The organism is Actinophytocola sp. (assembly GCF_035762905.1).
In the GTDB taxonomy this organism is placed as follows: domain Bacteria; phylum Actinomycetota; class Actinomycetes; order Mycobacteriales; family Pseudonocardiaceae; genus DASYTH01.
Window position 1 is genome coordinate 54863 of sequence record NZ_DASUCC010000097.1, and the last position, 114801, is coordinate 169663.

Consider the following 114801-nt stretch of genomic DNA (forward strand, 5'->3'; position numbering starts at 1 on the left):
CGCAGGTCGTGGTACGGGAACGCGGCCTGCGGGTACCGGTAGAGCACCTGCATCCAGGAGTGCGTCGGGGTACCGTCCAGCACCCACCAGTACTCCTTGACGTCCTCGCCGTGGTTGCCCTCGTGGTTGCTGACCCCGAACAGCCGCTCCTTGAGGATCTCGTCGCGGCCGTTCCACAGCGCCAGCGCGAGGTTGAGGAACCCGTGCCGGTCGCAGATCCCGGCGATGCCGTCCTCGCCCCAGCGGTAGGTGCGCGACCGGGCGGCGTCGAACGGGAAGTAGCCCCAGGCGTCGCCGTGCGCGGAGTAGTCCTCGCGCACGGTGCCCCACTGCCGGCCGGCGAGATAGGGACCCCACAGCCGCCACGGCGCGTCGGCCGTCGGCGCGTCGGCCAGCCGCGCCCGCTCCGCCGGTTCGCTCACCCGTCCAGTCTGGGCGAGTGACGCCGGCCACCCAAGCCCGGCCGAGCCCCTACCGCACGGTTTGTCGCACTGCGCACGTGGGAAGAATGGGGATCATGACAGGCATCGCCCGCATGCACGCGATCGTGCTGGACGCACCCGACACCCGCCGGCTCGCCGAGTTCTACCGGGACCTGATCGGCTGGGAGATCGTCTATGCCGACCCGCCGGAGGAGGGCGGCTGGACGACCCTCTCGGACGGCGGCGGGGTCCGGATCTCCTTCCAGTACGCGCCCGACCACCGGCCGCCCGCGTGGCCGGACCCGGAACGGCCCCAGCAGATGCACATCGACGTGCACGTGGCCGACCTGGACGAGGCCGAGCGGCGGGTGCTCGAGCTGGGCGCGACCAAGACCGAGGTCCAACCCAGCACGGAGGGCACCTTCCGGGTCTACCTCGACCCGGCCGGCCACCCGTTCTGCCTGTGCCAGGACTGACCGCTACCCGCGGTTGGCGTGGGCGTCGAGGATGTGCGCGACGGACTCGCTGATCCGGGTGGCCTGGTCGAGGTTGAGCCACTCGTCGGCGACGTGCGGGTTGCTGTCCCCGCCGGCGGCACCGGTCACCACGAACTGGGCCTCGGGGTAGGTCTGCGCCAGCAGTGCCATGAACGGGATGGAGCCGCCGATCCCCAAGGTGCGCCAAGGGTTTCCGAACACCGAGGCGCTCAGATCGTCCAAACTGGAGCGCAGCCAGGGGGCAAGGGGTGGGGCGTTCCAGCCGTCCGCGGCCTCGGTGTGGCCGAGCTCGACCTGGGCGCCGTAGGGCACGTCGGTGGTGACGGCCTTGCGCAGGGCGTCAAGGGCGGCGTCCGAGTCGGCGGTCGGCGGCAGCCGGAAGCTGAGCATCAGCGTGCTGTGCGGGCGCAGCACGTTGCCGGCGTCGGCGGGCTCGGGAAAACCCGACGCGCCGATCACCGACAGGGTCGGGCGCCAGGTGTTGTTGAGGATCAGCTCGACCTCGTCGTCGTCGACCAGGCGCATGCCGTCGGGGAGCTCGACGGCGTGCCGGACGACGCCGGGGGCGATCTCCACGGCCGAGCGGGCCTCGGCGACCCGGTCGGCCGGGATGTCGGAGTGCATCTCGGGCAGCAGGACCCGGCCGGTGCGGGCGTCCTCGAGCCGGTCGAGCAGGGTGCGGAAGATCCGGAACGAGCTGGGCACGACGCCGCTGGCCATGCCGGAGTGCAGGCCGCTCGGCAGCACCCGCACGGTCACCTCGGCGCCGGTGAGGCCGCGCAGCGACGTGGTCAGCCACAGCCGGTCGTAGTCGTAGCCGCCGGAGTCCAGGCAGACCACCAGGGACACCTCGCCGAACCGGTCGCGCAGGTGCTCGAGATACGGCGGCAGGTGCGGGCTGCCGGACTCCTCGGAGGTCTCCAGCACCACGACGCACCGGGCGTGCCGGCCGCCGGCCGCGCGCACCGCCTCGATCGCCGCGGTGGCCGCGTAGCCGGAGTAGCCGTCGTCCACCGCGCCCCGGCCGTAGAGCCGGTTGCCGCGCCGCACCGGCGTCCACGGGCCGAGCCCGGCCGACCACTCGCCGAACGGCGGCTGCTTGTCCAGGTGGCCGTAGAGCAGCACGGTGTCGCCGGACGGCCCGCCGGGCGTGGCCGGGACGTCCATCAGCACCACCGGGCTCAGCCCGGGCAGCCGGACCACCTCGACCGTGGCGCCGGGGATCGCCCGCCGCTCCAGCCAGGCCCGCAGGTGCTCGGCGGCCGCGTCCAGGTGCCCCGATGTGGCCCATTCCACATCGAAGGTCGGCGACAGCGCCGGGATCGCGACGAACTCGGTCAGGCTTGGCAGGACATCCGTGTCCCAGATCCGGCGGATGTCCTGGCGCATCGTCGTGGTGTCCACGGCCGCGATCCTGCCACTCTCGGAGCCCCGACCGTTGGTTGTCCTAACGTTTTCCCAGTTCAGCGCCGCTTGGCCGGTAATCGATCCCACCAGGCGGACTCACCAGAACCGCTGGGCTCATGCCAGGATGGACGTTGAGAGAACCGTCAGCGCCGACGCGTGACCGACCGCCTACCACCCGTGGCGGAGGGAGTAGCCGGCGGCGCGGCCGTGGACAGTCGCCACAAGTGACCAAGCGGCACCGACACGAGGAGAAGGCGCATGTCGTCCCCAGAACAGTGGACGCACCCGGAACCCGGGGATGCCCCCGCCGCCACCGCCGCCACCCCCACGGCAGAGCAGGTGATAGCGGGTTTGCGTGCGACGAGTGAAGGCGGCGCGGAGCTGGTACAGCTGCTCACGCCGGAGGGCGAGCGGGTCGAGAACGCCGAGTTCGACCGGTACGTCGCCGACGTCACGGCCGAGGACCTGCGCGGGCTCTACCGCGACATGGTGCTGGTCCGCCGGGCCGACCGGGAGTGCAACGCACTGCAGCGCCAGGGCCAGCTCGGCATCTGGGTGCCGCTACTCGGTCAGGAGGCCGCCCAGATCGGCGCCGGGCGGGCGCTCAAGCCGCAGGACATGGCCTTCCCCAGCTACCGCGAGCACGGCGTGGCCTGGACCCGCGGGGTGCGACCGGAGGACCTGCTCGGCATCTTCCGCGGCACCGACAACGGCAGCTGGGACCCGCTGGCCACCCGGTTCCACCTCTACACGATCGTGATCGGCAACCAGGTGCTCAACGCGGCCGGATACGCGATGGGGCAGCGGTTCGAGGGCCGAGTAGGCAACACAGGGGGCGACCCTGACGCGAACGAGGCCACGATGGTCTTCTTCGGCGACGGCGCGACCAGCCAGGGCGACGTGCACGAGGGCTTCGTCTGGGCCTCGGTGTACGACGCGCCGCTGGTGTTCTTCTGCCAGAACAACCAGTGGGCGATCTCCGAGCCGACCGAGCGGCAGACCCGGCTCCCGCTCTACCAGCGGGCCCGCGGCTACGGCTTCCCGGGCGTGCGGGTGGACGGCAACGACGTGCTGGCCACGCTGGCGGTGTCCCGGTGGGCGCTGGACGAGTGCCGGCACGGCAACGGCCCGGTGCTGATCGAGGCCTACACCTACCGGATGGACGCGCACACCACCACCGACGACCCGACCCGCTACCGGCTCTCCGACGAGCTGGAGGCATGGAAGCTCAAGGACCCGATCGAGCGGGTCCGGGTCAACCTGATCCGGCACGAGCACGCCGATCAGGACTTCTTCGACTCGATCCAGGCCGACTCCGACCGGCTCGCCGCGGAGCTGCGCGAGTTCTGCGTCAACATGCCCGATCCCCCGCCGGAGCGGATGTTCAGCAAGATCTACGCCGAACCGAGCCCGCAGCTGGACGCCCAGCGCGATGAGTTGCTCGAGTACCTGGCCGGCTTCTCGGGAGGTGCGCACTGATGGCTACTCCGGTCCTGAACAAGACGTCCGGCAGCACGTCGGCGGCCCAGACCACCACGCTGGGCAAGAGCCTGAACATGGGGCTGCGGGCGGCGATGGAGGCCGACCCGCGGGTGATCGTGATGGGTGAGGACGTCGGCAAGCTCGGCGGCGTCTTCCGGATCACCGACGGGCTGCAGAAGGACTTCGGCGAGCACCGGGTGCTGGACACCCCGCTGGCCGAGTCCGGGATCATCGGCACCGCGGTGGGTCTGGCCATCCGCGGCTTCCGCCCGGTGTGCGAGATCCAGTTCGACGGGTTCGTCTTCCCCGGCTTCGACCAGATCGTCTCGCAGGTGGCCAAGCTGCACTACCGCAGCCAGGGCAAGGTCAAGCTGCCGATGGTGATCCGGATTCCGTTCGGTGGCGGGATCGGCGCGGTGGAACACCACTCCGAGTCCCCGGAGGCGTACTTCGCGCACACCGCCGGGCTGCGCGTGGTGGCCTGCTCCAACGCGGTGGACGCGTACTGGATGATCCAGCAGGCGATCCAGTGCGACGACCCGGTGCTGTTCTTCGAGCCGAAGCGGCGCTACTACGAGAAGGGCCAGCTCGACCCGGACGCCACCCCGTACCCGCTGTTCTCCTCCCGGGTGCTGCGCAAGGGCGACGCGGCCACGCTGGTGACCTACGGCCCGATGGTGAAGACCTGTCTGGACGCGGCCGGCGCCGCCGCCGAGGAGGGCCGCTCGCTCGAGGTGATCGACCTGCGGGTGCTCTCGCCGATGGACCTGGCGCCGGTGTTCGAGTCGGTGCGCCGGACCGGGCGGCTGATCGTGGTCAGTGAGGCGCCCCGGGAGACCTCGCTGTCCAGCGAGGTCGCGGCCAGGGTGCAGGAGGAATGCTTCTACTCGCTGGAGGCGCCGGTGCTGCGGGTGACCGGGTACGACACCCCGTACCCGCCGTCGAAGCTGGAGGAGGAGTTCCTGCCGGACCTCGACCGGGTGTTGCACGCCGTCGATCGTTCGCTTGCCTGGTAAGGGAAACAGCCACAATGCCTGACTACAAAGTGTTTCCCCTGCCGGACACCGCGGAGGGCCTGGTCGACGCGGAGATCCTCACCTGGCACGTCAAGCCGGGCGATGCGGTCACGGTCAACCAGATCATCGTCGAGATCGAGACCGCGAAGGCGGCCGTCGAGCTGCCCTGCCCGTGGGCCGGGGTGGTCACCGAGCTGCACGCGGCGCCGGGCGAGACGGTCGAGGTGGGCGCGCCGATCCTGACCATCGACGTGGACCCGCAGGGCGCGGCGGCCGCACCCGCGGCCGAGGCGCAGAGCGAGAACGGGCGCACCGCGACGCTGGTCGGCTACGGGCCCAAGACCGGTGCGGCCAAGCGCCGTCCGCGCAAGGACAGCGTCGGAACCAGCACGGCTCCGGCCCTGCAGAGCGCGTTCGCCCGCACCCAGGCTCCGCCGCCGGCACCGCCGGTCGAGGAGGCGTTGCCGGCGGTGCCGGACTCCCCGGCGGCACTGCTGGACACCCCGGGCGGGTACGTCCCGCTGGCCAAGCCGCCGGTGCGCAAGCTGGCCAGGGACCTCGGCGTCGACCTGCGCTCGCTGGCCGGCTCCGGGTCCAGCGGAGTGATCACCCGGGAGGACGTCGAGCGGGCCGCGGGGGCGACCCCGGTGCCGGCGGCGGCCGAACCCGGCTACCACCCGGCCACCCGGGAACGCCGGGTGCCGATCAAGGGCGTACGCCGGGCCACCGCGCAGGCGATGGTGGACAGCGCGTTCAGCGCACCGCACGTCACCGAGTTCCTGACCGTGGACGTCACGCCGATGATGGAGCTGCGGGCCAAGCTCAAGGAGCACCCGGGGTTCCGCGGGGTGAAGATCACCCCGCTGACCTTCGCGGCCAAGGCGGTGTGCCTGGCCGCGCGGCGCACGCCGGACATCAACGCGGTCTGGGACGCCGCCGCGGGCGAGATCGTCCACAAGGAGTACGTGCACCTTGGCATCGCCGCGGCCACCCCGCGCGGGCTGATCGTGCCCAAGGTGCGCGACGCCGACCGGATGTCGCTGCGCGAGCTGGCCGAGGCGATCGAGGCGCTGACCGCGACCGCACGGGACGGCAAGACGGCGCCCGCCGACATGCTCGGCGGCACGATCACGATCACCAACGTCGGCGTGTTCGGCGTGGACACCGGCACCCCCATCATCAACCCGGGTGAGTCGGCGATCCTGGCGCTCGGCGCGATCCGGGACATGCCGTGGGTGGTGGACGGGCAGGTCGTGCCGCGCAAGGTGTGCCAGCTCGCGGTGAGCTTCGACCACCGGGTGGTGGACGGCGAGCAGGGCTCGCGGTTCCTCGCCGACGTCGGCGCGCTGCTCGCCGACCCCGCGGTGGCCATCACCTATTGACCCGTCCACGGCCCGGGATGGCGACTCGCCGGTAGGTACGATCACCCCGGGTGATCGCCAGTTCGGGCCGTGGAGGTGGGTGTGGAGGTGGACGAGCGGAGGCGGTCCAGGCGGCTGCCCCGCGCGGTTCGGGAACGGCAGATCCTGGACGCCGCCGTCCTGGTGTTCTCCCGGCACGGCTACCACGACGCGTCGATGGACGAGGTCTCCGAGGTGGCCGGGGTCAGCAAGCCGATGATCTACGCCTACCTGGGCTCCAAGGAGGACCTGTTCGGCGCGTGCATCCGGCGTGAGGCCCAGCTGCTGTTCGAGGCGGTCACCGCGGGCGTGCAGGGCGAGCATGCGCCGGACATGCAGCTCTGGCACGGCCTGGCCGCGTTCTTCCGGTTCGTCGGGGAGCACCGGGAGAGCTGGCGGGTACTGCACCGGCAGGCCGCCTCGCACGGCGGTCCGTTCAGCGACGAGGTGGGGGCCATGCGCGACCGGGCCATCGCCCTTGTCGACGGGCTGCTGGTCCGCTCGGCGAAGCGCCGCGGGCTGACCGAGCAGGCGCGGCGAGCGACCGAGGCGATGGCCGCAGCACTGGTCGGTTCCGCCGAGTCGCTGGCCGACTGGTGGCTGGACCACCCCGACATCTCCGACCAGCTGCTCGCCTCCTGGCTGATGAACCTGGCCTGGATGGGCTTCGGTGACCTGGTGGCCGGCAAGGTCTGGACGCCGTCCTCGTGAAGCGCACCCCGGTGCGGCTGGCCGACGGCCGGGAGCTGATCTACTTCGACCGGGACGAGACCGCCGACCGCTCGGCGCCGGACACCCGCGACCTGCCCGAGCGGTCCGCCGGTGGCGAGCTGCGCTACGACGCGCTGCTCGACGAGTGGGTGACCGTCGCCGACCACCGGCAGGGCCGGACCCTGCTGCCGGCCACCGAGGACTGCCCGCTGTGCCCGTCCCGGCCGGGCCGGGCCACCGAGATCCCCGCCGCGGACTACGAGGTGGCGGTGTTCGAGAACCGGTTCCCGGCGTTCGCCGGGCAGCGCGGGCGGGCCGAGGTGGTGTGCTTCACCGCGGACCATGGCGCCTCGTTCGCCGAGCTGCCGCCGGAGCAGGCCGCGACGGTGGTGGCCGCGTGGGCCGACCGCACCGCCGAGCTGTCCGCGCTGCCGCACGTGGCGCAGGTGTTCTGCTTCGAGAACTTCGGCGAGGAGATCGGGGTGACGCTGCACCACCCGCACGGTCAGATCTTCGGCTACCCGTTCGTCCCGCCGCGCACCCGGAAGATGCTCGACGCCGCGCGCCGGTACGCCGAGCGGGCCGGCCGGGACCTGTTCGCCGACGTGCTGGCCGCCGAGCGGGAGTCCGGCGAGCGGGTGGTGGCGGCCAACGAGCTGTGGACCGCGTTCGTGCCGGTGGCCGCGCGCTGGCCGTTCGAGGTGCACCTGTTCCCGCACCGGAAGGTGCCCGACATCGCCGCGCTGACCGAGACCGAACGGGCCGCGTTCGTCGCCGTCTACCTGGACGTGCAGGGCCGGTTCCGCAGCCTGTTCGACCGGCCGCTGCCGTACGTGGCGGCCTGGCACCAGGCGCCGGTGCGGGTCGACCGCGAGCTGGGCCACCTGCACCTGCAGCTGTTCTCCAGTCGCCGGGCGGCGGACAAGCTGAAGTACCTGGCCGGCTCGGAGTCGGGGATGGACGCGTTCCTCAACGACGTGCGGCCGGAGCGGGCGGCCCGGATGCTCAGGGAAGCCGGCTGAGCTCCCCGGCCAGGTGGGGTCTGCCGGTCCGGGCGTCGAACACCTGGAAGGCGTGGCCGCTGCCGGTGGGCCGGGCGGTGAAGCCGACCGTGGCCGGCAGCAGCACGGGCAGCTTGAACCGGACCTCGATCGTGCCCGCATCGGGCAGCCGGCCCTCGAACGCGGCCAGGCAGCGCGCCTTGGTCCACATGCCGTGCGCGATGGCCCGGCGGAACCCGAACGGCCGGGCGGTCAGCGGGTGCAGGTGGATCGGGTTGCGATCGCCGGAGACCTCGGCGTAGCGGCGGCCGGTGTCGGCGGGCACCCGCCAGACCGCGGTCGGCTCCGGCGCCGGGCCGGGCTCCGGCCGGGCGTCGCCGCCATCGCCGCTGCCGGCGCCCCGGCGCAGGTAGGTGCTCACCGCGGTGCAGACCGGCTCGTCGCCGGTGCACACCTCGGTGATCATGTCGAACTGCCGGCCCTTCGGGTGTGGCCGCAGGTCGGCCACCCGCACCCGGATGTCCAGCCGCTCGCCGGCGTGCAGCGGGCGGGTCCAGGTGATCCGGTTCGCCAGGTGCACCGAGCCGACCAACGGGAACGGGAACCCGGGGTCGGTCATCAGCTTGACCTGCAAGGGAAAGCTCAGGATCTGCGGGTAGGTCGGCGGCAGCTCGTCGCAGTGCCGCAACCCGCACACCCGGTCGTAGTCGGCCAGGTGGGCGCGGTCCACCGTCACCCCGGCCAGCCGGTAGCCGGTGTCCGGCAGCTCGCCGCCGCCGCGCCGGGTCAGACCGGTCAGCACCGCCCTGCCGTACAGCGCGGCCAGGTTCGGCGCGGACCTGAGAGTGGTGATCAGCGGGTCCATTGGTTCGCTCGCAAGCTCGCTCACGCGCCCAGCAGGCTCTGGCCGCAGACCCGGACCACGTTGCCGTTGACCGCGCCGGAGGCCGGGTTGGCGAACCAGGCGACCGTCTCGGCCACGTCCACCGGCAACCCGCCCTGGGACAGGCTGTTCATCCGGCGGCCGGCCGCGCGGATCGGCAGCGGCACCGCGGCGGTCATGTTCGTCTCGATGAACCCGGGGGCGACCGCGTTGATCGTGGCGTCCCGTTGCGCCAACACCGGGGCGTAGCCGGCCACCATGCCGATCACCCCGGCCTTGGTGGTGGCGTAGTTGGTCTGCCCGGCGTTGCCGGCGATGCCGGCGATCGAGGACACCCCGACGATCCGGCCGCCGGGCCGGAGCAGGCCGGCGTCGAGCAACGCGTCGTTGATCACCGGCTGGCAGGTCAGGTTCACCGCGAGCACGGCGTCCCAGGTCTCTTCCGGCATGTTGGCGAGCTTGCGGTCCCGGGTGATTCCGGCGTTGTGCACGACGATGTCCACGCCGCCGTGCCGGGTGCGCAGGTAATCGGTCAGCCGGGCCGGTGCGTCGGCGGCGGTGATGTCCAGTTGCACGGCGGCGCCGCGGATCCGGTTGGCCACCTCGGCGAGCTCCGCGCCCTGGGCCGGAACGTCCAGCGCGACCACCCGGGCGCCGTCTCGGGCCAGCACCTCGGCGATGGCCGCACCGATGCCCCGGGAAGCGCCGGTGACCAGCGCGACCTTGCCACCCAGCGGGTGGTCCCAGTCCTCCGGTTCGGCGCCGCCGGTGCCGCCGTGCGTGCCGATCCGGATCACCTGGCCGCTGACGTAGGCCGACTTGGCGGACAGCAGGAACCGCAGGGTGGACTCGATCGCCTGCTCGGCGCCCGGGACGACGTGCACCAACTGCACGGTGGCGCCGCGGCGCAGTTCCTTGCCGAGCGAGCGGGTGAAGCCCTCGAGGGCACGCTGGGCGATGGCCTCGGCGACGCTGGTGGCGGCGTCCGGCGGGGTGCCGAGCACGACGACCCGGCCGCACGGACCGAGCCGGCGCAGCTCCGGCTTGAAGAAGGCGTGCAGCTCGCGCAGCCGGGTCGGGTCGGTGATGCCGGTGGCGTCGAACACCAGCGCGGCGGGTCGCTGGTCGTGCTCGGTCAGCAGGTCGATCCCGGCCGACTTGAGCGCGGCGCCGACCGGGTCGGTCAGCGACCCGCCCGGTGCGCCGCCGAACCGCGCGGGCCCGGGCAGCGGCGGCTCGCCCGGGCGGTACCGGCGCAGCGGTACGGGGTCGGGCAGGCCCAACCGGCGCACGACCGCCCGGCCGAGGCCGGTTCCGGCGAACTGCTGGTACCGGTCCGTCATGTGATCCTCCCTACTCGCGAGTAATACTACTCACGAGTAAAGTAAGAGCGCCAGCGACCTCAGGAGGTAAACGACGATGGCGCCGACCCGGGTACGGAAGGTGGCGATCCTCGGGGGCAACCGGATCCCGTTCGCCCGGTCCAACGGTCCCTACGCCGCCGCGTCCAACCAGGACATGTTCACCGCGGCGCTGAACGGACTGGTCAGCCGGTTCGGGCTGCAGGACGAGCGGCTCGGTGAGGTGGCCGCCGGGGCGGTGCTCAAGCACAGCCGGGATTTCAACCTGGCCCGCGAGTGCGTGCTGGGCAGCCGGCTGTCCGCGCAGACCCCGGCCTACGACGTCCAGCAGGCCTGCGGCACCGGGCTGCAGGCGATCATCCAGTCGGCGAACAAGATCGCCCTCGGGCAGCTCGACTCGGCGGTGGCCGGCGGCGTGGACACCACCAGCGACGCGCCGCTCGGGGTGAACGAGAACCTGCGCCGGATCCTGCTCGGCCTGAACAGCGCCCGATCACTCGGCGCCCGACTGCGCCTGCTCACCCGGCTGCGGCCCGGTCAGATCGTGCCGGACATCCCGCGCAACGCCGAGCCGCGCACCGGCCTGTCCATGGGCGAGCACGCCGCGATCACCGCAAGGGAATGGGGAATCGGCCGCGCCGAGCAGGACGAGCTGGCCGCCGCCAGCCACCAGAAGCTCGCCGCCGCCTACGACTCCGGGTTCTTCGACGACCTGGTCACCCCCTACCAGGGCCTGACCCGCGACCAGAACCTCCGCCCGGACTGCACCGCCGACAAGCTGGCCACGCTCCGCCCGGTCTTCGGCGGCCCAGCCGCGACGATGACCGCCGGCAACTCCACCCCGCTGTCCGACGGCGCCTCCGCCGTCCTGCTGTCCAGCGAGGCCTGGGCCCGGGCGCACCGCCTCCCGGTCCTGGCCTACCTGACTTTCACCGAAACCGCCGCCGTCGACTACGTCCACGGCGCCGAGGGCCTGCTCATGGCCCCCGCCTACGCCGTCCCGCGAATGCTCGCCCGCGCCGGCCTCGCCCTGCAGGACTTCGACTTCTACGAGATCCACGAGGCGTTCGCCGCCCAGGTGCTGGCCACCCTGGCCGCCTGGGAGGACATCAACTTCGCCAAGCAACGGCTCGGCATCGATGAGCCGCTCGGCCCCATCGACCGCGCCAAGCTCAACGTCAACGGCTCCTCCCTCGCCACCGGCCACCCCTTCGCCGCCACCGGCGCCCGCATCGTCGCCACCCTCGCCAAGCTCATCGACCGCAAGGGCTCCGGCCGCGGCCTGATCTCCATCTGCGCCGCAGGCGGCCAGGGCGTCACCGCGATCCTGGAGAAGTAACCGGGGATTGGCCCGGCGCGCGACACGCCGTAGCGGTATCTGCGCCAATATCGGGTTCGCGCTAGAGAGCTGGATACGGTGCGATCGTGGATCCGGTGCGTAATCCGTTCGCTCCCGGTGCTGGGCAACGGCCGCCCGAGTTGGCGGGGCGGGACCGGGAGCTGGATGCGTTCGACGTGGTGCTGGAGCGGGTGGCGCGGGGGCGGCCGGAGCGCAGCCTGGTGCTGACCGGGTTACGTGGGGTTGGCAAGACCGTGCTGCTCGGGGAGCTGCGGTCGATGGCGGTGCGGCGCGGGTGGGGGGCCGGGAAGATCGAGGCGCGGCCGGAGGCGGATCTGCGGCGGCCGCTGAGCGCGGCGTTGCACCGGGCGATCCGGGACCTGGCGGTGCAGCATCGGGCGCCGGAGCGGGTGGAGGCGGTGCTCGGGGTGCTGAAGGCGTTCGCGCTGCGGGCGACTCCGGCGGGCGCGAAGTTGCGGGAGCGGTGGCAGCCGGGGATCGACGTGCCGGCCTCGCAGGGGCGGGCGGACTCCGGGGACATCGAGATCGACCTGGTCGAGCTGCTCACCGACGTCGCGGAGTTGGCGCAGGACGTGGGTACCGGGGTGGCGGTGCTCATCGACGAGTTGCAGGACGTGGGGCCGGAGGACGTCTCGGCGCTGTGCGCGGCCTGCCATGAACTGTCCCAGTCGGGTGCACCGCTGGTGGTGGTGGGCGCCGGGCTGCCGCACCTGCCGGCGGTGCTCTCGGCCAGCAAGTCCTACTCGGAGCGGCTGTTCCGGTACGTGCGGATCGACCGGCTGGACCGGGCGGACGCGGACCTGGCCGTGCTCGCACCGGTGGCCAGGGAGAACGCCGGGATCACCCCGGGCGCGCTGGCCGCGCTGTTCGAGGCGTCCGGCGGCTATCCGTACTTCATCCAGGCGTACGGGAAGGCGGCCTGGGATGCCGCGCCCGCGGACCCGATCACCGAGGAGGACGTGGCGGTCGCCGCTCCGGAGGCGGAGAGCGAGCTGGCGGTCGGGTTCTTCGGCTCGCGCTACGAGCGGGCCACGCCGTCCGAGCGGGAGTACCTGCGGGCGATGGCGGAGATGACCGAGGGCAAGGGGGACAGCGCGGGCACCTCGGACATCGCGGTCTACCTGGGCCGCAAGCCGTCCTCGCTGTCCCCGGCCCGGGACAGTCTGATCAAGAAGGGGCTCATCTACTCGGCCGAACGCGGCCGGATCGCCTTCACCGTGCCGCACTTCGGCCGGTACCTGCTCGGCATGGACGAGTAGCGCTCTCTGCGGCTGTCTAGCGCAAGTCGTAGAAAGCTCTAGACACACCTAGCGCCGATGATTGTCCGGACTGTGCGGGAATTCACCGGAGGATCGTCGGCGTTGATACTGGATGGCGGAGCATAATGGATCCGGAGAGAGGTGAAGGAACGATGAACATTGCCGCGAAGCTGCGCGCCGCCCGTAACCGGCGCGCCGTCAACCGGGCAATCAGCCGGGCGGCCACGCCGGCCATGCGCAACGAACTGATCGTGATCGCGCAGAGCCAGGCCGACCGCCTTCGCTGACCCCCTATCGAGTGTGAGCTAGCGCACAATCTGCCGCTGTGTAACACGGCGGCAGGTGGTCGCGATGTTCCGGTTGACCCCGTAGTGCTGGCGGACCCCCGACCTGGCAGCAGTACGGGGTTTCTCCATGTCCGGGGGCTTGTGCGGGGGTGATTCACCGACCAAGGTCGGTCCATGCCCGACGCCGTCACCGCCGAGTCCACCGAACTGTTCACCGGCGACGAATCCGCCCCGCTGCAAGTCGTCCGGGTGACCACCACCGCCCGCGCGGGCGGCTTCCGGGCGTTCGTCGAGGGACCGGAGCTGTCCACTCCGGCCGCCGTCGAGTCCACCGTCGAGGCCGACGGCCCGGTCAGCATCGAGATCCCGGTGGACACCCGCGGCGCCCCGCCGGGTGCCACGCGCAGCGCCCGTGCGGTCGTCGAGACCGGCGGCGAGCGCCGGGAGATCGACTTCGACCTGGTGGTCGCCGAGCCCGGCTGGACCATGCACATGGTCAGTCACTTCCATTACGACCCGGTCTGGTGGAACACCCAGGCCGCCTACACGGTCGCCTGGGACCGGCTGGACTTTCCCGGCTCGCCGCGTGGCGCGCGCCAGCTCGCCGGCTTCGACCTGGTGCGGGCCCACCTCGACATCGCGCTCGCCGAGCCGGAGTACCGGTTCGTGCTGGCCGAGGTGGACTACCTCAAGCCGTACTGGGACGCGCACCCGGAGGACCGCGCGGTGCTGCGCCGGCTGCTCGCCGAGGGCCGGGTGGAGATCATGGGCGGGGCCTACAACGAGCCGAACACGAACCTCACCAACCCGGAGACCACGATCCGGAACTTCGTGCACGGCATGGGTTTCCAGCGCGACGTGCTGGGCGCCGACCCGCGCACCTCCTGGCAGCTCGACGTGTTCGGGCACGACCCGGCGTTCCCCGGGTTCGCCGCCGATGCCGGGCTGACCTCCAGCTCCTGGGCGCGCGGGCCGTTCCACCAGTGGGGTCCGATGGAGCGCACCGAGGCCGGCAAGGGCGACCCGCGGCGGATGCAGTTCGCCAGCGAGTTCGAGTGGATCTCCCCGTCCGGCCGCGGGCTGCTCACCGCGTACATGACCGACCACTACGGCGCCGGCTGGGTGCTCGACTCGGCGCCGACCCTGCACGCCGCCGAGGCGGCCGCCTTCCAGGTTTTCACCGGGCTCAAGCCGGTGGCGAGCACCCGCAACGTGCTGCTGCCGGTCGGCGGCGACTACACCCCGCCGAACAAGTGGATCACCCAGATCCATCGGGACTGGAACGCCCGCTACACCTGGCCCCGGTTCGTCTGCGCGCTGCCCCGGGACTTCTTCGCCGCCGTGCGGGCCGAGCTGGACGCCCGCGGCGAGGCGCCGACCCCGCAGACCCGGGACATGAACCCGATCTACACCGGCAAGGACGTCTCGTTCATCGACACCAAGCAGGCGCAGCGGGCGGCCGAGTTCGCGCTGCTCGAGGCCGAGCCGTTCGCGGTGTTCGCGAACCTGCTTGCCGGCGCCAGGTATCCGGACGCGGCCCTGGCCAAGGCCTGGGTGCAGCTCGCCTACGGAGCGCACCACGACGGGATCACCGGCTCCGAGTCCGACCAGGTCTACCTCGACCTGCTCACCGGCTGGCGGGACGCGCACGACCTGGCCACCGGGGTGCGCGCGGCGGCCTTGACCGTGCTGTCCGGCCTGGTGGAGTGCGCCGGCGAGGGCACCCCGGTGGTGGTGTGGAACCCGCTGACCCACGAGCGCACCGACGTGGTGACCGTGCGGCTGGCGGACTCGCCCGGCACCGGTGTCAGCGTGCTCGACGAGGCCGGCACCGAGCTGCCCGCGCTGGTCGAGCACGGTGGCCACACGGTGACCTTCCTGGCCTACGACGTACCGCCGATGGGCTGGCGCACCTTCCGGGTGCTGCCGGCGGACCGGGACGACCAGGGCTGGACCCACGCCAGCGGGGTGACCGCGGCCAACGACACCTACCTGGTGGCCCTGGAACCGAGCCGCGGCGGCGGGGTGACCAGCCTGGTCGAGCGGGCCACCGGGCGGGAGCTGATCACCGACGGCCGGCTGGGCAACGAGCTGGCGGTGTACGAGGAGTACCCGCAGCATCCGAGGTTCGGCGAGGGACCGTGGCACCTGCTGCCCAAGGGGCCGGTCAGCACCTCCGGCCGGGCCAGGGCCACGGTGGACAAGCTGGCCAGTCCGGCCGGTGAGCGGCTGGTGGTGCGCGGGACGGTCGGACCGGTGCGCTACACCCAGACGATCACGTTGTGGCACGGCGTGTCCCGGGTGGACTGTGTGACCACGGTGGACGAGTTCACCGGGTCCGACCAGCTGCTCCGGGTGCGCTGGCCGTGCGAGGTGCCCGGCGCGCTGCCGGTCAGCGAGGTGGGCAACGCCGTGGTGGGCCGCGGGTTCGGCCTGATCGACGTGGACTCCGCGGAGCACCCGTGGACGCTGGACAACCCGGCGCACACCTGGTTCGGGCTCTCCGCGCCCGCGGCGCTGCGGCTGGCCGGCGGGGCGCTGCGGCCGGTCGGGGTGGCCGAGATCATCGTGCCGAGCACCGCCTCGGCCGCGCCGCTGGCCCGCGAGCTCGCGGTGGCGCTGGCCCGGTCCGGGGTGACCGCGACGGTGAGCACGGCCGACGGCTCCCGGTACGGCGACCTTGGGGTGGACTCGAACCTGCCGGACGTGCGGATCGCGATCGGCGGCCGGGACGACAACCCGTTCATCGCCGAACTGCTGGACCGGGCCGGTCTCGACGAGCAGCCCGGCGCGCTGCGCTGGGTGCCGCCGGACAAGCCGCTGGCCGAGGTGTGGCGGCCGAGCGCGGACCTGCGCGACGCCAGGGCGCTCGGGGTGCTGGTGGTCCCGGCCGCGGCGGTCGGGCCGGTCGTTGCGGATCTGGCCGACCACGTGATCGAGGTCGGCGGCGGTGATCCGGGCCAGGACGGCTACGCGGGCCGGACCGTCGCGCTGCTCAACCGGGGCATGCCGGGGTTCGCGGTGGACTCGTCCGGCACGCTGCATGCCTCGCTGATGCGCTCGTGCACCGGTTGGCCGTCGGGGGTGTGGATCGATCCGCCCCGGCGCACCGCGCCGGACGGCTCGAACTTCCAGCTCCAGCACTGGACCCACGAGTTCGGCTACGCGGTGGTGAGCGGCGACGGGGACTGGCGGGCGGCCGGCATCGCGGCGGCCAGCGCGGAGTACGGCCATCCGCTGCTGGCCGTGCTGCCGGCCGAGTCCGGCGGCGGGCCACTGGCCGGCTCCGGGTCGCTGCTCGAGGTCGAGCCGGCCGGCCGGGTGCGGCTGGGCGCGCTCAAGGCCGCCGGCAACCCGCTGACCCAGGGCAGCGCGGCACCGGCCGATCCGCGCAACGGCGTGGCACTGCGGCTGGTCGCGCACACCGGGGAGCCGGTGCTCGCCCGGGTCGGCTCGCCGCTGTTCGAGCTGACCGATGCCCGCCGCGCCGACCTGCTCGAGCGGCCGGGCGAGGCGCTGGCCGAGCCGGCCGTCCCGGTGGCCGGCTGCGACGCGGTCACGATCGTGGTCCGGCCCGAGGGGTTCGCCCGGACCCTGACCGAGGGACCGGTGCTGGGTCCGGAGGCGGAGCCGGCGCAGCCGCTGTTCGCCAAGTACTGGCTGCACAACCGCGGCCCGGCCCCGCTCGGCGGGCTGCCGGCCGCGGTGCACCTCGAGCCGGCCGGCGCGGACCGGCTGCGGCTGACCGTCGCCTCGGACCGGACCGACGGGGAGCTGCACGGGTTCGTCCGGCTGGCCGTGCCGGACGGCTGGCGGGCCGAGCCGGCCGAGATTCCGTTCGGCCTGGCCGCCGGCGGCCACCTGGTCACCGACCTGGTCGTGACCGCGCCACCGGACGCCGCGCCCGGCGCCCACCCGGTGCGGGCCCGGCTGGAGCTGACCGGAGCCGGCCTGCCGCCGAGCTGGTTGCAGCCGGTGGAGGACGTCGCGGTGCTGACCGTGCCGGGCGGCACCGCACCGCTGCTGGCGCTGGCCACCGACCCGGCGCCGGTGCGGCTCGGTCCCGGGGAGCGCGGCCGGATCTCGGTGCGGGTGCGGTCCGGGGCGCACGCGCCGGTCGCCGTCGAGGCCGCGCTGGTCTGTCCGTGGGGAACCTGGGAGCTGGCCGGACCGCGGGCAGTCGGCGCCGAGGTCCCGGCACTGGGCGAGGCCGAGCTGGGCTTCGACATCGCCCCGCCGCCATGGACCCCGCCGGGCCGGTGGTGGGCGCTGATCAAGGTGGCCGGCGCCGGAGTCGTGCTGTACTCGCCCGCGGTCGCGCTGGAGATCTCATGACTACCGTGAGCGCAGGCTCGGCCGCGGTGTCGGCTGGGCTGAGGAGCAGCGCAGCCGCGAGGAACGAGCGGCGAGCAGCGCACGAAGGAAGCCGACACCACCAGCGGCCGACCCGAAGCGAACCATCCGACACCGTGAGCGCAGGCTCGGCCGCGGTGCCGGCTGGACCGAGCAGCAGCGCAGCCGCGAGGAACGAGCGGCGAGCAGCGCACGAGGGAAGCCGGCACCAGCAGCGGCCGACCCGGAGCGAACCATTAGACACAGCCGCCTGGGTTGCCGGGGTCCCGATTGAGCTGTCCGTTGTGGACGAGCGGGAGCGGGCGATCCGGTCCGGGCCGCATCGTTCGGCGCTGCCGGTGCCGGGCAGTAGCGAGGGTCGGCAGCTGCGACGTTGGCTGGTGCAGCTGATCGCGGCCGAGCGGGTGGTTGCGGGGCAGGCGCGGGCCAGCGGGGTGACCGCGGCCGGTGCGCCGGACCTGGCCACGCTCGCCCCGGACCGGGCGGCGCTGCTGGAGCTTGGCAGCGTGGCGGCCGCCCTGCTGGAGCGCCAGCCGCTGGCCAGGGCGCTGTTCGCGGCCATCACCGCCGCGGTGCGGGTGCCGCCGGAGCGGGTCGCGGCCTACCACGCGGCCAACCCGGAGCGGTTCGCCGAGCCGGAGTGCCGGCTGGTGCGGCACGCGGTGCTGGCCGAGCCGGACGCCGACCCTGCGCTTGCCGACCGGCCGGTGCGCACGCTGCGCCGGGGTGAGCTGGTCGGCCCGGTCGAGACGGCGGTGTTCGGCGCGGCGGTGGGCACCGTGGTCGGGCCGGTCCGCGACCCCCTCGGCTGGCACGTGCTGCGCATCGAGGCGGTCCGGCCGGCCGGCGCGCGCCCGTTGGCGGCGGCCGAGGCCGAGCTGCTGGCCGCCGGCCGGCGCCGGGCGTTCACCGCCTGGCTGGACGGCCGCACCGCCGAGCTGGTCCGGCTGGCCCCGGGCTACGAACATCCCGGCGATCCCAGCCAGCCCGACAACACCCACCGACACTAGGCCGTGCACAGTGGACCATTGAGACGAGTCTCGGCCCAACCAACGCAACCCCAGGGGCACCGTGACGCAACCCAGCCACAATCAACCCGCCAACCGCACCACCGGCTGGAACGCAACAACAGCAGTAAAATCCCGGAGAGGCGGATTGGAGAGGCGGACCAGCCGGACCGTACTCGCGGTAGACGTGGGTGGCACGAAGATCGCGGCGGGGGTGGTCGACGAGACCGGCCAGGTGCTGTCCGGGATCGACCGGCCGACCCCGACCGACCATCCGGAGACGACGTTCGGCGCGGTGCGGGCGGCCGTCGAACAGGTGCTGGCCGCGAGCGAGGTGCCGGTCGACGCGGCCGGGATCGCCTCGCCGGGTCCGCTCGACGTGCGCGCCGGCCGGGTGAGCCCGATCAACATCCCGAGCTGGCGCGATTTCCCGCTGCGCGACCGGGTGGCCGCGCTGCTGCCGGACCGCCCGGTGGCGCTGGCCGGCGACGGGTTGTGCATGGCGCTCGGCGAGCACTGGGTGGGCGCCGGGCGGGGCAGCGAAGCGATGCTCGGCATGGTGGTGTCGACCGGGGTCGGCGGCGGGCTGGTGCTGGGCGGCCGGCCGATGGACGGCCGGAGCGGCAACGCCGGGCACGTCGGGCACATCGTGGTGGAGAGCGCGGACGGCTGGCCGTGCAGCTGCGGCGGGAAGGGCTGCGTGGAGACCGTCGCGAGTGGACCGCACCTGGTGCGCTGGGCCCGGATGCAGGGCTGGCAGGCGCCCGACCATGCCGACGCCGCGCACCTGGCTGCGGCGGCGCGGGCCGGCGACACGATCCCGCGGACGGCGTTTCGGCGCTGCGGGTGGGCGGTCGGCCTCGCGGTGATCGCCACCGCGGTGACCTGCGACCTGGATCTCGCGGTGGTCGGCGGCGGGGTGGCGCTGGTCGGCGACCTGCTGTTCGACCCGATCCGGGAGACGCTGGCCGAGCATGCCCGGCTGTCCTTTCTGGACACCCTGCGGGTGGAGCCGGCAACGCTCGGCCGGGGTGCCGGGCTGATCGGGGCGGCGGCCCTGGCGCTGGACGCGCTCACCCGATAACGTTGACTCAGTCAACGAATTGGTTGTGATGAGCAATGAACGCAGACGTTCCCGCCGAGCGCGTCGCGGCCGTGCGCGAGTTCAACCGGATGTACACCCGGGTCATCGGGGTGCTCGACGAGAGCCTGCTGAACTCGCCCTACTCGCTGACCGAGGTGCGGGTGCTGTTCGAGCTGTCCCTGCCCGGCACCACCGAGGTACCCACCCTGCGCCGCGCGCTCGGGCTGGACGCCGGCTACCTCAGCCGGCTGCTGACCAAGTTCGAGGCCGGCGGGCTGATCGTGCGCACCCGGTCCGACCGGGACGCCCGAACGCAGGTGGTCGCGCTGACCCCGGTCGGCCGGGACGTGTTCGCCCGCCTCGACGCCCGGTCCAACAGCCAGGTCGGCGAGTTGCTCGACGGCTTGGCCGAGGACGACCAGGACCAACTGGTGCGCGCCATGGGCACGATCCGAACCAGGCTGGACCGCACGCCCCGGCCGGACACGGTGGTGCTGCGCCCGCCCCGGCCCGGCGACTACGGCTGGGTGGTGTACCGGCACGGCGCGCTCTACGGCCGGGAGTACGGCTTCGACGCCACGTTCGAGGGGCTGACGGCGCAGGTGATCGCCGACTACCTGGCCGACACCGACCCACGGGCGCAGGCCGCGTGGATCGCCGAGGTGCAGGGCGAGCCGGCCGGCTCGGTGTTCTGCGTGCGCCAGGACGAGATCACGGCCAAGCTGCGGCTGCTGCTGGTGGAACCGGCCGCCCGCGGCAACGGCGTCGGCTCGCGACTGGTCGACGAGTGCCTGGCGTTCGCCCGCGCGGCCGGCTACCGGGCCATGGAGCTGTTCACCGTGGACGTCCTCGCCGCCGCCCGCCACATCTACCAGCGGGCCGGCTTCCGGATCGTCAAAGAGGAACCCCAGCGCCTCTGGGGCCGAGACCTGACCGGCGAGACCTGGCGGCTCAATCTCTAGGCAGCCGGCCCATGAGGTGGAACTCCTCGTTGGGGCGCAACGCCATCAGGTGTGCCATCCGGTTGGACAGGGCGAACAGCGCGGTCACCGCGCCAACGTCCCAGATCTCCTCGTCGGTCAGCCCGGCGTCGCGGGCCGCGTCGATGTCCTCACCGGTGAACGCGCCGGGGTCGACCGCGAGGGCCAGCGCCAGGTCGACGATCGCCCGCTCGCGCCGGCTCAGCTCGGCCGACCAGGGATTGGTGGCCACCCGGTCGGACAGGTACGGATCCCGGGCTCGGATGCGCAGGATCGCCCCGTGCGCCACCACGCAGTACGTGCAGTGGTTCGCCCCGGAGGTGGCCACCACCACCAGTTCCCGCTCGGCCTTGGTGAGCCCGGTTTCCCGCTCCATCACGGCATCGTGGTAGTCGCAGAACGCCCGCAGCTCCGCCGGGCGGTGCCCGAGGGCGAGGAAGACGTTGGGAACGAAGCCGGACTTCTCGGCGATCACCGCGATCCGGTCCCGGAGATCATCGGGCAGCTCGTCCAGCGACACCGCCCCGAACCTGCTCACGTCCTGCGCCATAGGCCCCAACCTACGGCCCGAGCGGACACCCCGAGTAGTCAGCTCCTCGGCGAGGGGCGAACGGCCACCATCAGCACACCACCCAGACCCAGCACCAGCATTGCCAAACCGGCGATCATGGCACACCTCCTTCGTCCCTCGTGACTGACATCACTGATAGGACGTACCAAGAAGGGTGCGCGTTGCTTCTCCTTGTGGGCAACCGAGTTTCGAGCCGGTCTCGATCCGGTGACGGGCGGCTCCACAGGCTGTGCACAGTGACGTCCACAACCTGTGGATACCCCGCTTACCGCAATTTCATTCGCTTTCGGCGTCCGTCGCCAGGCGTGTCCTGAGCGCATCCAGCTCATCGCGGAGCGTGGTCGGCAGCCGGTCGCCGATCTTGTCGAACCACTCCTCGATCAGCGGCAGCTCCTCGCGCCACTCGTCGACGTCGACCGCGAGGGCCGCCTCGATGTCCGCCCGCGGAGCGTCCAAACCGGACAGGTCGAGATCGTCGGCGGTGGGCACCCAGCCGACCGCGGTCTCGGTCGCGGCGGCCTTGCCCTCGATCCGCTCGATGGCCCACTTCAGCACCCGGGAGTTCTCCCCGAAGCCCGGCCACAGGAAGCGCTTGTCCTCGCCGCGCCGGAACCAGTTCACGTAGAAGATCTTCGGCAGCTTGGCCGCGTCGGCCTTCTTGCCCATCGCGATCCAGTGCCGGAAGTAGTCCCCGGCGTGGTAGCCGATGAACGGCAGCATGGCCATCGGGTCCCGGCGGACCACGCCGACCTTGCCCTTGGCCGCGGCCGTGGTCTCCGAGGACAGCGTGGCGCCCATGAACGTGCCGTGCTGCCAGTCCCGGGACTCGGCGACCAGCGGGATGGTGGTGGCCCGGCGGCCGCCGAAGAAGATCGCCGAGATCGGCACGCCCTTCGGGTCGTCCCACTCCGGCGCCAGGATCGGGCACTGCGCCATCGGCGTGCAGTACCGCGAGTTCGGGTGCGAGCTGGGCTCGTCGCTCTCCGGCGTCCAGTCCCGCTGCTTCCACGAGGTCAGGTGCGCGGGCGGGTCGCCCATGCCCTCCCACCAGATGTCCCCGTCGTCGGTCAGCGCGACGTTGGTGAACAGCGAGTTGCCCTTGGCGATGGTGCGCATCGCGTTCGGGTTGGTGTGCCAGTCGGTACCCGGGGCGACGCCGAAGAAGCCGTACTCCGGGTTGACCGCGTAGAGCCGGCCGTCATCGCCGAACCGCATCCAGGCGATGTCGTCGCCGAGCGTCTCGACCCGCCAGCCGGGGATGGTCGGCTCCAGCATGGCCAGGTTGGTCTTGCCGCACGCGCTCGGGAAGGCCGCGGCGATGTAGTAGACCTTGTTCTCCGGCGAGATCAACTTGAGGATCAGCATGTGCTCGGCCAGCCAGCCGTGGTCCCGGCCGATCACCGAGGCGATCCGCAGCGAGTAGCACTTCTTGCCGAGCAGGGCGTTGCCGCCGTAGCCGGAGCCGTAGCTCCAGATCATCCGCTCCTCGGGGAAGTGGGTGATGTACTTGATCTCGTTGCACGGCCACGGCACGTCCGCCTCGTCGGCGTCCAGCGGTGCGCCGAGCGAGTGCAGCGCCGGCACGAACTCCCGCTCCTCGCCGCGCTCGTCGAAGAACTGGGCCAGGGCCTTGTCGCCCATCCTGGTCATGATGTGCATCGAGACCACGACGTACTCGGAGTCGGTGATCTCCACGCCGAGCATCGGCTGCTCCGCGGACAGCGGTCCCATGCAGAACGGGATCACGTACATCGTGCGACCACGCATCGAGCCTCGGTAGAGCTCGGTCATGATCGCCTTCATCTCGTCCGGCTGCATCCAGTTGTTCGTCGGACCGGCGTCGGCGGGGTTCTTCGAGCAGATGAAGGTGCGCTCCTCGACTCTGGCGACGTCGCCGGGGTCGGAGGCCGCCAAGAACGAGTTGGGCTTCTTCGCCAGCCTGGTCAGGGTGCCCGCCTCGACCAGCTTGGTGGTGAGGCGATCCCACTCGGCGTCCGAACCGTCACACCAGACCACCTGGTCCGGCGCGGTCAGCTCGGCCACTTCCTGAACCCAGGACAGCAGCCGGGCATGGGTCGTCGGTGCCTGGTCCAATCCCGGAATTGCCACTGCCGTCATCTGCCTCGTCTCCTAGACGTAGCGCAAAAGTCATCAAGGACGCCGTCGTCCTCCCGGACTCCAGCGTCCTCGTAAACCGAATGGCAAAGAGCCCGCCCGGTATTCGCGAGCGGGTCCAGCCGCTAGGTGATGGACAGAGGTTAACCCGCATATGCGCAGCTAACCGACACCTGCCGTGTCTTCTCCCTCACAAGACCGATCTGGGAATCGATTCAGCACTCAGATGTCGCAAGTGCCCAATAACACAGGATCCCGGCGCCTGCACAACGCGCCGGGATCCGATTACGGAAATGTGGTGAGGATTACTTCGCTTCGGCCCACACCGAGTCGGAGCCGGGGGATTCGGCACCGCCCGAACCCGACCCGGGCTCAAAGCTGCCGTCCGGGTTCAGGTGGCCCTCCTCGACGACCTCCCAGTTGTCGCCGCCGGTGTTCTGGGCCACGGTCACGTCGCCGTCGGCCTCGATCACGATCGCCTGGTCGGCGTCGCCGTCGCCATCGGTGTCGGTGAAGGCGTAGGTGTTGCCCTCCTCGTCGGTGACGATCGCGGTGTCGTTCTCGCCGTCGTTGTCGGAGTCGTACTCGGCCGCGCCGGCGTCGAACTCGCCGTTCGGGGTGGCCACGCTGATCGACTCGCTGTCCGAGTCGGAGTCGGTGTCCCGGTCGCTGTCGGAGTCGGAGTCGCTGTCCGAGTCGCGGCGCTCGCCACCCTCGTCGGCGCCGTCACCGCTGGGCGTCGGCAGCTTGTCCACGTCCTCCTCGACCCACTCGCCGCTGGCCTCGTCGTACTCGGCGCCGCCGACGACCTTGCCCTCCTGGTCGAACTCGACCGCGACATCGGCGGTGCCGTCGCCGTCGGTGTCGGCGAAGGCGATGTAGCCGTCCTCGGTCTCCACCACGGCGGTGTCGTTGTGGCCGTCCCGGTCGAGGTCCTCGTTCTCCTCGACCTCGTAGGTCTCCCCGTCCACCTCGACGGTCAGCTCGTCGTTGCCGGTGTCGGTCTCGGTGGTGGTCGTGGTGTCGTCACCGTGCTCGTCGACGTACACGGGTGGAACCCCCAATCGGTCCTTAGGCTCTCGTCGGCTGGTATGACTGACCGTGGGCCCGTCCGGTTCCCGCCCGGGGTCAGGACCTGTCCCGAACGGAACGGATGCTGGCCAGTAGCTGCTCGGCGCGCTCGCGCCCGGAGCCGACCTCGGTCAGGCGCTTGTTTACCACAGCAAGTCGCTTGGACCGCTCGTTCGCGTCAAGTCGCAACGCCTTGTCCACCGCGCGCAGCTCGTCCTCGATCCCGGCGATCCGCCGGCCGAGCGCCTCATCGAGGGCGAGCGAGAGTTGCGACTCCGCCTCGATCAGCTGCTCGGCCACCAGCTGGTCCAGGGTGGACCGGGCGTCGGCGATCGACTCGGTCAGCCACTGCTTCATGTGCTGCTTGTCCGCGGTGTGCCGGCGGGTCTTGGAGATCCACCAGCCGGCGCCGAGCCCGATCACGATCGTCGGGACGAGCAGGATCGGCGCCGCGATCGCCCCGGCCAGCGGCAGCAGCGCCATCTTGCCGGCCCCGAACCCGCCGGTGACGCCCATGAACACCAGCAGCTTGTCCTCGGCGGTCGGTGGGCGCTTGTCCGCGGGGCGCAGCACGATCGGCGACGAGCCGGCCCGGGCGAACTGGGCCCGGATCACCTCAAGCTCGTCGGGCTGGAACAGCTCGCCGAGCACCACCTCGGTCACCTGGTTGAGCCGGTTGCCCACGCTCCCGCTGATCCGCGCGGACACCATCTGCAGCGCGATGTCCACCTGGCCGGGCAACTCGCGCAGCTGGTCCTTGCCGGCCGCGTCGATGGCCTGCCGAAACCACGACTGCACGTCCCGCATCTGCCGGCTGACCTCGTGGTTGTTCTCCACCCGGGTGCGCTGCACCTCGCTGCGCAGCTTGACCTGCCAACCCTTGGTGGACGAGCGGCGGTCCGCGGTCAGCTCGTCCTTGCGCGTCCGCAGCGCCTCCGCCTCGGCCTCACCGGTGGACAGCGCCCGCCGCTCGGCCTCCAGCCGGACCCGCAGCGCACCGAGGGCGGTCGACAGGGCCCGCAGCGTGTTCGCCTCGGACAGCATGATCGACCGGCCGACCAGCAGGTCCTGCATGGCGGTGCGCAGTTCGTCGACGCCGGAGCGCTCGCGCAGCATGGCGGCCGCGTCCGGGTTGGGCGCCTTGCCGGCCAGTTCCCACATCCGGGCCGAGACCGGATGGAACCGGGCCCCGGCGAACCGTGGGGCGTGCTCGGCGAGCAGCGCCACGTTCGCGTCGAGCACCTGCCGCCAGCCGCGGTACTGGTCTACTTTGGACAGTGCGAACAGCACCGTCTCCACCCGTTCCCCGACGCCGGCGAGGAAGTTCAGCTCACCGACGGTGAACGGGGCGGACGCGTCCACCACGAACAGCAACGCGGTGGCCGACGACGCCGCCTCCCTGGCCAGCTCGCCGTGCACCGACTCAAGCCCGCCGACCCCCGGAGTGTCTACAATGGACAGCTTGCTGAGCAGTTCGACCGGGCCGTCCACCTCGACGTAGCGCGGCGGCAGCTCGCCGGCCGGCAGCTCGTGCGCCGCGGACACCCAGCTGATCAGCTCGGTCAGGTCGATCGGGACCGGGGCGAGCTGGCCGGGATAGCAGGCCCGGGCCTCCCAACGCTCGGCGTGGCCGAACACCAGGTAGGTGGCGGTGGCCACCTCGGCGTCCACAGGGGACAGTCCCGGCTGTCCGAGCAGCGCGTTGACCAGCGAGCTCTTCCCACGGTTGGTCTCGCCGACCACCACGACCGACGGGTTCTTCTTGCGCCGCGCCCGGATCTCCTCCACCCAGCGGGCCGCGTCCGGGTCGGACTCCCCGATCAGCCCGAGCAGCTTCTCGCGCGCCTGGGCGACCTGCTTGGGCAGGGAGAGTTGAGTGGGGGCAGCAGCAGACGTCACGGCGCCATCCGGTTGTAGACCGTCACCACCGGCGCCCGGAGCATGTGACCGCGGTCGGCGAAGCCGACCACCTCGGTCTCCGCCACCACGCCGTTGAGCGCCTCGTCCTCGGTGGCCACCGTGCCGCCGGCCTCGTGCTGGGCCGGGTCGAACCGCTGGCCGTCCGGGCGCAGCGCGGTGACCCCGACCGCGGCCAAACCCTCCTCGATCCGCTCGGCCACCCCGGAGCTGCGCGCCCGGTCCAGCGCGTACATGCACAGGTGCACCAACGACTTGCGTTCCGCGAGCGCCTGGTTGACCACGTCGTCGTCGACGCCGTCGGCAAGGTCGGCCGCCTCGGCGGTCAGCCCGGCGTCGAAGTCCGCGCCGGCGATCACCCCGTCGGCCGCGATGACCGACGAGGCGCCGTCCGTGCCGGACCGCGCCGCCTCGGCGATCACGCTCGCCTTCACCTCGATCGTCGACTCGGCCGAGTCGTCCTCCGGCCGGACCCGCTTGAACCAGGAAGGCACCCGGCTCACCCCCGTCCTCTCACTCTGCCCGAAGCTGCTGCCAGATCAGGAAGTATGCGCGGTGCACCACGTGGGCGACCCGGCTTTGCGCGGGTGTCGCGCCGAACGAGGCGAACGAGCGCCACCAGCCGGCCCGCTCCAGCGCGAACGCCGCCAGCTCCCGCTGCGGCCGGCCGCGCATGCCGAGCTGCTCGCCGACGTCGGCGTGGCTGCCCACCCGGAGCACCTCCTCGGCCAGGTCCTCCGGCATCGCCACCGCACCGGAGGTGACCAGGGTGAGCGCCTCGAGCAGGCGCAGCTGGTGCGCCTCCGGCTTGGCCAGCAGCACCTCGATCGCGTCGTGCACCCGCTGCCGCTCGCCCGGGTCACCGGAGGCGTGCGCCAGCGCGGTCACCGAGGCGAGCGCCGCCGCGGCCTTGATCCCGTCGGCCCTCGCCCGGAACACCGCGTCCAGCCGGCCGCGCACCAGGGCAAGGCCGGACGCGTCCAGCAGCCGCCTGCGCAGCGCCCCCGCGGTCAGGTCCGGCTGGGCCCGCAGCGCGTCCACCGCGGTGCGGATGCCGTACAGGTCCAGCTTCTCCAGCAGTCGCACCCGGGTGCCGGCCGGCACCTCGCACTCCCAGGTGGTGAAGATGTCCGCGGAGAGCACCATGGTCTCCCAGGTCGCATCGTCCAGTTGGGACAGTTGGCGCAGCGCGTCGGCGTCGGCGGAGGTGAACCCGCCGGACTCGGCCGACTCGGCCAGCAGACCGATCACCGGGATCACGTCGGCCACCCGCGGCTTGAGGCTCTGCGCCTGCTTCTCGGCCAGCATCGTGGCGGCCTTCCAGACGTCGCCGTCCGAGCCGGCCACCGACTCCGGCGCGATCGTGTCGGCCTTGTTCAGCACCGCGATCGCGTTGACCGGGCCGGCTTCGCGGCTGGCCGTGGCCGCGGTGAACGCCGCCAGCGCCTGCTGGTCGTCGGCCCGCACGCCCTGGGTGACCACGTACAGCACGGCTTCGGCGCCGGCCACGGCGCTGCGCGAGGTCTGGTCAAGATCGTCGTCACCGGTGGGACCGTCGTCGGTGTCGGCGGAGTCCTCCGCGTCTTCCTTGCGGTGCCGGGCGGCGCCGAGCAGCTGCTCGGTGCGGCGCACCGAGGCCGCGTCCAGCGAACCGAGGCCGGGGGTGTCGATGACCGTGAGATCCCGCAGCACGGCGTTGGTCAGGTACGCCTCCAGGTGCGAGACCTGATCGAAGTCGACCTCGAGATCGTTCGGGATCACCCCGCCCGCGTCGAACGGGAGCACCTGCTTGCGGCCGTCGGTGAACACCACCTCGACCCGGTCCACCGTGCCGTACTGGAACCGGGTGACCAGCCGGGTGCACTCGCCCACGTCTGTCGGCGCGACCCGGCGCCCGATCAGCGCGTTCACCAGCGTCGACTTGCCGGACTTGATCCGGCCGGCGACGGCGACCTGCAACGGCGCGGACAGCCGGCGCAGCACCTCGCGGAACCCGGCCGCGGTGCGCGCCGAGACCTGCGGCTGCAACCGGTGGCAGAGGTGCGCCACGGCGGCGGACAGCGGTCCGGCAACGTGTTGCTGCTCGGTCGCCGTGGTCACGCCGCATCCCCTTCCGCTCTCGCCCCAGATCGTGCCATGACCGGGCGGTTCGCCGGAGTTCGTTGTGGGTATCCGGGTGCGCGAAGGCTCCGGCGGAAGGATGTTCGGTGGACACCAGCAGCTATGTGATGTTCCTGATCTTCGGCGTCGCGTTGGTGGCGCTGGACGCGGTCATCGTGTATCGCAGCGGCCGGTCGTACCTGAACGAGGTGTACCGCGATCCCCGGGCATCCCGCTCCATGGTGCAGTTGGTCACGGTGCTGTTCGTGCTGATCGTGCTCGGTGTGCTCGCGCTCATCTCCACGATCGACATCGACACCGGCAACCAGGTGCAGAACGTGGTGATCAAGCTCGGCGTGGTGCTGCTGGTGCTGGGCGCCGCGCACGCGGCGACGATGTCGATCCTGTCGCACATCCGCGACCGGATGCGGGGCGAGCAACTGCTGGCCGAGAGCATGCCGAACCAGAATCAGAACCAGGACCTGCCCGCCGCGCCGGCGACCACCCCGGTCAACCAGGTCAACCAGGTCAACCCGATCGGCGACGAGTACAACGACCGGCACCCGGCGGTCAGCCCGCCGATCGAGGAGCACCAGAACCGGTACCCGACCACGTGACCCGGTCGAAGGCCGCCACCACGGCGGCCACGGCCCGGTGCACATCCGCTCCGGCCGTCCTGGCCGTCGCCGCATACGCGGCGGCGGCCGTGGCGAGTGGTTCGAGCCGGTCCGGCGCCGCCGGCTGCGCGGCCACCACGGTCCCGTTGCGCCGGGCCGTGCGGAGTACCCGGGCCTCCTCCAGTTCCCGGTAGGCGCGGGCCACCGTCCCGGGCGCGACCCCGAGGTCACCGGCGAGCCGCCGGATCGTCGGCAGCCGCGCCCCGACCGCCAGCCGGCCGGTCTGCACCAGCCACAGGATCTGATCGTGCACCTGTCGCCACGGCGCCAGCCCGCTGCCCGGATCGAGCACGATGCGTCCCCAGTCCACCCGTAGACCCCCGTTTGTATCAATGATCTGACACAAGCGTCGCACGTCGTGTCAACATCTGGTCGGACGGCGGATCAGACCGCGGGCCGACGTGCGCGTACCCGGGTCTGCCTACGCTTGGCCGGTGCGGCGGTTGAGTCTGTGGCTGAAGGCGCACCCGATGGTCGGCGACAGCGTGCTCGCCACCGGGCTCGCGCTGTTCGACATGCTGCTGTTCGGCGCCCGCTACCCGGCCGTCAACGGCGACATCGACCCGTGGGGCGTGGCGTTCCCGCTGATCCTGATCGCCGTGCTGCCGCTGGTGCTGCGGCGCAGACGCCCGGTGCTCGCGGCCTACCTGCTGCTGATCGTCGGCACCCCGCACTCGGTGTTCGAGCTCGGCGTGGCCAGCCTCGTCACGGTCTGCATCGCGCTCTACACCCTGGTCGCCTACGTCGGGCGCCGGTCCGGGCTGCTCTACCTCGGCGCGAACCTTGTCGTCGCCGCCGTCCAGCTGCCGATCCAGGCCGATTCCGGCGTCGAGCTGGCCGCGAGCGCCCTTACCGGGCTGTTCTGCTACGCGTTCTGCTGGGTGCTCGGTGAGTTTGTCGGGGCCCGCAAGGCCTACCTGGCCGAGGTCGAGGCCCGGCTGCACCTGCTGGAGACCGAGCGGGACCAGCAGGCCCGGATCGCCGTCGCCGAGGAGCGGGCCCGGATCGCCCGCGAGCTGCACGACGTCGTCGCGCACGCGGTGAGCGTGATCGTGGTGCAGGCCGACGGCGCGGCCTACACCGTGCGCTCCGAGCCCGAGGCGGCCGAACGTGCGGTGCGGACGATCTCGGCCACCGGGCGGGAGGCGCTGACCGAGCTGCGCCGGCTGCTCGGCGTGCTGCGCAGCGAGGAGTCCGGCGAGGAGCGCGCACCGCAGCCGGGCACCCGGTCGCTGACCGAGCTGGCCGAGCGGGTCCGCGCGGTCGGCCTGCCGGTCCGGCTCGAGCTGGTCGGCGGCATCGACGACCTGCCGGCCGGGGTGGGCCTGGGCATCTACCGGATCGTGCAGGAGGCGCTGACCAACACGCTCAGACACGCCGGGCCGGGCGCGTCGGCCGTGGTGGAGGTGCGCAGGGTGGGCGACCGGGTGGAGCTCGACGTGCTCGACACCGGGATGACCGGCGCCCGGGCCCGGCTCGGGCTCTCCGGTGGCAACGGGCTGATCGGCATGCGGGAGCGGGCGCACGTGTTCGGTGGCACGCTGCGCGCCGGACCCAGTCCGGCCGGCGGCTGGCAGGTACACGTCGTCCTTCCGGTCGGGACCGGTTGAATGACGGCCGTGATCCGGGTGGTGCTGGTGGACGACCAGGAGCTGATGCGGGTCGGGTTCCGGATGGTGCTCGGCGCGCAGGCGGACATGGAGGTCGTCGGCGAGGCGGGCAACGGCCGGGAGGCGGTCGAGCTGGTCGAGGCGCTGCGCCCGGACGTGGTGCTGATGGACGTGCGGATGCCGGTGCTGGACGGGGTCGAGGCCACCCGGCTGATCACCGAGCGGGGCCTGTCCAAGGTGCTCGTGATGACCACCTTCGACCTGGACGAGTACGCGCTGTCCGCGCTGCGCAGCGGGGCAAGCGGGTTCCTGCTCAAGGACACCCGGCCGGACCACCTGGTCTCCGCGCTGCGCTCGGTGGCCAGCGGCGACGCGGTGGTCTCGCCGAGCGTCACCCGCCGGCTGCTGGACCGGTTCCTGGGGTCGGGCAACTCACAGCTGCGCGACGCCGCCGTGCTGGACGTGCTCACCGACCGGGAGCGCGAGGTCATGCTGCTGATCGCGCAGGGGCTGTCCAACACCGAGATCGCCCGCAAGCTGTTCCTGTCCGAGGCGACGGTGAAGACCCACGTCGGCCGGGTGCTGTCCAAACTGGACCTGCGGGACCGGGTGCAGGTGGTGGTGCTGGCCTACGAGACCGGTGTGGTCCGCCCCGGCATGGACTAGGGGGCCAATTCAGGGTCGGCTCAGGGTGGTCACTGATCGCTTCAGACCACAGGTTGATGGACGCTACTCCCGAAAGCTGATCGCAGGTGTCGACCTCAGTAGGACGTGCGCAGACCCGGCGTGCCGACAGCATTGGTCAACGTCAGCTCACGACAGGGAGAAACCATGATCGAGGCAGTTGGCCTCACCAAACGATACGGCCGGACGGTGGCCGTCGATGATCTTTCGTTCACCGTCCAGTCCGGACGCGTGACCGGGTTCCTCGGACCGAACGGCGCCGGCAAGTCGACCACCATGCGGATGGTGCTCGGCTTGGACGCCCCGAACGCGGGCGAGGTGCGCATCGACGGCAAGCGCTACCGCGAGCTGCACCACCCGCTGCGGATGGTGGGCGCGCTGCTGGACGCCAAGTGGGTGCACCCCAACCGGTCGGCCCGGGCACACCTGCGCTGGCTGGCCAGGTCGAACGACCTGCCGGTCAAACGGGTCGACGAGGTGCTGGACATCGTCGGCCTGACCGACGTGGCCGGCCGCCGGGCGGGCGGCTTCTCGCTGGGCATGTCGCAGCGGCTGGGGATCGCCGCCGCGCTGCTCGGCGACCCGCAGGTGCTGCTGTTCGACGAGCCGGTGAACGGACTGGACCCGGAGGGCATCCTGTGGATCCGCCGGTTCATGCACCGGCTGGCCGACGAGGGTCGCACCGTGTTCGTCTCCAGCCACCTGCTCTCCGAGATGTCGCTCACCGCCCAGGAACTGGTGGTGATCGGCCGCGGCAAGCTGATCGCGCAGAGCAGCACCGACGACTTCGTCGCGCACGCCACCGAGAGTTCGGTGCTGGTGCGCAGCCCGCAGCTGGACACGCTGCGCACGGCGCTCGGCCGGGACGGCGTGCGGGTCCGGGACGAGGGCGAGCACCTCGTGGTGTCCGGGCTGGAATGCGCCGAGATCGGCGAGCTGGCCGCGGCCAACGGCGCGGTGCTGCACGAGCTCAGCCCGCAGCGCGGCTCGCTCGAGGAGGCCTTCATCCAGCTCACCGGCGACTCCGTCGAGTACCACGCCGGGCTCGACGCCCCCGTCGCCGGCACGCCCGATCTCGTCACCAGTGGGGAAGTGAACCGATGACACTGCTCGCCGTCGAACGCATCAAGCTGCTCACCACGCGCTCGCCGCTGTGGTGCACGCTGCTCGCCGTCGGGCTCACCGTCGGCTTCGCCGCGCTGATCGCCGGGGTCGACTCGGAGAGCCCGGTGACCATCGCCAGCACCCAGTTCGGCTACAACTTCGGGCTGGTCGTGGTGATGGTGATGGCCGCGCTGGCGATCACCACCGAATACCGGTTCTCCACCATCCGGGCGACCTTCCAGGCCATTCCGAACCGGTCGGCCGTGCTGCTGGCCAAAGCCACGGTGGTGGCCGTCGTCTCCGGCCTGATCGGACTGGTCACCGCGTTCGGCTCGGTGGCCATCTCCAAGCTGATCGTTTCCGAGGCCGACCTGGCCATCAACACCGCCTTCGAGTGGCGGGCGGTGGCCGGGGTGAGCCTGATCTACGCGATCGCCGCGGTGATCGCGGTGGCGGTCGGGACGCTCATCCGACACTCCGCCGGCGCCATCTCGCTGCTGCTGATCTGGGTCATGCTGGTGGAGAGCCTGGTCTCGCTGATCCCCAAGATCGGCGACGACATCCAGGAGTGGATGCCGTTCTACGTGGCCAACAAGTTCCTGACCGGGAACCCGGACCTGACCAACCGGCCGCTCGAGGAGGGCCCGCCGCCGTCCAGCGCGGTGCTCAGCCCGTGGTGGGCTCTGGCCTACTTCGCCGGGATCGCCGTGGTCCTCCTGCTCGTCGCGCTGTTCACGGCGAACAAGCGGGACGCCTGACCACAGGTACAGGGGGAAGCGGCCCGGGCCACCGACGGGGGGTGGCCCGGGCCGCTTGACGTGGTCCGATTCTTTGCGGCCGTGTTTTGTACAGCAGACCCGGGGGTAAAGGCTACGTTAAGTGGATGTGAGCTTGACCACACCCCGAGGACAGACCTGCAGGGCACCGGGTCAACTCGACGGTGACGGTCAGCGAAACCTGCCCTTGGAGTTGACTTTTGCCGGTGGTTGACACCAGCCCGTCCCAGCAGACCGCCTCGACGGGCGAACCCACGAGCCCCGACGAGGACCTTCGGGTCGAACCGACGGTCGCTCTGGAATGGGCGCAGGCCCTCGAGCAGTGGGGCGGCGAGCGGGCCGCCAAACCCGCCGACGCCCGCGGGGCCTGGCTGCACCGGGCGCCCGAGCACCAGGTCCTCACGTTCTATCTGGCGGCTCGCGCCTACGACCCGAACCTGCCGGCGCCCTGGTGGCTGCGGGCGCTCGCGGCCGGCTCGATCCGGTCCCGGGTGGACGGGTTCGCCGTCGAGGACCGGGTGGCCAAGCTGCTGGCCAGCCGGCCGGGCTGGGTGTACGTGCCGTGGGTGGCCGAGGGCGACTCGGGGTTCTGGGAGTACATGCCGTCCGAGCGGGCGCTCACCGTTCCGGGCGTGCCCACCACGCTGTTCCTCACCCACCGGCATACCGGCTGGCTGGACGTGATCCCGGTGCACGCCGGCGAGACGCCCGAGCCGATCCCGGTGCAGGGTCCCGCCGACCTGCGGGCCAACCTCGCCCGGCTGGAGTCGCTGCGTCCCGCATAGCATTCGGTCCGTGACCCAGGCACATCGCACCGTGGTGAGCTTCGTGCACCGCGGCCGGCGGATGACCTCGGGCCAGGCGAAGGCCTGGCAGCGCAGCTGGTCCCGGCTGGGCCGTGAGCTCGGCGAGCTGCCGCCCGGCCCGCTGGACACCGACGCCCTGTTCGGCCGCTCCGCCCCGGTGGTGCTGGAGATCGGCTCCGGCATGGGCGAGACCACCGCCCGGCTGGCCGCCGCCGCGCCCGGGGTCAACTACCTGGCGGTCGAGGTCTACCAGCCCGGGCTGGCGCAGCTGATGATGCGCGCCGAGGAGGCCGGGCTGGCCAACCTCCGCCTGGTCCGCGGCGACGCGGTGGTGCTGCTGTCCGAGCACGTCGCCGCCGGCTCGCTCGCCGAGGTGCGGATCTTCTTTCCGGACCCGTGGCCCAAGGCCAAACATCACAAGCGCCGGCTGGTCCAGGCCCCGTTCGTCGCCCTGGTCGCCGACCGGCTCGCCCCCGGCGGCATCCTGCGCCTGGCCACCGACTGGGAGCACTACGCCGAACAGATGCTCGCCGTCTGCTCGGCCGAGCCTCGGCTGCACAACCCGCACGACGGCTGGGCGCCCCGTCCGGAATGGCGCAGCACCACCAAGTTCGAACACCGCGGCGAGCACGCCGGCCGGACCATCCGGGATCTTCTGTTCGAGCGGATCGGCTGACAATTCAGCGCCGGGTGGCAGGATCTGCACATGCCGACGGCCTTTCGTTTGCGAGCTCCGGTCGTGCTGCCCTGTGATCCCGGGTGCCCGGCGCTGCGGGACGCGGTGCTGGACGTGGACGAGACCGGGCGCATCACCCACGTCGGGCCGGCGGCCGACGCGCCGGACGCCGGCGACGCGCCGGTGCGGGACTGCACCGGGATCCTGTTGCCGGGACTGGTGAACGCGCACGCGCACAGCCCGATGACGGTGCTCCGCGGGATGGGCGGGGACCTGCCGCTGCTGCGTTGGCTGCACGAGGTGATCTGGCCGGCCGAGGCGCGGCTCACCCCGGCCGACATCGGCGCCGGGATGCTGCTCGGGTCGGTGGAGATGCTGCGCGCCGGGGTCACCACGAGCACCGAGATGTACTTCCACGGCGAGGAGCTGGCCGGGGCGGTGCTGGCCTCCGGCGCCCGGCTGGTGGCCACCATGGGGATCATCGACGCGCCCGGCTGGGACTGGCGCAAGATGCTCGCCGGGGTGGATGCCTGGATCGACGCGGACGGGCTGCGCAGCGGTCCGGGCGAGCGGATCGAGGTCGGCTACGGGCCGCACGCGGCGTACACGCTGCCCCCGGAGGCGCTGACCATGGTCGGTGCGGCGGCCCGCTCGCGCGGCGCGCTGGTGCACATTCACGTCGCCGAGTCCGCCGGCGAGGACACCACACAGCGCGGCCGGTACGGCTCGGTGCCGGCCATGCTCGACCGGCTCGGCCTGCTCGGCGGCCGGGTGCTGGCCGCCCACGCGGTGCACCTGTCCGACGCCGACATCGAGCTGTTCGCCACGCACGGGGTGGCCGTCGCGCACTGCCCGGGCTCGAACGCCAAGCTGGCCTCGGGCATCGCCCGGGTGCTCGACCTGCGCGCCGCCGGTGTGCCCGTCGGACTGGGCACCGACGGTCCGGCCAGCAACGACGACCTGGACCTGTGGGAGGACATGCGGCTGGCCGCACTGTTCGCCCGTTTGTCCACAATGGACTCCGCGGCGCTCGGCGCGGCGGACGCGTTGCTGATGGCCACCCGGGGCGGCGCGGAGGCGTTGGGGCGGGACGACATCGGCGTGCTGGAACCGGGTCGCTGGGCCGACATCGTGCACGTCGACGTGGACGACCCGGCGTTCGTCGGCGGCCTGGACGTGCCGGACGAGCAACTGGTGGCCAACCTGGTCTGGGCCGCCGGATCGCGCCGGGTGCGCGACGTCTGGGTGGCCGGCGAGCAGGTTGTGGCCGCCGGCGAGCCGACCCGCGTGGACCGGGCCGAGGTGCAGCGGGCGGCGGGCGCGGTGACCCGCCGCCTGCTGACCTGACCCGTGCTTGCTACTCGCCGATCAGGCCGGGTCCGAACCGGCCCGGTTTGAACACCGCCACCACGGCCGGCCGGGGCTGGCTGCTGCCGCCCTCCGGCCAGTGCGAGGTGGGCGCCTCGATCGTGCCGCCCTCACCGGGATGCTGCACCGACACCAGCACGAACCGGTCCCGGACCACCGGGCCGCAGGTCTCCGCGGCCGTCGGCACGGTGAGGAACTGCTTGACGTGCCCGCGTTCCCGCCCCTCCAGCGGAACCGCGAACAGCCCGTCGTTCGAGCCGAGCGCGTTGCCGTCGGTGGACACCCACAGGTTGCCGTAACTGTCGAAGGCCACGTTGTCCGGACAGGAGATCGGGCTGACCTGGGTCTTGTCGTACCCGCCGAAGTAGGTGTCCGGGCTCGCCGGGTCGCCGCAGACCAGCAGCAGCCGCCAGGCGAACCGGGTGCCGGTGTGGTCGCCGCGCCGCTCCTCGATCTCCAGCACGTGCCCGTGCCGGTTGACGTTGCGCGGGTTGGCCTCGTCCGCGGGCGGCTGGGTGGGCGCGGCGCCCCGGTTGGTGTTGTTGGTCAGCGCCGCATAGATCCGCCCGGTCCCCGGGTGCGGCTGCACGTCCTCCGGCCGGTCCATCTTGGTGGCGCCCACCGCGTCGGCGGCCAGCCGGGCGTAGACGTACACCTCGGCGGCGGTGAACCCCGGCACGAACGAGGTGTCGTTGTGTGCCAACGGAATCCACTCGCCGCTGCCGTCGAACTCGCCGTCGGACGGCAGCCTGCCGGTGCCGTCGATCTCGGCCGGCGGGCTGTCCCCGGTGAACTTCGCGACGTAGAGCGTGCCGGAGTCGAGCAGGCGCTTGTTGTGCTCGCGGTCGCGCCGGCCGTTCCCGCGCCGCATCCGCTCGTCCGAGACGAACTTGTACATGTAGTCGAACCGCTCGTCGTCGCCGAGGTAGGTGGCCACCCGGCCGTCCCTGGCCACGTGCACCGCCGCGCCCTCGTGCTTGAACCGGCCGAGCGCGGTGTGCTTGACCGGCGGCTCGTCCGGCGCGTACGGGTCGATCTCCACGATCCAGCCGAACCGGTTGGCCTCGTTGGGTTCCTGGGCCAGGTCCCACCGCCGGTCGAACCGCTCCCACTTGCGCTCGCTCGCCCCGGTCGGGAAGCCGTACCGGGCCAGCCGGGCCCGGGTCACCGGGTCGGCGACCTGACCGGCGTTGGCGAAGTACTGGTTGATGTTCTCCTCACCGGAGAGCATGGTGCCCCACGGGGTCAGGCTGCCGGCGCAGTTGTTCAGCGTGCCGAGCACGGTCGTCCCGGCCGGGTCGGCGGATGTGCGCAGCAGCGCCGAGCCGGCGGCCGGCCCGCGCACGGTGAACGGGCTCAGCGCGGTGAGCCGGCGGTTGTAGCGCCGGTCCAGCACCGCGTGCAGCTCGCCGGAGCGCTGCTGCTCGATCACCACGACCGACATGCCGTGCGCGGCCCAGGCGATCCGCACCTGCTCCTCGGTCGGGTTGGCCGGGTCGTAGCCGGCGAACAGCATCGGCTCGGTGGTGTACTCGTGGTTGCTCACCATGAGGAACCGGTTGTGCGACAACGGGGCCAGCTCGCAGAAGTCGTTGTTGAACCCGTACTGCCTCGCCTGTGCGGCCGCGGTCTGGTTGGCGAAGTCGAACGCGGGCGCGCCGGGCAGCACCGGGTCGCCCCAGCGGATCACCAGGTTCTGCCGGTAGCCGTCCGGGATGACCACCCGGTCCTCCCGGTTCGGCGGCACCGGGGCGAAGTTCACGCCGCGCGGGCCGCGCTGCCGGGTCGGCTCGGCGGCGACGGACCCGGCCACACTCGTCACACCGGCGCCGGCGACCGCGATCACCGCGCCGGCCTTGAGCATGCCGCGCCGGCTGACGACGCTGCGCACCACGTCGCCGAAGTAGGCGTTGTCCGAGGTGTTGGGCGCCTCGTGGGCGCAGGCGTCGCCGCACCGGTAGCGGCAGGTCATCGGGGAGCGACCGGGCGAGTGCGTGACGTGCAGCGGGATCAGCCGTTCGGGTTGGTCGGCGGGGGACACCGTGCGCCTCCAGGGTTTCGGGGACGGCCCGAAACTAAGAGAGATGAACCAGCTACACAAGGCATCCAGGTGAACACCCGACGAACGGCTAGCTGATTCCCGAGTCCAGCACCGTGCCGGCGGCGTCCCGCGCGGTGAAGCAGAACCCGACGTAGCTGGTGGCGAACTGGGCCTGGAACAACACCAGTTCGGCGGTGCGGGCCAACTCCTTGACCGTGGCGGGACTTCCGTCGCCGGCACACACCTCAAGCTTCGCGACCTGCGGCGCGGTGACGAACAGCAGCGTGCCGGGCAGCGGGCCGCCGCCGAGGACCCCGCCGTCCAGAATGGTGTGGGTCTGCACCAGGCCGGGTGGCTGCCTGGCCGGCCATTCGGTCGGCAGCAGGACGCAGTCCGGCGAGATCGCGGCGAAGGAATCCGGGGACGTCGGCTCCGCCGTGCCGACGTAGGTGGAAACCACGCACAACCGGTTGATCCAGCCGGCCGCCCCGGGCTCGCGTTTCACGAAGGTGATGACCTCGCGGGTGACCGGCCCGGCGGTGTACCGGCCGAGGGCGAACGGCCCGGCGATCACCCGCATCCAGGGCACCTCGCTCGGCGGCGCGGTGGTGGGCGGCGGGGTCGGCGGGGCGGCCGGCCGGGACACCACCAGGGCGGGCACCAGCACCAGCGATCCGGCGACCACGGCAGCGGCCGCGCCGGCCAGCAACAGCCGGTGGGGCGGGCGGCGATCGGCGGCGAGCCTGCGCTGCTGCTCGGCCCACGGGTTCTCGCTCGGCGGGACGGTCGCGGCCAGCGAGTCCAGCCCCGTGCGCAGCCGCCGCTCCAGCTCGGTCATCGCGTGTCCTCCTCGTCCGGCCAGACCTTGCGCAGCCGGGCCAGCGCCTGATGGACGGTCGCCTTCGCGGTGCCGACCGCGATGCCGAGCGTCTCGGCGATCTCCGCGTGGTCGAGGTCGAGCCAGTAGCGCAGCACGAGCACCCGCCGCTGCCGTTCGGACAGCGCCGCCAGAGCGGTCCGCAGCGAGCCGTGCTCCAGCCGGGTCAGCACCTCGGCCTCGGCGGAGATCCCGGGCGCGGGCGGGTCGTCCGGCACCCGGCGCACCACCCGCAGGTGGCGCAGCCGGGTCCGGCACAGGTTCACCACGATCCGGCGCAGGTAGGGCAGCGCCTTGTCCGGCCCGGCCAGGGTGTGCCACCGGGCGTGCAGCCGGACGAACGACTCCTGCGCGATGTTCTCCGGGTCGTCCGCGCCGAGCAGGAACGCCAGCCGCTTCATCGTCTCGAACGACTCGTCGAACAGCGCGGCGAAGCCCTCCTGGGTTCCCGCCTCGGTCGCCGCCGTCCGCATAACCCCTAGACGGCGTGGCCCGGGATTCGGTTTAGCGCTCCAGCTCGCCCCGGATGAACTTCTCGACGGCCTCGTGCGCCTGCGTGTCGGAGTACTGCTCCGGCGGGGACTTCATGAAGTACGAGGAGGCGGACAGGATCGGGCCGCCGATGCCGCGGTCCAGGGCGATCTTCGCGGCCCGGACCGCGTCGATGATCACACCGGCCGAGTTGGGCGAGTCCCACACCTCCAGCTTGTACTCCAGGTTCAGCGGCACGTCGCCGAACGTCTTGCCCTCCAGCCGGACGTAGGCCCACTTCCGGTCGTCCAGCCACGGCACGTGGTCCGACGGTCCGATGTGGACGGACGCGCGCTCCATCTCGTGCGGGATCTGCGAGGTGACCGCCTGCGTCTTGGAGATCTTCTTGGACTGGAGCCGCTTGCGCTCCAGCATGTTCATGAAGTCCATGTTGCCGCCGAAGTTGAGCTGGTAGGTGCGCATCAGCTCGACGCCGCGGTCCTCGAACAGCTTGGCAAGCACCCGGTGCGTGATGGTGGCGCCGACCTGGGACTTGATGTCGTCGCCGACGATCGGCACGCCGGCCTCGGTGAACTTGGCCGCCCACACCGGATCCGAGGCGATGAACACCGGCAGCGCGTTCACGAACGCCACCCCGGCGTCCAGCGCGCACTGCGCGTAGAACTTGTCGGCGTCATCGGAACCCACCGGCAGGTAGGAGACCAGCACGTGGGCCCCGGACTCGCGCAGCGCCGCCACCACGTCGACCGGCTCGTCGTCCGACTCGTCGATCATCTCGCGGTAGTACTCGCCGAGACCGTCCAGCGTGTGCCCGCGTTGCACGGTCACGCCGAGCGGCGGCACATCGCAGATCTTGATCGTGTTGTTCTCGCTGGCCACGATCGCCTCGGACAGGTCCCGGCCGACCTTCTTCGCATCCACGTCGAACGCCGCGACGAACTCGATGTCGCCGACGTGGTAGTCGCCGAACCGCACGTGCATCAGACCCGGAATACGGGCCGCGGGGTCGGCGTCGCGGTAGTAGTGCACCCCCTGCACGAGCGACGCCGCACAGTTCCCGACCCCGACGACGGCTACCCGAACAGTCTCGCTCATCGCGACTCTCCTTCTCCCTTTTCCGCCTTGACCCCGGTCACCCTCGGCTCAGCTGGTGCTGCCGCCGCGCTGCTCGCGCTGTTCCTCCGCGATCAGCTCGTTGAGCCACCGCACTTCCCGCTCGCTGCTCTCCAGCCCCAACCGGTGCAGCTCGCGGGTGTAGCGGTCGATCTGCTCGCCGGCCCGCGCCATCGCGGCGCGCAGGCCCTCCCGGCGCTCCTCGACCCGGCGCCGCCGGCCCTCCAGGATCCGCATCCGGATCTCGGCCGGGGTCCGGGAGAAGAACGCCATGTGCACGCCGAAGCCTTCGTCGTCCCAGGTCTGCGGCCCGGTGTCGGCCAGCAGTTGGGCGAACCGCTCCTTGCCCTCGGCGGTGAGCTTGTAGACCCGTTTGGCCCGCCGGCCCCAGCTGCGCGCCGCCTTGTCGTCGGCCTCCTCCTCGGGCGCCTCCTCGACGATGAGCCCGGCGCGCAGCAGCCTGCGCAGCGTCGGGTACAACGAGCCGTAGGAGAACGCACGCAGCGTCCCGAGCATGTCGTAGAGTCGTTTGCGCAGCTCATAGCCGTGCATCGGGGCTTCGTGAAGAAGCCCGAGAAGCGCGAACTCGAGCATCGGTATCCCCGTCTCGGACGCCGTGACCTACCGCGCCACTATATCGCGCCGATACATCCGTGCTTGAAACTGTGTCGATCAACACGTCGCCACCCGACCCGGTCGGCCAAACAGCCCAACGTCGTGATAGGTGCTGCGGTTACGCTGTTCGTCGTGCAAACACAGCGGCAGGTGGTCGACTACGCGTTACAGCGCCGGGCGCTGCTCGCGGACGTCTACTCGGGCCGCGTCGGCACCATGGAGGTGTGCGACGCCAGCCCGTACCTGCTGCGGGCCGCCAAGTTCCACGGGCAACCGAGCGATGTGACCTGTCCCGTGTGCCGCAAGGAACCGCTCACCCGGGTGTCCTGGGTGTACGGTGACGAGCTCAAGCACGCGGCCGGGTCCGCCCGGGCCCCCGAGGAACTGGCGCGGATGGCGGCGCTGTTCGAGGAGTTCACCGTCTACGTGGTTGAGGTATGTCGCACCTGTTCTTGGAACCATCTGGTGCAGTCATACGTCCTGGGGACGGGTGGACTGGATACCCGAAAGCAACGCAGGAGGACAGCGGCGGAGTGAACACGTTGCAGGACGTGAGACAACTTCACCTACTGTCCCGAAATGACCACGGAGCGGCACGTTTCCCCGGCGTGCCGGTCTGGGAGGCCTTTTCGTGAACGACCACCGCGACAGGCGGCATCGCTCGAGCGAGCCCGCATGGCCGACAGGTTCGGACCCCGACGCCCAACCGCAGGAGCGCACCGGGTACTACAGCCCGAGTTGGGACGACGAGCCACCGGCCCACCGCCCGGCCCGTCCGGCTGCCCGGACCGGCAACGCCGGCAACGCCGGCAACCCCGGCGCCGCCCAGCAGCCCGGCCAGCGGCCCCGGCAGCAGCCGCCGCACCCGTCGGCCCAGCCGACCAGGGCGCTGCGCCGTCCCCGGCCCGGTGGGCCGTCGGCGCCACCCGGGCCGAACGCCGCCAACGGGCCGACCGTGGTCATCCCGAGGGACAACTCCCGGGACGAGACCGAGGTCATGGTGCCGGCGCCGCCCCGGCGGGCGCCGCAACGCGAGCCCGACCTGATCACCCACAGCGACGACGAGCCGCTCGAGGGTGACGAGGAGCTCACCGAGGACGAGCGCAAGGCCCGACGCAAGAAGATCTGGCGCCGGGTCCGCCGCACCACCTACGTGCTGCTCGCGCTGGCGGTGATCGGTCCGGTGCTGGCGTTCTTCATCGCCTACCAGCTGGTCACCGTGCCGTCTCCGGACGACGTCCGGGAACAGCAGAGCCGGGTGGTCACGCTCACCTACGCCGACGACTCGGAGCTGGCCAGGATCGTCCCGAAGGACGGCGAGCGGACCAACGTCAAGTACGAGGACCTGCAGAAGGCGCCCCAGGTGCTCAACGCGGTGTTCGCGGCCGAGGACGCCACGTTCATGTCCAACTCCGGCTTCGACATCTCCGGTGTGATGCGGGCCGCGTGGAACCAGGCCACCGGCGGTGAGGGCGGCGGCTCCACGATCACCCAGCAGTACATCAAGAAGGCCACCGGCAACGCCGACCCGACGCTGACCCGCAAGGCGCTCGAGGTGGTCAAGGCGTACAAGATGAACCGGACGTTCTCCAAAGAGGAGATCATCACCGCCTACCTGAACACGGTGTACTTCGGGCGCAACGCCTACGGCATCGCCGCCGCGTCCAAGGCGTACTTCGCCAAGCCGGACCTCGCGACCCTCACCCCGTCCGAGTCCGCCCTGCTGGCCGGCATGATCCAGAGCCCGAGCCGGTACAAGGACGGCGAGTACATGCAGCGGCGCTGGAACTACGTGATGGACCAGCTGGTGGCCAACAACTGGCTGCCGGCGTCCGAGCGCGCCGGCGCCCAGTTCCCCGAGCCGGTGCCGTTCGAGCAGACCAAGGCCAAGGCGCTGACCGACAACCGCGGTCTGATCCAGCGGCAGGTCTACAAGGAGCTCGAGGAGAAGATGGGGCTGACCGAGGAGGACATCCAGGAGAGCGGCTACAAGATCGTCACCACGATCGACCCGAAGGCCCAGGAGCTGGCCCAGAAGGCGATCGACGACGTGATGAAGGGTCAGCCGGAGAACCTCCGGCCGGCCCTGGTCGCCATCGACCCCAAGACCGGCCAGGTCAAGGCGTACTGGGGTGGCGCGGACGGGATCGGCACCGACTGGGCGTCCGTCAAGCAGGAGCCCGGCTCGTCGTTCAAGCCGTTCGACCTGGTGGCTCTGCTCAAGACCGGGAAGGGCCTCGGCGAGGTCTACGACGGCAGCTCACCGCGCACCTTCAAGGGTGGTCTCACGGTCCGCAACTCGGAGAACGCGCAGTGCAAGGAATGCCCGGTCGCCGAGGCGATGAAGCGCTCGATCAACACGGTGTTCTACGACATCGCCGTCACGCTGGGCACGGACAAGGTCGCCGAAGCCGCCCACCAGGCCGGCATCATGTCCGACCTCGGCCACGACAACGGCGGCAAGCCGACCACCGGTATCGCCATCGGCGGTGACAAGACCCAGGTCAGCACGCTGGAGATGGCCTCGGCGTACGCCACGTTCGCGGCGCGGGGCACGCACCGGACCCCGCACATCGTGTCGAAGGTGCTCAACCCGGACGGCTCGCTGGTATGGGACGTGCAGGCCGAGGAGAAGCCCGCGTTCGACCCGGCCAACCTCCGGAACAACGAGAAGATCGCGCGCAACGTCACCGAGTCACTGCTGCCGATCCCGAAGTTCTCGAAGATCGAGTGTGCCGACGGGCGGGAGTGCGCCGGCAAGACCGGCACCCACCAGCTCGGCGAGACCTCGGACAACGCGAAGGCCTGGATGGTCGGCTACACGCCGCAGCTGTCCACCGCGGTGTCGTTCAGCGGCACCAAGGGCGAGGCGATCAAGGCCGCCGGCAACCGGATCGTCTACGGGTCCGGCCTGCCGGGTCAGACGTGGAAGCGGTTCATGGACAGCTACCACAAGACCTTCAAGCTGCCCAAGGAAGGCTTCGGCAAGTACGACCCGATCGGCAAGGAAGCCTCGGCCAACCCGTCCAGCACGGCCAAGCCGCCGCCAAGCGACGGGCGGGGTAACGGCAACGGCAACGGCGGGGGCAACAACGGCGGCAACAACGGCGGGGGCAACTCCGAACCGACCAGGCCGACCCGCCCGACCCGGCCCCCCATCACCGTGCCGACCGAGCTCCCGGATCCACCAGGGCCCGGTGACGGGGGCGGCTGATTCGGCTACGCCCCGTGGGCCCGTACCATCGCCGCGTGCCAGGCGAATCGGGGGTCCAGCGGGACGGTAACGACAGCAGGGACGACACCGGGTCCGGCGCCACTGGCTCCGGGCCCGGTGGCCCGGACGGCCCCTGGCAGGGCACCAGATCCGACACCGACACGCTGACCGTGGCCGACCGGGTGGTGCCGACCTGGACCGAGCCGCTGGCCACCGGCGCCAGCGCGCCGATCGGCGGGCCGCTCGGCCGGCACGCGGTGGTCGGCCGGCACTGGTTCTGGACCCCGTTGCGGGTCTGCCTGCTGCTCGCCGTGGCCACCCTGGCGCTCGGCTGGTTCAGCAAGGCCGCCTGCGCCCAGCAGTTCTTCAACGAGGACAACAAGACGCTGGAGCTGGACTGGCGGGCCAACCGGCCGTTCACCGCGCTGTGCTACTCCGACATCATCCCGCTGTACTCGGCGGAACGGCTCAACCAGGGCGGCTTCCCGTACCGGACCAAGTGGGTGGACGACGAGGGCAAGCCCACCGCGCACGACCGGTACATGGAGTACCCGGTGCTCACCGGGCTGTTCCAGTGGTTCAACGCCAAGCTCGCGCACGGCTGGGTCGCGCTGTCCACCTCGCCGTGGATCCCCAACGGCCTGCCGGTGGTGGTGTACTTCGACATCTCCGCGTTCTGGCTGGCGCTGGCCTGGCTGGTCACCGTCTGGGCGGTGCTGCGCACGCATCGGCGCAGACCCTGGGACGCGGTCCTGGTGGCGATCTCGCCGCTGGTCGCGGTGCACGCCTTCACCAACTTCGACACGCTGGCCACCGCCTGCGCCGCGGCCGGGCTGCTGGCCTGGGCCCGCAACCGCCCGGTGCTCGCCGGGATCCTGCTCGGCATCGGCGGGGCGGCCAAGCTGTACCCGCTGTTCCTGCTCGGCCCGTTGCTGGTGCTCTGCGTGCGGTCCGGCCGGATGGCCGCCTGGCGGTCCAGCGCACTGTCCGCCGTGCTCACCTGGATCGTGGTGAACTTCCCGATCTGGTACGCCTATCCGGACGGCTGGGGGGAGTTCTTCCGGCGCAATGCCTTGCGCGGCGCCGATCCCGACTCGCTCTACAACGTGGTGATGCAGTGGACCGGGTGGGCCGGGTTCGACGGGCCGCTCGGCTTCCAGCAGACCCCGTCGGTGCTCAACGCGGTGAGCGCGGTGCTGTTCCTGGTCTGCTGCGCCGCAGTCGCCTTCGTCGCCCTGCACGCGCCGACCCGGCCGCGGGTGACCCAGCTGTGTTTCCTTGTGGTGGCGGCGTTCCTGCTGACCAACAAGGTGTGGAGCCCGCAGTACTCGCTGTGGCTGGTGCCGCTTGCGGTGCTGGCCGTGCCCCGGTGGAAGCTGCTGCTCACCTGGATGGTGGTCGACGCGCTGGTCTGGGTGCCCCGGATGATGTTCTACCTCGGGGTGGATCCGAGCAACGCCAAGAAGGGACTGCCGGTCGACTGGTTCCTTGGCACCGTCGTGCTCCGGGACCTGGTCGTGCTCGGGCTGTGCGCGGTCGTGCTCTACGAGATCTACCGGCCGGAACGGGATCTGGTCCGGCAGACCGGCGAGGACGACCCGGCCGGCGGGGTGCTGGACGGCGCACCCGATCGTTTCACGTTGAACACGGCCAAACTGCGTGGGCGGGTCGTACCGGCCGGCCGGCCGGCGGACGAGCTTCGGACCTGACCCACCGGCCGCACCGGTGGGTCAGGAGGATCCGGCGCGGACCGGTTCCGGCGGTGGCACCGCGGGCGCATCGTCCTTGTCGAAGGTGAGCCGGGCGGCCAGGAACGCGGCGAACAGCCCGACCAGCAGCGCCGCCCGGCCCCAGACGCCGATCATCACCGCCTGCGCGGCGAACCCGTCGTTGATCCCGGTGGCGCCGCTCGACATGATCTCGAAGTACCACCGGAAGATCCCGATGCCCATCGCCAGGTCCGCGATGAGGTAGGCGACGATCCAGCCCCAGCGGATCCGCAGCAGCACGAACATCGGCACCAGCCACAGCGTGTACTGCGGCGAGTGCACCTTGTGCAGCAACAGGAATCCGCACAGCATCGCGGCCGAGACCGCCACCCACGGGTAGGTGCCCTCGCGCTTGTAGCGCAGCCAGCCCAGCGCGCAGGCCAGCGCGAACGCGGCCAGCATCGTGATCATGGACACCAGGCTGATCCAGTCCTGGACGTCGGCGTTCTCCGGGTTGGAGCTGGGCCGCAGCCCCCAGTACCAGATCGAGTTGGTGGTGATGTCGGCCTTGCGCTGCCACTGGAACAGGAACGACGCCTTCCAGCCCTCGAACCCGGCGAGGACGAACGGCACGTTGATCAGGATCGCGGTGCCGAGCGCGGCGCCGGCCACGGTGAACGCGCCGGCGAAGTTCCACCGCTTGTCCCGGGGCAGCTCGGTGCCGCGCTCGCCGCCGGTGAGCACGTAGAGCATCAGCGGCAGCACGAAGATCGCCGGGTAGAGCTTGAACGCGAAGCCGACCCCGAGCAGCACCGCGGCCACCGTGGCCCGCTCGATCAACGGCCGGTCCACGCCGCGTTGGCCCCAGCCGCGGTAGAGCACATACACGGCGGCCACCGCGCAGGCCACCACCGGTAGTTCCCAGTTGTGGAAGGCATAGAGGATCAGCGGCGGGGCGAGCGCCCAGATCAGCGCCCGCCAGCGGGACAGCCGGCCGAGCAGCCACGCGGCGAACAGGCCGAACGGCGCGAGCAGGATCGCCGAGGCGAGCAGGAACTGCGCGTCGTTGGTGGCGAACCGGGCGGAGAACCACATCAGCAACCCGGTGAGCACCGGGTACTCCACGGTTCCGCCGTACAGGGTGCCGTCGTCCCTCATCCCGCCGTGCACGTACGGGAAGACGTACCGGTCGATGTCCCGGCCGATCCACAGGTACTGGATGTCGGAGTAGCAGACCTCCTCTTTGTTCCGGCGCTCGAAGTCCACGTCGGACTGGCTGCGGCCGAGTTCGTTGAACTCCGGCCCGGTGCACCGGTCCTTGTTGGCGAACCCGAGGATCATCGTGACGCCGCAGAGCAATACGATCACGGCGAGTGCACTGCGGCCGAGTTGAACCGTCGGGCCCGGCCGGCCTGCTTCGGGCGCCGTGCCCACCTCATCGGGCACCGCGCTGTCCACCTTTCTGTATGTCGGCAGCGCCGCATCGGCCGGCACGGCCATCACCGCCCCAGGGCCGCACGCAGGAACGCGATGTCGTCGGCCTGACCTTCGGCCGGAGTCTCCACCACGACCGGGGCGCCGGCCGCCTTGACCACGCCGACCAGTTGCTCCGGATCGATCGTGCCGGTGGCGATGTTGGCATGCCGGTCCCGGGCGGAGCCGAACTCGTCGCGCGAGCTGTTCAGGTGGACCAGGTCGATCCGGCCGGTGATGGCCTTGACCCGGTCGACGATCCCGTCCAGGTCCTCACCCGCGGCGAAGGCGTGGCAGGTGTCCAGGCAGAACCCGGCGCCGAACTCGGCCACCTCGTCCCACAGCCGGGCGAGCATGTCGAAGCCGCGGGCCATGGCGTTGTCCCCGCCCGCGGTGTTCTCGATCAGAATCGGCACCGGGAAGCCGCCGGCCTCACCGCTTTGCCGTTCGAAGAACTTGCGCCAGTTGGCCAGGCCGTCGGCCGGGTCCTCGCCCCTGGTCACGTGCCCCCCGTGCACGATCAGACCGGCCGCGCCGATGCCCGCCGCCTGCTCGGCGTGCTGGGTCACGGTCTTGCGGGACGGGATCCGGATCCGGTTGTTGGTCGAGGCGATGTTGACCGGATAAGGGGAGTGCACGAACACCCGCAGCCCGGCGTCGGCCAGCGCGCCGGCCTGGGGGTGCGGCTTGGGTGCCTTCCAGCTCTGCGGGTCGCCCAGGAAGAACTGCACGACCTCGGCCTTCCGCTCGAGGGCGCCGCCGAGCACATCCTCGGCGTGGATATGGGCGCCTATGCTCATGGGCACCGAGCCTAGTAGGTCCGGAATCGGTTCTGCCCCGCGTCCGGGTTTGACCGGGTTTGAATCGTTCGTTCCCCGGACATTCCCTGGCGTGCGTGACCGGCGCGGGTTACCGTCGTTACCTAGGTGTACCTACTGGCCAGTATCCTCGGCGCGGAGGGATGGACGAATGGCACGGCGCTTGGCGGCGGCACTGGTGCTGATCTTCACCGCTGCGCTGACCGGCCTGCTGTCCGCGAGCACCACCGCCGCGGCCGCACCGGCCCCGATCGTGATCGGCAGTTGCGCCACCACCGTCCAGGGCGTCCCCGGCCAGCCCGTCTCGCTGAGCGCGAGCGCGGTGGCCGGCGTGATCGTCGATGCGGTGCGCGCGGTTCCCGTCCTCGGCCCGCCGCTGGCCGCGACCGCCGCGACCGCGGTGAACGCGCTGCCCCCGATCCCGATCGGCGTGCTGCCCACCGGCTCCGGCGTGATCAGCGGTGCGACCATCGCCAACGCCGTGGTCGCCGAGTTACGCAAGCTGCCGCTGCTCGGTCCGGTGATCGAGCAGGTGGCCCGCACCGTCCAGGGCACCCTGACCAGCCTGTGCTCGGTCGGGGTCACCGGCGTCAACACCGCCGCCGCCCCGGTGCAGGAGGGCGCCAAGTCCGTTGCCGACGCCTCCCAGCAGACCACCGGTGGACTGCTGCCCGGCCTGCCGCTGCCCGGCGGCACCCCGCCGGGCCCGGGCACCGGCGGTGGCCAGGAGACCCCGCCGCCGGCCGGGGCCGACCAGCCGGTGGTCGGTGGCGTGCCGCCCGGCGGCGTCAACCTGAGCCGGTCGCTGTGGGGCGCGCGCTCGCCGATGGCCGACTACAGCTCGATCCCGTTCGCCACGGCCGGCCTGTTCGCGCCCGCACCGGGCGTGCGCTACGGCGGCTCGGTGCCCGGCTACGCGCCGCAGTTCGGCATCCTCGGCGCCGGTGACCAGGACGGCGTGCAGGTGGCCGGGAACGCCGAGGCGCTGCGCCCGGTCGGCGGCACCCGGATCGCGCTGCCGGTGCTGCTGGCCGTGTTCGCCCTCTCCGGCGTGACCGCGGCCCTGGTGCGCACCTGGGTGCTGCGCCGCGCCGTCGCCGGCTGAGCTAGACTCTGCGGCTGACGAAGATCCCTCCTGCCACGGAGAGTCCGTGGCCGCCGAGTCCACAGGAGGTGAGTGGTCTTCATGCGTCATTACGAGGTCATGGTCATCCTCGATCCCACTCTCGACGAACGCACCGTCGCACCGTCGCTGGACACGTTCCTCAACGTGATCCGCACGTCCGGCGGGAACGTGGAGAAGGTCGACGTCTGGGGCAAGCGCCGGTTGTCCTTCGAGATCAACAAGCACACCGAGGGCATCTACGCGGTGCTGGACGTCAACGCCGATCCGGACGCGGTGAAGGAACTGGACCGTCAGCTGTCGCTTCAGGAGTCGGTGCTGCGGACTAAGGTCCTGCGGCGGGACCCCGCCGGAGCCTGAACCAAGGAGGCACGCGATGGCTGGTGACACTACGGTGACCGTGATCGGCAACCTGACCGCCGATCCAGAGCTGCGGTTCACACCGTCCGGAGCGGCGGTGGCGAGCTTCACCGTCGCGTCCACCCCGCGCACCTTCGACCGCCAGAGTGGCGAGTGGAAGGATGGCGAAGCCCTGTTCCTGCGCTGCAACATCTGGCGGCAGGCCGCGGAGAACGTGGCCGAGTCGCTCACCCGCGGCGCCAGGGTCATCGTGAACGGCCGGCTCAAGCAGCGCTCCTTCGAGACCCGCGAGGGCGAGAAGCGCACCGTCGTCGAACTCGACGTCGACGAGATCGGCCCGTCCCTGCGGTACGCCACCGCCAAGGTCAACAAGGTCAGCCGCGGCAGCGGCAGCGGCGGGTACGGCGCCGGCTCCGGTGCCGGCGGCCAGTCAACGCCGCAGGACGACCCGTGGGGCTCCGCGCCACCGGCCGGCACCGGCGGGTACGCCGAAGAGCCGCCGTTCTGACCTGCACACACGCTTCGTTTGACAACACAGGAGTTCAACCGTGGCCAAGCCACCCATTCGTAAACCAAAGAAGAAGATCTGCGTGTTCTGCAAGGGCAAGGACGCGCAGCTGATCGACTACAAGGACACCACGCTGCTGCGGAAGTACATCTCCGACCGCGGCAAGATCCGGGCCCGCCGGGTCACCGGCAACTGCAGCCAGCACCAGCGCGACGTCGCGGTCGCGGTGAAGAACGCCCGCGAGATGGCGCTGCTGCCCTACACCTCGACCGCCCGCTGAGCCAGGGAGCGCACACCGTGAAGCTCATCCTCACCACCGACGTGAGCGGCCTCGGCGGTCCCGGCGACCTGGTGGAGGTCAAGGACGGCTACGGCCGCAACTACCTGTTGCCCCGCGGGCTGGCCATCCCGGCCAGCAAGGGCGCGGCCAAGCAGGTGCAGACCATCCGGCGTGCCCAGGAAACCCGCCGGGTGCGCGACCTCGACCACGCCAAGGAGATCAAGGGCGTGCTCGAGGACCTGAACGTGACGCTGAAGGCCAAGGCCGCACCGGGCTCCGGCAAGCTGTTCGGCTCGGTGACCACCGCCGACGTGGTGTCGGCGATCCGCACCGCAGGCGGCCCGCTGCTGGACAAGCGCACGGTCGAGCTGCCCGGGCACATCAAGGCCGTTGGCGCCCACCAGATCACCGTCCGGCTGCACCCGGACGTGACGGCGGCGTTCAAGCTCACCGTGTCGGGTACCTGACCCGTTCCGCACAACCGACGAGACCGCCCGGCCGGCGAACTACGGCCGGGCGGTCTTTCGTGTCCGGGTTCCGATGTGGACTGTTGATAACCGTCGCGACCGGAGTTGCGCGACACGCCGAAGAATCAATTTTCGCGACACGCCGCAAAGATTTCCGGGCAAGTTGTCCACAACCTGTGCACATAGTCTGAACTGGGGATTCTCGGGTAATAGTGGATGATGTCCACAAGTTGTCCCCAGGTTCGCGGCGGGCTGTGGTCAGTTGTGGCCGACCATCCCCAGGCTGTCCCCAGCGGCGTCCCCAAGCCGGTTTGCACCACGTCCTTCTGCGGCCCTAAATTCCCTCGCGCGGCGGGTGCCACCCCGACTGGCACCCGCCGTCAGGCGCCGGTTCGCCGGCATTCTCGACACGCCGGTGGGGCTCGGTCCTTGGCCCGTCCGTGGTGATCCGCGTATCGTAGTTTCGAACACCCGTGCGAGGCGAGGGAAGGGGTGTCATGGCGCTGACCGACGAGCGGACGCCGCCGGGCGCCGCGCCCCCGGCCCTCGACCGCCAGCCGCCCCAGGACCTGGCCGCCGAGCAGAGCGTGCTCGGCGGGATGCTGCTGTCCAAGGACGCCATCGCCGACGTGGTGGAGGTGCTCCGCTCCGCGGACTTCTACCGGCCGGCGCACCAGCTCATCTACGACTGCGTGCTGGACCTCTACGGCCGCGGCGAGCCCGCCGACGCGGTGATGGTCGCCGCCGAGCTGGAGCGGCGCGGGGAGACCCGCCGGGCCGGCGGCGCCCCGTACCTGCACACCCTGATCGCCACCGTGCCCACCGCGGCCAACGCCGGCTACTACGCCGAGATCGTCGCCGAGAAGGCCATCCTGCGCCGCCTGGTCGAGGCCGGCACCCGGATCGTCCAGCTCGGCTACGCCGGTGCCGACGGCGCGGACGTCAACGAGGTGGTCGACCGCGCCCAGTCGTCGATCTACGAGGTCACCGAACGCCGCCTCAGCGAGGACTACGTCGCGCTCGAGGAACTCCTCCAGCCCACCATGGACGAGATCGACGCCATCGCCTCCCGCGGCGGCGCCTCGCTCGGCGTCCCCACCGGCTTCGTCGACCTCGACGAGGTCACCAACGGCCTGCACGCCGGCCAGATGGTGATCATCGCGGCCCGACCCGGAATCGGGAAGTCGACGTTAGGACTTGATCTTGCTCGGTCCTGCTCGGTGAAGCACGGGCAGACCAGCGTGATCTTCTCGCTGGAGATGAGCCGGACCGAGATCGTGATGCGGATGCTGTCGGCGGAGGCGCGGATCCGGTTGCAGGACATGCGCGGCGGGCGGATGAGCGACGACGACTGGACCCGGCTGGCCCGGCGGATGAGCGAGATCAGCGAGGCGCCGCTGTTCATCGACGACTCGCCGAACATGACGATGATGGAGATCCGGGCCAAGGCGCGGCGGCTCAAGCAGCGGCACGACCTGAAGCTGATCGTCGTGGACTACATGCAGCTGATGACCTCCGGCAAGCGGGTCGAGTCGCGCCAGCAGGAGGTGTCCGAGTTCTCCCGGCAGCTCAAGCTGCTTGCCAAGGAGCTCGAGGTGCCGGTGGTGGCGATCAGCCAGCTGAACCGCGGTCCGGAGCAGCGCACCGACAAGCGCCCGATGCTCGCCGACCTCCGGGAAAGTGGCTCCCTGGAACAGGATGCCGACATGGTCATCCTGATCCACCGCCCGGACGCCTGGGAGCGCGACGACCCGCGCGCCGGCGAGGCCGACCTGATCCTGGCCAAGCACCGCGCCGGACCCACGGCCACCGTCACCGTCGCCCACCAGCTGCACTACAGCCGGTTCGCCGACCTCGCCCAGGGCTGACCCGACCAGCACTTTCACCGACTAGGGTGCCAGCTGGTGCCACGGTCGATGCCGTCCTGAGCCAGCGTGACTTGTGGTGGTGCCAAGCGTGTGCCATAGTGGTGCCATGGACTTGACCACGTATGTGAGCAACCTCGGGCGTGAGTTCGCCACGCTTGCCGAAGCCGGTGGGGACGAGGCGCGTGCGTTGGTCGAGCGCCTGACCGGATCGCTCGAGTCGGCGATCCGGATGACGCTGCTGGACGCGCTGTCGGCCGCCGCCGACGAGATCACCAGGGACCTGGCGCCGGGATCGGTGGAGCTGCGCCTGCGTGGCCGCGACCCGGACTTCGTCGTGACCTCGCCGGCCGTCGAGCCGCTCGGGCTCGTGGCCGAGGACGCGGCGACGGCGGGCGATGCCGCGCCGGAGGGCGGTCCGCTGTTCGCCGAGGACGGCCCCGCCGCGCGGATCAACGTGCGGCTGCCCGAGCAGCTCAAGGCCGCGGTCGAGGAGGCCGCGACCAGGGAGGGGCGCTCGGTCAACGCCTGGCTGGTCCGGGCGGCGGCCGCCGCCCTGCAGCGGTCCGATCAGGGTCCCGAGCCGCGCGGCAGCGGCAAGCGGACCAAGCAGCGCTTCACCGGCTGGGTGCGCTAACCGCACCGCACCGCTTTCCACCCACACGTCCCCGACCTGCGGGGACGGTTCACCTACCCAAGATGCGGGGACAACCATGCCAAGATACGAGACACCCGAACCGATCTCCGTCACCGTCGAACTCGGGGTCGGCCAGCTGCGGATCACCGCGAGCGACCGGACCGACACCCTCGTCGAGGTCCGCCCGAGCGACGAAACCGACGAGTCCGACGTGCAGGCGGCCGCCGCGGTCCGGGTCGACTACACCAACGGCCTGCTCCGGGTCATCGGACCGAAGGCGCGCGCTTTCGACTTCTCCCGCAAGACCAGGTCGGTCGACGTGACCATCGAGCTGCCCAGCGGTTCCCCGGTGTCGGCCGAGCTGCAGCTGGGCAACGTCGGCTGCGTGGGCCGGCTGGGCGAGTGCCGGTTCAAGACCTCCGCCGGGAGCGTCCAGCTCGAGCGGACCGGCCCGCTCCGGCTGAGCTCGGGCGCAGGCGACCTCACGGTGGACGGCGTCGCGGGCAACGTCGAGCTGTCCACCGGCACCGGGAAGGTCCGGGTCGGTGCGATCGACGGCTCCGCGGTGGTCAAGAGCTCCAACGGCGACATCACGATCGACGCGGTCAGCGGGGACGCGCGGGTGCGTACGTCCAACGGCGAGATCTCGATCGACCGGGCCGGTGCCGGCGTCGAGGCCAAGACGGCCAACGGCGCCATTCGCCTCGGCGAGGTGGCCCGCGGTTCGGTCACGCTCGAAACCGGCGCGGGCAACCTCGAGATCGGCATCGCCGAGGGCACCGCGGCCTGGCTCGAGGTGAACACCGGGTTCGGGCACGTGCGCAACCTGCTGGACACCGCCAGCCGGCCCGGAGCGTCCGACGAGACCGTCGAGGTGCGCGGGCACACCGCCTTCGGCGACATCACGATCCGCCGGCCCTGATCCACCTCGGCCTCGAAGAAGGGAAAACCATGTCCAGCAAGCAATCCCGACCGGCGATCGCGGCCACCGGGTTACGCAAGTCGTTCGGCGACCAGGTCGTGCTCGACGGCCTCGATCTCGACGTGCGGCGGGGAACGGTGTTCGCCCTGCTCGGCGCGAACGGCGCCGGAAAGACCACCACGGTCAAGATTCTGTCCACTTTGATCAGTGCCGACGCCGGTGCGGCCCAGGTCGCCGGGCACGACCTCGCCGGCGAACCCGACGCGGTCCGCGCCGCGATCGGGGTCACCGGTCAGTTCTCCGCGGTGGACAACCTGATCACCGGCGAGGAGAACCTGCTGCTGATGGCGGACCTGCACCACCTCGGCCGGGGCGAACGGCGGCGGCGCGCCGCCCAACTCCTGGACCGGTTCGACCTGACCGACGCGGCCCGCAAGCCGGCATCGACCTACTCCGGAGGCATGCGGCGGCGGCTCGATCTGGCGATGACCCTGGTCGGCAACCCGCAGGTGATCTTCCTCGACGAGCCGACCACCGGACTGGACCCGCGTAGCCGCCGAAACATGTGGCAGATCATCCGGGACCTGGTGGCCGACGGCGTCACCATCTTCCTGACCACGCAGTACCTGGAGGAGGCCGACGAGTTGGCCGACCGGATCGCGGTCCTCGACCACGGCCGGTTGGTCGCCGAGGGAACCGCGGACGAGCTCAAGCGCCGCATCCCCGGTGGCCACGTTCGCCTGCGGTTCGCCGACCCGCAGGGCCTCGACGCGGCGATGAGCGTGCTGGGTCAGGTCTCGCGCGACGACGACGCGCTCGCCCTGCGGGTGCCGAGCGACGGCAGCCTGCGTGCGCTGAAGACCCTGATCGGCCGGCTCGACGACTGGGCCATCGAGGTCGACGAGTTGTCCGTGCACACCCCCGATCTCGACGACGTCTTCCTCGCCCTGACCGCCAATCCCACCGACGAGAAGGTGACCACGCCATGAGCACCCACGTCCTGCCCGGCCCGGCCCCCGTCGGCCTCCGGTTCCACCCGCTGCGCGACTCGGCGACGATGCTGCGCCGCAACCTCAGGCACATGCTGCGGTACCCGTCGATGACCGTGACGCTCGTCGGGATGCCGATCGTCTTCCTGCTGCTGTTCGTCTACGTGTTCGGCGGCACGTTGGGCGCCGGGCTCGGCGGCGGGTCCGGCGGGCGCGCCGAGTACGCCAACTACGTGGTGCCCGCGATCATCCTGATGACCGTGACGGCGACCGTGCAGGGAACCGCGATCTCGGTCGCCATGGACATGACCGAAGGCGTCATCGCCCGGTTCCGCACCATGCACATCGCCCGCGTCTCGGTGCTGACCGGGCACGTCCTCGGCAGCGTGATCCAGGCGATGATCAGCCTGGCGATCGTGGTCGGCGTCGCGCTGCTGATCGGCGTCCGGCCCACCGCCGGGCTGGGCGCCTGGCTGGCCACGGCCGGTTTCCTGATGGTGGTGGCGTTCGCGCTGGTCTGGCTCGCCGTGGCACTCGGCCAGGTGAGCAAGAGCGTCGAGACCGCGAGCAACCTGCCCATGCCGCTGGTGCTGCTGCCCTTCCTGAGCAGTGGGTTCGTCCCCAGCGAGTCCCTGCCGGCCGGACTACGCTGGTTCGCCGAGCACCAGCCCTTCACGCCGATCATCGAGACCCTGCGCGGCCTGCTGATGAACACGCCGCTCGGGAACGACGCATGGCTGGCGCTCGGCTGGTGCGCCGTGATCGCGCTCGGGGGGTACCTCTGGTCCAAGAAGCTGTTCAACCGCGAATTCTCTCGCTGACCGGCGTCCGAAAGGAGTTCACGATGGCACCCGAATCGACAACCACTCCGAGTCCTGGCGTGGCCGGGCTACCCCTGGCGCGTCCCGCGGGCTGCCCGTTCGACCCGCCTGCCGAGCTGGCCCGGATCCGTGAGCGGCACCCGCTGGTTCGAATGACCTATCCCGACGGCCATGAGGGGTGGCTGGTCACCGGCCACGCCCTCGCCCGCGCGGCGCTGGCCGACCAACGGGTCAGCTCGCGGTACGAACTGACGCACTACCCGATGCCGGGTCTGGAGGGCATCGAACTGCCGCCCGCGCCGGTCGGCGACCTGACCGGAATCGATCCGCCGGGACACACCCGGTACCGGAAGCTGCTCAACGCCAGGTTCACCAATCGCCGGATGCGCCTGCTGACCGAGCGCGTCCAGCAGGTCACCGCGGAGTACCTGGACGCGATGGACCGGAACGGCCCGGAGGTGGACCTGGTCGCGGTCTACGCGCACCCCATCCCGGCGGTGATGATCTGCGAGTTGCTCGGCGTGCCCTATGCCGACCGCGAGTCCTTTCAGGGCTATACGGCGACGACCGCCAGCGTGGACGCCGCCCCGGAGGAGCGGGGCGCCGCGCACGAGGCGCTCCAGGAGTACGTGCGGCAACTGGTGCTGGCCAAACGCGCCGCGCCGACCGACGACCTGCTCAGCGACCTGACCAGCAGCGACCTCACCGACGAGGAGCTGACCGGACTCGGCAGCATCCTGCTGGCCGCCGGTCTGATCACCACCGCCAACATGCTCGCGCTCGGCGCCTTCGCGCTGCTGCGCAATCCCGCGCAGCTCGCCGCCCTGCGGGCCGACCCGGCCATCGCCGACCGGGTCGTCGAGGAGCTGATGCGTTACCTGAGCATCGCCCACACCGTGGTGCGGGCGGCGCTTGCGGACATCGAGCTGGACGGACACCTGATCAAGGCGGGCGAGACGCTCACCATCTCCCTGCACGCCGCCAACCGCGACCCGGAGCGGTTCGCCGATCCCGACACGCTCGACCTGAACCGGGACCCCACCGGGCACATGGCCTTCGGTCACGGCATTCACCAGTGCCTCGGCCAGCAACTGGCCCGGGTCGAGATGCGCGTCGGCTTTCCGGCGTTATTCACCCGGTTCCCGACGCTGCGGCTGGCCGTCCCACCCGAGGACGTGCCGCTGTACCCGACCCACCAGGGCATCTACGGGGTGCACCGGCTCCCGGTCACCTGGGACCAGGGGTAGACAGGCCGGTGCGGCGGCACGCTCCGGGGCGAGTGTGCCGCCGGGGCGCGGTCAGCCGGCTTCGTCGACGATGAACGTGTAGTCCACCCGGCCCGAGGACAGGCCGGCCGCGTTGGTGCTGAACACGGACATCGTGCGCCAGCCCGGCTCGGTCGGGGTCACGGTGACCGTCGCGGTGCCGTCCGGGCCGGCCGGCATGGTCACCCACTCGCCGTAGTCGACCTGGTAGGTGTAGGACACCGTGCCGGCGAGCACCGGCTGGAAGGTGAACTCGATCGGCACGCCCACCGGCCCGCTCTCCGGGGACTGCCAGACCACGGGAGCCTGCGGGTCGACGTAGAAGAAGAACCGGTTCTCGGTCGAGCGCAGGCCGCCGGCCGAGATGCTCCACACCACCAGCCAGTTGAACCCGGGGTCGACCTCGTCGACGGTGATGGCCGCGGTGCCGTCCGGGTTTGGCCGGGACGGTCTGCTCCGGCCCGTCGTTGAGTTGGTAGCCGTAGCTGACGGCGCCGGCCGGCCTCGGCGTGAAGTCGAACCGCTTGGCTCACCGAGAACGCCCTCCTGGCCGGTCGGCGAGGTGACCGTGGGGGTGTCGTCCCGCACCCAGAACCGGTAGGTGCGGGGCTCGGAGGAGTTGCCCGCCCGGTCGACGCTGCGCACCTCAAGGGTCCTCGGTCCCCTGGCCGCGCGGCGCGAACTCGACGGTGGCCGATCCGCCGGGCCGGTCCGCCGCCACGAAGGTGCTGGCGAAGAACTCGCCGTAGCGGAAGCCGACGACGTCCGCGGAACCGTTGGCGTCGAAGGTGAACCGGCCGGGCAGGCCCGGGGCGCCGACGCCGGGATACGGGTTGTTCTCCGGGTAGTCGGTGGAGCCGACCGTCGGCACGCCCGGTCGGGTCATGTCCACGGTGAACTGGCAGGGTTCGCTCCAGACCGAGAGACGTCCGTGGCATCCGCGCGGCCACCGCCGCGACGGCGCGGCGCGGCGCGGTAACACGGGTGGCATGCTCGAACCTTCCTTCGTCAAGGGGAGCGAAGAGTATCCACATGGGACAGAGCGGCGCGGTGGCGGGTGCGGGCACAATCGGTACCAGCGACCGGCGGCCCTGAGGGCGGAGGGGATTCGATGATCGAGCTGTTGCGGACCAATGACCCGGTGTTGCTCTCGTTCGCCGATTCGGTGCTGAGCGACGCCGGTATCGAGCACGGCGTGGCGGACGCGCACATGAGCGTGATCGACGGTTCGATCGGCGCGCTGCCGCGGCGGATCATGGTGGCCGACGACCGCCTGGACGAGGCCCGGGCCCTGCTCACCGACGCAGGCGTGCAGCTATGAATCACCATTGACTTATATAAGTTTGGGCTGAGAAAGTGGACGGGTGCACGCGTTCGACGTTCTCGGCGATCCGGTGCGGCGGCGGATTCTGGAGCTGTTGGCCGAGGGGGAGCAGACGTCGGGCGCGGTGACCGCGGTGATCCAGGCCGAGTTCGGGATCTCGCAGCCGGCCGTGTCGCAGCACCTGCGGGTGTTGCGGGAGAACGGGTTCACCGTGGTCCGCGCCGAGGGGACCCGCCGGCTGTACGCGGTCGACTCCGCGCCCCTGCGGGAGGTGGACAGGTGGCTGGAGCAGTTCCGCCGGTTCTGGAGCCAGCATCTCGACGCCCTGGCCACCGAGTTGGCCCGGGGCAAACGCGAGCGGCGGGCCAAGGGCGGCTGATCACTCCGCGCTGAGCTCGGCGAACGCGTCCACGAACCGGGTGAGCAGCCGGGCGAAGGTGTCCACCTGGCCGGGTGACCAGCCGGCCATCGCCTCGGCGAACATCGCCCGGCGCAACCGGTGCACCCGCTCGGCGTGCGCGGCGCCGGCCGCGGTCAGCTCCAGCCGGGCGCGCCGGCCGTCGGCCTGATCGGCGGTCCTGGCCACCAGTCCGGCCTCGACCGCCCCGGTGACCAGCCGGCTCGCCCGGGGCTGGTCCACGTCGAGCGCGGCGGCCACGCCGGAGACGGTCGCCGCACCGCCGCCCTGCTCGACCGCGTCGACCACGGCGGTCAGCGTGGGATCGACCCGGTCGCCGGCCCGCGCGCTCACCCGGGCCAGCGTGCGGCGCTGCTGCAGCCGCCGGATCCGCACCATCGCCCGCTCGACCGCGACCACACCGTCCATACATGCTATCTTACATTTAGTTGTCTTTTAACATGCACATGGAGGTCCGGTGCACCGTCCGATCGGCTACTGGCTCAAGGAGATCGACCGGCGGATCGAGGCGGACTTCGCCCGGCTGCTGGCCGCCGAGCGGCTCACCCGCCGGCACTGGCAGGTGCTCAACACGCTCGCCAGCGGCGAGTCCGACATCGAAGCCGCACTCGCGCCGTTCCGGTCCGCCGCCGAGCCGACCATGGCGCCGGTGCTCGCCGACCTCGCCGCCCGCGGCTGGGTGGACGGGACCACGCTCACCGCCGACGGGCGCCGGGCGCACGCCGACCTTGCCGAGCGGGTCCAGGCCAGCCGGCTGCGGCTCACCGAAGGCATCAGCGCCGAGGAGTACGCCACCGTGCTCGCCGTGCTGGAACGCATGGCCGGCAACCTCGGCCGGGCCTGACGGCGGGCCCAAGGGCACCCCACCCGGGCCCGCCGACCGGGCGCGGTCAGCCGAACAGGTCGGCCAGCCTGGCCCGGGTGTCGGCCAGCGACGCGCTGTCGCGCAGCGCGACCGGGCTGAACATCCGCGCGGTGTCCAAACCGGACAGTGCCGGGGTGGCCCGGGAAACCGGACCGGGCATGGCCGGCGCGGCCACCAGGGGCAGGCCGGGCTCGGTCAGGTCGGACTCGAGCAGATCGGGCTCGGGCAGATCGGGCAGCGCCGGCAGCTCGGTGACCGGCAGGCCGCCCGCCGGGTCACCGGCCAGGTCCAGCTCACCCGGCTCCGGCCCGGCCAGCCGGTGTGCACCGGCCGCGGCCGACATCGCCTCGCCGAGCACCTCGACCGGCACGCCGAAGACCGGAACGCCCGCTCGGACCGGCAGGTCCAGAACGTTGCCGGAGATCATGCCGAACTCCCCGTCGCTCACCGGCTCGCCGCCGGATCGGGCCACCGTCGCGGTGCCGGCGCCGGCCCGGCTCGTACCACCCAACGCGGACACCGCCGAATCGAAGACCTGGGCCACCGGGATCGCCCGCGCCGCGATCACGTTACCGGCCACCGTGCCGCCCCGCCCGGAACTGCGCAGGTCACCCCCGGCCGTGCTACCGGTCGCGGCCACCGCGCGCCCGGTGCCGGTGCCGAGCACGGCGACCGAGTCGCCGAACACGCCGAGCGCCGAGGCGACCGGGACGGCGGCCACGTTGCCGGCGCCCAGCCCGGCGCTGCCATCGGTCGCCGCCGGGCCGCCGGCCGTGGCCGCGGTACGGGTCAGCGCCGCGGCGGTGCCGCTGCCGCCGGCCGTGACGTTGGTGCCGAACACCTGCGCGGGCAGGGCGACCGGCAGCTGACCGATGTTTCCGGAACCGATGCCGCCCGTTCCGGTGGCCTCGGTGGGACCGCCCGCGGTGGACGAGGTGTCCGACTCGGTGAACGTGGCGGTGCGGCCGAGCACCCCGGCGCCGTTGCCGAGCAGCTGAGCCGGTCCGGCCACCGGCACATGCACCAGGTTGGCCGCACCGAACCCGCCGGGATCGTCGGTGTTGGTGTAGCCGCCCGCGGTCGACTCCTTGGTCTCCACGGCGTGCGCGCCGGCCGAACCGAGTACCGAGCCCGCGGTGCCGAACGCCTCGACCGGCCGGCTGACCGGGATGGTCGCGGCGGTGCCGCCGGCCGTGGACCCCGAACCGGTGGTGCCGGCGTACCCGCCGGTGCTGCTGTTGGCGGTGCTTGCGCTCTCGGCGGTGGCGCCGCCGAGCACGGACAGCGCGCTCCCGGCCACGTCGACCGGGCCGCTGGCCGCCGGGCCGGCGACGGTTCCGCCCGCGGTGCTGCCGTCGCCGAGGGTGAACGCGGCACCGCCGGCCCGGGCATCGGTGGCACCACGGTGCCGGCTCGCGGCCTGCCCGCCTGCGGCCAGCGCGTTGCCGAACGCCTCGGCCGGCACGGCGAACGCCGGCCCGACGACGCCGCCCGAGCCGGTCGACCGGGTGCCGTCGGTCTGGACCACGCCCCCGGCGCCTGCGCCGCTGCCGGTCGCGCAGTCCGCCGCCGAACCACCCGCGAGGGTGCCGGCGGCGCACTGCGCCGAGACCGGACCGGCGGCGGACGGATCGGCCACGTTGCCGGACAGCAGGCCGCCCGCACCCGACGTGCGGACGTAGGCCGGTCGCGCCGGCCGGTCGATCCGGCCGTCGTCGCCGGCCCGCGCCGCCGACCCGGCGCGCGCCCGGGACCGGCTCCCGCCCGCGACGCCGACCGCGTTCCCGTTGGCGTGCACCGGAACGGCCAGTGGAACCGCGGCCACGTTCCCGGCGACCGCGCCGCGGTCACCGCTGGTCCGCAGCCACCCGCCTGCGGCCCCGGCGCTGCTGGCGTCCGACCATGTCGTCGCGCCGCCCAGCGCCGACACGGCGTTCCCGGTGACCTGCACCGGGGTGGCGCCCTGCCCGGCGACCACGTTGCCGGCCAGCGGCCGGCCCCGGCCATCGGTCTCGATGTCGCCGGTCGCGGCGGCCTGCTGTCCGGCCGTGCTGACCGAGCCGGCGCGGCCGAAGGCGCCGACCGCGTTCCCGGTGACCTGGACCGGGACCGCCCAGTCGGCGTCGACCACGTTGCCGTCCAGCGGGCCGCCCGCCGCGGTGCGCACCGGCCGGGCCACCCGGGCGTGCCGGCCCGATTCGTTGACCACCGCCGCGTCGCCGCCAACGGCGACCGCGTTGCCGGACACGTCGACCGGCACCACCAGATCGCCGTTCACCCGGTTTCCGCCCGCGCCAACGGGTTCGGCCGGGTGGACCGCGACCTCGCGGGTCAGCTCCGGGGCGTGCACCGGGCCGAGCGGGGTACCGACCGCGTTGTTCCGCATGGTCACCGGGACGGCCAGGCCGCCGTCCAGGGCCGGCACCCGCCGGTCCGGGCTTACGTCCTCGTCCGCGGCCGCGATTCCGGTGCCCAACATCAACAGGCCACCCGTGACCAGCGCGGTCTGCAGGCCGCACTTCGCCCAGGTATGCATCGACGGTTCTCCTTCTGGAATTCCCTTGCGGGAGGTGGGGGTTGGGGAGTGGCCGGGATACGGCGTCGCGGGCCGCACCGGCGGCGGCTCAGGCGGGGGGAGCGGCGGCGGACTGTTCGCCGACAGGACGCGGGAGGGATGGAGGCTCCTGCGCGCCGCCGCCCGTGGTCGGCTCAGCGCCCGAGCGGTCGCTCCGTTCCGGGGTGGCAAATCTGTCCACAGTAGACTCACCTCGGGGGACGGGAGCAGTGCAGCCGTGACACTTTCATCCGTCCGGCCGGCACGCACGCGAAAGCCGGACAGACTCCCTGATCGGGTGACAGGAACGAGATTCTCAGCCGCGGCGGAGCACCCGGGTGGCGCCGGCGGCCGCGGTCGTGGCGAGCACCCACCCGGCCGCGATCAGCACCGCGGAGATCCACTGCGACGCGCCGGTCAGCTGCCACTGCTTGTCCTGCCCCAGATCCACGATCGGCAGCACCAGATCGGTGGCCAGCAACGCCGGATTCCACACCGGCTGCGTGCCGGGATCCAACCGCTGCGCCTCGTGGAAGGTGAACCAGATCGTGCCGAGAAGCCAGAACACGGCCAGCCATACGATGGCCAGCCACGGCCGGTAGCCGTAGCCGACGGTCCACTCCTGCAGCCGGCCCCACATCCGGCCGGGCCAGGGCAGCTCGGCGAACCGGCGGCGCTGTCGCTCGATCTGCACCTGGCGGGCCCGCTCCTCGTCCCCGCCGGCCCGGTACGTTCCGGCCAACTGCTCGTAGGCACCCGGCGCGAAATCCGGCTGCACGGCGCGTAACCAGCCCAGCCGGGTCCGCACGTCGACCTCCGGTGCCGCGGCGATCGCGGTGTAGCCGAAGTCCTCGAGGTCCACCCCGCCGGTCGACGCGTACAGCCCCGAACCGTCCACAATGGACACCACGCGAGCCCGGGTGAGCACCACCCGCCCGCGCGGCGGGCGGCCCGACGGGAAGGTCAGCACCAGCTCCGCCGCGGTCAGACCGTAGGCGGACAGCGCGACCGCCGGGACCGGGTGTCCCGGCCCGGTCCGCCCGCCCAGCCGGGCACCGGCGAACGTGGCCAGTTTGCCCACCTCCACCGAGCGCACCCGGACCCCGCCGGCCGCCCGGAACCCGCCGCCGCACAACAGGTCCTTGCCGATCGTGGCGGCCCTGGCGTCCAGCGACGGCTTGACCGAGCCGTTCGGCCGCAGCCGCGGCTTGCGCAGCCGCGCCCCGGAACAGTCCAGGCTGGACCCGATGTGCGCGTTCTGCAGCCGCACCGAGCCGCTGATCCGCACCCGGCGCAGGAACAGCGTTCCGCCCACCCGTAACCGGTCGGCGAACAGCGCGTCCACCGCCGGACCGTGCACCCGGACCGTGGACAGGCTGACGCTGCCGTGCACGATCGCGTCGGCCAGCCGGACCTGGCCGTAGGCGTGCAGTCCCGCCCGGCCGCGCGCCTCGACGTCGCCGCCCACCTCGACGCCGTCGGCCACCAGCGCCACCGGCACCCGGTCCACCGGCCGCCCGGCGGCGAACGACGCGGACAGCGCCGGCACCACCTCCGGCCGGCCGATGGTGGCGTCGGCCAGCAACAGGTGCCCACCGATCCGGGCGCTGCGCAGCCCGACCGCGCCGGCCGCCACGAACCCTTCGTCCAGCTTCAGATCGCCGTCCGCCTTCAGCCGCGCCGCGTCCAGCACGAACTCGCCCTCCACCGAGCCGTGCGGCACCACCGACACCTGCCCGCCCTCGTCGGTCGGGTCGTGCAGCCGGGCGCCGGAGAACACCACGTCGCCGCCGATCCGGGCGCCGGCGAGGACCACCCGGCCGGCCACGTCGAACCGGCCGCCGTGGGCATCGCAGCGCAGGCTCCCGGCCACCACCAGGCCGGCCGCCTCCAGCGCGTGGCCGGTGGGGTGCACCAGCCGGGCGCCGGTGAGCTGCACGCTGCCGCCGATGTCGGCGCCGCGCAGCCGCACCTCGCCCTCGGCGCGCAGCGCGGTCGCGCTGACCGACCCGGCCACCCGCAACCGTGCGGCCAGCAACGCCGCGCCACCCGGCCGGCGCAGCACCGCGCCGGCCAGCCGGACCGTGCCGGCCACCGTGGCGTCGGTCAGGTCGACCGGGCCGGTGCTGGTGAACCCGGCCTCCAGCACCAGGTCGCTGTCCACCCGCAGGTTGCGTGCCCGCAGGCCGGGCAGCCGGGATCCGCGCAGGGACAGGCCGATCAGCCGGGCCCGCATCAGCCGCGGCGGCTGCTCGAAGGTGCACCGGCGCAGCGTGAGCACCGTGTCCAGCACCCGGCCCTCGAGATCGAGGGTGCCGGTGACCACCGCGTGGTCGAGCCGCACCGCCGGCTGGCCGCCGGCGATCAGCAGCGCGGCCAGCAACTCGGCCCGGACCGTGCGGTCCGGCCGGCCGGCGAGGTCCAGCCGGATGCCGGAGCCGACCGCGGTGCACACGGCCCGCTCGGTCTCGCTGCGCGCCTGATCGAACACGGCGCCATCAGATCAGACACGCGCTCCCCAGATGTCGGGTTCGACCGATACCGTGACGCCGATGACCAGAGCAACGAAGAACCGGGTGGCCGGGCTCAAGCACCCGGCGGGCGGTGGCGCCGCGACCGATGTGACCGAGCTGGTGCCGAGAGGGCTGCGCGTCGCCGCGGCGCTGGCCTGGCGGTTCCTGTTCGTGATCGGCGCGGTGTACGTGATCCTGTGGCTGATCAACTACTTCTTCCACCTGGTGCTGCCGGTGGCCGTCGCGCTGATGCTGGCCGCGCTGATGGCGCCCGCGGTCGACCGGCTGGTGCACTGGCGGGTGCCCCGTTCCGCGGCCGCCGCCCTGGTCCTGATCGGTGGCATCGCGGTGGTCGGCGGGGTGCTCACCTTCGTGATCATCCAGTTCATCGCCGGCCTGCCCGAGCTGCAGGACCAGGTCGCGAACAGCCTCGAGCAGATCCGGCAGTGGCTGATCACCGGGCCGCTGCACCTCACCGGCGACCAGCTGACGAACTTCGTGAACAGCTCGATCAACACGATCAAGGAGAACCAGGCCGCGATCACCTCAGGGGCGCTCACCACGGCGGCCACCATCGGCGAGGTGCTCACCGGCTTCCTGCTCACCCTGTTCACGCTGATCTTCTTCCTGTACGACGGTCGGACGATCTGGCGCTGGGTGACCCGCGGCGTGCCGCTGCGGGTGCGCGACCGGGTGGACGTCGCCGGTCGTCGCGGGTTCGCCGCGCTGGTCAGCTACGTGCGGGCCACGGTGCTGGTCGCGCTGTTCGACGCGGTCGGCATCGGCATCGGGCTGTGGATCCTCGGGGTGCCGCTGGTCGTGCCGCTGGCCGCGCTGGTCTTCCTCGGCGCGTTCATCCCGATCATCGGCGCGGTGCTGGCCGGCACGGTCGCGGTGCTGGTCGCGCTGGTGGCCAACGGCTTCATCACCGCGCTGGTCGTGCTGGCGATCATCGTCGGTGTCATGCAGATCGAGGGCCACGTACTGCAGCCGCTGCTGCTCGGCCGCGCGGTCAAGCTGCATCCGCTGGCCGTGGTGGTCGCGATCGCCGCCGGCCTGATCGCGGCCGGGATCGCCGGGGCCCTGCTCGCCGTCCCGCTGCTCGCGATCATCAACGCCGGCGTGAAGTCGCTGCTGCACGACGCGCCGGTCGACCCGGAGCGGATCGATCCGATCGAGGACGCCGACGAGGCCGCCGAGCCGGATCCGGCCGGTGAGGGCGCCGACCGGCCATGACCGCCCGGCCGATGCTCCCCGACGACCCGACCACCCCGCTGTGGTGGGGCGCCGTGGTGCTCCGGCTGCTGACCCTGGTGTTCGCCGCCGGGGTGGTGATCGTCCACCACGACAGCTACGCCCGGCCGGGGCTCGCCGTGGTGCTGGTCGGCCTGATGGCCGGGTGGACCGCCGTGACCACCGCGGTCTACCTCCGGCAGTCCGGGCGCCGGCTCGCCGTTACGGTGCTCGACCTCGTGGTCTGCTGCGCCTTCATGACCAGCTCGCTGTTCGTGCTGACCGACGCCCAGCTGCACGACTGGGCCACCCCGCTGCTGCCGACGATCTGGGTCACCGGTGCGGTCGCGGCCGGCGCGGTGTGCGGCGGACCGGTGGCCGGCGCGATCTTCGGCCTGGTGGTGGCCGGGTTCAACTACGGCGTGCGCGGCTTCGCCGACACCGACCTGACCCGGGACGCGGTGCTGCTGATCGGCGCCGGGTTCGTGCTCGGCATCGCCGCGCGGGACTCCCGGCGGGCGGCCGACCGGCTGGCCCGGGCGCTGCGCGCGGAGGCGGCGACGGCCGAGCGGGAACGGCTGGCCCGCACCATCCACGACAGCGTGCTGCAGGTACTGGCCCGGGTCCGCAAGCGCGGCACCGAGTTGGGCGGCGAGGCGGCCGAGCTGGCCCGGCTGGCCGGGGAGCAGGAGGTGGCGTTGCGCGCGCTGGTGACCGCCGGGCCGCCGGCGCCGATCGAGGACGGCACCGCCGACCTGTCTCCGGGGCTGCAACTGCTGGCCACCGACCGGATCCAGGTCTCGGTCCCGGCCACCCCCGTGCGGCTGCCGGCCGGCACCGTCACCGAGCTGGTGTCGCTGGTGCGCGAGGCGCTGTTCAACGTGGACCGGCACGCCGGGCCGGACGCGCGGGCCTGGGTGCTGGTCGAGGATCTCCGCGCCGAGGTCGTGGTCAGCGTGCGCGACGACGGCACCGGCATCCCCACCGGACGGCTCGAGGCGGCCGAGGCGGAGGGCCGGATGGGCATCGCCCGGTCGATCAAGGGCCGGGTCAGCGGTCTCGGCGGCACCGTCGTGCTGGAGACCGCGCCGGACTCGGGAACCGAGTGGGAAGTGCGGGTGCCGCGATGATCACGGTGATGGTGGTGGACGATCACCCGATGTGGCGCGACGGGGTGGCCCGCGACCTCGCCGAGCGCGGGTTCGACGTGCGGGCCACCGCGGGCGACGCGGCCGCGGCGGTGCGCATCGCCGGCACCGTGTGCCCGGACGTGGTGCTGATGGACCTCAACCTGGGCAGCGTCTCCGGCGTGGACGCGATCCGGCAGATCACCGCCCGGCTGACCGGTACCCGGGTGCTGGTGCTCTCGGCCAGCGGCGAGCACGCCGACGTGCTGGAGGCGATCAAGGCCGGCGCGTCCGGCTACCTGGTCAAGTCCGCCTCGGCGCAGGAACTGGTGGACGCGGTGACCCGGACCGCGGCCGGCGACGCGGTGTTCACCGCCGGCCTGGCCGGGCTGGTGCTCGGCGAGTACCGGCGGATGGCGGCCGAGCCGGAGGACACCGGGCCGCGGCTGTCCGAGCGGGAGACCGAGGTGCTCCGGCTGGTGGCCAAGGGCCTGACCGCCCGGCAGATCGCCGACCGGCTGTTCCTGTCGCACCGCACCGTGGAGAACCACGTGCAGTCCACGCTGCGCAAGCTTCAGCTGCACAACCGGGTCGAGCTGGCCCGGTACGCCATCGAACACGGTCTGGACGGCGAGGGCTGAGTACGGTTAGAGACGTGACAAACCCGCCTGTCGACCCGAGGACGCTGCGCGTGTCCGACGCCGAGCGGGAGCATGTCGTCGGCCTGCTGCAGAAGGCGATCGGCCAGGGACTGATCGACCTGGACGAGTTCACCAGCCGGACCGACTCCGCACTCGCCGCCAAGACCCGGGCCGAGCTCAACGCGGTGCTCACCGACCTGCCGGGCATGGTGCACCGTGAGCCCAGCTCGCCGCGCCACCCGCAGCAGCTCGAGCTGCGCGCCACCATGTCCACGATCAGACGCGCCGGCCGCTGGGTGGTGCCGCGCACGCTCGTGGTGCGCAACCGGATGGGGTCGACGTCGTTGGACTTCACCGAGGCCACCATCGACCACCCGGAGGTCCGGCTGGAGCTGGACGTCACCGGCGGGTCGGTGGAGCTGCTGCTGCCGGACGGTGCCACCGTGGCGACCGACGACGTCGAGGTGACCGCCGGCAGCCTGCGGGACAAGGTGGGCGGCGACCTGGTCGGCCACCCGCACTTCGTGGTGGCCGGCCTGGTTCGGGCCGGGTCGTTGACCATCCGCCGGCCGACCTACGTGCGAATCGGCGCTCTGGTGATCCGGTTCCCGTGGAAGGTCGGCTGGGATCGGGACTGACGGAGGAACGTGGTGAAGGCTCTGGTCAAGGTCGCCCAGGGTCCCGGCCTGGAGCTGACCGACGTGGCGGATCCCATGGCCGGACCCGGCGAGGTGGTGCTGCGCGTGCTGCGCACCGGAATCTGCGGCACCGATCTGCACATCGAGTCGTGGGACGACTGGGCGGCGCGAACCATCCGGCCGCCGCTGGTGGTCGGGCACGAGTTCGTCGGCGAGGTGGTCGAGGTCGGGCCCGGGGTGAGCCGGGTGTCGATCGGCGACATCGCCAGCGGCGAGGGACACCTGATCTGCGGCACCTGCCGCAACTGCAAGGCCGGCCGGCGGCACCTGTGCGCCAACACCCGCGGCGTCGGTGTGCACGTGGCCGGGGCGTTCGCCGAGTACGCCGTGCTGCCCGAGCTGAACACCTGGGTGCACACCTACGACGTCGACCTGGACGTCGCGGCGATCTTCGACCCGTTCGGCAACGCGGTGCACACCGCGCTCGCCTTCCCGGTGTTCGGCGAGGACGTGCTGATCACCGGCGCCGGCCCGATCGGGCTGATGGCCGCGGCGGTGGCCAAACATGCCGGGGCCCGGCACGTGGTGATCACCGACGTCAGCGAGCACCGGCTGGACCTGGCCCGCAAGATCGGCGTGGACCTGGCGCTGGACGTGAGCCAGCGCAGGATCGCCGACATCTACGCCGAGCTGGCCATGTCCGAGGGCTTCGACGTGGGCATGGAGATGTCCGGGCAGCCTGCCGCGCTGCGCGACATGATCGCCAACATGACGCACGGCGGCCGGATCGCCATGCTCGGCCTGCCGGCCGAGGAGATCGCCGTCGACTGGAGCTCGGTGGTGCTGAAGATGCTCACCGTCAAGGGCATCTACGGCCGGGAGATGTTCGAGACCTGGTACGCGATGTCGGTGCTGCTGCAGGCCGGCCTGGACCTGTCGCCGGTGATCACGCACCGGTTCGGCTACCGGGATCACCGCGCGGCGTTCGACACCGCCCGGAGCGGCCGGTGCGGCAAGGTGATCCTGGACTGGACGGCGGAGGGCTGATGTTCGGCACCATGCGCGAGGACCTGAAGACCACGCTGGACGAGATCCGCGCGGCCGGACTGTACAAGTCCGAGCGGGTGATCGGCTCGGCGCAGAACTCGGCGATCCGGGTGGTGGGCGCGGAGCCGGCCGACGCCGTGCTGAACTTCTGCGCCAACAACTACCTGGGCCTTGCCGACCATCCGGCGCTGGTGGCGGCCGCGCGGGCGGCGCTGGACCGGTGGGGGTTCGGGATGGCGTCGGTGCGGTTCATCTGCGGCACGCAGCAACCGCACAAGGAGTTGGAGGCCCGGTTGTCGGAGTTTCTCGGCACCGAGGACACGATCCTGTACAGCTCGTGCTTCGACGCCAACGGCGGGCTGTTCGAGACGCTGCTCGGCGAGGCGGACGCGGTGATCTCCGACGAGCTCAACCACGCCTCCATCATCGACGGGATCCGGCTGTGCAAGGCCCGCCGGCTGCGCTACCGCAACCGCGACATGGCCGACCTGGAGCGACAGCTCACCGACGCGGCCGACGCCCGGTACCGGCTGATCGCCACCGACGGCGTGTTCTCCATGGACGGCTACTTCGCCCCGCTGGACGAGATCTGCGACCTGGCCGAGCGGCACGACGCGCTGGTGATGGTGGACGACTCGCACGCCGTGGGGTTCATCGGCGAGACCGGCCGGGGCACCCCGGAGCGGTTCGGTGTCACCGACCGGATCGACATCACCACCGGCACGCTGGGCAAGGCGCTCGGCGGGGCCAGCGGCGGCTACACCTCCGGCCGGGCACCGATCATCGAGCTGCTCCGCCAGCGGTCGCGGCCCTACCTGTTCTCCAACTCGCTGGCGCCGTCGATCACCGCGGCCGCGCTGGCCGCGCTGGACCTGCTCGCCTCGTCCGGTGACCTGCTCGCCCGGCTGCGGGAGAACACCGAGCTGTTCCGCGGCCGGATGACCGAGGCCGGTTTCGACCTGCTGCCCGGCGAGCACCCGATCGTCCCGGTGATGATCGGCGACGCCGCCCGCGCCGCCCGGATGGCCGACCTGCTGCTGGAGCGCGGCATCTACGTGATCGGCTTCTCGTATCCGGTGGTGCCGCACGGCAAGGCCCGGATCCGGGTGCAGCTGTCCGCCGCGCACTCGACCGACGAGGTGAACCGGGCCGTGGACGCGTTCATCGCGGTCCGCGATCAGCTCAGCTCGGCGGCCGACGGGTAGGACGGCTGGGCGCCCGCCCTGGTCACCGAGAAGGCGGCCACCCGGACGGCCAGTTCGGCCGCGTCGGCCAACTCGGCGCCACCGGCGAGGGCGACCGCCAGCGCGCCGGTGAACGCGTCGCCTGCGCCGGTGGTGTCCACCGGATCGACCCGCGGCGCCGGAATCTCCCGCTGCCCGGCCGGCGATACGACCACCGCGCCGCGCGCGCCGAGGGTGACCACGGCCGAGACCGGACCGAGGTCGAGCAGCCGCCGGACTTCGGTTGCGTTGGCGCCAACCGAGCCGAGCAGGGCGGCCGCCTCGTGCTCGTTGACCACCAACGGGTCCAGCGCGGCCAGCGTGGCCGGGGCGAGCCGGGCCACCGGCGAGAGGTTGAGCATCGCCCGCACCCCGTGCGCGGCGGCCACCGCGATCGCGTGCTCCACCACCGGCACCGGCACCTCGAGCGAGGCCACCAGGATCCGGGTTCCGGCCAGGTCCACCCGGTCCACGTCGGCGGTGCGCAGCGCGTGGTTGGCGCCGGGCGAGACCACGATGGCGTTCTCGCCGTCCGGAGTGACCGTGATGCAGGCGATGCCGGTGGGCCGGTCCGTGCGGCGCACCGCGGTGACGTCCACCCCGGCGGCGCGCAGGGACTCCAGCAGCAGGTCGCCGTGCGCGTCCGGGCCGACCGCGCCGAGGAACGCGACCCGGCCGCCGAGTCGGGCCGCCGCGACCGCCGTGTTCGCGCCCTTACCGCCGGGCAGCGTCACGGTGTCCGACCCGAGCACGGTTTCGCCCGCAGCCGGCCGGCGCTCGACGGTCATCACGAGGTCGGCGTTCGCCGAACCGATCACCAGCACGTCCACCCGAGAAGAATCCAACCGGCAAGTAACCGTATGCAACTGTGAACGAATACCGGGCACGAGGGATCTCGAATGCCACAATGTTCGTCAACTCTTCCGCGCGCTGCCCGACCTTGCGCGCCAGAGCCCACGCCAGGTTCGCAAACCCGGCGTCGGGGCCCGGCCCGTGCCGGGCTCCGCGCTGCCGGCGCCGATCGCGTAGCCCCCCGAGCGGTCGGTGCCGGCGGCGCGGTACCCCGCGAGCCAGCCCGGCCAGATCCGCTCGGCGACCTCCTCCGGCAACCGTCCGCCCAGGTGCATCGACCGCCACACGCCCCGGTAGCCGGGCAGGATCCCGGCGGCGATCACGATGTGGCCGAGCAGCACCGGGGTGATCGCGTACGCCGCGAACCGGTGCGCCTGGAACACCGCGATGCCGAACGGGCCGGGCAGGTACATGGCGCCGACGCCGCTGGCCAGCAGGATCGCCAGCAGCACCACCATGACCAGGTTGGCCAGCCGCTGTCCGGGGTCGAAATGCCCGTCGTGGTAGGCGAACCGCCCGGTGCGCAGCCCCGCCGGCCAGTGCCGGAACCAGCGCAGGTCGGACCGGCGGAACCGGACCGACTCGGCGAGGAACGTGCGCGCGCCGCGGATGCCGACCACGATCCCGCCCAGTACCACCGCGGTCAGCGCGAACCCGGCGTACTCGTGCACGTCGGTGAGCCCCACGACGAACCCCGCCTCGTAGCCGATCAGGACGAACCAGGCGCCGGTCACCAGCTCGGTGAGCACCCCGGTGTACACCAGCGCGTGCAGCCAGCGGGCGCCGCGGCCGTAGCGCCGCACAGTTACCGATCGCATAACCGGTGTACACCGGCCGTACGATCGACGTTCCACGGTCGGTGCGGTGCCGTAGTGTTCGCACTGTTGACGTAGGGCAATGGGGTGAGTGATGACGGCGGCCACACGCCGGGAACGGGACAAGGCGGAGACCGACCGGGAGATCCGCCACCAGGCCCGCGTCCTCCTCGTGGAGCAGGGATCCGAGGCGGTGACCCTGCGGGCGATCGCGCGGAAGGTGGGCATCACCGCACCGGCGCTGTACCGCTACTACACCTCGCGCGAGGACCTGATCGAGCACATCAGGACCGACATCTGCACCGATCTCGCCGCCGAGCTGAACGACGATCTCGCCGAGCTGCCGGAGAGCGACGTGCTCGGCCAGGTGTTCGCGATCTGCCGAGGGTTTCGCCGTTGGGCCATCGCACACCCGCAGGAGTTCAGCCTGGTGTTCGCCTCGCCGGCCGAGCCGTCCGCCGGGGAGGCGTCCACCCAGATCGTGGTGCCGGCCGCCGACCCGTTCGGCCAGGTCTTCCTCGCGGTGGCGGCCAAGGTGCTCACCACGACCACGCTGGCCGCGCCGCCGGACGACTCGGTGCCCGCGGAGCTGCGCGCCGACCTGGAGACGTTCCGGGCCAACCTGATGGCCACGATCGCCGAGGCCGGATTCGGAGTTCCGGCCGACGCGCTTGGCGTCGGCACCGCCTACGCGATCCTGAAGTTCTGGGTGCGGCTCTACGGCCAGATCGCGCTTGAGGTGTTCGGCCGGTTCCCGTTCGCCGTGGCCAAGCCGGAACCGCTGTTCGAGGCGCTGCTGACCGACATCATGCAGCAGGTCGGGCTCACCTGACCGACTCCGCGATGGCCAGCGCCTCCGCCTTGGTGAAGTCGCCCTCCAGCCGCATGGTCACACCGTCGCGCTGCCAGATCAGCGTGGTGCCGGACAGCCGGGCCGATTCCTGGCGATACTGGCCCGACCGGTCGACGTAGACCAGCTCGTGCGGCCCGGCCACCCAGACCGCCGCGTCGCCGTCGACGTCGGTCCAGTCCACCTGGCCGCCGCCGATCAGCTTCTTGTACAGCGCGAAGTCCACGGTGCCGTCGAACTGGTCCAGCCGGACCGCGCCGTCCCGGTAGATCAGCGACACGATCCGCGGCGGCGACCCGTCGGCCAGCACCACCCGCTCCGGCGGGCCGAGCGCCTCCGGTACCGACACGGTGAACCGGGACTCCCGGCGCGCGGTGTCCAGGTCGGCGGCGCGCTCGCCGGGCAGCGCGGCGGTGCTCGGCAGCGGGCTCGGCGCCGGCGCGGAGTCGGTGCTGAACTCGATTCCGGCGAACCGCAGCAGGTTCAGCACGGCGGCGCGGACCGGCGGCGAGACGGTGATCAGGACGCCGAGGGCGAGCAACACCAGCAGCACGGCGGCGGCGATGCGCCGCGGCGTCGACCAGGTCCGCCGGACCGGTTGCTCGAGTCGGGCGCGCACCGCGGCGGTGACGTCCGGTGGCTCCGGCACGTCCAGGTGGGCGCCGAGGTCGCGCAGCGCGAGGCCGATGTCGGGCTCAGCCATGGGCCGCCTCCTCGCCGACGCCGCCGACCCCGCCGGTCAGGGCGGGCCGCAGCCTGGCCAGCGCGCGGGACAGCCGGGACTTGACGGTGCCGACCGGCCAGTCGAGCACCTGTGCCGTCTCGGCCTCGGACAGGTCGAGGAAGTAGCGGCAGGTCACCACCATCGCGTCCCGTTCCGGCAGCGCCCGGACCGCGTCGAGCAACGCGGTCCGGGACGCCCCGGAGATCGCCTCCGCCTCCGGGTCCCGCTCGCCGGCCGGCGCCGCCAGCCCGGCCACCCGCAGCTCCATCGCCGCGCGCCGCCGCGCCGAGCGGTGCAGGTTGCTGGTCTCGTTCGCCACGATCCGCAGCAACCACGGCCGGAACTCCCCGTCCGGCCGGAACCCGCGCAGTGCCCGGAAGCCCTTCACGAACGCCTCCTGCACCACGTCCTCGGCGTTCGACCCCGCCCCCAACAGGTAGGCAGTCCGGTGCGCGAGCGCGCTGTACCGCGCGACCAGTGCCCCGTAGGCATCCAGGTCGCCCCCGCGCGCCCGACTCACCGCCTCGTGGTCGTCCGTGACCCGCTCTCCTCAGCCCGTCCGTGTCCCTCTCTCTACACCGCCGGGCCGGATCGGGTTCCGCTACAGGACCACATTGACCAGACGGCCGGGGACGACGATCACGCGGCGGGGTTGGCCGCCGTTGATCAAGGCGGCGATCTTCTCCTCGGCCAGCGCGGCGGCGGTGACCTCGTCGGTGCTGGCGGCGGCGGGGACCACGACGCGGGAGCGGACCTTGCCGTTGACCTGAATCGGGTATTCCACCGTGTCCTCGACCAGGTAGCGCTCGTCGGCCACCGGGAACGGGCCGTGCACCAGCGACTCGGTGTGGCCCAGGCGGGACCACATCTCCTCGGCGATGTGCGGGCACAGCGGGGCCAGCATCAGCACCATGGGTTCGACGACGGCGCGCGGGGCGCCGGCGGCGAAGTGCTTGGTGACGTGGTTGTTCAGCTCGATCAGCTTGGCGCCCGCCGTGTTGTACCGCATCCCGGCGAAGTCCTCGCGCACGCCGGCGATGGTCTTGTGCAGGGCGCGCAGGGTCTCCTCGTCCAGCTCGGCGTCGGTCACCCGCGGCGCGCCGGTCTCCTCGTCGACCACGTTGCGCCACAGCCGCTGCAGGAACCGGTGCGCGCCGACCACGTCCTTGGTGGCCCACGGCCGGGACACCTCCAGCGGGCCCATGGACATCTCGTACAGCCGGAAGGTGTCCGCCCCGTACCGCTCGCACATCTCGTCCGGGGTGACCACGTTCTTCAGGCTCTTGCCCATCTTTCCGTACTCCTGGCGGACTTCCTGTCCGTTCCACAGGAACTTTCCGTCCACTTCGGACACTTCTTCGGCGGGTACGTAGACGCCGCGGGCGTCGGTGTAGGCGTAACCCTGGATGTAGCCCTGGTTGAACAGCCGGCGGTACGGCTCGTCGGCGCTCAGGTGACCCAGGTCGTACAGCACCTTCTGCCAGAACCGGGAGTACAGCAGGTGCAGCACGGCGTGCTCGACGCCGCCGATGTACAGGTCGACGCCGCCCGGGTCGTTCGCCCCGTGGATCCGCGGCCGGGGACCCAGCCAGTACCGCTCGTTCTCCGGCTCGACCATCCGCTCCTGGTCCGACGGGTCCACGTAGCGCACGTGGTACCAGCAGGATCCGGCCCAGTTGGGCATGGTGTTGGTGTCCCGCCGGTAGCTGCGCGGGCCATCGCCCAGGTCCAGCTCGACGGTGACCCAGCCGGTCGCCTTGGACAGCGGCGGGGTCGGCTCGGTGTCGGCGTCCTGCGGTTCGTAGGTCACCGGCGCGTAGTCGTCCACCTCGGGCAGCTCGACCGGCAGCAGGTGCTCGGGCAGCGCGATCGGCGCACCGGTCTCGTCGTAGACGATCGGGAACGGCTCGCCCCAGTACCGCTGCCGGGAGAACAGCCAGTCCCGCAGCTTGTACTGGATCATGCCCTGGCCGTGCCCGTGCTCCTCCAACCACGCGATGATCGTCTTCTTGGCCTCGTCGACGTCCAGCCCGTCCAGGAACCCGGAGTTGACCGCCGGGCCGGCACCCAGGTAGGCCTCGCCGGTGAAGTCGGCCGGCGGTTGCACGGTGCGCACGATCGGCAGCCCGAACTTCTCGGCGAAGTCCCAGTCCCGCTGGTCCTGCCCGGGCACCGCCATGATCGCGCCGGTGCCGTAGCCCATCAGCACGTAGTCGGCGACGAACACCGGGATCCGGGCGTCGTTGGCCGGGTTGATCGCGTACGTGCCCAGGAACACCCCGGTCTTGTCCCGGTTCTCCTGCCGATCCAGCTCGGACTTCAGCGACGCGGCCCGCCGGTAGGCGGCCACCGCCTCGGCCGGGTGGGCCGCACCGCCGGTCCACCGTTCGTCCACATCGGACGGCCAGGCGGCCGCGGTGATCACGTCCACCAGCGGGTGCTCCGGCGCCAGCACCATGTAGGTGGCACCGAACACGGTGTCCGGCCGGGTGGTGAACACCTCGATCGCCGCCGCCCCGGCGGCATCGCGATCGTGGCTTGCGACCGCATCCACCGGAAACCGGATCCGGGCGCCGTGCGAGCGCCCGATCCAGTTGCGCTGCATGGCCTTGATCTTCTCCGGCCAGTCCAGCCGGTCCAGGTCGTCGATCAGCCGGTCGGCGTAGGCGGTAATCCGCATCATCCACTGGCGCAGGTTCTTGCGGAACACCGGGAAGTTGCCCCGCTCGCTGCGCCCCTCGGCGGTGACCTCCTCGTTGGACACCACCGTGCCCAGGCCGGGCACCCAGTTCACCGGCGCGTCGGACAGGTAGGCCAGCCGGTGGTCGTTGACGATCTCCCTGCGCTCGGCACCGGTCAGCTCGGCCCAGCCGCGGCCGTCCGGAGTGGACCGGGTGCCGGCCGCGTACTCCGCCTCCAGCTCGGCGATCGGCCGGGCTCGGCCGGCCCGCTCGTCGTACCAGGAGTTGAAGATCTGCAGGAAGATCCACTGGGTCCAGCGGTAGTAGTCCGGGTCGATGGTGGCGAACCGGCGCCGCTCGTCGTGGCCCAGCCCCAGCCGGCGGATCTGCCGCAGGTAGGTCTGGATGTTGTCCTCGGTGGTCTTGCGCGGGTGCTGCCCGGTCTGCACCGCGAACTGCTCGGCGGGCAGCCCGAACGCGTCGAAACCCATGGTGTGCAGCACGTTGCGGCCGGCCATGCGGTGGTAGCGGGCGAACACGTCGGTGCCGATGAACCCCAGCGGGTGGCCGACGTGCAGCCCGGCGCCGGACGGGTACGGGAACATGTCCTGCACGAACAGCTTGTCCTCGGGCACGCTGCCGGCCAGTGGCCCGGTCGGGTTGGGTGCGTTGAAGCTGCCGTGCTCCTCCCAGTACGACTGCCAGCGGCGCTCGATCGCGCCGGCCAGCGTGGCGGTGTACCGGTGTGCCGGTACCGCCTCGGCAGCGTCAGTCATGGCCGTTCCTTCCGTTTGCCGCTCCTGAACAGAACAAAACCCCTCCGCTCAGACGAGCATGAGGGGTTGCCGCGCGGACCACCGACCGGGTCAGCGCGGCTGGATAAGGAGCAGGCGTGCCGTGCTCATGTACCTGAGGATAGCCCCCGCCCGCAACCCGCATACCATCGCGGGCGTGTCCGTGCTCGCCATCCTGCCCGTCTCGACCGGGCTCGCCGTCGCCGTCGTAGGCCTGCTGGGCAGCCGGCAGCGGTTGTCGCGCAACCGGTTCGTCGGGGTGCGCACGGCCGCGTCGATGCGCAGCGACGCGGCGTTCCGGCTGGCCAACCGGGTGGCCGGGCCGCCGACCGTGGTCGCCGGGCTGGTCGGGGTGCTGGCCGGGGTGGCGGCGCTGCTGGTACCGGGCACCGCCGCCGTGCTCGCCTGCGTGCTGCTCGGGCTGGCCGGAATGATCGGCATCGCGACGGGCGCCGGCGTGCTCGGCCACCGGGCCGCGCTGGCCGTGCCGGAACCCGAGCCGGCCCGCCCGGCCGGATGCTCCGGCTGCGCCTGCGGGAACTGCGTGCTCACGTCGTCGTCACGCAGTTGATCCGGACCGGGCCGGCCGCGATCGGGTTCGGTCCGGGCGGCAGGCCCTCGCCGTCGCCGCCGAGCTGGACCAGCACCGCGCCGGTCTCCACCAGCACCGTGGTCCCGGTGACCCAGCGGCCCCGGTTGGCCGCCTGGTCCACGGTGAACTCCCCGATCGGCACGTCGAAGTTCTCGAACCGGTCGGCCAGGTCGTACCGGACCACCGCGTGCGCCCGGGCCGAGGCCGGCACGTAGACCTCGATCTGACAGCTCTGTGCGGTGGCCTCCTCGAGCCGGAACAGCCACTGGACGTAGTTCTCCGGGTTGTCCGCCCGGCGGGGGTCGAACTTCAGCACCGCGAAGAGGAAGGTGTCGGCGCAGCCGTCGCCGGTCCAACTGCCGCCGTGCTCCGCCCGCCAGCCGCGGTTGCCGGACGCACCGGAGACGGTGGTCCGCCGGGAGTCGTCCATCGGGCAGGCCGGCCCGGCAACGGCGCGGAACATCCGGGGCGGATCCAGGTCGATGCTGACGGCGGGGGAGGCTGTCGTCGCCGCGGCCGGGAACGTCGGCGTCGCGGCGACACCCAGCGGCGGCGACTGGGACGAGCCGACCATCAGGACCGCGGCGACGACCAGCGGGACGGCCGCCAGGCCACCGAGACTGAGCGCCAGCCGGGTCCGCCGCCGTTGTCGGGGGACGACGGAGGACCCGGCCGGCCGTTCGGGAGGCGCCACGCCCGGCGTGCTGAGCGCGGCCCAGCGGTTCGCCCAGGCTTCCACGTCGCCGCCGCACGCCGTGACGTAGGCCAGGGTGACCGTGAGTGGAGGGATGGTCTCGCCGGCCGTGAGCTCCGCCAGGTCCGGCACCGGGTAGCCGGTCTCTGCGGCAAGCGACCGCAGGCTCGGGTTGCCGGCCCGGCGGCGCAGCCTGCGCAAACCGCGGGCGAACTCGCCGAGCGCTCCGTCCGGCACCGGCCGTTGCTGTCTGGCCACCGAGGTCCCCTATCACTCATGGGAACTTCGGAGCCGGCCAGTCCATGGACTGGACCCGGTCCGCCTCTCCGGAATTTCACTGCTGTCGTCACGTCCCGGCGAGGGGTGCGGATCAGCGGTTGATTGTGGCTGGGCGCCGTCACGGTGCCCCTGAGGTTGCGTTGGTTGGGCCAGGACTCACCCCGGTGATCCGAGAAATTGGCCCACGCTAGTTCATTCTTACGTCGCCGGGGTGGGTGGAGAGCAGCGCGAGCGGCATCCCCTGCCGGCGCAGCACCCGGCCCCACAGGTCGTGCTCCGGCGAGGCGAGCACGTCGCCGGGCAGCGCCGGCACCACGATCCAGTCGCCGCGCTCGATCTCGCCGGCGAGCTGGCCGACGTCCCAGCCGGCGTACCCGGCGAACACCCGCAGCCCGCGCACCTTGGGCACCAGCGGGACCGGATCGGTGTCCAGGTCGACCAGGGCGACCGGGCCGCGCACGCCGATCAGCCCGGTGACCCCGGACATGTCCTCGCCGGTGCGCATCGCGGCCAGACACAGTGCGGTCTTCTGTTCCACCGGCCCGCCGACGAACACCGCCCCGGGCTGGCTCACGTGCGGACCCCAGGTCGGCAGCACGTCGTCCACCGGCACGTCACTCGGCCGGTTGAGCACGACGCCGAGGGTGCCCTCCCCCCGGTGGTCGATGATGAACACCACCGTCCGGCGGAAGTTGGAATCCTGCAGGCTGGGCGCCGCGACGAGCAGCGTGCCCGGCTCCACGTCCGCGTCGGGGTGCACGCCGACATGATCCCATCCCGGACCGGCCGGGGAACAACCCGAGGGCCCGACTCGTTGTGCTGGTGCCGGCGTCATCGAGTCCCCCGGGCCCAACCAGAACCGCCGGCGTGGAATACCGTTCGGCTGGAGCCACGTCGCGCATTTTCGCCGAGAGGCGACCGGACGCCGGCTGCCGGGCGGCCCCGACAACCGGGGCCGCCCGGGCCTTTTCCGTCATCCCCCACGCCACCCACCGAGTCGTAGGCTGATCCATCGTGAGTACACCGGCGGACGCGCCGTCATCCCCGGCGGCGCCGGCCCCCGTGCCGTCCCGTGGTGGTCACCGCCACGACCGGATCGGCCCGCGCCGGCTGCTTGCGATCGCCGGGTTCCGCCGGCTGCTGCTCAGCCGGTTCGCCGCCCAGTGGGGCGACGGCCTGTTCCAGGCCGGCCTGGCCGGTGCGGTCGTGTTCAACCCGGAGCGGGGCGCGTCGCCGCTGGCCATCGCGGCCGGGTTCACCGTGCTGCTGCTGCCGTACTCGCTGGTCGGGCCGTTCGCCGGCGCGCTGCTGGACCGCTGGGACCGGCGCCGGGTGCTGGTCGCGGCGAACCTGCTGCGCGGCGCGCTGATCCTGGTCTGTGCGCTGTGCGTGGCCACCGGGGTCAGCGGCTCGGTGCTGTTGCTGCTCGCGCTGCTGGTGATCGGGATCAGCCGGTTCGTGCTGTCCGGGCTGTCCGCCGCGCTGCCGCACGTGGTCCCGGTGCGCAACCTGGTCGAGGGCAACGCGCTGGCCACCACGCTCGGCGCGCTGATCGCCGTGTTCGGCGGGATCTGCGCGGTCGGGCTGCGCGCGCTGTGGGGAGCCGGCAACGTCGGGTCCGGCCTGACCACGGCGGTGGCCGCGGCCGGCTCGGTGGCCGCGGCCGCCTTCGCGATCCGGTTCGCCCGCGGCGAGCTGGGCCCGGACAAGGTGGACGAGCCGGCGCTGGCGCTGTGGGCGGTGGTCCGCGGGCTGTTCGACGGCGGCCGGGCGGCCCTGCGTGCCCCGACCGTGGCCGCCGGCTTCATCGCGCTGTTCGCGCACCGGGCCGCGGTCGGCATCTCGTTTCTGCTCACCGTGCTGCTGATGCGGTACAGCTTCACCGACATGGGTCCGTTGAAGGCCGGTCTGCCGGGCCTGGCCGAGATCTTCGCCGCCGGCGGGCTCGGCATCCTGGTGGCCGGACTGACCACGGCCCGGCTGGTCGGGCGGATCGGCCGGCGCCGGTCCATCTCCGCGGCGCTGATGCTGGCCGCGGTCGCCCAGCTCGGCCTCGGCCTGCTGATGACGCTGCCCTCGGTGCTGCTGGCCACCTTCGTGATCCTCTACGCCGGCCAGGTGGTCAAGCTGTGCGTGGACGCCGCCGTGCAGCGCGACATCGGCGACGAGACCCGGGGCCGGGTGTTCGCGCTGTACGACACGCTGTTCAACATCACCCAGGTGGCGGGCGTGGCGCTGGCCGCGGCCGTGGTGCCGATGAACGGCCGGTCGGCCACCCTGATCGTGGTGGCGGCCGGTCTCTACCTGGCCGGCCTGGCCGGCTTCCAGCTGGTCAGCCGTCGGCACCCGGCGCAGTGATGCCCCGCTCGGCGGCCCAGCGCAGCAGCTCGGCGACCGCCTCGTCGTGCTCGAGCGGCCCGCGGTCCAGCCGCAGTTCCTTGAGATGAGTCCAGGCCTGGCCGACCAGCGGCCCCGGCGGGATGCCGAGCAGCCGCATGATCTCGTTGCCGTCCAGGTCCGGGCGCACCCGGGCCAGGTCCTCCTCGGCGGCGATCCGGGCGATCCGCTCCTCGAGCTCGTCGTAGGTCCGCTGCAGGGTCGCGGCCTTGCGCCGGTTGCGGGTGGTGCAGTCGGCCCGGACCAGCTTGTGCAGCCGGGGCAGCAGCTCACCGGCGTCGGTGACGTAGCGGCGAACCGCCGAATCGGTCCACTCGCCCCGGCCGTAGCCGTGGAACCGCAGGTGCAGGTAGACCAGCTTGGCCACGTCGTCGACGACGTCCTTGGCGTAGCGCAGGGCCCGCAGCCGCTTGCGGGTCAGCTTGGCGCCGACCACCTCGTGATGGTGGAAGCTCACCCCGCCGTCCGGGATGTGCCGGCGGGTGTCCGGCTTACCGATGTCGTGCAGCAGCGCGGCCAGGCGCAGCACCAGGTCCGGCTCACTGTCCGGCTCCTCGAGGTCGATCGCCTGGTCGAGGACGACCAGCGAGTGCTGGTAGACGTCCTTGTGCTGGTGATGCTCGTCGATCTCCAACCGCATGGCCGGCACCTCGGGCAGCACGTGGTCGGCCAGCCCGCTGTCCACCAGCAGCTCGACCCCGGCCCGCGCGTGGCTGCCGAGCAGCAGCTTGGACAGCTCGACCTGGATCCGCTCGACGGTCACCCGGGTGATCTGCTCGCTCATCGCGGTCATCGCGGCCAGCACCCGGGGCGCGGGCTGGAAGCCGAGCTGGCTGACGAACCGGGCCGCCCGCATCAGCCGGAGCGGGTCGTCGGCAAAGGACTCCTCCGGGGTGGCCGGGGTGTCCAGCCGGCGCTCGGCCAGTGCGCTGGCCCCGCCGTACGGGTCGATAAATTGTCTTGTCGACAAGTCGATGGCCATCGCGTTGACCGTGAAGTCCCTGCGCACCAGGTCGTCAACGATCGAGTCACCGAACCGAACCTCCGGGTTGCGCGTCACTCGGTCGTAGCTGTCCGCCCGGAAGGTGGTGATCTCGCACGTGACCCCGCGCTTGCTGGCGCCGACCGTGCCGAACGCGATGCCGATGTCCCAGACCGCGTCGGTCCACCCGGACAGGATCTTCAGGATGTCGCCGGGCCGGGCGTCGGTGGTGAAGTCCAGGTCCGCGCCCAACCGGCCGAGCAGCGCGTCCCGCACGCTGCCGCCGACCAGGTAGAGCCGATGCCCGGCATCGGTGAACCGCGCGGCCAACTCCTCGGCGACGGGCGAGATCTGCAACAGCTCTTCCACGGTGGTGGTCGGGCGGGACGGGGAACTCGACATGACAATCGAGCGTATCCGGCCTGTCGTCCGGTTTGCGTGCCCGGCTCCGGCGAGCGTTCCCGTGCGTGTGGTGACAACTACGATCGCGGACATGCCCACCTCGTCCGGCCGCCCTCGCGGTGCCCGCTCCGGGCGCCGCGGCCGGCGGCGCGGCCGGCGGGTGGCCGCCGTGGACGAGACCTCGGCCGGAGGCGTGGTGTTGGACGCTGACCAGGCGAATGTCGCCCTCATCGGCCGGCTGGACCGGCGCGGCCGGCTGCTCTGGTCGCTGCCGAAGGGGCACATCGAGGACGGCGAGACACCGGAGGAGACCGCGGTGCGCGAGGTGGCCGAGGAGACCGGCATCTCCAGCCGGGTGCTGCGCCCGCTCGGCACCATCGACTACTGGTTCGTCGCGGACAACCGGCGGATCCACAAGACCGTGCACCACTTCCTGCTGCAGGCCACCGCGGGCGAGCTGTCCGACGCGGACGTCGAGGTCACCGAGGTCGCCTGGGTTGCCCTCGAGGAGCTGGACGACCGGCTCGCCTACGCCGACGAGCGCCGCCTGGTCCGCAAGGCGCGGGAGCTGCTTGCCGGGCGGGAGGAGCCGGCGTGACCGCGACTATGAACAGAGTCACACGGGTGACCGTGGTCATGTTGCTGGCGGCGGTGCTGCTGGCCCTGGCCGCCCCGTTCGGCGCCGCCGCTCAGCCGACGCCCACGGTGCCCGAGTCGCCCAGCCGGATGCGGCTGGACGTGGCGTCGCTGGTGCCCCGGGTGATCACCGCGGACACACCGGTGGTCACGGTCACCGGCCGGGTCACCAACACCGGCGACCGCCGGATCGACCGGGTCCAGGTGCGGCTGCAGCGCGGCGAGGTGCTGACCACCGACACGGACCTGCGCGAGGCCCACAACCGCAAGGACGACCCGGTGGCCGCCCAGTCGACGTTCATTCCGGTCGCCGACCGGCTCGAACCCGGTGCGAGTGCCGAGGTCGCGGTCACCGTGCCGGTGCGCGGCGCGGACAGCTCGCTGCGGATCGACGAACCCGGCGTGTACCCGCTGCTGGTCAACGTCAACGGCCAGCCGGAGTACAGCGGCCGGGCCCGGCTGGCCGCCGAGTCGGTGCTGCTGCCGGCGCTGTCCGTGCCGGGCACCGGCGCCACGGCCACCGCCGGCACACCGACCGGCGTCACCCTGCTCTGGCCGCTCATCGACGACAACCCCCGGGTGGTGCAGGGTCCGGACGGCCGTCCGGTGCTGACCGACGACGACCTGGCCGGCTCGCTCGCGCCCGGCGGCCGGCTGCACGGCCTGCTGACCGCGATCGCAGGCGCCGGCCCGCAACTGCTCTCGGCGACCTGCCTCGCCGTCGACCCCGACCTGCTGGAGACCGTGCAGCTGATGGCGGTCGGCTACCAGGTGCGCACCGGCGACGGCCGGGTGGCGGCCGGCACCGGCGCCCCGGCCGCGGCCGCCTGGCTGGCCTCGCTGCGCGCGCTCGCCCGCGAGCACTGTGTGATCGCCGTGCCGTACGCCGACGCCGACCTGGTGGCGCTGTCCCGGGCGGGCGCCGCCGACCTGGAGAAGCTCGCCCTGTCCAGTGCATCCGTCGTTTCCGAGGCGCTCAAGCCGGCCGCGCCGCTGCCCGGCGTGCTCTGGCCGGCCGGCGGCACGCTGGACGAGCGCACCCTGGCCGACATCACCGGCGTCGGCCCGACCACCGTGCTGACCGACCCGGCGAACCTGCGCGGCCGGCAGGGCGCGCAGCCCTACGCGGTCGGCGAGTCGGCGGCGGTGCGCGCGCTGCCGATCGACCCGACGGTCTCCGAGCTGCTCGGCGGGGACAGCGGCGACCCGGCCGACCAGCGCCGGCCGCTCTCGGTGCAGGGCGCGGTGGCCGCGGTCGCGTTGCGGACCGCGTTGACCGAGCCCGGCCGGCCGATGCTGATAGCGCCGCCGCGCCGGTGGGCCGCGCCATCCGACGAGCTGCAGGTATTCCTGGCCACCCTGCGGGACGTGTTCACCGCCGGGTTCGCCCAGCCGGTGCCGCTGGCGCAGGCGGTGGCCGCCGAGCCGAAGGGCAACGCCGCCGGCATCAGCTACGGCTCCGACGAACGGGCCGCCGAGATCGCCTCGACGGCGACCGCCGAGGTGGTCCGGATCAACGCCGCCCAGCGGGACCTGCGCGACGCGATGAGCATCGACGACACCGCCCAGGTCGACCCGCAGGTGCTGATCGCCCCGCTGCACTACGGGCTGCTCCGGGCGGCGTCCACCGCGTGGCGGGGCCGGCCGGGGGCGGCCGAGCGGGCCACCGCGGAGGTGGCCGCCCAGCTCGGCGCGCTGAGCCGGCAGGTCACCGTGAACAACCCGGGCCGGCCGCTGACCCTGGCGTCGGGCAACAGCCCGATCCCGGTGCTGCTGTCCAACACCATGCCGGTGGCCATCACCGTCCGGATCAAGCTGGGCGACACCCCCGGCGTGCGCCCGGAGCCGCTGACCGACGTGTTGATCCCGGCGCACGGCGCGGTGAACCGCTATCTGCCGGCCGAGGTGATCCGGTCCGGCCGGTTCACCGTGGACGTGTCGCTGTCCACCCCGGGCGGCACCCCGCTCGGGTCCACCGCCCGGCTCGAGCTCACCTCCACCGCGTACGGCAAGATCACCCTGATCATCACCATCACCGCGGCCGCCGCCCTGTTCCTGCTGGTGGGCCTGCGCACGTTCCGCCGGGTCCGGGCGTCCAGAAGGACCGGTGCCGGCGAGGACCTCCCGGCCGCGGGCGGTGCGGGCTGAGCGAGGCGCGGGCCACAGTGCCAGGAGTCGGACAAGCTAGCTCCGTGACCCCCAGCGGATCCGGGACCCGGCCGGCGCCCTCGCTCGCCCGGGCGACCGGCTCGCTGGCGATCGCCACGCTGGTCAGCCGGATCACCGGGTTCGGCTGGAAGGTCGTGCTGGCCTGGGTGGTCGGCTTCGGCGTGGTCAACGACTCGTTCACCATCGCGTCGAACTTCCCGACGATCATCAACGAGCTGCTGCTCGGCGGCGTGCTGAGCAGCGTCGTGGTGCCGCTGCTGGTCCGGGCCCAGAAGGACGACCCGGACGGCGGCGAGGCCTACACCCAGCGCCTGCTCACGGTCGGGCTGGCCGTGCTCGCGACCGGCACGGTGATCGCGGTCGCCTGCGCGCCGCTGCTCACCGCCGCCTACACCGCCGAGGCCGCCAACACGGCGCTGACCACCGGGTTCACCTACCTGATGCTGCCGGCGATCGTGTTCCTCGGGCTGAGCGCGATGCTGATGGCGATCCTCAACGCACGCCAGCGGTTCACCGCCACCGGCTGGGCCCCGGTGCTGAACAACGTGGTCATGTTCGTGGTGATCGGGCTGTACGCGGTGCTCCCGGGAACGATCACGCTGGATCCGGTCCGGATGGGCGAGGCCAAACTGCTGGTGCTCGGTCTCGGCCTGCCGCTCGGGCTCGCCTCGCAACTGCTGGTGCTCGTTCCGGCGCTGCGCCGCACCGGGTTCACCTTCCGGGCCCGCTGGGGCTGGGACCGGCGGCTGGCCGAGTTCGGCGGGCTGGCCGCCTGGGTGGTCGGCTACACGCTGCTCGGCCAGGTCGGCCTGGCCGCGATCACCAACGCGGCCACCTCCGGCGAGGAGGGCGGCGCGGCGATCTACGCCAGCACCTGGCTGCTGCTGCAGTTCCCGTACGGCGTGATCGGGGTCTCGCTGCTCACCGTGATCATGCCGCGGATGAGCTCGGCGGCGGCGGACGGCAACTTCCCGGCGGTGATCGACGATCTCGCGCTGGGCAGCCGGCTGTCGATCGTGCTGCTCGGCCCGCTGTGCGCGCTGATGACCGTGCTGGGTCCGCAGATCGGCATCGCGCTGTACTCGATCGGCAACTCCGACACGGACGCCACCCGGCTCGGCCTGTCGATCACCGCGTCGGCGTTCGGGGTGCTGCCCTACGCGATCGTGATGCTGCAGCTGCGGGTGTTCTACGCGATGAAGGACGCGCGCACCCCGACCCTGATCATGCTGATCATGACGGCGGTCAAGGTTCCGCTGTCCTACCTGTGCGCGGAACTGCTCGATCCGCGCTCGGTGGTGTACGGGCTGAGCTTCGTCAACTCGTTCACGTTCCTGGTCGGCGTGCTGATCGGGGAGATCTGGCTCCGCTCCCGGCTGGGCCGGCTGCGCACCGGCGAGGTGCTGCGCACGCTGGTCAAGACCCTGGTGGCGGCGACCTGGGGGGCCGGCGCGGCGCTGGGGATCGCGCTGCTGTTGCGCGCCGGCCTCGGTCCGGACTCGGTCGCCGCGGCCTGGTTGTCGCTGATCCTCGGCACGCTGATCGGCGGCGCGATCACGTTCGGCCTGATGACCCTGCTGCGGGTGCGGGAGACCGGCGCGGTGGTCGGGCGGATCACCGGCCGGTTGCGGCGCGGCTGATTTCCGATTGTTTTTCGGAGCCCGACGAGCGGCGCCCGGTTCACGTAGGCTCGTGGGCAAAGCGAGCCACGGAGAGTGCGGGTGACCACGAGGCGAACCGAGTTCCCCGGCGGCGACAGCCAGTCGCATCTGCCGGCGGCCGATGGGTTCCTCGTCCCGGGCACGGTCGTCGGCGCCGGGCGGTACCGGCTGCTCGGCCAGGTCGGTGTGGACGACCGGGTTTCCGCGCAGCTGTGGCGGGCCCGCGACGGTCAGCTGAACCGCGACGTGGCGCTCACCATGCTGGTCGGCGCGCTGGGCGACGGCGTCGCCGCCCAGGCCGCCAGGCGCACCCTGGACCGGTCCGCGCACGCCGCCCGGCTCGGTCATCCCGGCATGGCCCGGGTGCTCGACGTGCTCACCGTCGGCGGCGGGGTCAATCCGGACGAGGGTCTGCTCGGGATCGTCGTCGCGGACTGGTCGCAGGGCACCGATCTGGTCGACCTGATCGCCGACCGCCCGCTGCCCCCGGGCAGCGCGGCCCGGCTGCTCGAGCCACTGGCCGCGGCGGTCGAGCTGGCGCACCGCTCCGGGCTGGTGCTCGGCGTCGATCACCCGCAGCGGATCCGGCTCACCACGGACGGGCTGCGGCTGGCCTTCCCCGGCCCGCCGCCGGACGCCACGCAGCGCGACGACATCAAGGGCCTCGGCGCGATCCTGTACCTGATGCTCACCGGAACCTGGCCGCTGCCCGGCGGGCCGGACGGCGTGCCCCGGGCCCCGGCCGGCCCGAACGGGATGCCGGTGCCGCCCGGGACGCTGCGCCTGCAGGTGCCCGAGGAGCTGTCCATGGCCGCGATGCGCAGCCTTGAGGACACCTCGGTCGGCGGTATCCGGACCAGTGCCACGCTGATGGGGGTGCTCGGCCGGGTCGCGGAGGCCGATCAGCCCACCGAGCTGATCGACCGGGTGGTGGACAACCGCGGGGGACCCGGCGGTGGTCACGGCAGTGGCTATGACGACGGCCAGAACACGGTCTGGACCACCCGACCGCCGACGCCGGACAAGGCCCGCACCCGCAAGCTGATCATCGGGGTGAGCGCGCTCGGCGTGGCCACGCTCGGCGTGCTGATCTGGATCGGCACGCTGCTGGTCGGGTTCTTCGACGACGACTCGACCGGCACCGCGGGGCCGACCGTGGTGGCCACCCAGCCGGCCGAGAACCAGCCCAACGCCGCGCCACCGCAGCCGGCCGGGCCGATCCAGGCCGCCTCGATCACCGTCTACAACGTCAAGGGCGATCCGGACAACGCCAAGCGGGCCAACAGCGCCGCCGACGGAAACCCGAAGACGGCGTGGAAGACCTCCAAGTACAAGCAGCAGTTCCCGGTGTTCAAGCCGGGCATCGGGCTGATCGCCGCGTTCGCCGAGCCGCTGAAGTTCGCCACCGTGACGATCGACTCCCCGAGCGCGGGCACCACCGTGGAGATCCGCACCGCGCCGTCGGACAAGCCGGAACTGGCCGAGACCAAGGTGATCGGCACGGCCGAGCTGGGCGCAGGGCGCACCGAGATCTCGCTCAACAACGCCGAGCCCACCCAGTTCGTGATCATTTGGATCACGAAGTTGGGCGAGGGCAACATCTCCGAGCTCACCGAGGTCGGGTTCGTCCGGGCGCAGTGACCGGCCGCTCGCGCCTGGGCCGGGCCGGCCGATACCAGAACGCTATTCTCAGTGCGTGACCGCCGCAGCCGCCTCGGACGCCGCCCTGATGGCGGCCCATGCCGCGGGGGATCCACACGCGTTCGCCGAACTGGTTCGCCGGCACCGGGACCGGATGTGGGCCGTGGCCCTGCGGACGCTGCGGGATCCGGAGGAGGCCTCGGATGCCTTGCAGGAAGCGTTCATCTCGGCCTTCCGGGCGGCCGGCTCGTTCCGGGCCGAGTCGCAGGTCACCACCTGGCTGCACCGCATCGTGGTGAACGCCTGCCTGGACCGGGTGCGCCGCCGGCAGGCCCGGCCGACCGTGCCGCTGCCGGAGACCGGGCCGGGCGAGCCGGTCACCCCGCGGGACGCCATGTCCGAGCGGGAGACCCGGCTGGTGGTCCAGCGCGCCTTGGCCGAGCTGTCCGATGATCAACGGGTGCCGATCCTGCTGGTGGACGTCGAGGGCTACTCGGTGGCCGAAACCGCGCAGCTGCTCGGCATCGCCGAGGGCACGGTGAAGAGCCGGTGTGCCCGGGGCCGCGCCAAGTTGGCCAAAGTTCTCGGACATCTGCGGAACCCCGATGCAGATGCGAACGTCCCAGGTGACGCTGGAGAAGGGCGAACAGCCCCGGCCAGGCGGCACTGGGAGGGACGATGACGGACGCAAGAGGCCCGGACGGGCCGCCGTGGTCCGTCGACGTCCTTGCCGACCTGCACGCCGGCGTGCTTGATGCGGAGACCTCGGCCCGGCTGTGGCCGGCGGTGAACGCCGACCCCGAGGCGCGCGCGGTGATCGAGGCGCTGGACACGGTCAAGGTGGAGCTCGGGCAGCTGGCCGGTGCGCCGCCCGCGCCGATGCCCGCGCACTTCGCCGCCCGGCTCGACGCCGCGCTGGCGACCGAAGCCGGTCGGGCCCGGGCGCCCCGGCCGGCCGATTCCTCCGCCGCGCCCGTGATCGACCTGACCGAGGCCCGGCGGCGCCGTAACCGGCGGGTCGGCCTCGGTGCGGCGGTGCTCACCGCGGCCGCGGCCGCCGTCGCCGTGACCATCGCCATCTTTCCGTCGGGCTCGACCGGCGGCAGCCCGGTGCCCGGCCAGGCCGCGTCGGCGCCGGCGGCGACACCGCCGCTGCCGGTCGACACCGACAACATCTCCGCCGCCATCGGCGGAATCCGGGCGCAGCGCGATTACGGCGCGCTGAAGGACCAGTCAGGTCTGGATGAATGCCTGCGGGCCAACAACATCGACCCGACCAAGGCGGAGACCCTTGGCGTCCGCCCGATCATGCTGGACCGCACGAAGCCGGCAATAATGGCAATGCTCGGCACGGGTGAACTGGGGAAGTTCCGGGTAGTCATCGTCGAGCCGACCTGTTCCGCGGCCAACCCGGGCCTGCTGGTCGACACTCCGCTGCCGACCCGCTGAACCACCGGCGGGGTGCCCCCCGTCACCCCCGACCCCGGAACAACCGGCCCCTACGATCGTGTTGACACCGATGCAACCGATCCAGACGGAGGCCTGATGTCCCAGGACACCAACGAGATCCGCAACCTGATCATCGTGGGTTCCGGACCGGCCGGCTACACGGCGGCGGTGTACGCCGCGCGGGCCCAGCTCGACCCCCTGGTGTTCGAGGGCAGCCAGTACGGCGGCGCCCTGATGACCACCACCGAGGTGGAGAACTACCCGGGCTTCCGGGACGGCATCATGGGCCCCGACCTGATGGAGCAGATGCGCACGCAGGCCGAGCGGTTCGGCGCCGACCTGCGCAGCCAGGACGTCGAGAGCATGGACCTGACCGGCCCGGTGAAGTACGTGACCGTGAACGGCGAGCGGTTCGCCGCCCGGTCGGTCGTGCTCGCCATGGGTGCCGCCGCCCGCTACCTGCACGTGCCGGGTGAACAGCAGCTGCTCGGCCACGGCGTGTCGTCCTGCGCGACCTGCGACGGGTTCTTCTTCCGCGACCAGGACATCGCGGTGATCGGCGGCGGCGACTCGGCGATGGAGGAGGCCACCTTCCTGACCAAGTTCGCCCGCACGGTGACGATCGTGCACCGGCGCGAGGAGTTCCGCGCCTCCCGGATCATGCTGGACCGGGCCAAGACCAACCCCAAGATCCGCTGGCAGCTCAACTCGGTGGTGACCGAGGTGCTCGGCGACGGCTCGGTGAGCGGCATCGCGCTGCGCGACACGGTCACCGGCGAGGAGTCCCGGCTGCCGGTCACCGGCGTGTTCGTGGCGATCGGCCACGACCCGCGCAGCCAGCTGGTGCGCGACCAGGTCGACGTCGACGCGGACGGCTACGTGCGGACCTACCCGGAGCGGGGCGGCGCCAGCTACACCAACCTCGACGGCGTGTTCGCCGCAGGCGATCTGGTGGACCATGTCTACCGGCAGGCGGTCACAGCGGCCGGCACCGGCTGCGCGGCGTCCATCGACGCCGAGCGCTGGCTGGCCGAGCACGGCACCGAGGCGGCCGCGCTCGCGCCGGAGCTGGTCGGCGGCGGCTACGCCAAGCCCACCCAGTGAACTTCTCCCGACCTCCGTCCACACACCCGAGGAGAGATGCAGCATGGCCGCAAACACCGTCGTCGTGACCGACAGCTCGTTCAGCACCGACGTGCTGGGCAGCGACAAGCTGGTGCTGGTCGACTTCTGGGCGACCTGGTGCGGCCCGTGCCGGATGGTCGCACCGGTGCTCGAGGAGATCGCGGCCGAGCACCAGGAGACCCTCACCGTGGCCAAGCTGGACATCGACGAGAACCCGGCCACCGCGCGGGACTACCAGGTCATGTCGATTCCGACGCTGATCCTGTTCAAGGGCGGCGAGCCGGTGAAGCAGATCGTCGGGGCCAAGCCCAAGGCCGCCCTGCTCAACGACCTGGCCGACTACCTGGGCTGACCCGGCCGGCGCCACCCTGCGAGCCCCGGCCCGGCCGGCAAGGCACAATGAGAGAGCGTCAACCGCGCCGGTACCGAGCCGGTGCCATGAGCCGAGCGAGGGTGCATGCGCGTACTGCGCCGCGGTGATGGGGGACCAGCCGTTGCCGAGGTGAGGTCGACTCTCGCGGCACTCGGTCTGTTACCGCAGCCCAACGGCAACGGCGCGGGAGACGGCTACGACGAGGCCGTCGAGCAGGCCGTGCGGGCCTTCCAGCAGCAGCGCGGGCTGATCACCGACGGGGTGGTCGGCCCGACCACCTACCGGGCCCTGCGCGATGCCACCTACCAGCTCGGTGCCCGCCCGCTGGCCTACCTGGTGTCCGCCCCGGTCAGCGGGGACGACGTACTGCACCTGCAGGTTCGGCTGCTCGAGCTGGGTTACGACGCCGGCCGCCCGAACGGGGTGTTCGGCCCGCAGACCGAGCTGGCGCTGCGCAGCTTCCAGCGGGACTGGGGAATCACCGTCGACGGCATCTGCGGCGCCGAGACCGTGCGGGCGCTGCGCCAGCTCTCGCCCCGGGCCAGTGGCGGCCGGCCGGTGCTGCTGCGCGAGCAGGAGGTGGTCCGCCGGGCCGGGCCACGGCTGCGCGGCAAGCGGATCGTGATCGACCCGGGCCACGGCGGTCCGGATCCGGGCGTGGCCGTGGCCGGAGTCTACGAGGCCGAACTGGTCTGGGACCTGGCCCGCCGGCTCGAGGGCCGGATGATGGCCACCGGCATGGAGGCGCTGCTCTCCCGTGGCCGGGACACCAACCCGGACGAGGCGCACCGGGCGCACTTCGCCAACGACGAGGGCGCCGACCTGTTCCTGTCGCTGCACTGTGACGCGAACGCCTCGCCGCTTGCGGCCGGCGTGGCGAGCTTCCACTTCGGCACCGTGCACGGCACCACGTCCACCCTCGGCGAGACGCTGGCCGGGTTCATCCAGCGCGAGCTGGCCGTGCGCACCGGCCTGCAGGACTGCCGCACGCACCCGAAGACCTGGGACATCCTGCGGCTGACCCGGTGCCCGGCGGTCCGGGTGGAGATCGGCTATCTGACCAACGCGGGGGACCGGGAGCGGCTGGCCGACGCGGCGTTCCGGGACGTGGTCGCCGAGGGCATCCTGATCGCGGTCAAGCGGCTCTACCTGCTCGGCGTGGGAGACCAGCCGACCGGCACGTTCACCTTCGCCGACGTGCTGGCCCACGAGCTGGTGGGCAAGGCCGAATAGCCCGGTCCGAACCGGGCTCACCGCTGCAGGGCCGGAGCGGCGGTGCTCACCGACACCGTGCCGAGCAGCTGGGCCAGCGCCGCCTCCACGTCCTCCTTCCAGGACAGGGCGGTGCGCAGCTCGAGCCGCAGCCGGGGCCAGCGGACGTGCGGGCGGACGGTCTTGAATCCCACGGAGAGCAGGAAATCGGCCGGCAGCACGCAGCTGGTGTCGGTCTCGTCCGGCCGGGTGTCGCCGAACGCCTCGATCGCCTTGACCCCGCGCCTGGTGAGGTCCTTGGCCACGGCCTGCACCAGCATCCGGCCGAGGCCGCCGTTGCGGAACTCCGGCAGCACGTGGAACCCGGTCAGCACGACCGCGTCCGGGCTGACCGGCGAGGTGGGGAACGCGGAGGCGCGCGGCACGGCGTTCGGCGGGGCGTAGAGGACGAAGCCGACCGGGAGCTTGTCGCTGTAGACGATGCGCCCGCAGGAGCCCCATTCCAGCAGCACGCTGGAGACCCAGGCCTCCTTCTCCAGCTCGGTGGTGCCGAACTCCTCGGCCTGCTCCTTCAGGTGCGGCGCGAGCTCCCAGTAGACGCACGCCCGGCAGTGCTTCGGCAGGTCGTCGAGGTTGTCCAGCGTGACGCCAACGACGCGTCGCGACACCTGACCTCCCCGCTCAGCAGCTGATCGCGTGCCACCCCGACCGCGCGCGAACACGACAAAGCCGCGCGCGCCCCGAACAGGATAAGCCGGTCGGGGCGCAACCGAAACTCCACGGAGGGCTCTCCACCATCCGGTTACACTCGGGCGCATTGACCAGCACATTCGCGACGGAGCCGGCATGAGCATACCGGGTCAACCACCCGAACGGGTGGGGGCACGCAGTCTTGATCCGCACCTGCACCGGTATGCGGCGCGCGCTGTCGGCATGACCGCCTCCGAGGTCCGGGCGCTGTTCGCGGTGGCAAGCCGGCCCGAGGTGGTCTCGCTGGCCGGCGGGATGCCCAACCTGGCGGCGCTGCCGCTGGACTCGATCGCCGCCGAGGTGGCCGGCGTGGTGAGCCGGGACGGGCTGGTCGCCCTGCAGTACGGCTCCGCACACGGCCTGCCGGAGCTGCGCGAGCAGATCTGCGAGGTGATGGCCATCGAGGGGGTGTCCGGACATCCGGACGACCTGGTGGTCACGGTCGGCTCGCAGATGGGGTTGGACATGGTCACCCGGATCTTCTGCGACCCGGGCGACGTGGTGCTGGCCGAAGGCCCGTCCTACGTGGGCGCGCTCGGTACGTTCGCCGCCTACCAGGCGAACGTGGTGCACGTCGGACTGGACGGCGAGGGCCTGTCCCCGGAGGCGCTGCGGGCGGCGCTGGCCGCGGCGGAGACCGCCGGGCGGCGGGTGAAGTTCCTCTACACGATCCCGAACTTCCACAACCCGGCCGGCATCACGCTGGCCGTGCGCCGCCGGGCCGAGGTACTGGACATCTGCGCTCGGCACGGGGTGCTGGTGGTCGAGGACAACCCGTACGGGCTGCTCGGCTTCGACGGGCAGGTCTACCCGGCGCTGCGCTCGATGGACCCGGACAACGTGGTGTACTTGGGCTCGTTCTCCAAGACGTTCGCCGCCGGGCTGCGGGTGGGCTGGGTGCTCGCGCCACACGCGGTGCGGGAGAAGTTGGTGCTCGCCGCGGAGGCGGCCACGCTGTGCCCGCCGACCCTCAACCAGATGATCGTGTCCCGGTACCTGGCCACGCACGACTGGCGCGGGCAGATCAAGTCCTTCCAGTTGGCCTACCGGGAGCGCCGGGACGCCATGCTGGCCGGGCTCGAGCAGCACATGCCGGCCGGCTGCACCTGGACCAGGCCGGAGGGCGGGTTCTTCGTCTGGCTGACCGTGCCGGAGGGGGTGGACACCAAGGCGATGCTGCCCCGGGCGGTGACCGCCCGGGTGGCCTACGTGTCCGGCACCGGCTTCTACGCCGACGGGCTGGGCAGCCGGCAGATGCGGCTGTCGTTCTGCTACCCGACCCCGGAGCGGATCCGCGAGGGGGTCCGGCGGTTGGCCACGGTGCTCGCCGAGGAGCTGGACCTGTATGACACCTTCGGACCGGCCGCGCTGCGAACCGGCTCCGGGCCTCAGGTTCCGTCGCCCGACACCGCCTGAGTCCGGAGTGGACGTCCGAATCAGACTGACCAATGTGGACTGAGGAGTACCGAGTGTCCGATCTCTGTGTTGCGGTGCTCGCCGGCGGGCTCACCCATGAACGCGAGGTGTCCCTGCGGTCCGGGCGGCGGCTGTCGGCCGCACTGCGCTCGGTCGGCGTCGCGGTCGAGGAGTGGGACGCCGACGCCGCGCTGATGACCAGGCTGCGCACCGAGCGCCCGGACGCGGTGATCATCGCGCTGCACGGCGACCAGGGGGAGGGCGGCTCGATCCAGACCGTGCTGGAGCTGCTCGATGTGCCGTTCGTCGGCAGCGACTCGCACGCCTGCCGGCAGGCCTGGGACAAGCCCACCGCCAAGGCCGAGCTGGCCAGGGCCGGCCTGACCACGCCGGACTGGGTGGTGCTGCCGCAGAGCACGTTCCGCGAGCTCGGCGCCCAGGCGGTGCTCGACGCCATGGTGGCCCGGCTCGGCCTGCCGATGATGCTCAAGCCGGACCAGGGCGGGTCGGCGCTCGGCGCCCAGGTGGTGCGCGACGCCGCCGACCTGCCGGCGGCGATGGTGGACTGCCTGGCCTACGGCAACACCGTGCTGGCCGAGCGGTTCGTGGCCGGTGTCGAGGTGGCGGTCACCGTGGTCGAGGACGAGTCCGGGCCGGTGGCGCTGCCGGCGGTGGAGATCGTCCCGGAGAGCGGGGTGTACGACTACACCTCGCGCTACACCGCCGGCCTGACCGACTTCCACACGCCGGCCCGGCTGGACGACCGCGCCGCGGCCGCCGTGGCGGAGCTGGCGGTGGCCGCGCACCGCCTGCTCGGCCTGCGCGACGTGTCCCGCACCGACGCGATCGTGGCGGCCGACGGCACGGCGCACTTCCTTGAGGTCAACTCCTCGCCCGGACTGACCGAGACGTCACTGCTGCCGATGGCGATCGAGGCCGCCGGCCGCTCGCTCGGCGACATCTACGCCGGCCTCACCGAGCGGGCCATCGCCCGAGCTGTTCCGCCTCTCCGGAATTAACTGCTGTCGTTAGGTTCCAGCGGAAGTGCGGCTGGCGGGTTGGTTGTGGCTGGGTGCCGTCACGGTGCCCTGAGGTTGCGGTGGTTGGGTCGAGACTTTCAGCCAGCATCCGGGGACATTAGGGCGACGATGCGTTCCAGGTCGTCGACCGAGCCGAACTCGACCACGATCCGGCCCTTGCGCTTGCCCAGCTCGACCTTGACCCGGGTGTCGAACGTGTCGGACAGCCGCTCGGCGACGTCCTGCAGACCGGGGGCCTGCATCGGCTTGCGGGCCGGCGGCCGAGGCTTGGCGGCCGGCGCGTTCTTGGCCAGCGTGACGGCTTCCTCGGTGGCCCGCACGGACAAACCCTCGGCCACGATCCGGGCCGCCAGATCCTCCTGCTGGCCCGCCTCATCGAGGGCGAGCAGCGCCCGGGCGTGCCCGGCGGACAGCACGCCGGCGGCCACCCGCCGCTGTACCGGCAGCGGCAGCTTGAGCAGCCGGATGGTGTTGGTGATCACCGGGCGGCTCCGGCCGATCCGGTCGGCGAGCTGCTCGTGCGTCACGTTGAACTCGGCGAGCAGCTGCTGGTAGGCGGCCGCCTCCTCGAGCGGGTTGAGCTGGACCCGGTGGATGTTCTCCAGCAGGGCGTCGCGGAGCATCGCGTCGTCCGCGGTCTGCCGGACGATCGCCGGGATGGTGTCCAGCCCGGCCTGCTGGGCGGCGCGCAGCCGGCGCTCGCCCATCACCAGCTCGTAGCTGTCCTCGGCCAGCTCCCGCACCACGATCGGCTGCATCAGCCCGAACTCGCGGATCGAGTACTCGAGCTCGGCCAGCGCCTCCTCGTCGAACACCTGCCGCGGCTGCTTCGGGTTGGGCTTGACCGATCCGGTCGGCACCTCCCGGTACACCGCGCCCGCCACGCTGCCGCTCGGCGGCGCGGCGCCCGGCTGCCCGGAGTCCACGCTGCCGCCCCGCTGCGGCGCCGGCAGCCGCACCACCCCCGGCATGCCGTCCGCCCCCGGGCTGCTCGGAATCAGCGCGGCCAACCCGCGCCCGAGCCCACCCTTCCGCTCCGTCATTGATTCCCCTTCTCCGCAGCAGCGCCCCGCTCGGCCATCTCACGGGCGGCGTCGAGATAGCTCATCGCGCCCCGCGAACCTGGATCGTAGGTGAGCACGGTCTGGCCGAAGCCGGGCGCCTCGGAGACCTTCACGCTGCGCGGGATGACGGTGGTGAGCACGGTGTCACCGAAGTGCCGGCGCACCTCGGCGGTGACCTGGTCGGCCAGCTTGGTCCGGCCGTCGTACATGGTGAGCAGGATGGTGGACACCCACAGGTTCTGGTTGAGGTGGTTCTGCACCAGCTCGATGTTGTTCAACAACTGACTCAGCCCCTCCAGCGCGTAGTACTCGCACTGGATCGGGATGAACACCTCCTCGGCCGCCACCATCGCGTTCACGGTGAGCAGGCCGAGTGAGGGCGGGCAGTCGATGAACACGTAGTCCGGCCGGATGTGGTCAAGCACGTCCGGGGTGAGCGCCTCCTTGAGCCGGGACTCTCGGGCGGTCATCGCCACCAGTTCGATCTCCGCACCGGCCAGGTCGATGGTGGCCGGTACGCAGTAGAGGTTCTCGGACTGGTCGCTGAGCACGGCGGCCTCGGCCAGTGAGACCTCACCGATCAGCGCCTCGTACACCGACGGGGTACCGGACCGGTGTTCGACGCCAAGCGCCGTGCTCGCGTTGCCCTGCGGGTCGAGGTCGACCACGAGCACCCGCAGGCCGCGCATCGCCATGGCGGCGGCGAGGTTGACCGCGCTCGTGGTCTTGCCGACGCCACCCTTCTGGTTGGCCACGGTCAGCACGCGGCGGCGGGTGGGCCGGGGGAACGGCTCATCCGGGTGCAGCACCCGGGTCGCCCGCTCGGCTTCCTCGGCGATAGGGGTCCAGCCGGTCATCGGTGGCACCTCCCTCGAACCGCGCGTTGCGCCGCGTGTTCCACGTGAAACATGCCCACTACCGGTCCTTCCTGATCCGCCGGTCTCGGTGGCCGACGACCTTCTTGTCCACGACCACGACCGTCGCCGGGTCGGTCACAACCTTCACCCCACAGCTCTCGATCCGCGGCTCGGTGCCGCCGGCGCGCGCCACGGCGTCCCGATCGCGGGTCACCTCGTCCACCGCGCTGGCCCCCTTCATGGCCAGCAGCGTGCCACCCGTGCGTAATAGCGGAAGCGCCCACTCAGTTAGTTTGGCCAACGGAGCGACCGCCCGCGCGACAACGACGTCGGCATCCGCGAGTTGCCGCCGAACCGCCGGCTCCTCGGCCCGGCCACGGACCACGGTCACCGCCAGCCCGAGGGTGGCGACGACGTACTCGAGCCATTCAACCCTACGAGCCATCGGCTCAAGAAGAGTGATCTCCAGATCCGGCGCCGCAATGGCCAGCGGCACGCCCGGCAGTCCGGCACCGGAGCCCAGATCGACCACCCGAGCGTCCCGGGGGACCAGTTCGCCGATCACGGCCGAGTTCAACAGGTGCCGGTCCCACAGCCGGTCGACCTCCCGGGGACCGATCAGCCCGCGCTCGACCCCGTGCTCGGCGAGCAACTCGGCGTACCGCACCGCGCGCGCCAGCCCGGGGCCGAACACGTCCTCCGCGCCCGGCACAGCCTCCGCCATCCACCCACCCATCGACGTTTCACGTGAAACCCGGAACGGCGCCCATTGTTCATGACCCTCGGAACGACGCCGGCGACCCCCGGTGTTTCACGTGAAACGCAGAGGACGCGGCCCGCCGAAGCGGACCGCGTCCTCTGGTACCTGCCGGTCAGGTCTGCGGGAACACCACCACCCGGCGCCGGGGGTCCTCGCCCTCGCTCTCGCTGTGCACGCCCTTCAGCGCGGCCACCGCGTCGTGCACCACCTTGCGCTCGAACGGCGTCATCGGCTGCAGCCGGATCCGCTCGCCGCTCGCCAGCACCTTCTCGGCGGTGGCACGACCGAGGTCGCTCAACTCCTTGCGACGGTCGGCCCGCCACCCGGCGATGTCCAACATCAGCCGGCTGCGGGTGCCGGTCTCCTGCTGTACCGCCAACCGGGTGAGCTCCTGCAGCGCCTCGAGCACGTTGCCCCGCGGGCCCACCAGCTTCTCCAGATCCTCACCGCCGTCGATGCTCACCACCGCCCGGCCGGCCTCGACGTCGAGGTCGATGTCGCCGTCGTAGTCGAGCAGGTCCAGCAGGCGCTCGAGATAATCACCGGCGATGTCACCCTCGCGGACCAGGAGGTCCTCCGAGGAGCCGGCGGAGCCGTTCTTGTCCGACTCCGCGTCGACATCGTCGACTTCGTCCTCCGCCGCCTCCAACTCGACGTCAGACTCCTGCACCGTTTCCGGCACGGCACTCTCCTCTCCAGGCCGGCGCGCCTAGCGGTTCTTCCGGCCTGACCTCTTGCTACGGGATCGGTCTGTGATCAGACCGGGAACCTCGGAGCCGTCGTCGGACGGCTGGCTGTTCGCTGGCTTGGCAGTGGCGGGCTTGGCGGTGGCGGGCTTGGCGGCCGTTGGTCGCTTGGCGGCCGCCGTGGTCCGCCGGGCGGCCGGCGGCTTCTTGGCCGCGGCCGAGCCATTGTCCTCGGCCTCCGCCGGCTTCGCCGCGTCGTCCCCGGTCGCCTCATCAGCCGCCGACGGCTTGGCCGGCTTCGCGGTGCCTCCGGTGGACTTGGCGGTGCCGGCCGGACGGGCGGTCCCGGCAGGCCGCTTCTTCGCCTGGGTCGGCCTGGCGCCCGGCTTCGGACCCAGCGAGGCACGCTTCTCCGCGGCCACTGCCTTCTTCTCCGCTTCCTCGCGGTCGATCCGGACGTAGACGATCCGCTGCTGCATCAGCGTCCAGCCGTTGTTGGCCAACCAGTAGATCAGCAGACCGATCGGGAAGAAGAAGCCGAAGATCAGCACGCCGAGCGGGAACATGTACAGCGTCAGCTTGTTCATGATCGCCGTCTGCGGGGTGGCCGCTTCCGGGTTCTGCCGGGCCACCGAGTGCCGGGCGGTCAGGTGGGTGAGCGCGCTGGCCAGGATCATCAGCGGTACCGCCACCGCGATCACGCCGCCCCGGGTGACCCCGAACGCGGTGAGCTGGTCGAGCGGCTGGGTGATGAAGTTGGACAACCCCGCCAGGCCGAACAGCTTGGCGTTGATGTACGAATCCACGCCCTGGGCGTCGAAGAAGTAGTTCTCGGTCTTGCCCGGCGCGAACGAGCGCAGCACATGGAACAGACCGATGAACACCGGGATCTGCAGCAACATCGGCAGGCAGCCGCCGAGCGGGCTGAAGCCGTGGTCGCGCTGCAGCTTCTGCATCTCCGCCGCTTGCTTCTGGCGGTCGTTCGCGTACTTCTTCTGGATCTTCTTGATCTCCGGCGCGAACTCCTGCATCTGCCGCATCGAGCGGACCTGCTTCACGAACGGCTTGAACATGATCGCGCGCAGCGTGAAGACCAGGAACATGATGGACAGCGCCCAGGTGACGCCGTTGTCGCTGCCGAACACGTGTCCGAAAACCCAGTGCCAACACCAGAGGATGAAGGACACGGGGTAATAGATGAAGTCGAGCACGAACTACTCCTCGGCGGCGGGGCGGTGAGCCGGGCACGAACCGGCCGACTCGTCGGAACGATTACGGGGGCGCCGGACCGGAACCGGGTCCCACCCTCCACGGTGCCATGGTCCGCAGCGCAACAGCCGGCGGACGGTCAACCAGGTGCCGCGCAGCGCGCCGTGCACGGTCAGCGCCTCGAGCGCATAGGCACTGCAGCTGGGTTCGAACCGGCAGCTCGGCGGGAGAACGGGGGAGATCCAGGCGCGGTAGCCACGAACGGCGAGCAGCAGCAGCCGGGCGATCGGACCGGGACGGGTGGGGTCGGCGGGCCGCGGGTCTGGCTCAACCCGCTCGACGGTCCCCGAACCGATCACCGCACACCGCCATCGTCGTTCGACATCAGCCGCAGCCGGCGTAGCGCGGCGTCCAGGTCCTGCCGGAGCTCGGCGCTGGATGCGGCCGCGGCCAAGGGCAGCGCTCGCACGATCAACGCGCTGCCCGAGGGGAGAGTTCCGAGCCGGTCGGCCACCGCGTGCCGCAACCGGCGGGTCACCCGGTGCCGGGTGACCGAGTTGCCGACCGCCTTGCTGACCACGAAGCCGGCCTTCACCGCCGGTGCCGGGTCCGGCCCGGTGGCCGGCGAGAGCAGCACGTGCACCACGATCCGCGGGCCACCGACCCGGCGACCCTGGCGGGTCACCAGCCGGAAGTCCTGGCTGCGGGTCAGCCGCGCGGTCGCGGGAAGCACGGTGTGGGACCTCTGCTTCTTCCCGGCCGGCGAGTCAGGCCGACAGGCGGGTACGGCCCTTGCGCCGGCGGGCCGCGAGAATCGCCCGGCCGGCCCGAGTCCGCATGCGCAGGCGGAAACCGTGGGTCCTCGCCCGGCGGCGATTGTTCGGCTGGAAGGTGCGCTTGCTCACGGTCGGACTCCCGGTGCTGGCTAACCACGTGGTGCGTCAGTTAGATGTCGGTCTGGTAGGTCGCGCCGTCCGGGCGGGGTGCGCACGCGGCGACCATATGCCGGGCACGCGAAACACGCCCACCGTTCACGGGGACCTAGTTGAGGTTACGCACCCTGATCGCGGTGGCCAAATCGGGGTATGCCCTCGACGGTCCGTGAGGCTCAAGTCACTCCATCGGTACCGCCTGGCGACACGCCGACCTCGTTCGGATGTTTGCCTACCGTCGCGTCTTGTGGCATAGCCCGACCCTTGTTAGCGTGCGGGCTCTTGGTTGGCCAGATGGGAGTGGGAGTCCCCGCTGCGCGACTGAAGTAGGTTTGAACCCCCGCCGCCGGTTCAGGCGCACTTTCGTGCACAGTTGTGGACAACTCTGTGGATGCCGCGTGGCATCCGGACCGCGCGTGTCGACACGGGAGGCCCGGCATGGTGCGACTCGCCACGGGGGTGAGTCGTGGGGGCTGCGCTTCCGCGCGGCCCGGGATCGGGGGGAGGGAAGCCACCAGGTGTCCGATCATCAGCTGAACCTCGGTGTGGTGTGGGAACAGGTGGTCCGGGAACTGTCCGCGGGAACCCTGTCCCCACAACAGCGCGCCTGGATGCGGGTGACCAGACCGATCGGTCTGCTGGACGGCACCGCGCTGCTCGCCGCGCCGAGTGACTTCGCCAAGGACGCAATCGAACGCGCGCTGCGCGGGCCGATCACCGACGCGCTGTCCCGCCGGCTGGGACGCGAGGTTTCCCTTGCGGTCAAGGTCGATCCGGTCGGCACGCCGCCGCCACCGCCCGGACCGCGCGGCAACGGCAACGGTCCGCATGAGCCACCGGTCGGCAACGGGATGGAGGTGCCGGACCCGCTCTCCCTTGGCGTGGAACCGGAAACCGACATCGACGCGGCGGACGAGGTGGACGAGGAGGGCGAGGCGCTCGCCACCGTGCACGAGATCTGGCCCACCTTCACCGGATCGCAGACCACGACCGGACAACCGTTCACCGCACCGGCCCAGCCGCAGACCTCCAAGACCCGGCTCAACGAGAAGTACACCTTCGACACGTTCGTCATCGGTGCGTCCAACCGGTTCGCACACGCCGCCGCGGTCGCGGTGGCCGAGGCGCCGGCCCGGGCCTACAACCCGTTGTTCATCTGGGGCGAGTCCGGACTGGGCAAGACCCACCTGCTGCACGCGGTCGGGCACTACGCGCAACGGCTGTTCCCCGGTATGCGGGTGCGCTATGTGTCCACAGAGGAATTCACCAACGACTTCATCAACTCGCTGCGCGACGACCGCAAGGTGGCCTTCCAGCGCCGCTACCGGGACATCGACATCCTGCTGGTCGACGACATCCAGTTCCTGGAAGGCAAGGAAGGAACCCAGGAGGAGTTCTTCCATACCTTCAACACGTTGCACAACGCCAACAAGCAGATCGTGGTCTCGTCGGACCGGCCGCCGAAACGCCTTGAGACGCTGGAGGACCGGCTGCGCACCCGGTTCGAGTGGGGCCTGATCACCGACATCCAACCGCCCGAGTTGGAGACCCGGATCGCCATCCTGCGCAAGAAGGCCGCGCAGGACCGGCTCGCCGCGCCGGCCGAGGTGCTGGAGTTCATCGCCGCCCGGATCGAGCACAACATCCGCGAGCTGGAGGGCGCGCTGATCCGGGTCACCGCGTTCGCCTCGCTGAACCAGCAGCCGGTCGATCTCGGGCTGGCCGAGATCGTGCTGCGCGACCTGATTCCCGACTCCCAGGTTCCGGAGATCAGCGCCGCCACGATCATGGCGGTCACCGCCGAGTACTTCGGCGTGACGATCGACGATCTGTGCGGGCCTGGCAAGACCAAGGCGCTCGCCCAGTCCCGGCAGATCTCCATGTACCTGTGCCGGGAACTGACCGATCTGTCGCTGCCCAAGATCGGGCAGACGTTCGGCGGCCGCGACCACACCACGGTCATGCACGCGGACAAGAAGATCCGCAAGGAGATGGCCGAGCGGCGGCGGACCTACGAGCAGGTCCAGGAGCTCACCTCGCGGATCAAGCAGCGCGCCCGCGGCTGATCACAACTTCGTCACATGGCGACGGTTGCGCGCCGTTCGCGGATGTCTTTGCACATGCACCCTGTGTACGGCCTGGGCATGGACCCACCCACAGCTGGGGATCGGCCTGTGGACAACTCGGGCCGGTTGTGGAACGCCGCGCCGCCGCACCGGATCCATCCACGGGTCGGCGAGCTGTCCACGGATCGGGCACCGGACTCGTCCACAGTCCACCGGGCCGTGCGACCTGCGCGGGCGCCGGCTGTCCACACAACCCACAGGACCTACTACTACGGCTGTTCTTCCTCTCTAAAAAGAATCAAGAAAAGAACAACAGGCGCGTGATTGCGGGCACGTGGCACCGGCTACGGTTGACGTCCACCGTCAAGGTGTGTCCCGGGGCATGCATACCCGCCCAGTGCGGCGTCGAATCCCCCCGATGCGAGGAAGGACTCCCATGAAGATCCGCGTCGAGCGCGACGGTCTCGCCGACGCCGTCGCCTGGGTCGCGCGCAGCCTGCCGTCCCGACCCCCGGTTCCGGTCCTCGGCGGAATTCTCGTCGACGCCTCCGAGTCGGAGGCGCTGACCATCTCCGGATTCGACTACGAGGTCTCGGCCACCGTGGGCGTGCCGGCCACGATCGCCGACGGCGGCCGCACCCTGGTCTCCGGCCGGCTGCTCGCCGAGATCACCCGGGCGCTGCCCGCCCAGCCGGTGGAGATCTTCGTCGACGGTTCCCGGGTCGTGATCACCTGTGGCAACGCCAAGTTCAGCCTGCCAACGATGCCGGTCGAGGACTACCCGCAGCTGCCGGCGATGCCGCCGCACGCCGGGCAACTGGCCGGCGAGGTGTTCGGCCAGGCGGTCGGCCAGGTCGCGGTGGCCGCCGGCCGGGACGACACGCTGCCGATGCTCACCGGGGTTCGGCTGGAGATCAGCGGCGACAAGCTGACCATGGTGGCCACCGACCGGTTCCGGCTGGCATTGCGCGAGTTCACCTGGCAGCCGGACGAAAGCATGGCCGGCGCCGGCGAGGTGGCCGTGCTGGTCCCGGCCCGCACGCTTGCCGAAGCGGCCAAGGCACTGGGCACGGCGGGCAGCACGGTCGAGCTGGCGCTGGCTTCCGGCGACGGGCTGCTCGGCCTGTCCGGCTCCGGCCGGCGCACCACCACCCGGCTGCTGGACGCGGAGTTCCCGCGGTACCGCCAGCTGCTGCCCAACGAGCAGACCTCGACCGCGGTGATGGACGTGGCGCCGTTCGTCGAGGCGATCAAGCGCGTTTCGCTGGTGGCCGAGCGGGGCACCCAGGTGCGGCTGGAGTTCGCCGACGGCGGGCTGCGGCTGTCCGCGGGCGGTGAGGACGAGGGCAGCGCCGAGGAGGAGCTGGCGGTGGAGTTCACCGGCGAACCGGTGACCATCGCGTTCAACCCGGGCTACCTGCTCGAGGGCCTCGGAGCCCTGCACGCCGACCGCGCCCAGCTGTCGTTCACCACCCCGAACCGGCCGGCACTGGTCAAGGGCGTGGACGGCGAGGGCGAGGTCGTCGCCGGCTACCTGTACCTGCTGATGCCGGTCCGGCTGCCGGGCTGAATCGAGAGGAACCGCGGTGCAGGTGGGACTGGTCGGCCTCGGCCGGATGGGCTTCAACATGCGCGAGCGGTTGCGCCGGGCCGGTCACGAGGTGATCGGCTACGACCGCAACCCGGAGGTCAGCGACTCCAGCTCGCTGGCGGATCTGGTCGACAAGCTCGATGCGCCTCGGGTGATCTGGGTGATGGTCCCGTCCGGCGAGCCGACCCGGCAGACCGTCGCGGAGTTGGCCACCCACCTGTCCGAGGGCGACCTGGTGATCGACGGCGGCAACTCCCGGCACACCGATGACCGGGTCAACGCCGAGCGGCTGGCCGGGCACGGCGTGCACTATCTGGACTGCGGGGTCTCCGGCGGGGTGTGGGGGCTGGAGAACGGGTACGGCCTGATGGTCGGCGGCGACGCCGCGGACGTCGAGCGGGCCATGCCGATCTTCGACGCGCTGCGCCCGGCCGGCCCCCGCGAGGAGGGCTTCGCACACGCCGGGGCGGTCGGCGCCGGGCACTTCGCCAAGATGGTGCACAACGGCATCGAGTACGGCCTGATGCAGGCCTACGCCGAGGGCTACGAGCTGCTGGTCGCGGCCCGGATGGTGACCAACGTTCCGGCCGTGCTCAAGGCCTGGACCCGGGGCACCGTGGTGCGCTCGTGGCTGCTCGACCTGTTAGTCAAGGCGCTGACGGAGGACCCGGAGCTGGCCGAGATCACCGGCTGGGTGGAGGACTCCGGCGAGGGCCGCTGGACGGTGGAGGACGCGATCAACCACGCCGTGCCGATCCCGGTGATCTCCTCCGCGCTGTTCGCCCGGTTCGCCTCCCGGCAGGAGGACTCGCCGGCCATGAAGGCGGTCGCCGCGCTGCGCGCCCAGTTCGGCGGGCACGCGGTGCACCGGGCCGGGCCCACCTCCGGCGCCGGCACGACCGGCTAGCCGACACAGATATATGTACGTGCGGCACCTGCAGGTCGCCGACTTCCGGTCCTGGGAGCAGGCCGAGCTCGAGCTCGAACCGGGCGCCACGGTGCTCATCGGGCCCAACGGCCAGGGCAAGACCAACCTGATCGAGGCGGTGGGCTACGTGGCGACGCTCGGCTCGCACCGGGTGGCCACCGACGTCCCGCTGATCCGGCACGGCTGCGCCCGGGCGATCGTGCGCACGACGGTGGTCAACGCCGGCCGCGAGCTGACCGTGGAGCTGGAGATCACCCCCGGCAAGGCCAACCGGGCCCGGGTCAACCGCGGTCCGGTGCCCCGGCCGCGCGACGTGCTCGGCATCCTGCGCACGGTGTTGTTCGCGCCCGAGGACCTGGCTCTGGTCCGGGGCGACCCGGGGGAGCGGCGCCGGTTCCTGGACGACCTGCTGGTGCTGCGCGCGCCCCGGTTCGCCGGGGTGCGGGCCGACTACGAGCGGGTGCTGCGGCAACGCAACGCGCTGCTCAAGACCGCCGGCGCCGCCCGGCGGGCGGGTTCGCGCGGCGACATCTCCACCCTGGACGTGTGGGACGGGCACCTGGCCGGACACGGCGCCCAGCTGCTGGCCGCCCGGCTGGACCTGGTGGCCGACCTGGCTCCGCACGTCGCGGCCAGCTACGCCGGGATCGCCCCGGAGTCCAAGCCGGCCGAGATCGGCTACCGGTCCACCATCGCCGAGCTGCTGCCGGCCGGGTACGGCACGCCCGGGCATCGGGCCGACGTGGAGGTGTCGACCGACGCACTGCTCGCGGCGCTGGTGGCCGGCCGGGACGCGGAGCTGGACCGTGGGGTCAGCCTGGTCGGACCGCACCGCGACGAGCTGGAACTGGTGCTCGACGGGGTTCCGGCCAAGGGCTATGCCAGCCACGGCGAGTCCTGGTCGTTCGCGCTGGCCCTGCGGTTGGCCTCCTACGAGCTGCTCCGGGCCGAGGGCAGCGAGCCGGTGCTGGTGCTCGACGACGTGTTCGCGGAGTTGGACCAGCGCCGCCGGCAGCGACTCGCCGACGTGGCCGCGGCGGCCGAACAAGTCTTGGTGACGGCCGCGGTGGCGGAGGATGTTCCGGGTGAGCTGGCCACCGCCAGGTATTCGGTGGCCGACGGAGAGGTACGACGTGGCTACAACGAGTGACAACCAACGTCCCACATCTGGGGACAACCCTGTGGATAGTGTGGATAACGCTGTCACTGTGCGCCCGATCGGTGGAGTGGATCGGGCCGTTTCCCGTGAAGTCGGCCCCCAGGCGGATGGTGTTTCGGGCGACGCGCCGCTGCGCGGATCGGATCTGGCCAGGGCCGCGCTGCGGGCCGCCCGGGCCGCCGCCACCGGCCGGGCCGCGAACGCGGTTCCGGCCCGGCGCCGCACGGTCGTGGCCGGCGCCCGCAGGCGCCGCCGGTGGTCCGGGCCCGGGCCGGACGACCGGGATCCCCAGCCGCTCGGCCGGCTCGCCGCCCGACTGGCCACCGACCGCGGCTGGTCGCAACGGCTGGCTGCCGGGCACGTGTTCGCCCGGTGGGCCCGGCTGGTCGGCGAGGAGGTGGCCGAGCACGCCACCCCGGTGACCCTGCGCGACGGGGTCCTGACCGTGCAGGCCGCGTCCACCGCGTGGGCCACCCAGCTGCGGCTGCTCAACCGGCAGCTGCTGACCAGGATCGCCGCCGGGGTGGGCGCGGGCGTGGTCACCCGGCTCAAGGTGCAGGGCCCGGCGGCGCCGAGTTGGCGGTACGGCACGAGGCACGTCGCCGGCCGCGGTCCGCGCGACACGTATGGCTGAAATGCCGCGTTCGGGGTGCGGCGGTCGAGTCCCTACCTGACCGAATCCCCGTCCGCGCTTCAGTGAGCGCGCTGGGGGTGTCCTAGGGCCCGTTCTACGGGTGTGCACCAGTAGAATGAAAGGCGGGGGTTACGCCGGATGACGTGCGAGGAGAAACCAGGCCCGTGGCAGCCAAGCAGAACGACTACAACGCGCAGTCAATCACCGTGCTCGAGGGCCTGGAAGCCGTCCGCAAACGGCCAGGCATGTACATCGGCTCCACCGGCGAGCGCGGGCTGCACCACCTTGTCTGGGAGGTCGTGGACAACGCGGTCGACGAGGCGATGGCCGGACACGCCACCCGGGTCGAGGTGACCCTGCTCGCCGACGGCGGCGTGCGGGTGGTCGACGACGGCCGCGGCATCCCGGTGGACATCCACCCGGAGGAGAAGCGTCCGGCCGTCGAGGTCGTGATGACCAAGCTGCATGCCGGCGGCAAGTTCGACGGCAAGTCCTACGCGGTGTCCGGCGGTCTGCACGGCGTCGGGGTGTCGGTGGTCAACGCGCTGGCCACGGCGCTCCAGGTGGAGATCCACGTCAACGGCTCGGTGTGGCGCCAGACCTACACGCAGTCCGTGCCGGGTCCGCTGGTCAAGGGCGAGGACACCACGCGTACCGGCAGCACCGTCACGTTCTGGGCCGACCCGATGGTCTTCGAGACCACCACCTACAACATCGAGACGATCCGGCGCCGGCTGCAGGAGATGGCGTTCCTCAACAAGGGCCTCACGATCGTCCTGCTGGACCAGCGCAACGGCGACGACGGCACGGCGGAGGAGCCCGACGCCGAGGGCTACGTGGCGAAGGTGAAGGAGTACACGTTCTGCTATCCGAACGGGCTACAGGACTTCGTCGAGCACCTCAACAAGAGCAAGGACCCGATCCACAAGAAGCTCGTCTCCTATACGGCGGAGGGTGACGGGCACGCGGTCGAGGTCGCGATGCAGTGGAACTCCGGCTACGTCGAGTCGGTCTACACGTTCGCCAACACGATCAACACGCACGAGGGCGGCACCCACGAGGAGGGCTTCCGCGCGGCGCTCACCTCGACCGTGAACCGCTACGCGCGGGACAAGAAGCTGCTCAAGGAGAAGGACGCCGCGCTCACCGGCGACGACATCCGCGAGGGCCTGGCCGCGATCGTCTCGGTCAAGGTCAAGGAGCCCCAGTTCGAGGGCCAGACCAAGACGAAGCTCGGCAACACCGAGGTCAAGTCGTTCGTGCAGCGGGTGAGCAACGAGTGGCTGGCCGACTGGTTCGAGCGCAACCCGACCGAGGCGCGCACGATCGTCAACAAGGCGGTGCAGTCGGCGCAGGCCCGGATGGCGGCCCGCAAGGCGCGCGAGTTGGTGCGCCGCAAGAGCGCAGGCGACCTCGGCGGCCTGCCGGGCAAGCTGGCCGACTGCCGGTCCACCGACCCGGTCCGCTCGGAGGTTTACATCGTCGAGGGCGACTCCGCGGGCGGCTCGGCCAAGTCCGGTCGCGACTCGATGTTCCAGGCGATCCTGCCGATCCGGGGCAAGATCATCAACGTGGAGAAGGCGCGGCTCGACCGGGTGCTCAAGAACACCGAGGTCCAGGCGATCATCACCGCGCTGGGCACCGGCATCCACGACGAGTTCGACATCGCGAAGCTGCGGTACCACAAGGTGGTGCTGATGGCCGACGCCGACGTCGACGGTCAGCACATCCGCACGCTGCTGCTCACCCTGCTGTTCCGGTTCATGCGTCCGCTGGTCGAGCACGGGCACGTTTTCCTTGCCCAGCCACCGCTCTACAAGATCAAGTGGATGGGCCGGGCCGAGCCCGAGTTCGCCTACTCCGACCGGGAACGCGACGGCCTGATCGAATCCGGCACGGCCGCGGGCAAGAGGCTGCCCAAGGAAGAGGCCGTGCAGCGGTACAAGGGTCTCGGCGAGATGAACGCCAAGGAACTCTGGGAGACCACGATGGACCCGGCCAACCGGGTGCTGCTGCAGGTCACCCTGGACGACGCCGCCACCGCCGACGAACTGTTCTCGATCCTGATGGGCGAGGACGTGGATTCGCGCCGGTCGTTCATCACCCGCAACGCCAAGGATGTCCGCTTCCTCGACGTGTGAGCAAGGAAGTTCCGGTCCGACCGGAAATGATGAGGATCAACAAGAACTCGTCGGCCGCCATTCGGGCCGGTGCCGCGCCCATTGTCCGATGGAACACCCCGTGGGTCGTGGTATGCACACTGACCTGCGGCGATAAAATCGGGGGGTTGGGTGCGTTCGGGCCTGTCAGCCGGGTGGGCACCCCAACCTCGAGAGGAATCCCATGACGGACACGCTCGACCCCGCTGCCCCTGTCGGACCGCCGTCCGGCGGAGACCGCACCGAGCCGGTCGACATCCAGCAGGAGATGCAGCGTTCCTACATCGACTACGCGATGAGCGTGATCGTCGGTCGGGCGCTGCCGCTGGTGGAGGACGGGCTCAAGCCGGTGCACCGGCGGGTGCTGCACTCGATGGGCGAGAACGGCATGCGGCCGGAGCGCAGCTATGTCAAATGCGCCCGGGTGGTCGGCGACGTCATCGGCAACTATCACCCGCACAACGACGCCGCGATCTACGACGCCCTGGTCCGGCTGGCCCAGCCCTGGTCGCTGCGCTATCCGCTGATCGACGGGCAGGGCAACTTCGGCTCGCGCGGCAACGACCCGGCAGCGGCCATGCGCTACACCGAGTGCCGGCTGACGCCGCTGGCCATGGCGATGCTGCAGGACATCGACGAGGACACCGTCGACTTCTCGCCGAACTACGACAACCGCACCCAGGAGCCGGATGTCCTGCCGTCCCGGGTGCCCAACCTGCTGATCAACGGCAGCAGCGGCATCGCCGTCGGGATGGCCACCAACGTCCCGCCGCACAACCTGCGCGAGGTCGGCGAAGGCGTGGTCTGGGCGCTGGAGAACGCGGAGGCGAGCGACGACGAGTTGCTCGCCGCCCTCATGCAGCGCATCAAGGGCCCGGACTTCCCGACCGCCGCGCTCATCGTCGGCCACGACGGGATCGAGCAGGCCTACCGCACCGGTCGCGGGTCGGTCCGGATGCGCGCGGTGGTCGAGGTCGAGGAGGACGCCAAGGGCCGCACGATCCTGGTCGTCTCCGAGTTGCCCTACCAGGTCAACCCGGACAACCTCATCGAGTCGATCGCCGGCCTGGTTCGGGACGGCAAGCTGGGCGGTATCGCCGAGATCAACGACGAGTCGTCGGACCGGATCGGCATGCGGATCGTGATCACGCTGCGCCGGGACGCGGTCGCCAAGGTGGTGATGAACAACCTCTACAAGCACACCCAGCTGCAGCACAACTTCGGCGTGAACATGCTGGCGCTGGTCGACGGCGTGCCGCGGACGCTGCGCCTGGATCAGATGATCCGGCACTACGTGCGACACCAGATCGAGGTCATCGTCCGGCGCACCCGGTACCGGCTGCGCAAGGCCGAGGAACGGGCGCACATCCTGCGTGGTCTGGTCAAGGCGCTGGACGCCCTCGACGAGGTCATCGCCCTGATCCGGCGCTCGCCGACGGTCGACATCGCCCGCACCGGCTTGATGGAGCTGCTCGACGTCGACGAGATCCAGGCCAACGCGATCCTGGAGATGCAGCTGCGCCGGCTGGCCGCCCTGGAGCGCCAGAAGATCATCGACGAGCTGGCCGAGATCGAGCGGATCATCGCCGACCTGCAGGACATCCTGGCCAGCCCGGAGCGGCAGCGGTCGATCGTCCGCGACGAGCTGATGGAGATCGTCGAGAAGCACGGCGACGACCGGCGCACCAAGATCATTCCGTTCGGCGGGGACGTGTCCGTCGAGGACCTGATCGCGGTCGAGGACGTCGTGGTCACGATCACCCGGACCGGCTACGCCAAGCGCACCAAGACCGACCTGTACCGGGCGCAGAAGCGCGGCGGCAAGGGCGTGCAGGGCGCCGGGCTCAAACAGGACGACATCGTGGCGCACTTCTTCGTGTGCTCTACGCACGACTGGATCCTGTTCTTCACCAACAAGGGCCGGGTGTACCGGGCCAAGGCCTACGAACTGCCCGAGGCCAGCCGCAACGCCCGCGGCCAGCACGTGGCCAACCTGCTGGCGTTCCAACCGGACGAGCACATCGCACAGGTCATCCAGATCAAGGACTACGCCGCAGCGCCGTACCTGGTGCTCGCCACCCGCAGCGGCCTGGTCAAGAAGAGCAAGCTTTCCGACTTCGACTCCAACCGGTCCGGCGGTCTGATCGGGATCAACCTGCGGGAGGAGGACGAGCTGGTCGGTGCCGTGCTGTGCTCGGCCGACGACGATCTGTTGCTGGTTTCCGCCGGCGGGCAGTCGATCCGGTTCCGCGCCACCGATGAGGCGCTGCGCCCGATGGGCCGGGCCACGTCCGGCGTGCTGGGTATGCGATTCAACACCGGTGACGAGCTACTCACCCTCGGAGTGGTCCGGGAAAGTACGTTCGTGCTGGTCGCGACGGATGGCGGGTACGCGAAGCGGACTCCGATCGAGGAGTACTCGGTGCAGGGCCGGGGCGGAAAGGGCGTGCTCACCGTTCAGTACGACCGCAGGCGTGGCAGGCTAGTGGGGGCGCTCATCGTCGATCTCGACGACGAGCTGTTCGCCATCACCTCGGCGGGCGGGGTCATCCGGACCACGGCCAAAGAGGTACGCAAGGCCGGCAGGCAGACGAAGGGTGTGCGGTTGATGAACCTCGGCGAAGGGGCGACCCTCGTCGCGATCGCACGGAGTGCGGACGAACCGTCCGACGCCACCGGCAACGAAACGGCTTCCGGCGATACCGACGCCGCCGGAGAACCGGGTAAGTAGGCAGGGGAGCACGTGACAGCATCGGAGAAGCCGGGCCGCAATGGCCAGGGCAATGGCGCACCGGAGCCGGACCGGACCACCGTGCTGGCCGCCAAGGCCGAGGACGCCAAGGCGAAGTCCTCGCCCGGCGGCGCCGACCTGTTCGAGCCCGGTACCCGGGAGGACCCGAACGGCACCACCGTGCCCACCCCGGCCGAGGAGTTGGAGGTGGCGCACGCGACGCCGCCGCCGTGGCAGCGGATGCCGGGCGCGAACGTCGAGTCCGCGTTCGCCCGCCCGGCCCCGCCCGCCGTTCCCGGTCCACCCGCACCGGCCGGTCCGGCCGGAGGGGACGAGACCGCGATCGACGAGGAGACCACCCGGATCGACGACATCGGCCGGCTGGACACTCCGGCGGTCCCTGACCGTCCGGTGGTCACCGGTACCGCCGCCCCCCGCGTCTTCGTCGATGACGACACGGACACCGACACCCCGCCCGACGGCTTCCCCGCGCCCGCCGGCTTCCCGCCGCCCCGAACCACCGCCCACATGGCACACCCCACGGTCACCACCGGCCCAACCCGGGCGATCAACCTGGGACCGGTCGGCAGCGCCGCACCGCCCAACGTCATGCGCCGCCCCGGCCGCGGGCCGCGCCGGGCCAACCTGCAGATCAAGCGATTCGATCCCTGGTCGGTCCTCAAGCTCTCCCTGGTGCTCGGCGTCGCCCTGTTCTTCGTCTGGCTCGTCGCCGTCGGCGCCCTCTACGCGGTGCTCGACGGCATGGGCGTCTGGGACAAGATCAACGGTATCTCCACCGATCTGCTGCAGAGCGCCGAGTCCAGCTCCGAGCCGCTGATCAGCGCCGGTCGCGTGTTCGGCATCGCCGCGATCGTCGGCGCCGTCAACATCGTCCTGTTCAGCGCCCTGGCGACGGTTGGCGCTTTCGTCTACAACGTCTCCGCCGACCTCGCCGGCGGCCTCGAAGTCACCCTCGCCGAACGCGAATAGGATCTGGTTTGAGCCCTCACGAACCCGTGAGGTAGCCTCGTCGGCGCGGTACGGGCCTATAGCTCAGACGGTTAGAGCGCTTCGCTGATAACGAAGAGGTCGGAGGTTCAAGTCCTCCTAGGCCCACCCTCCCCCAAACCCCCGGAACCCCGTCCCGGGCATGTGGCAAACTGAGGCCCTACCAGGCACACCCGTGGAATTCACGGGTGCGAGGTGTCATGCCAAGGAGGCACACAAGGTGAAGAAGCTGCTGGTACTCGCGGTCGCCGTCGGCGGGGTCCTCCTGCTGCTGCGCCGCAAGAGCGCCGCCAAGGCCGAAGCCGACCTGTGGCGCGAGGCCACCG

107 protein-coding genes and 1 tRNA gene (2 of these 108 only partly in view) are annotated in these 114801 nt (G+C 71.7%); 68 read left to right on the forward strand and 40 right to left on the reverse strand.

Annotation, left to right across the window (positions count from 1 at the left end; all coding sequences use genetic code 11):
* Positions 1-422: the beginning of an MGH1-like glycoside hydrolase domain-containing protein gene (locus VFV67_RS20525; protein ID WP_326472201.1), read on the reverse strand. Its footprint begins 2269 nt before the window's first position; only the first 422 of its 2691 coding nucleotides appear in the window; its start codon is at positions 420-422; the stop codon falls past the left edge of the window.
* A 95-nt stretch (positions 423-517) separates the two neighbouring features.
* On the opposite strand from VFV67_RS20525, the gene VFV67_RS20530 reads away from it, so the two are divergent.
* Positions 518-898 carry a VOC family protein gene (locus VFV67_RS20530; RefSeq protein ID WP_326472202.1) on the forward strand — a complete coding sequence of 127 codons (381 nt, stop codon included), beginning with the start codon at positions 518-520 and terminating at the stop codon, positions 896-898.
* Positions 899-901: 3 nt separating this feature from the next.
* On the opposite strand, the gene VFV67_RS20535 is transcribed toward VFV67_RS20530, so the two are convergent.
* A complete protein-coding gene (locus VFV67_RS20535) occupies positions 902-2308 on the reverse strand; it encodes a M20/M25/M40 family metallo-hydrolase (protein ID WP_414636315.1) in 1407 nt (468 codons plus the stop codon).
* A gap of 276 nt (positions 2309-2584) precedes the next feature.
* Here VFV67_RS20535 and pdhA point away from each other — a divergent pair, with 276 nt between their 5' ends.
* The 5 genes from pdhA (at position 2585) to galT (ending at position 7957) form a co-directional block, all read left to right on the forward strand.
* Complete coding sequence (gene pdhA / locus VFV67_RS20540; protein WP_326472203.1) at positions 2585-3805, forward strand: pyruvate dehydrogenase (acetyl-transferring) E1 component subunit alpha; 1221 nt, start codon at positions 2585-2587, stop codon at positions 3803-3805.
* On the forward strand, positions 3805-4824 hold the full coding sequence (locus VFV67_RS20545; RefSeq protein WP_326472204.1) for an alpha-ketoacid dehydrogenase subunit beta: 1020 nt from the start codon (positions 3805-3807) through the stop codon (positions 4822-4824). The genes pdhA and VFV67_RS20545 overlap by 1 nt, the downstream gene beginning before the upstream one ends.
* Before the next feature lie 14 nt (positions 4825-4838).
* A complete protein-coding gene (locus VFV67_RS20550) occupies positions 4839-6206 on the forward strand; it encodes a dihydrolipoamide acetyltransferase family protein (protein WP_326472205.1) in 1368 nt (455 codons plus the stop codon).
* An 81-nt stretch (positions 6207-6287) separates the two neighbouring features.
* Complete coding sequence (locus tag VFV67_RS20555) at positions 6288-6935, forward strand: TetR/AcrR family transcriptional regulator (RefSeq protein ID WP_414636316.1); 648 nt, start codon at positions 6288-6290, stop codon at positions 6933-6935.
* The gene (gene galT, locus VFV67_RS20560) at positions 6932-7957 is read left to right on the forward strand and encodes a galactose-1-phosphate uridylyltransferase (RefSeq protein WP_326472207.1); all 1026 of its coding nucleotides are present in this window, start codon (positions 6932-6934) and stop codon (positions 7955-7957) included. The genes VFV67_RS20555 and galT overlap by 4 nt, the downstream gene beginning before the upstream one ends.
* On the opposite strand, the gene VFV67_RS20565 is transcribed toward galT, so the two are convergent.
* The gene (locus VFV67_RS20565) at positions 7941-8801 is read right to left on the reverse strand and encodes a MaoC/PaaZ C-terminal domain-containing protein (protein WP_326472449.1); all 861 of its coding nucleotides are present in this window, start codon (positions 8799-8801) and stop codon (positions 7941-7943) included. The two genes, galT and VFV67_RS20565, sit on opposite strands and share 17 nt — an antisense overlap.
* A gap of 20 nt (positions 8802-8821) precedes the next feature.
* The gene (locus tag VFV67_RS20570) at positions 8822-10162 is read right to left on the reverse strand and encodes a 3-oxoacyl-ACP reductase (protein ID WP_326472208.1); all 1341 of its coding nucleotides are present in this window, start codon (positions 10160-10162) and stop codon (positions 8822-8824) included.
* Between the two features lie 76 nt (positions 10163-10238).
* Here VFV67_RS20570 and VFV67_RS20575 point away from each other — a divergent pair, with 76 nt between their 5' ends.
* The 7 genes from VFV67_RS20575 to VFV67_RS20605 all read left to right on the forward strand — a co-directional run bounded on the left by VFV67_RS20575 (position 10239) and on the right by VFV67_RS20605 (position 20492).
* A complete protein-coding gene (locus VFV67_RS20575; RefSeq protein WP_326472209.1) occupies positions 10239-11519 on the forward strand; it encodes an acetyl-CoA C-acetyltransferase in 1281 nt (426 codons plus the stop codon).
* Positions 11520-11605: 86 nt separating this feature from the next.
* Positions 11606-12799 carry an AAA family ATPase gene (locus VFV67_RS20580; protein WP_326472210.1) on the forward strand — a complete coding sequence of 398 codons (1194 nt, stop codon included), beginning with the start codon at positions 11606-11608 and terminating at the stop codon, positions 12797-12799.
* 152 nt (positions 12800-12951) lie between these two features.
* Positions 12952-13086: a hypothetical protein gene (locus VFV67_RS20585; protein ID WP_326472211.1), complete on the forward strand. Its 135-nt coding sequence runs from the start codon at positions 12952-12954 to the stop codon at positions 13084-13086.
* Between the two features lie 174 nt (positions 13087-13260).
* On the forward strand, positions 13261-17421 hold the full coding sequence (locus VFV67_RS20590; protein ID WP_326472212.1) for an NEW3 domain-containing protein: 4161 nt from the start codon (positions 13261-13263) through the stop codon (positions 17419-17421).
* Between the two features lie 302 nt (positions 17422-17723).
* The gene (locus VFV67_RS20595) at positions 17724-18449 is read left to right on the forward strand and encodes a peptidylprolyl isomerase (RefSeq protein WP_326472213.1); all 726 of its coding nucleotides are present in this window, start codon (positions 17724-17726) and stop codon (positions 18447-18449) included.
* A 184-nt stretch (positions 18450-18633) separates the two neighbouring features.
* On the forward strand, positions 18634-19530 hold the full coding sequence (locus VFV67_RS20600) for an ROK family protein (protein WP_326472214.1): 897 nt from the start codon (positions 18634-18636) through the stop codon (positions 19528-19530).
* A 35-nt stretch (positions 19531-19565) separates the two neighbouring features.
* Positions 19566-20492 (forward strand): helix-turn-helix domain-containing GNAT family N-acetyltransferase, encoded by a 927-nt coding sequence (locus tag VFV67_RS20605; protein WP_326472215.1) that lies wholly within the window; start codon positions 19566-19568, stop codon positions 20490-20492.
* On the opposite strand, the gene VFV67_RS20610 is transcribed toward VFV67_RS20605, so the two are convergent.
* The 6 genes from VFV67_RS20610 to VFV67_RS20635 form a co-directional block, all read right to left on the reverse strand.
* On the reverse strand, positions 20482-21060 hold the full coding sequence (locus VFV67_RS20610) for a peroxidase-related enzyme (RefSeq protein WP_326472216.1): 579 nt from the start codon (positions 21058-21060) through the stop codon (positions 20482-20484). The genes VFV67_RS20605 and VFV67_RS20610 overlap by 11 nt on opposite strands.
* A gap of 297 nt (positions 21061-21357) precedes the next feature.
* Positions 21358-23199, reverse strand: coding sequence for a phosphoenolpyruvate carboxykinase (GTP) (locus VFV67_RS20615; RefSeq protein ID WP_326472217.1), 1842 nt, complete (start codon positions 23197-23199; stop codon positions 21358-21360).
* Positions 23200-23501: 302 nt separating this feature from the next.
* Complete coding sequence (locus tag VFV67_RS20620; RefSeq protein ID WP_326472218.1) at positions 23502-24245, reverse strand: hypothetical protein; 744 nt, start codon at positions 24243-24245, stop codon at positions 23502-23504.
* A 79-nt stretch (positions 24246-24324) separates the two neighbouring features.
* The gene (locus VFV67_RS20625) at positions 24325-26166 is read right to left on the reverse strand and encodes a dynamin family protein (protein WP_326472219.1); all 1842 of its coding nucleotides are present in this window, start codon (positions 26164-26166) and stop codon (positions 24325-24327) included.
* The gene (locus VFV67_RS20630; RefSeq protein ID WP_414636305.1) at positions 26163-26678 is read right to left on the reverse strand and encodes a nucleotide exchange factor GrpE; all 516 of its coding nucleotides are present in this window, start codon (positions 26676-26678) and stop codon (positions 26163-26165) included. The genes VFV67_RS20625 and VFV67_RS20630 overlap by 4 nt, the downstream gene beginning before the upstream one ends.
* Positions 26679-26697: 19 nt before the next feature.
* Entirely contained in the window at positions 26698-28284 is a 1587-nt protein-coding gene (locus VFV67_RS20635) for a dynamin family protein (RefSeq protein WP_326472221.1), read from the reverse strand.
* A 107-nt stretch (positions 28285-28391) separates the two neighbouring features.
* Here VFV67_RS20635 and VFV67_RS20640 point away from each other — a divergent pair, with 107 nt between their 5' ends.
* Positions 28392-28901, forward strand: coding sequence for a hypothetical protein (locus tag VFV67_RS20640; protein WP_326472222.1), 510 nt, complete (start codon positions 28392-28394; stop codon positions 28899-28901).
* Here the strand turns inward: VFV67_RS20640 and VFV67_RS20645 are convergent.
* A complete protein-coding gene (locus VFV67_RS20645; protein ID WP_326472223.1) occupies positions 28855-29271 on the reverse strand; it encodes a GntR family transcriptional regulator in 417 nt (138 codons plus the stop codon). The two genes, VFV67_RS20640 and VFV67_RS20645, sit on opposite strands and share 47 nt — an antisense overlap.
* A 124-nt stretch (positions 29272-29395) precedes the next feature.
* Here VFV67_RS20645 and VFV67_RS20650 point away from each other — a divergent pair, with 124 nt between their 5' ends.
* The 7 genes from VFV67_RS20650 to VFV67_RS20680 all read left to right on the forward strand — a co-directional run bounded on the left by VFV67_RS20650 (position 29396) and on the right by VFV67_RS20680 (position 35964).
* Positions 29396-30571 carry a sensor histidine kinase gene (locus tag VFV67_RS20650; RefSeq protein ID WP_422652949.1) on the forward strand — a complete coding sequence of 392 codons (1176 nt, stop codon included), beginning with the start codon at positions 29396-29398 and terminating at the stop codon, positions 30569-30571.
* A 9-nt stretch (positions 30572-30580) separates the two neighbouring features.
* The gene (locus VFV67_RS20655; protein WP_326472451.1) at positions 30581-31237 is read left to right on the forward strand and encodes a response regulator transcription factor; all 657 of its coding nucleotides are present in this window, start codon (positions 30581-30583) and stop codon (positions 31235-31237) included.
* A 165-nt stretch (positions 31238-31402) separates the two neighbouring features.
* Positions 31403-32359, forward strand: coding sequence for an ABC transporter ATP-binding protein (locus VFV67_RS20660; protein ID WP_326472224.1), 957 nt, complete (start codon positions 31403-31405; stop codon positions 32357-32359).
* On the forward strand, positions 32356-33117 hold the full coding sequence (locus VFV67_RS20665) for an ABC transporter permease (RefSeq protein WP_326472225.1): 762 nt from the start codon (positions 32356-32358) through the stop codon (positions 33115-33117). Before VFV67_RS20660 ends, VFV67_RS20665 begins: the two co-directional genes overlap by 4 nt.
* 224 nt (positions 33118-33341) lie before the next feature.
* Positions 33342-33920 carry a hypothetical protein gene (locus tag VFV67_RS20670; RefSeq protein WP_326472226.1) on the forward strand — a complete coding sequence of 193 codons (579 nt, stop codon included), beginning with the start codon at positions 33342-33344 and terminating at the stop codon, positions 33918-33920.
* Positions 33921-33981: 61 nt separating this feature from the next.
* A complete protein-coding gene (gene trmB, locus VFV67_RS20675; protein WP_326472452.1) occupies positions 33982-34617 on the forward strand; it encodes a tRNA (guanosine(46)-N7)-methyltransferase TrmB in 636 nt (211 codons plus the stop codon).
* 30 nt (positions 34618-34647) lie between these two features.
* Positions 34648-35964, forward strand: coding sequence for an amidohydrolase (locus VFV67_RS20680; RefSeq protein WP_326472227.1), 1317 nt, complete (start codon positions 34648-34650; stop codon positions 35962-35964).
* Positions 35965-35974: 10 nt separating this feature from the next.
* Here VFV67_RS20680 and VFV67_RS20685 read toward each other — a convergent pair whose 3' ends face one another.
* The 5 genes from VFV67_RS20685 to VFV67_RS20705 form a co-directional block, all read right to left on the reverse strand.
* A complete protein-coding gene (locus VFV67_RS20685) occupies positions 35975-37957 on the reverse strand; it encodes a PhoX family phosphatase (RefSeq protein ID WP_326472453.1) in 1983 nt (660 codons plus the stop codon).
* A gap of 157 nt (positions 37958-38114) precedes the next feature.
* On the reverse strand, positions 38115-38864 hold the full coding sequence (locus tag VFV67_RS20690; protein ID WP_326472228.1) for a hypothetical protein: 750 nt from the start codon (positions 38862-38864) through the stop codon (positions 38115-38117).
* Positions 38861-39376, reverse strand: a complete 516-nt coding sequence (locus VFV67_RS20695) for an RNA polymerase sigma factor (RefSeq protein WP_326472229.1) — start codon at positions 39374-39376, stop codon at positions 38861-38863. Before VFV67_RS20695 ends, VFV67_RS20690 begins: the two co-directional genes overlap by 4 nt.
* A gap of 31 nt (positions 39377-39407) precedes the next feature.
* Positions 39408-40490, reverse strand: coding sequence for an inositol-3-phosphate synthase (locus VFV67_RS20700; protein WP_326472230.1), 1083 nt, complete (start codon positions 40488-40490; stop codon positions 39408-39410).
* A gap of 48 nt (positions 40491-40538) precedes the next feature.
* On the reverse strand, positions 40539-41102 hold the full coding sequence (locus VFV67_RS20705) for a PadR family transcriptional regulator (protein WP_326472231.1): 564 nt from the start codon (positions 41100-41102) through the stop codon (positions 40539-40541).
* Positions 41103-41255: 153 nt separating this feature from the next.
* Between VFV67_RS20705 and VFV67_RS20710 the strand changes: the two genes are divergently transcribed.
* From VFV67_RS20710 to VFV67_RS20720, 3 genes are all read left to right on the forward strand, one after another.
* Positions 41256-41660 (forward strand): DUF5318 domain-containing protein, encoded by a 405-nt coding sequence (locus VFV67_RS20710; protein ID WP_326472232.1) that lies wholly within the window; start codon positions 41256-41258, stop codon positions 41658-41660.
* Positions 41661-41754: 94 nt separating this feature from the next.
* Positions 41755-44337, forward strand: coding sequence for a transglycosylase domain-containing protein (locus VFV67_RS20715; protein ID WP_326472233.1), 2583 nt, complete (start codon positions 41755-41757; stop codon positions 44335-44337).
* A gap of 164 nt (positions 44338-44501) precedes the next feature.
* The gene (locus tag VFV67_RS20720) at positions 44502-46046 is read left to right on the forward strand and encodes a glycosyltransferase family 87 protein (RefSeq protein ID WP_414636317.1); all 1545 of its coding nucleotides are present in this window, start codon (positions 44502-44504) and stop codon (positions 46044-46046) included.
* A gap of 21 nt (positions 46047-46067) precedes the next feature.
* On the opposite strand, the gene VFV67_RS20725 is transcribed toward VFV67_RS20720, so the two are convergent.
* The gene (locus VFV67_RS20725) at positions 46068-47414 is read right to left on the reverse strand and encodes a glycosyltransferase family 87 protein (protein WP_326472234.1); all 1347 of its coding nucleotides are present in this window, start codon (positions 47412-47414) and stop codon (positions 46068-46070) included.
* 131 nt (positions 47415-47545) lie between these two features.
* Complete coding sequence (locus VFV67_RS20730) at positions 47546-48319, reverse strand: deoxyribonuclease IV (RefSeq protein WP_326472235.1); 774 nt, start codon at positions 48317-48319, stop codon at positions 47546-47548.
* 169 nt (positions 48320-48488) lie between these two features.
* Between VFV67_RS20730 and VFV67_RS20735 the strand changes: the two genes are divergently transcribed.
* The 11 genes from VFV67_RS20735 (at position 48489) to VFV67_RS20785 (ending at position 57556) form a co-directional block, all read left to right on the forward strand.
* Entirely contained in the window at positions 48489-49442 is a 954-nt protein-coding gene (locus VFV67_RS20735; RefSeq protein ID WP_326472236.1) for a hypothetical protein, read from the forward strand.
* Between the two features lie 81 nt (positions 49443-49523).
* Positions 49524-49820: a 30S ribosomal protein S6 gene (gene rpsF / locus VFV67_RS20740; RefSeq protein WP_326472237.1), complete on the forward strand. Its 297-nt coding sequence runs from the start codon at positions 49524-49526 to the stop codon at positions 49818-49820.
* Positions 49821-49836: 16 nt separating this feature from the next.
* The gene (locus VFV67_RS20745; RefSeq protein WP_326472238.1) at positions 49837-50328 is read left to right on the forward strand and encodes a single-stranded DNA-binding protein; all 492 of its coding nucleotides are present in this window, start codon (positions 49837-49839) and stop codon (positions 50326-50328) included.
* A gap of 40 nt (positions 50329-50368) precedes the next feature.
* The gene (gene rpsR, locus VFV67_RS20750) at positions 50369-50608 is read left to right on the forward strand and encodes a 30S ribosomal protein S18 (protein WP_325160327.1); all 240 of its coding nucleotides are present in this window, start codon (positions 50369-50371) and stop codon (positions 50606-50608) included.
* A 17-nt stretch (positions 50609-50625) separates the two neighbouring features.
* Entirely contained in the window at positions 50626-51075 is a 450-nt protein-coding gene (gene rplI / locus VFV67_RS20755) for a 50S ribosomal protein L9 (RefSeq protein WP_326472239.1), read from the forward strand.
* 497 nt (positions 51076-51572) lie between these two features.
* Positions 51573-52943, forward strand: a complete 1371-nt coding sequence (dnaB, locus tag VFV67_RS20760) for a replicative DNA helicase (protein ID WP_326472240.1) — start codon at positions 51573-51575, stop codon at positions 52941-52943.
* A 106-nt stretch (positions 52944-53049) separates the two neighbouring features.
* Complete coding sequence (locus tag VFV67_RS20765) at positions 53050-53577, forward strand: YlcI/YnfO family protein (protein WP_326472241.1); 528 nt, start codon at positions 53050-53052, stop codon at positions 53575-53577.
* A 76-nt stretch (positions 53578-53653) separates the two neighbouring features.
* Entirely contained in the window at positions 53654-54499 is an 846-nt protein-coding gene (locus VFV67_RS20770; protein ID WP_326472242.1) for a DUF4097 family beta strand repeat-containing protein, read from the forward strand.
* 29 nt (positions 54500-54528) lie between these two features.
* Positions 54529-55488, forward strand: a complete 960-nt coding sequence (locus VFV67_RS20775; protein WP_326472243.1) for an ATP-binding cassette domain-containing protein — start codon at positions 54529-54531, stop codon at positions 55486-55488.
* Entirely contained in the window at positions 55485-56309 is an 825-nt protein-coding gene (locus VFV67_RS20780; RefSeq protein ID WP_326472244.1) for an ABC transporter permease, read from the forward strand. The genes VFV67_RS20775 and VFV67_RS20780 overlap by 4 nt, the downstream gene beginning before the upstream one ends.
* 23 nt (positions 56310-56332) lie before the next feature.
* Positions 56333-57556: a cytochrome P450 gene (locus tag VFV67_RS20785; RefSeq protein WP_326472245.1), complete on the forward strand. Its 1224-nt coding sequence runs from the start codon at positions 56333-56335 to the stop codon at positions 57554-57556.
* Between the two features lie 51 nt (positions 57557-57607).
* Here the strand turns inward: VFV67_RS20785 and VFV67_RS20790 are convergent, their stop codons facing one another.
* A complete protein-coding gene (locus tag VFV67_RS20790) occupies positions 57608-58219 on the reverse strand; it encodes a hypothetical protein (protein ID WP_326472246.1) in 612 nt (203 codons plus the stop codon).
* Between the two features lies 1 nt (position 58220).
* Complete coding sequence (locus VFV67_RS20795) at positions 58221-58460, reverse strand: hypothetical protein (RefSeq protein ID WP_326472247.1); 240 nt, start codon at positions 58458-58460, stop codon at positions 58221-58223.
* Between the two features lie 225 nt (positions 58461-58685).
* On the opposite strand from VFV67_RS20795, the gene VFV67_RS20800 reads away from it, so the two are divergent.
* Positions 58686-58895, forward strand: a complete 210-nt coding sequence (locus VFV67_RS20800) for a DUF2007 domain-containing protein (RefSeq protein ID WP_326472248.1) — start codon at positions 58686-58688, stop codon at positions 58893-58895.
* Between the two features lie 43 nt (positions 58896-58938).
* Positions 58939-59277: a metalloregulator ArsR/SmtB family transcription factor gene (locus VFV67_RS20805; protein WP_326472249.1), complete on the forward strand. Its 339-nt coding sequence runs from the start codon at positions 58939-58941 to the stop codon at positions 59275-59277.
* Here VFV67_RS20805 and VFV67_RS20810 read toward each other — a convergent pair whose 3' ends face one another.
* Positions 59278-59724 (reverse strand): MarR family winged helix-turn-helix transcriptional regulator, encoded by a 447-nt coding sequence (locus VFV67_RS20810; RefSeq protein WP_326472250.1) that lies wholly within the window; start codon positions 59722-59724, stop codon positions 59278-59280.
* A gap of 49 nt (positions 59725-59773) precedes the next feature.
* On the opposite strand from VFV67_RS20810, the gene VFV67_RS20815 reads away from it, so the two are divergent.
* Positions 59774-60160 carry a MarR family winged helix-turn-helix transcriptional regulator gene (locus VFV67_RS20815; RefSeq protein ID WP_326472251.1) on the forward strand — a complete coding sequence of 129 codons (387 nt, stop codon included), beginning with the start codon at positions 59774-59776 and terminating at the stop codon, positions 60158-60160.
* Positions 60161-60206: 46 nt separating this feature from the next.
* Here the strand turns inward: VFV67_RS20815 and VFV67_RS20820 are convergent, their stop codons facing one another.
* Together VFV67_RS20820 and VFV67_RS20825 are read right to left on the reverse strand one after the other, a co-directional pair.
* Entirely contained in the window at positions 60207-62717 is a 2511-nt protein-coding gene (locus tag VFV67_RS20820) for a hypothetical protein (RefSeq protein ID WP_326472252.1), read from the reverse strand.
* A 334-nt stretch (positions 62718-63051) separates the two neighbouring features.
* On the reverse strand, positions 63052-65226 hold the full coding sequence (locus VFV67_RS20825) for a hypothetical protein (protein ID WP_326472253.1): 2175 nt from the start codon (positions 65224-65226) through the stop codon (positions 63052-63054).
* 61 nt (positions 65227-65287) lie between these two features.
* Here VFV67_RS20825 and VFV67_RS20830 point away from each other — a divergent pair, with 61 nt between their 5' ends.
* Genes VFV67_RS20830 through VFV67_RS20855 form a run of 6 tightly spaced genes read left to right on the forward strand, consistent with a single transcriptional unit; the run spans position 65288 to position 71139 of the window.
* Positions 65288-66484, forward strand: a complete 1197-nt coding sequence (locus tag VFV67_RS20830) for an AI-2E family transporter (protein WP_326472254.1) — start codon at positions 65288-65290, stop codon at positions 66482-66484.
* Complete coding sequence (macS, locus tag VFV67_RS20835) at positions 66481-67611, forward strand: MacS family sensor histidine kinase (protein ID WP_326472255.1); 1131 nt, start codon at positions 66481-66483, stop codon at positions 67609-67611. The genes VFV67_RS20830 and macS overlap by 4 nt, the downstream gene beginning before the upstream one ends.
* A complete protein-coding gene (locus VFV67_RS20840; protein WP_326472256.1) occupies positions 67608-68249 on the forward strand; it encodes a response regulator transcription factor in 642 nt (213 codons plus the stop codon). Before macS ends, VFV67_RS20840 begins: the two co-directional genes overlap by 4 nt.
* 14 nt (positions 68250-68263) lie before the next feature.
* A complete protein-coding gene (locus tag VFV67_RS20845) occupies positions 68264-68887 on the forward strand; it encodes a DUF1707 domain-containing protein (RefSeq protein WP_326472257.1) in 624 nt (207 codons plus the stop codon).
* 12 nt (positions 68888-68899) lie between these two features.
* Positions 68900-69934 (forward strand): L-threonine 3-dehydrogenase, encoded by a 1035-nt coding sequence (gene tdh, locus VFV67_RS20850; protein WP_326472258.1) that lies wholly within the window; start codon positions 68900-68902, stop codon positions 69932-69934.
* Complete coding sequence (locus VFV67_RS20855) at positions 69934-71139, forward strand: glycine C-acetyltransferase (RefSeq protein ID WP_326472259.1); 1206 nt, start codon at positions 69934-69936, stop codon at positions 71137-71139. Before tdh ends, VFV67_RS20855 begins: the two co-directional genes overlap by 1 nt.
* Here VFV67_RS20855 and VFV67_RS20860 read toward each other — a convergent pair.
* The gene (locus VFV67_RS20860; RefSeq protein ID WP_326472455.1) at positions 71112-71945 is read right to left on the reverse strand and encodes a ribokinase; all 834 of its coding nucleotides are present in this window, start codon (positions 71943-71945) and stop codon (positions 71112-71114) included. The two genes, VFV67_RS20855 and VFV67_RS20860, sit on opposite strands and share 28 nt — an antisense overlap.
* 126 nt (positions 71946-72071) lie before the next feature.
* Positions 72072-72827, reverse strand: coding sequence for a cytochrome b/b6 domain-containing protein (locus VFV67_RS20865; protein ID WP_326472260.1), 756 nt, complete (start codon positions 72825-72827; stop codon positions 72072-72074).
* 91 nt (positions 72828-72918) lie between these two features.
* Between VFV67_RS20865 and VFV67_RS20870 the strand changes: the two genes are divergently transcribed.
* Entirely contained in the window at positions 72919-73656 is a 738-nt protein-coding gene (locus tag VFV67_RS20870) for a TetR/AcrR family transcriptional regulator (RefSeq protein ID WP_326472261.1), read from the forward strand.
* Here VFV67_RS20870 and VFV67_RS20875 read toward each other — a convergent pair.
* From VFV67_RS20875 to leuS, 3 genes are all read right to left on the reverse strand, one after another.
* Positions 73649-74377, reverse strand: coding sequence for a hypothetical protein (locus VFV67_RS20875; RefSeq protein ID WP_326472262.1), 729 nt, complete (start codon positions 74375-74377; stop codon positions 73649-73651). The two genes, VFV67_RS20870 and VFV67_RS20875, sit on opposite strands and share 8 nt — an antisense overlap.
* The gene (locus tag VFV67_RS20880; protein ID WP_326472263.1) at positions 74370-74918 is read right to left on the reverse strand and encodes a sigma-70 family RNA polymerase sigma factor; all 549 of its coding nucleotides are present in this window, start codon (positions 74916-74918) and stop codon (positions 74370-74372) included. Before VFV67_RS20880 ends, VFV67_RS20875 begins: the two co-directional genes overlap by 8 nt.
* An 81-nt stretch (positions 74919-74999) precedes the next feature.
* The gene (gene leuS, locus VFV67_RS20885) at positions 75000-77855 is read right to left on the reverse strand and encodes a leucine--tRNA ligase (RefSeq protein WP_326472264.1); all 2856 of its coding nucleotides are present in this window, start codon (positions 77853-77855) and stop codon (positions 75000-75002) included.
* Positions 77856-78030: 175 nt separating this feature from the next.
* Here leuS and VFV67_RS20890 point away from each other — a divergent pair, with 175 nt between their 5' ends.
* Positions 78031-78444: an SdpI family protein gene (locus tag VFV67_RS20890; RefSeq protein ID WP_326472265.1), complete on the forward strand. Its 414-nt coding sequence runs from the start codon at positions 78031-78033 to the stop codon at positions 78442-78444.
* On the opposite strand, the gene VFV67_RS20895 is transcribed toward VFV67_RS20890, so the two are convergent.
* Together VFV67_RS20895 and VFV67_RS20900 are read right to left on the reverse strand one after the other, a co-directional pair.
* Entirely contained in the window at positions 78422-79417 is a 996-nt protein-coding gene (locus tag VFV67_RS20895; RefSeq protein ID WP_326472266.1) for a hypothetical protein, read from the reverse strand. The two genes, VFV67_RS20890 and VFV67_RS20895, sit on opposite strands and share 23 nt — an antisense overlap.
* 208 nt (positions 79418-79625) lie before the next feature.
* A complete protein-coding gene (locus VFV67_RS20900; RefSeq protein WP_326472267.1) occupies positions 79626-80198 on the reverse strand; it encodes a YqgE/AlgH family protein in 573 nt (190 codons plus the stop codon).
* Positions 80199-80533: 335 nt separating this feature from the next.
* Between VFV67_RS20900 and VFV67_RS20905 the strand changes: the two genes are divergently transcribed.
* Positions 80534-81796, forward strand: a complete 1263-nt coding sequence (locus tag VFV67_RS20905) for an MFS transporter (RefSeq protein ID WP_326472456.1) — start codon at positions 80534-80536, stop codon at positions 81794-81796.
* Here VFV67_RS20905 and VFV67_RS20910 read toward each other — a convergent pair.
* Positions 81771-83219, reverse strand: a complete 1449-nt coding sequence (locus VFV67_RS20910; protein ID WP_326472268.1) for a CCA tRNA nucleotidyltransferase — start codon at positions 83217-83219, stop codon at positions 81771-81773. The two genes, VFV67_RS20905 and VFV67_RS20910, sit on opposite strands and share 26 nt — an antisense overlap.
* Before the next feature lie 91 nt (positions 83220-83310).
* On the opposite strand from VFV67_RS20910, the gene VFV67_RS20915 reads away from it, so the two are divergent.
* The 9 genes from VFV67_RS20915 (at position 83311) to VFV67_RS20955 (ending at position 93506) form a co-directional block, all read left to right on the forward strand.
* Entirely contained in the window at positions 83311-83817 is a 507-nt protein-coding gene (locus VFV67_RS20915; RefSeq protein ID WP_326472269.1) for an NUDIX hydrolase, read from the forward strand.
* A 26-nt stretch (positions 83818-83843) separates the two neighbouring features.
* A complete protein-coding gene (locus tag VFV67_RS20920) occupies positions 83844-86003 on the forward strand; it encodes a DUF6049 family protein (protein WP_326472270.1) in 2160 nt (719 codons plus the stop codon).
* A 44-nt stretch (positions 86004-86047) separates the two neighbouring features.
* Positions 86048-87664 carry a murein biosynthesis integral membrane protein MurJ gene (gene murJ, locus VFV67_RS20925; RefSeq protein ID WP_326472271.1) on the forward strand — a complete coding sequence of 539 codons (1617 nt, stop codon included), beginning with the start codon at positions 86048-86050 and terminating at the stop codon, positions 87662-87664.
* 81 nt (positions 87665-87745) lie between these two features.
* Positions 87746-89326, forward strand: coding sequence for a protein kinase family protein (locus VFV67_RS20930; protein WP_326472272.1), 1581 nt, complete (start codon positions 87746-87748; stop codon positions 89324-89326).
* Positions 89327-89381: 55 nt separating this feature from the next.
* Positions 89382-90008: an RNA polymerase sigma factor SigM gene (gene sigM / locus VFV67_RS20935; RefSeq protein ID WP_326472273.1), complete on the forward strand. Its 627-nt coding sequence runs from the start codon at positions 89382-89384 to the stop codon at positions 90006-90008.
* On the forward strand, positions 90005-90775 hold the full coding sequence (locus tag VFV67_RS20940; protein WP_326472274.1) for a hypothetical protein: 771 nt from the start codon (positions 90005-90007) through the stop codon (positions 90773-90775). The genes sigM and VFV67_RS20940 overlap by 4 nt, the downstream gene beginning before the upstream one ends.
* Positions 90776-90871: 96 nt before the next feature.
* Complete coding sequence (gene trxB, locus VFV67_RS20945) at positions 90872-91879, forward strand: thioredoxin-disulfide reductase (protein WP_326472275.1); 1008 nt, start codon at positions 90872-90874, stop codon at positions 91877-91879.
* Positions 91880-91922: 43 nt separating this feature from the next.
* Positions 91923-92252 (forward strand): thioredoxin, encoded by a 330-nt coding sequence (trxA, locus tag VFV67_RS20950; protein WP_326472276.1) that lies wholly within the window; start codon positions 91923-91925, stop codon positions 92250-92252.
* A gap of 105 nt (positions 92253-92357) precedes the next feature.
* Positions 92358-93506 carry an N-acetylmuramoyl-L-alanine amidase gene (locus VFV67_RS20955; RefSeq protein WP_326472277.1) on the forward strand — a complete coding sequence of 383 codons (1149 nt, stop codon included), beginning with the start codon at positions 92358-92360 and terminating at the stop codon, positions 93504-93506.
* A 17-nt stretch (positions 93507-93523) separates the two neighbouring features.
* On the opposite strand, the gene VFV67_RS20960 is transcribed toward VFV67_RS20955, so the two are convergent.
* On the reverse strand, positions 93524-94153 hold the full coding sequence (locus tag VFV67_RS20960) for a GNAT family N-acetyltransferase (RefSeq protein WP_326472278.1): 630 nt from the start codon (positions 94151-94153) through the stop codon (positions 93524-93526).
* Positions 94154-94331: 178 nt separating this feature from the next.
* Between VFV67_RS20960 and VFV67_RS20965 the strand changes: the two genes are divergently transcribed.
* A complete protein-coding gene (locus VFV67_RS20965) occupies positions 94332-95651 on the forward strand; it encodes a PLP-dependent aminotransferase family protein (protein WP_326472279.1) in 1320 nt (439 codons plus the stop codon).
* A gap of 53 nt (positions 95652-95704) precedes the next feature.
* Entirely contained in the window at positions 95705-96670 is a 966-nt protein-coding gene (locus VFV67_RS20970; RefSeq protein WP_326472280.1) for a D-alanine--D-alanine ligase, read from the forward strand.
* 98 nt (positions 96671-96768) lie between these two features.
* Here VFV67_RS20970 and VFV67_RS20975 read toward each other — a convergent pair whose 3' ends face one another.
* The 8 genes from VFV67_RS20975 to rpmH form a co-directional block, all read right to left on the reverse strand.
* Positions 96769-97734, reverse strand: coding sequence for a ParB/RepB/Spo0J family partition protein (locus tag VFV67_RS20975; protein ID WP_326472281.1), 966 nt, complete (start codon positions 97732-97734; stop codon positions 96769-96771).
* Positions 97731-98612 carry a ParA family protein gene (locus VFV67_RS20980; protein WP_326472282.1) on the reverse strand — a complete coding sequence of 294 codons (882 nt, stop codon included), beginning with the start codon at positions 98610-98612 and terminating at the stop codon, positions 97731-97733. Before VFV67_RS20980 ends, VFV67_RS20975 begins: the two co-directional genes overlap by 4 nt.
* Before the next feature lie 58 nt (positions 98613-98670).
* Positions 98671-99336: a 16S rRNA (guanine(527)-N(7))-methyltransferase RsmG gene (gene rsmG, locus VFV67_RS20985; RefSeq protein WP_326472283.1), complete on the reverse strand. Its 666-nt coding sequence runs from the start codon at positions 99334-99336 to the stop codon at positions 98671-98673.
* A gap of 148 nt (positions 99337-99484) precedes the next feature.
* Positions 99485-100054, reverse strand: coding sequence for a protein jag (locus VFV67_RS20990; protein WP_326472284.1), 570 nt, complete (start codon positions 100052-100054; stop codon positions 99485-99487).
* A 27-nt stretch (positions 100055-100081) separates the two neighbouring features.
* Positions 100082-101269: a membrane protein insertase YidC gene (gene yidC / locus VFV67_RS20995; RefSeq protein ID WP_326472285.1), complete on the reverse strand. Its 1188-nt coding sequence runs from the start codon at positions 101267-101269 to the stop codon at positions 100082-100084.
* 3 nt (positions 101270-101272) lie between these two features.
* Positions 101273-101626, reverse strand: a complete 354-nt coding sequence (gene yidD / locus VFV67_RS21000) for a membrane protein insertion efficiency factor YidD (protein ID WP_414636306.1) — start codon at positions 101624-101626, stop codon at positions 101273-101275.
* On the reverse strand, positions 101623-102000 hold the full coding sequence (rnpA, locus tag VFV67_RS21005) for a ribonuclease P protein component (RefSeq protein WP_326472286.1): 378 nt from the start codon (positions 101998-102000) through the stop codon (positions 101623-101625). The genes yidD and rnpA overlap by 4 nt, the downstream gene beginning before the upstream one ends.
* A gap of 34 nt (positions 102001-102034) precedes the next feature.
* On the reverse strand, positions 102035-102172 hold the full coding sequence (gene rpmH / locus VFV67_RS21010; RefSeq protein WP_326472287.1) for a 50S ribosomal protein L34: 138 nt from the start codon (positions 102170-102172) through the stop codon (positions 102035-102037).
* Between the two features lie 545 nt (positions 102173-102717).
* Between rpmH and dnaA the strand changes: the two genes are divergently transcribed.
* The 10 genes from dnaA to VFV67_RS21060 all read left to right on the forward strand — a co-directional run.
* Complete coding sequence (gene dnaA / locus VFV67_RS21015; protein WP_326472288.1) at positions 102718-104265, forward strand: chromosomal replication initiator protein DnaA; 1548 nt, start codon at positions 102718-102720, stop codon at positions 104263-104265.
* Positions 104266-104701: 436 nt separating this feature from the next.
* Positions 104702-105835, forward strand: coding sequence for a DNA polymerase III subunit beta (dnaN, locus tag VFV67_RS21020; RefSeq protein WP_326472289.1), 1134 nt, complete (start codon positions 104702-104704; stop codon positions 105833-105835).
* A gap of 16 nt (positions 105836-105851) precedes the next feature.
* Positions 105852-106763, forward strand: a complete 912-nt coding sequence (gene gnd, locus VFV67_RS21025; RefSeq protein WP_326472290.1) for a phosphogluconate dehydrogenase (NAD(+)-dependent, decarboxylating) — start codon at positions 105852-105854, stop codon at positions 106761-106763.
* Positions 106764-106776: 13 nt separating this feature from the next.
* Positions 106777-107934, forward strand: a complete 1158-nt coding sequence (recF, locus tag VFV67_RS21030; RefSeq protein ID WP_326472291.1) for a DNA replication/repair protein RecF — start codon at positions 106777-106779, stop codon at positions 107932-107934.
* 139 nt (positions 107935-108073) lie between these two features.
* Positions 108074-108577, forward strand: coding sequence for a DciA family protein (locus tag VFV67_RS21035; RefSeq protein ID WP_414636318.1), 504 nt, complete (start codon positions 108074-108076; stop codon positions 108575-108577).
* Positions 108578-108741: 164 nt separating this feature from the next.
* On the forward strand, positions 108742-110718 hold the full coding sequence (gene gyrB, locus VFV67_RS21040; RefSeq protein ID WP_326472293.1) for a DNA topoisomerase (ATP-hydrolyzing) subunit B: 1977 nt from the start codon (positions 108742-108744) through the stop codon (positions 110716-110718).
* A gap of 202 nt (positions 110719-110920) precedes the next feature.
* On the forward strand, positions 110921-113467 hold the full coding sequence (gene gyrA, locus VFV67_RS21045; protein WP_326472294.1) for a DNA gyrase subunit A: 2547 nt from the start codon (positions 110921-110923) through the stop codon (positions 113465-113467).
* A gap of 240 nt (positions 113468-113707) precedes the next feature.
* On the forward strand, positions 113708-114457 hold the full coding sequence (locus tag VFV67_RS21050; RefSeq protein ID WP_414636319.1) for a DUF3566 domain-containing protein: 750 nt from the start codon (positions 113708-113710) through the stop codon (positions 114455-114457).
* A 52-nt stretch (positions 114458-114509) separates the two neighbouring features.
* Positions 114510-114583: transfer RNA gene (locus VFV67_RS21055), tRNA-Ile, on the forward strand.
* A gap of 112 nt (positions 114584-114695) precedes the next feature.
* Positions 114696-114801 carry the 5' portion of a DLW-39 family protein gene (locus VFV67_RS21060; protein WP_326472295.1) on the forward strand. It continues 20 nt past the right edge of the window, so 106 of the gene's 126 nt are visible here — the first part of the coding sequence; the start codon lies at positions 114696-114698; its stop codon lies off the right edge, out of view.

What these genes read in the sequence shown, in the direction of transcription:
- VFV67_RS20940 (WP_326472274.1), top strand. Translation starts at nt 90,005, where the DNA reads ATGACGGACGCAAGAGGCCCGGACGGGCCGCCGTGGTCCGTCGACGTC.
- dnaB (WP_326472240.1), top strand. Translation starts at nt 51,573, where the DNA reads ATGGCGCTGACCGACGAGCGGACGCCGCCGGGCGCCGCGCCCCCGGCC.
- VFV67_RS20855 (WP_326472259.1), top strand. Translation starts at nt 69,934, where the DNA reads ATGTTCGGCACCATGCGCGAGGACCTGAAGACCACGCTGGACGAGATC.
- VFV67_RS20570 (WP_326472208.1), bottom strand. Translation starts at nt 10,162, where the DNA reads ATGACGGACCGGTACCAGCAGTTCGCCGGAACCGGCCTCGGCCGGGCG.
- VFV67_RS20800 (WP_326472248.1), top strand. Translation starts at nt 58,686, where the DNA reads ATGATCGAGCTGTTGCGGACCAATGACCCGGTGTTGCTCTCGTTCGCC.
- VFV67_RS20745 (WP_326472238.1), top strand. Translation starts at nt 49,837, where the DNA reads ATGGCTGGTGACACTACGGTGACCGTGATCGGCAACCTGACCGCCGAT.
- VFV67_RS20530 (WP_326472202.1), top strand. Translation starts at nt 518, where the DNA reads ATGACAGGCATCGCCCGCATGCACGCGATCGTGCTGGACGCACCCGAC.
- VFV67_RS20780 (WP_326472244.1), top strand. Translation starts at nt 55,485, where the DNA reads ATGAGCACCCACGTCCTGCCCGGCCCGGCCCCCGTCGGCCTCCGGTTC.
- VFV67_RS20770 (WP_326472242.1), top strand. Translation starts at nt 53,654, where the DNA reads ATGCCAAGATACGAGACACCCGAACCGATCTCCGTCACCGTCGAACTC.
- VFV67_RS20680 (WP_326472227.1), top strand. Translation starts at nt 34,648, where the DNA reads ATGCCGACGGCCTTTCGTTTGCGAGCTCCGGTCGTGCTGCCCTGTGAT.
- VFV67_RS20565 (WP_326472449.1), bottom strand. Translation starts at nt 8,801, where the DNA reads ATGGACCCGCTGATCACCACTCTCAGGTCCGCGCCGAACCTGGCCGCG.
- VFV67_RS20840 (WP_326472256.1), top strand. Translation starts at nt 67,608, where the DNA reads ATGATCACGGTGATGGTGGTGGACGATCACCCGATGTGGCGCGACGGG.
- VFV67_RS20860 (WP_326472455.1), bottom strand. Translation starts at nt 71,945, where the DNA reads ATGACCGTCGAGCGCCGGCCGGCTGCGGGCGAAACCGTGCTCGGGTCG.
- trmB (WP_326472452.1), top strand. Translation starts at nt 33,982, where the DNA reads ATGACCTCGGGCCAGGCGAAGGCCTGGCAGCGCAGCTGGTCCCGGCTG.
- VFV67_RS20875 (WP_326472262.1), bottom strand. Translation starts at nt 74,377, where the DNA reads ATGGCTGAGCCCGACATCGGCCTCGCGCTGCGCGACCTCGGCGCCCAC.
- VFV67_RS20590 (WP_326472212.1), top strand. Translation starts at nt 13,261, where the DNA reads ATGCCCGACGCCGTCACCGCCGAGTCCACCGAACTGTTCACCGGCGAC.
- VFV67_RS21050 (WP_414636319.1), top strand. Translation starts at nt 113,708, where the DNA reads ATGCCGGGCGCGAACGTCGAGTCCGCGTTCGCCCGCCCGGCCCCGCCC.
- VFV67_RS20965 (WP_326472279.1), top strand. Translation starts at nt 94,332, where the DNA reads ATGAGCATACCGGGTCAACCACCCGAACGGGTGGGGGCACGCAGTCTT.
- VFV67_RS20605 (WP_326472215.1), top strand. Translation starts at nt 19,566, where the DNA reads ATGAACGCAGACGTTCCCGCCGAGCGCGTCGCGGCCGTGCGCGAGTTC.
- VFV67_RS20915 (WP_326472269.1), top strand. Translation starts at nt 83,311, where the DNA reads ATGCCCACCTCGTCCGGCCGCCCTCGCGGTGCCCGCTCCGGGCGCCGC.
- VFV67_RS20700 (WP_326472230.1), bottom strand. Translation starts at nt 40,490, where the DNA reads ATGAGCGAGACTGTTCGGGTAGCCGTCGTCGGGGTCGGGAACTGTGCG.
- VFV67_RS20980 (WP_326472282.1), bottom strand. Translation starts at nt 98,612, where the DNA reads ATGACCGGCTGGACCCCTATCGCCGAGGAAGCCGAGCGGGCGACCCGG.
- VFV67_RS20735 (WP_326472236.1), top strand. Translation starts at nt 48,489, where the DNA reads ATGGCACGGCGCTTGGCGGCGGCACTGGTGCTGATCTTCACCGCTGCG.
- VFV67_RS20585 (WP_326472211.1), top strand. Translation starts at nt 12,952, where the DNA reads ATGAACATTGCCGCGAAGCTGCGCGCCGCCCGTAACCGGCGCGCCGTC.
- rsmG (WP_326472283.1), bottom strand. Translation starts at nt 99,336, where the DNA reads ATGGCGGAGGCTGTGCCGGGCGCGGAGGACGTGTTCGGCCCCGGGCTG.
- VFV67_RS20830 (WP_326472254.1), top strand. Translation starts at nt 65,288, where the DNA reads ATGACCAGAGCAACGAAGAACCGGGTGGCCGGGCTCAAGCACCCGGCG.
- VFV67_RS20765 (WP_326472241.1), top strand. Translation starts at nt 53,050, where the DNA reads ATGGACTTGACCACGTATGTGAGCAACCTCGGGCGTGAGTTCGCCACG.
- leuS (WP_326472264.1), bottom strand. Translation starts at nt 77,855, where the DNA reads ATGACTGACGCTGCCGAGGCGGTACCGGCACACCGGTACACCGCCACG.
- VFV67_RS20535 (WP_414636315.1), bottom strand. Translation starts at nt 2,308, where the DNA reads ATGCGCCAGGACATCCGCCGGATCTGGGACACGGATGTCCTGCCAAGC.
- VFV67_RS20730 (WP_326472235.1), bottom strand. Translation starts at nt 48,319, where the DNA reads ATGAGCATAGGCGCCCATATCCACGCCGAGGATGTGCTCGGCGGCGCC.
- VFV67_RS20575 (WP_326472209.1), top strand. Translation starts at nt 10,239, where the DNA reads ATGGCGCCGACCCGGGTACGGAAGGTGGCGATCCTCGGGGGCAACCGG.
- gyrA (WP_326472294.1), top strand. Translation starts at nt 110,921, where the DNA reads ATGACGGACACGCTCGACCCCGCTGCCCCTGTCGGACCGCCGTCCGGC.
- VFV67_RS20615 (WP_326472217.1), bottom strand. Translation starts at nt 23,199, where the DNA reads ATGACGGCAGTGGCAATTCCGGGATTGGACCAGGCACCGACGACCCAT.
- VFV67_RS20690 (WP_326472228.1), bottom strand. Translation starts at nt 38,864, where the DNA reads ATGACCGAGCTGGAGCGGCGGCTGCGCACGGGGCTGGACTCGCTGGCC.
- VFV67_RS20785 (WP_326472245.1), top strand. Translation starts at nt 56,333, where the DNA reads ATGGCACCCGAATCGACAACCACTCCGAGTCCTGGCGTGGCCGGGCTA.
- VFV67_RS20810 (WP_326472250.1), bottom strand. Translation starts at nt 59,724, where the DNA reads ATGGACGGTGTGGTCGCGGTCGAGCGGGCGATGGTGCGGATCCGGCGG.
- dnaN (WP_326472289.1), top strand. Translation starts at nt 104,702, where the DNA reads ATGAAGATCCGCGTCGAGCGCGACGGTCTCGCCGACGCCGTCGCCTGG.
- VFV67_RS20550 (WP_326472205.1), top strand. Translation starts at nt 4,839, where the DNA reads ATGCCTGACTACAAAGTGTTTCCCCTGCCGGACACCGCGGAGGGCCTG.
- macS (WP_326472255.1), top strand. Translation starts at nt 66,481, where the DNA reads ATGACCGCCCGGCCGATGCTCCCCGACGACCCGACCACCCCGCTGTGG.
- VFV67_RS20795 (WP_326472247.1), bottom strand. Translation starts at nt 58,460, where the DNA reads ATGACCCGACCGGGCGTGCCGACGGTCGGCTCCACCGACTACCCGGAG.
- trxA (WP_326472276.1), top strand. Translation starts at nt 91,923, where the DNA reads ATGGCCGCAAACACCGTCGTCGTGACCGACAGCTCGTTCAGCACCGAC.
- VFV67_RS20665 (WP_326472225.1), top strand. Translation starts at nt 32,356, where the DNA reads ATGACACTGCTCGCCGTCGAACGCATCAAGCTGCTCACCACGCGCTCG.
- trxB (WP_326472275.1), top strand. Translation starts at nt 90,872, where the DNA reads ATGTCCCAGGACACCAACGAGATCCGCAACCTGATCATCGTGGGTTCC.
- VFV67_RS20870 (WP_326472261.1), top strand. Translation starts at nt 72,919, where the DNA reads ATGACGGCGGCCACACGCCGGGAACGGGACAAGGCGGAGACCGACCGG.
- VFV67_RS20660 (WP_326472224.1), top strand. Translation starts at nt 31,403, where the DNA reads ATGATCGAGGCAGTTGGCCTCACCAAACGATACGGCCGGACGGTGGCC.
- VFV67_RS20955 (WP_326472277.1), top strand. Translation starts at nt 92,358, where the DNA reads ATGCGCGTACTGCGCCGCGGTGATGGGGGACCAGCCGTTGCCGAGGTG.
- VFV67_RS20865 (WP_326472260.1), bottom strand. Translation starts at nt 72,827, where the DNA reads ATGCGATCGGTAACTGTGCGGCGCTACGGCCGCGGCGCCCGCTGGCTG.
- VFV67_RS20975 (WP_326472281.1), bottom strand. Translation starts at nt 97,734, where the DNA reads ATGACGGAGCGGAAGGGTGGGCTCGGGCGCGGGTTGGCCGCGCTGATT.
- VFV67_RS20610 (WP_326472216.1), bottom strand. Translation starts at nt 21,060, where the DNA reads ATGGCGCAGGACGTGAGCAGGTTCGGGGCGGTGTCGCTGGACGAGCTG.
- VFV67_RS20910 (WP_326472268.1), bottom strand. Translation starts at nt 83,219, where the DNA reads ATGTCGAGTTCCCCGTCCCGCCCGACCACCACCGTGGAAGAGCTGTTG.
- VFV67_RS20695 (WP_326472229.1), bottom strand. Translation starts at nt 39,376, where the DNA reads ATGCGGACGGCGGCGACCGAGGCGGGAACCCAGGAGGGCTTCGCCGCG.
- VFV67_RS20545 (WP_326472204.1), top strand. Translation starts at nt 3,805, where the DNA reads ATGGCTACTCCGGTCCTGAACAAGACGTCCGGCAGCACGTCGGCGGCC.
- VFV67_RS20705 (WP_326472231.1), bottom strand. Translation starts at nt 41,102, where the DNA reads ATGCTCGAGTTCGCGCTTCTCGGGCTTCTTCACGAAGCCCCGATGCAC.
- VFV67_RS20820 (WP_326472252.1), bottom strand. Translation starts at nt 62,717, where the DNA reads ATGCATACCTGGGCGAAGTGCGGCCTGCAGACCGCGCTGGTCACGGGT.
- pdhA (WP_326472203.1), top strand. Translation starts at nt 2,585, where the DNA reads ATGTCGTCCCCAGAACAGTGGACGCACCCGGAACCCGGGGATGCCCCC.
- rpsF (WP_326472237.1), top strand. Translation starts at nt 49,524, where the DNA reads ATGCGTCATTACGAGGTCATGGTCATCCTCGATCCCACTCTCGACGAA.
- recF (WP_326472291.1), top strand. Translation starts at nt 106,777, where the DNA reads ATGTACGTGCGGCACCTGCAGGTCGCCGACTTCCGGTCCTGGGAGCAG.
- VFV67_RS20775 (WP_326472243.1), top strand. Translation starts at nt 54,529, where the DNA reads ATGTCCAGCAAGCAATCCCGACCGGCGATCGCGGCCACCGGGTTACGC.
- VFV67_RS20685 (WP_326472453.1), bottom strand. Translation starts at nt 37,957, where the DNA reads ATGACCTGCCGCTACCGGTGCGGCGACGCCTGCGCCCACGAGGCGCCC.